At 37.6% G+C, this 91,351-nt stretch carries 91 protein-coding genes, 3 tRNA genes, 1 other RNA gene and 1 other annotated feature; of the genes, 10 read left to right on the top strand and 85 right to left on the bottom strand.

Annotated elements, in window-relative coordinates:
* Positions 1 to 1,143: 1,143 nt before the first annotated feature.
* The 16 genes from lysS to AC6HVZ_RS11985 all read right to left on the bottom strand — a co-directional run bounded on the left by lysS (position 1,144) and on the right by AC6HVZ_RS11985 (position 17,977).
* Positions 1,144 to 2,628, bottom strand: a complete 1,485-nt coding sequence (gene lysS, locus AC6HVZ_RS12060) for a lysine--tRNA ligase (protein WP_497558418.1) — start codon at positions 2,626 to 2,628, stop codon at positions 1,144 to 1,146.
* A gap of 311 nt (positions 2,629 to 2,939) precedes the next feature.
* A complete protein-coding gene (locus AC6HVZ_RS12055) occupies positions 2,940 to 3,167 on the bottom strand; it encodes a helix-turn-helix domain-containing protein (RefSeq protein WP_497558416.1) in 228 nt (75 codons plus the stop codon).
* A complete protein-coding gene (folK, locus tag AC6HVZ_RS12050) occupies positions 3,137 to 3,649 on the bottom strand; it encodes a 2-amino-4-hydroxy-6-hydroxymethyldihydropteridine diphosphokinase (RefSeq protein ID WP_497558415.1) in 513 nt (170 codons plus the stop codon). The genes AC6HVZ_RS12055 and folK overlap by 31 nt, the downstream gene beginning before the upstream one ends.
* Positions 3,646 to 4,011, bottom strand: coding sequence for a dihydroneopterin aldolase (gene folB, locus AC6HVZ_RS12045; protein WP_497558414.1), 366 nt, complete (start codon positions 4,009 to 4,011; stop codon positions 3,646 to 3,648). Before folB ends, folK begins: the two co-directional genes overlap by 4 nt.
* Complete coding sequence (gene folP / locus AC6HVZ_RS12040; protein ID WP_497558413.1) at positions 4,004 to 4,837, bottom strand: dihydropteroate synthase; 834 nt, start codon at positions 4,835 to 4,837, stop codon at positions 4,004 to 4,006. The genes folB and folP overlap by 8 nt, the downstream gene beginning before the upstream one ends.
* Before the next feature lie 100 nt (positions 4,838 to 4,937).
* Positions 4,938 to 5,870: a cysteine synthase A gene (gene cysK, locus AC6HVZ_RS12035; RefSeq protein WP_497558412.1), complete on the bottom strand. Its 933-nt coding sequence runs from the start codon at positions 5,868 to 5,870 to the stop codon at positions 4,938 to 4,940.
* A 116-nt stretch (positions 5,871 to 5,986) separates the two neighbouring features.
* A complete protein-coding gene (locus tag AC6HVZ_RS12030) occupies positions 5,987 to 6,892 on the bottom strand; it encodes a peptidylprolyl isomerase (protein ID WP_497558411.1) in 906 nt (301 codons plus the stop codon).
* 50 nt (positions 6,893 to 6,942) lie between these two features.
* A complete protein-coding gene (gene hslO / locus AC6HVZ_RS12025; protein ID WP_497558410.1) occupies positions 6,943 to 7,812 on the bottom strand; it encodes an Hsp33 family molecular chaperone HslO in 870 nt (289 codons plus the stop codon).
* Positions 7,813 to 7,855: 43 nt separating this feature from the next.
* The gene (locus AC6HVZ_RS12020; protein ID WP_497558409.1) at positions 7,856 to 8,623 is read right to left on the bottom strand and encodes a type III pantothenate kinase; all 768 of its coding nucleotides are present in this window, start codon (positions 8,621 to 8,623) and stop codon (positions 7,856 to 7,858) included.
* A 438-nt stretch (positions 8,624 to 9,061) separates the two neighbouring features.
* Positions 9,062 to 11,074 (bottom strand): ATP-dependent zinc metalloprotease FtsH, encoded by a 2,013-nt coding sequence (gene ftsH / locus AC6HVZ_RS12015; RefSeq protein ID WP_497558408.1) that lies wholly within the window; start codon positions 11,072 to 11,074, stop codon positions 9,062 to 9,064.
* Positions 11,075 to 11,220: 146 nt separating this feature from the next.
* Positions 11,221 to 11,769 (bottom strand): hypoxanthine phosphoribosyltransferase, encoded by a 549-nt coding sequence (gene hpt / locus AC6HVZ_RS12010; protein ID WP_497558407.1) that lies wholly within the window; start codon positions 11,767 to 11,769, stop codon positions 11,221 to 11,223.
* A gap of 47 nt (positions 11,770 to 11,816) precedes the next feature.
* Positions 11,817 to 13,211 carry a tRNA lysidine(34) synthetase TilS gene (gene tilS, locus AC6HVZ_RS12005; protein WP_497558406.1) on the bottom strand — a complete coding sequence of 465 codons (1,395 nt, stop codon included), beginning with the start codon at positions 13,209 to 13,211 and terminating at the stop codon, positions 11,817 to 11,819.
* A 65-nt stretch (positions 13,212 to 13,276) separates the two neighbouring features.
* Entirely contained in the window at positions 13,277 to 14,209 is a 933-nt protein-coding gene (prkT, locus tag AC6HVZ_RS12000; protein ID WP_497558405.1) for a serine/threonine protein kinase PrkT, read from the bottom strand.
* Positions 14,172 to 14,909, bottom strand: a complete 738-nt coding sequence (locus AC6HVZ_RS11995) for a VWA domain-containing protein (protein WP_497558404.1) — start codon at positions 14,907 to 14,909, stop codon at positions 14,172 to 14,174. The genes prkT and AC6HVZ_RS11995 overlap by 38 nt, the downstream gene beginning before the upstream one ends.
* A gap of 341 nt (positions 14,910 to 15,250) precedes the next feature.
* Positions 15,251 to 17,713, bottom strand: a complete 2,463-nt coding sequence (gene spoIIE / locus AC6HVZ_RS11990) for a stage II sporulation protein E (RefSeq protein WP_497558403.1) — start codon at positions 17,711 to 17,713, stop codon at positions 15,251 to 15,253.
* A 96-nt stretch (positions 17,714 to 17,809) separates the two neighbouring features.
* A complete protein-coding gene (locus AC6HVZ_RS11985; RefSeq protein WP_497558402.1) occupies positions 17,810 to 17,977 on the bottom strand; it encodes a hypothetical protein in 168 nt (55 codons plus the stop codon).
* Positions 17,978 to 18,019: 42 nt separating this feature from the next.
* On the opposite strand from AC6HVZ_RS11985, the gene AC6HVZ_RS11980 reads away from it, so the two are divergent.
* A tRNA-Met gene (locus tag AC6HVZ_RS11980) sits at positions 18,020 to 18,093 on the top strand.
* A gap of 184 nt (positions 18,094 to 18,277) precedes the next feature.
* Here the strand turns inward: AC6HVZ_RS11980 and AC6HVZ_RS11975 are convergent.
* The 28 genes from AC6HVZ_RS11975 to metG all read right to left on the bottom strand — a co-directional run bounded on the left by AC6HVZ_RS11975 (position 18,278) and on the right by metG (position 45,111).
* On the bottom strand, positions 18,278 to 18,664 hold the full coding sequence (locus AC6HVZ_RS11975; protein ID WP_497558401.1) for a S1 domain-containing RNA-binding protein: 387 nt from the start codon (positions 18,662 to 18,664) through the stop codon (positions 18,278 to 18,280).
* Positions 18,665 to 18,736: 72 nt separating this feature from the next.
* On the bottom strand, positions 18,737 to 19,111 hold the full coding sequence (locus AC6HVZ_RS11970; protein ID WP_497558400.1) for an FtsB family cell division protein: 375 nt from the start codon (positions 19,109 to 19,111) through the stop codon (positions 18,737 to 18,739).
* Between the two features lie 9 nt (positions 19,112 to 19,120).
* Positions 19,121 to 19,723 (bottom strand): spore cortex biosynthesis protein YabQ, encoded by a 603-nt coding sequence (gene yabQ, locus AC6HVZ_RS11965; RefSeq protein WP_497558399.1) that lies wholly within the window; start codon positions 19,721 to 19,723, stop codon positions 19,121 to 19,123.
* The gene (gene yabP, locus AC6HVZ_RS11960) at positions 19,720 to 20,025 is read right to left on the bottom strand and encodes a sporulation protein YabP (RefSeq protein WP_497558398.1); all 306 of its coding nucleotides are present in this window, start codon (positions 20,023 to 20,025) and stop codon (positions 19,720 to 19,722) included. The genes yabQ and yabP overlap by 4 nt, the downstream gene beginning before the upstream one ends.
* A 54-nt stretch (positions 20,026 to 20,079) precedes the next feature.
* Positions 20,080 to 20,337: an RNA-binding S4 domain-containing protein gene (locus tag AC6HVZ_RS11955; protein WP_497558417.1), complete on the bottom strand. Its 258-nt coding sequence runs from the start codon at positions 20,335 to 20,337 to the stop codon at positions 20,080 to 20,082.
* The gene (gene yabN / locus AC6HVZ_RS11950) at positions 20,328 to 21,791 is read right to left on the bottom strand and encodes a bifunctional methyltransferase/pyrophosphohydrolase YabN (protein ID WP_497558397.1); all 1,464 of its coding nucleotides are present in this window, start codon (positions 21,789 to 21,791) and stop codon (positions 20,328 to 20,330) included. Before yabN ends, AC6HVZ_RS11955 begins: the two co-directional genes overlap by 10 nt.
* Positions 21,781 to 23,376 (bottom strand): putative polysaccharide biosynthesis protein, encoded by a 1,596-nt coding sequence (locus AC6HVZ_RS11945; protein WP_497558396.1) that lies wholly within the window; start codon positions 23,374 to 23,376, stop codon positions 21,781 to 21,783. Before AC6HVZ_RS11945 ends, yabN begins: the two co-directional genes overlap by 11 nt.
* Positions 23,377 to 23,678: 302 nt before the next feature.
* Entirely contained in the window at positions 23,679 to 24,215 is a 537-nt protein-coding gene (gene spoVT, locus AC6HVZ_RS11940) for a stage V sporulation protein T (RefSeq protein ID WP_497558395.1), read from the bottom strand.
* Between the two features lie 241 nt (positions 24,216 to 24,456).
* Complete coding sequence (gene mfd, locus AC6HVZ_RS11935; RefSeq protein ID WP_497558394.1) at positions 24,457 to 27,981, bottom strand: transcription-repair coupling factor; 3,525 nt, start codon at positions 27,979 to 27,981, stop codon at positions 24,457 to 24,459.
* A gap of 77 nt (positions 27,982 to 28,058) precedes the next feature.
* Positions 28,059 to 28,289, bottom strand: coding sequence for an anti-sigma-F factor Fin (fin, locus tag AC6HVZ_RS11930; RefSeq protein ID WP_497558393.1), 231 nt, complete (start codon positions 28,287 to 28,289; stop codon positions 28,059 to 28,061).
* Between the two features lie 207 nt (positions 28,290 to 28,496).
* Complete coding sequence (gene pth, locus AC6HVZ_RS11925; RefSeq protein ID WP_497558392.1) at positions 28,497 to 29,057, bottom strand: aminoacyl-tRNA hydrolase; 561 nt, start codon at positions 29,055 to 29,057, stop codon at positions 28,497 to 28,499.
* A gap of 278 nt (positions 29,058 to 29,335) precedes the next feature.
* Positions 29,336 to 29,962 carry a 50S ribosomal protein L25/general stress protein Ctc gene (locus tag AC6HVZ_RS11920; protein ID WP_497558391.1) on the bottom strand — a complete coding sequence of 209 codons (627 nt, stop codon included), beginning with the start codon at positions 29,960 to 29,962 and terminating at the stop codon, positions 29,336 to 29,338.
* 131 nt (positions 29,963 to 30,093) lie between these two features.
* Positions 30,094 to 31,047, bottom strand: coding sequence for a ribose-phosphate diphosphokinase (locus tag AC6HVZ_RS11915; RefSeq protein ID WP_497558390.1), 954 nt, complete (start codon positions 31,045 to 31,047; stop codon positions 30,094 to 30,096).
* Between the two features lie 15 nt (positions 31,048 to 31,062).
* Positions 31,063 to 32,442 (bottom strand): bifunctional UDP-N-acetylglucosamine diphosphorylase/glucosamine-1-phosphate N-acetyltransferase GlmU, encoded by a 1,380-nt coding sequence (gene glmU / locus AC6HVZ_RS11910; RefSeq protein ID WP_497558389.1) that lies wholly within the window; start codon positions 32,440 to 32,442, stop codon positions 31,063 to 31,065.
* Positions 32,443 to 33,168: 726 nt separating this feature from the next.
* Positions 33,169 to 33,459, bottom strand: a complete 291-nt coding sequence (gene spoVG / locus AC6HVZ_RS11905; RefSeq protein WP_497558388.1) for a septation regulator SpoVG — start codon at positions 33,457 to 33,459, stop codon at positions 33,169 to 33,171.
* Positions 33,460 to 33,606: 147 nt separating this feature from the next.
* Positions 33,607 to 34,425 (bottom strand): pur operon repressor, encoded by an 819-nt coding sequence (gene purR, locus AC6HVZ_RS11900; protein WP_497558387.1) that lies wholly within the window; start codon positions 34,423 to 34,425, stop codon positions 33,607 to 33,609.
* A 65-nt stretch (positions 34,426 to 34,490) separates the two neighbouring features.
* Positions 34,491 to 35,342: a 4-(cytidine 5'-diphospho)-2-C-methyl-D-erythritol kinase gene (ispE, locus tag AC6HVZ_RS11895; RefSeq protein WP_497558386.1), complete on the bottom strand. Its 852-nt coding sequence runs from the start codon at positions 35,340 to 35,342 to the stop codon at positions 34,491 to 34,493.
* A gap of 112 nt (positions 35,343 to 35,454) precedes the next feature.
* Positions 35,455 to 35,913 carry a hypothetical protein gene (locus AC6HVZ_RS11890; RefSeq protein ID WP_497558385.1) on the bottom strand — a complete coding sequence of 153 codons (459 nt, stop codon included), beginning with the start codon at positions 35,911 to 35,913 and terminating at the stop codon, positions 35,455 to 35,457.
* Complete coding sequence (locus AC6HVZ_RS11885) at positions 35,910 to 36,113, bottom strand: hypothetical protein (RefSeq protein WP_497558384.1); 204 nt, start codon at positions 36,111 to 36,113, stop codon at positions 35,910 to 35,912. Before AC6HVZ_RS11885 ends, AC6HVZ_RS11890 begins: the two co-directional genes overlap by 4 nt.
* Positions 36,110 to 36,481, bottom strand: coding sequence for a hypothetical protein (locus tag AC6HVZ_RS11880; RefSeq protein ID WP_497558383.1), 372 nt, complete (start codon positions 36,479 to 36,481; stop codon positions 36,110 to 36,112). The genes AC6HVZ_RS11885 and AC6HVZ_RS11880 overlap by 4 nt, the downstream gene beginning before the upstream one ends.
* Positions 36,482 to 36,487: 6 nt before the next feature.
* Positions 36,488 to 36,670 carry a small, acid-soluble spore protein, alpha/beta type gene (locus AC6HVZ_RS11875; protein ID WP_497558382.1) on the bottom strand — a complete coding sequence of 61 codons (183 nt, stop codon included), beginning with the start codon at positions 36,668 to 36,670 and terminating at the stop codon, positions 36,488 to 36,490.
* A 244-nt stretch (positions 36,671 to 36,914) separates the two neighbouring features.
* Positions 36,915 to 37,181, bottom strand: a complete 267-nt coding sequence (veg, locus tag AC6HVZ_RS11870; RefSeq protein WP_497558381.1) for a biofilm formation stimulator Veg — start codon at positions 37,179 to 37,181, stop codon at positions 36,915 to 36,917.
* Between the two features lie 433 nt (positions 37,182 to 37,614).
* Complete coding sequence (yabG, locus tag AC6HVZ_RS11865; protein ID WP_497558380.1) at positions 37,615 to 38,484, bottom strand: sporulation peptidase YabG; 870 nt, start codon at positions 38,482 to 38,484, stop codon at positions 37,615 to 37,617.
* A gap of 229 nt (positions 38,485 to 38,713) precedes the next feature.
* Positions 38,714 to 39,592 (bottom strand): 16S rRNA (adenine(1518)-N(6)/adenine(1519)-N(6))-dimethyltransferase RsmA, encoded by an 879-nt coding sequence (rsmA, locus tag AC6HVZ_RS11860; RefSeq protein ID WP_497558379.1) that lies wholly within the window; start codon positions 39,590 to 39,592, stop codon positions 38,714 to 38,716.
* A gap of 2 nt (positions 39,593 to 39,594) precedes the next feature.
* Positions 39,595 to 40,155 (bottom strand): ribonuclease M5, encoded by a 561-nt coding sequence (rnmV, locus tag AC6HVZ_RS11855; protein WP_497558378.1) that lies wholly within the window; start codon positions 40,153 to 40,155, stop codon positions 39,595 to 39,597.
* A gap of 162 nt (positions 40,156 to 40,317) precedes the next feature.
* On the bottom strand, positions 40,318 to 41,592 hold the full coding sequence (locus tag AC6HVZ_RS11850) for a resuscitation-promoting factor (protein WP_497558377.1): 1,275 nt from the start codon (positions 41,590 to 41,592) through the stop codon (positions 40,318 to 40,320).
* Between the two features lie 258 nt (positions 41,593 to 41,850).
* Positions 41,851 to 42,630 (bottom strand): TatD family hydrolase, encoded by a 780-nt coding sequence (locus AC6HVZ_RS11845; RefSeq protein WP_497558376.1) that lies wholly within the window; start codon positions 42,628 to 42,630, stop codon positions 41,851 to 41,853.
* Between the two features lie 468 nt (positions 42,631 to 43,098).
* Positions 43,099 to 45,111 (bottom strand): methionine--tRNA ligase, encoded by a 2,013-nt coding sequence (gene metG / locus AC6HVZ_RS11840; protein ID WP_497558375.1) that lies wholly within the window; start codon positions 45,109 to 45,111, stop codon positions 43,099 to 43,101.
* Between the two features lie 381 nt (positions 45,112 to 45,492).
* Between metG and AC6HVZ_RS11835 the strand changes: the two genes are divergently transcribed.
* Positions 45,493 to 45,801, top strand: coding sequence for an AbrB/MazE/SpoVT family DNA-binding domain-containing protein (locus AC6HVZ_RS11835; RefSeq protein ID WP_497558374.1), 309 nt, complete (start codon positions 45,493 to 45,495; stop codon positions 45,799 to 45,801).
* A 171-nt stretch (positions 45,802 to 45,972) separates the two neighbouring features.
* On the opposite strand, the gene rsmI is transcribed toward AC6HVZ_RS11835, so the two are convergent.
* The 12 genes from rsmI to AC6HVZ_RS11775 all read right to left on the bottom strand — a co-directional run bounded on the left by rsmI (position 45,973) and on the right by AC6HVZ_RS11775 (position 53,661).
* On the bottom strand, positions 45,973 to 46,848 hold the full coding sequence (gene rsmI / locus AC6HVZ_RS11830) for a 16S rRNA (cytidine(1402)-2'-O)-methyltransferase (protein ID WP_497558373.1): 876 nt from the start codon (positions 46,846 to 46,848) through the stop codon (positions 45,973 to 45,975).
* Complete coding sequence (locus tag AC6HVZ_RS11825) at positions 46,826 to 47,119, bottom strand: GIY-YIG nuclease family protein (protein ID WP_497558372.1); 294 nt, start codon at positions 47,117 to 47,119, stop codon at positions 46,826 to 46,828. The genes rsmI and AC6HVZ_RS11825 overlap by 23 nt, the downstream gene beginning before the upstream one ends.
* Positions 47,106 to 47,852 (bottom strand): tRNA1(Val) (adenine(37)-N6)-methyltransferase, encoded by a 747-nt coding sequence (locus AC6HVZ_RS11820; protein WP_497558371.1) that lies wholly within the window; start codon positions 47,850 to 47,852, stop codon positions 47,106 to 47,108. The genes AC6HVZ_RS11825 and AC6HVZ_RS11820 overlap by 14 nt, the downstream gene beginning before the upstream one ends.
* A 105-nt stretch (positions 47,853 to 47,957) precedes the next feature.
* Positions 47,958 to 48,308: a DNA replication initiation control protein YabA gene (gene yabA / locus AC6HVZ_RS11815; protein WP_497558370.1), complete on the bottom strand. Its 351-nt coding sequence runs from the start codon at positions 48,306 to 48,308 to the stop codon at positions 47,958 to 47,960.
* A 19-nt stretch (positions 48,309 to 48,327) separates the two neighbouring features.
* Positions 48,328 to 49,149: a PSP1 domain-containing protein gene (locus tag AC6HVZ_RS11810; protein ID WP_497558369.1), complete on the bottom strand. Its 822-nt coding sequence runs from the start codon at positions 49,147 to 49,149 to the stop codon at positions 48,328 to 48,330.
* Positions 49,150 to 49,154: 5 nt separating this feature from the next.
* A complete protein-coding gene (holB, locus tag AC6HVZ_RS11805; RefSeq protein WP_497558368.1) occupies positions 49,155 to 50,144 on the bottom strand; it encodes a DNA polymerase III subunit delta' in 990 nt (329 codons plus the stop codon).
* 20 nt (positions 50,145 to 50,164) lie between these two features.
* The gene (locus AC6HVZ_RS11800; protein ID WP_497558367.1) at positions 50,165 to 50,599 is read right to left on the bottom strand and encodes a YaaR family protein; all 435 of its coding nucleotides are present in this window, start codon (positions 50,597 to 50,599) and stop codon (positions 50,165 to 50,167) included.
* A gap of 53 nt (positions 50,600 to 50,652) precedes the next feature.
* A complete protein-coding gene (gene darA / locus AC6HVZ_RS11795; RefSeq protein WP_497558366.1) occupies positions 50,653 to 50,982 on the bottom strand; it encodes a cyclic di-AMP receptor DarA in 330 nt (109 codons plus the stop codon).
* Between the two features lie 14 nt (positions 50,983 to 50,996).
* The gene (tmk, locus tag AC6HVZ_RS11790; RefSeq protein WP_497558365.1) at positions 50,997 to 51,629 is read right to left on the bottom strand and encodes a dTMP kinase; all 633 of its coding nucleotides are present in this window, start codon (positions 51,627 to 51,629) and stop codon (positions 50,997 to 50,999) included.
* Between the two features lie 18 nt (positions 51,630 to 51,647).
* Positions 51,648 to 53,060 carry an aminotransferase class I/II-fold pyridoxal phosphate-dependent enzyme gene (locus AC6HVZ_RS11785; RefSeq protein ID WP_497558364.1) on the bottom strand — a complete coding sequence of 471 codons (1,413 nt, stop codon included), beginning with the start codon at positions 53,058 to 53,060 and terminating at the stop codon, positions 51,648 to 51,650.
* Positions 53,061 to 53,135: 75 nt separating this feature from the next.
* The gene (locus tag AC6HVZ_RS11780) at positions 53,136 to 53,327 is read right to left on the bottom strand and encodes a sigma factor G inhibitor Gin (RefSeq protein WP_497558363.1); all 192 of its coding nucleotides are present in this window, start codon (positions 53,325 to 53,327) and stop codon (positions 53,136 to 53,138) included.
* Positions 53,328 to 53,397: 70 nt separating this feature from the next.
* Complete coding sequence (locus tag AC6HVZ_RS11775) at positions 53,398 to 53,661, bottom strand: pro-sigmaK processing inhibitor BofA family protein (protein ID WP_497558362.1); 264 nt, start codon at positions 53,659 to 53,661, stop codon at positions 53,398 to 53,400.
* Positions 53,662 to 54,540: 879 nt separating this feature from the next.
* Between AC6HVZ_RS11775 and AC6HVZ_RS11770 the strand changes: the two genes are divergently transcribed.
* Both AC6HVZ_RS11770 and AC6HVZ_RS11765 read left to right on the top strand, forming a co-directional pair.
* Entirely contained in the window at positions 54,541 to 54,792 is a 252-nt protein-coding gene (locus AC6HVZ_RS11770; RefSeq protein ID WP_497558361.1) for a hypothetical protein, read from the top strand.
* A complete protein-coding gene (locus AC6HVZ_RS11765) occupies positions 54,792 to 55,067 on the top strand; it encodes a hypothetical protein (RefSeq protein ID WP_497558360.1) in 276 nt (91 codons plus the stop codon). The genes AC6HVZ_RS11770 and AC6HVZ_RS11765 overlap by 1 nt, the downstream gene beginning before the upstream one ends.
* A 367-nt stretch (positions 55,068 to 55,434) precedes the next feature.
* On the opposite strand, the gene AC6HVZ_RS11760 is transcribed toward AC6HVZ_RS11765, so the two are convergent.
* The 7 genes from AC6HVZ_RS11760 to tadA all read right to left on the bottom strand — a co-directional run bounded on the left by AC6HVZ_RS11760 (position 55,435) and on the right by tadA (position 60,333).
* On the bottom strand, positions 55,435 to 55,899 hold the full coding sequence (locus AC6HVZ_RS11760; protein WP_497558359.1) for a nucleoside deaminase: 465 nt from the start codon (positions 55,897 to 55,899) through the stop codon (positions 55,435 to 55,437).
* Positions 55,900 to 56,016: 117 nt separating this feature from the next.
* Complete coding sequence (locus AC6HVZ_RS11755; RefSeq protein WP_497558358.1) at positions 56,017 to 56,232, bottom strand: YaaL family protein; 216 nt, start codon at positions 56,230 to 56,232, stop codon at positions 56,017 to 56,019.
* 17 nt (positions 56,233 to 56,249) lie between these two features.
* Positions 56,250 to 56,846 carry a recombination mediator RecR gene (recR, locus tag AC6HVZ_RS11750; protein ID WP_497558357.1) on the bottom strand — a complete coding sequence of 199 codons (597 nt, stop codon included), beginning with the start codon at positions 56,844 to 56,846 and terminating at the stop codon, positions 56,250 to 56,252.
* Positions 56,847 to 57,086: 240 nt separating this feature from the next.
* Entirely contained in the window at positions 57,087 to 57,407 is a 321-nt protein-coding gene (locus AC6HVZ_RS11745; protein WP_497558356.1) for a YbaB/EbfC family nucleoid-associated protein, read from the bottom strand.
* A gap of 110 nt (positions 57,408 to 57,517) precedes the next feature.
* On the bottom strand, positions 57,518 to 59,206 hold the full coding sequence (gene dnaX / locus AC6HVZ_RS11740) for a DNA polymerase III subunit gamma/tau (protein ID WP_497558355.1): 1,689 nt from the start codon (positions 59,204 to 59,206) through the stop codon (positions 57,518 to 57,520).
* A 353-nt stretch (positions 59,207 to 59,559) separates the two neighbouring features.
* Positions 59,560 to 59,825, bottom strand: an RNA gene (gene ffs / locus AC6HVZ_RS11735) — signal recognition particle sRNA large type.
* A gap of 49 nt (positions 59,826 to 59,874) precedes the next feature.
* Entirely contained in the window at positions 59,875 to 60,333 is a 459-nt protein-coding gene (gene tadA, locus AC6HVZ_RS11730; RefSeq protein ID WP_497558354.1) for a tRNA adenosine(34) deaminase TadA, read from the bottom strand.
* Between the two features lie 238 nt (positions 60,334 to 60,571).
* Between tadA and AC6HVZ_RS11725 the strand changes: the two genes are divergently transcribed.
* Together AC6HVZ_RS11725 and AC6HVZ_RS11720 are read left to right on the top strand one after the other, a co-directional pair.
* Positions 60,572 to 61,105 (top strand): cysteine hydrolase family protein, encoded by a 534-nt coding sequence (locus AC6HVZ_RS11725; RefSeq protein WP_497558353.1) that lies wholly within the window; start codon positions 60,572 to 60,574, stop codon positions 61,103 to 61,105.
* Between the two features lie 66 nt (positions 61,106 to 61,171).
* A complete protein-coding gene (locus AC6HVZ_RS11720) occupies positions 61,172 to 62,461 on the top strand; it encodes a LysM peptidoglycan-binding domain-containing protein (protein ID WP_497558352.1) in 1,290 nt (429 codons plus the stop codon).
* Between the two features lie 146 nt (positions 62,462 to 62,607).
* Here the strand turns inward: AC6HVZ_RS11720 and AC6HVZ_RS11715 are convergent, their stop codons facing one another.
* On the bottom strand, positions 62,608 to 63,123 hold the full coding sequence (locus AC6HVZ_RS11715) for a type 1 glutamine amidotransferase domain-containing protein (protein ID WP_497558351.1): 516 nt from the start codon (positions 63,121 to 63,123) through the stop codon (positions 62,608 to 62,610).
* 59 nt (positions 63,124 to 63,182) lie between these two features.
* Positions 63,183 to 63,632: an RrF2 family transcriptional regulator gene (locus AC6HVZ_RS11710; protein ID WP_497558350.1), complete on the bottom strand. Its 450-nt coding sequence runs from the start codon at positions 63,630 to 63,632 to the stop codon at positions 63,183 to 63,185.
* Positions 63,633 to 63,770: 138 nt separating this feature from the next.
* On the opposite strand from AC6HVZ_RS11710, the gene hmpA reads away from it, so the two are divergent.
* Positions 63,771 to 65,000, top strand: coding sequence for an NO-inducible flavohemoprotein (gene hmpA, locus AC6HVZ_RS11705; protein ID WP_497558349.1), 1,230 nt, complete (start codon positions 63,771 to 63,773; stop codon positions 64,998 to 65,000).
* A gap of 38 nt (positions 65,001 to 65,038) precedes the next feature.
* Here the strand turns inward: hmpA and AC6HVZ_RS11700 are convergent, their stop codons facing one another.
* The 4 genes from AC6HVZ_RS11700 to AC6HVZ_RS11685 all read right to left on the bottom strand — a co-directional run bounded on the left by AC6HVZ_RS11700 (position 65,039) and on the right by AC6HVZ_RS11685 (position 69,039).
* Positions 65,039 to 65,560, bottom strand: a complete 522-nt coding sequence (locus tag AC6HVZ_RS11700; protein WP_497558348.1) for a hypothetical protein — start codon at positions 65,558 to 65,560, stop codon at positions 65,039 to 65,041.
* An 85-nt stretch (positions 65,561 to 65,645) separates the two neighbouring features.
* Complete coding sequence (gene acsA, locus AC6HVZ_RS11695) at positions 65,646 to 67,361, bottom strand: acetate--CoA ligase (protein WP_497558347.1); 1,716 nt, start codon at positions 67,359 to 67,361, stop codon at positions 65,646 to 65,648.
* Positions 67,362 to 67,643: 282 nt separating this feature from the next.
* Positions 67,644 to 68,867 carry a dicarboxylate/amino acid:cation symporter gene (locus AC6HVZ_RS11690; protein WP_497558346.1) on the bottom strand — a complete coding sequence of 408 codons (1,224 nt, stop codon included), beginning with the start codon at positions 68,865 to 68,867 and terminating at the stop codon, positions 67,644 to 67,646.
* A gap of 99 nt (positions 68,868 to 68,966) precedes the next feature.
* Positions 68,967 to 69,039, bottom strand: a tRNA-Arg gene (locus AC6HVZ_RS11685).
* A gap of 171 nt (positions 69,040 to 69,210) precedes the next feature.
* On the opposite strand from AC6HVZ_RS11685, the gene AC6HVZ_RS11680 reads away from it, so the two are divergent.
* Both AC6HVZ_RS11680 and AC6HVZ_RS11675 read left to right on the top strand, forming a co-directional pair.
* Positions 69,211 to 69,855, top strand: coding sequence for a deoxynucleoside kinase (locus AC6HVZ_RS11680; RefSeq protein WP_497558345.1), 645 nt, complete (start codon positions 69,211 to 69,213; stop codon positions 69,853 to 69,855).
* Between the two features lie 16 nt (positions 69,856 to 69,871).
* Positions 69,872 to 70,555, top strand: a complete 684-nt coding sequence (locus AC6HVZ_RS11675) for a deoxynucleoside kinase (protein ID WP_497558344.1) — start codon at positions 69,872 to 69,874, stop codon at positions 70,553 to 70,555.
* 244 nt (positions 70,556 to 70,799) lie between these two features.
* Here the strand turns inward: AC6HVZ_RS11675 and AC6HVZ_RS11670 are convergent, their stop codons facing one another.
* The 8 genes from AC6HVZ_RS11670 to guaB all read right to left on the bottom strand — a co-directional run bounded on the left by AC6HVZ_RS11670 (position 70,800) and on the right by guaB (position 79,037).
* On the bottom strand, positions 70,800 to 71,096 hold the full coding sequence (locus AC6HVZ_RS11670; protein WP_497558343.1) for a TIGR04104 family putative zinc finger protein: 297 nt from the start codon (positions 71,094 to 71,096) through the stop codon (positions 70,800 to 70,802).
* Positions 71,097 to 71,108: 12 nt separating this feature from the next.
* Entirely contained in the window at positions 71,109 to 71,924 is an 816-nt protein-coding gene (proC, locus tag AC6HVZ_RS11665; protein WP_497558342.1) for a pyrroline-5-carboxylate reductase, read from the bottom strand.
* A 441-nt stretch (positions 71,925 to 72,365) separates the two neighbouring features.
* A tRNA-Ser gene (locus AC6HVZ_RS11660) sits at positions 72,366 to 72,458 on the bottom strand.
* Positions 72,459 to 72,770: 312 nt separating this feature from the next.
* The gene (gene serS / locus AC6HVZ_RS11655) at positions 72,771 to 74,045 is read right to left on the bottom strand and encodes a serine--tRNA ligase (RefSeq protein WP_497558341.1); all 1,275 of its coding nucleotides are present in this window, start codon (positions 74,043 to 74,045) and stop codon (positions 72,771 to 72,773) included.
* A 251-nt stretch (positions 74,046 to 74,296) separates the two neighbouring features.
* Positions 74,297 to 74,529, bottom strand: a binding site (T-box leader).
* 38 nt (positions 74,530 to 74,567) lie between these two features.
* Positions 74,568 to 75,158, bottom strand: coding sequence for a pyridoxal 5'-phosphate synthase glutaminase subunit PdxT (gene pdxT / locus AC6HVZ_RS11650; RefSeq protein WP_497558340.1), 591 nt, complete (start codon positions 75,156 to 75,158; stop codon positions 74,568 to 74,570).
* A gap of 15 nt (positions 75,159 to 75,173) precedes the next feature.
* Positions 75,174 to 76,058, bottom strand: a complete 885-nt coding sequence (pdxS, locus tag AC6HVZ_RS11645; RefSeq protein ID WP_497558339.1) for a pyridoxal 5'-phosphate synthase lyase subunit PdxS — start codon at positions 76,056 to 76,058, stop codon at positions 75,174 to 75,176.
* 25 nt (positions 76,059 to 76,083) lie between these two features.
* Positions 76,084 to 77,421: a serine hydrolase gene (locus AC6HVZ_RS11640; RefSeq protein WP_497558338.1), complete on the bottom strand. Its 1,338-nt coding sequence runs from the start codon at positions 77,419 to 77,421 to the stop codon at positions 76,084 to 76,086.
* Positions 77,422 to 77,564: 143 nt separating this feature from the next.
* Positions 77,565 to 79,037: an IMP dehydrogenase gene (guaB, locus tag AC6HVZ_RS11635; protein WP_497558337.1), complete on the bottom strand. Its 1,473-nt coding sequence runs from the start codon at positions 79,035 to 79,037 to the stop codon at positions 77,565 to 77,567.
* A 389-nt stretch (positions 79,038 to 79,426) separates the two neighbouring features.
* Here guaB and AC6HVZ_RS11630 point away from each other — a divergent pair, with 389 nt between their 5' ends.
* Entirely contained in the window at positions 79,427 to 80,371 is a 945-nt protein-coding gene (locus AC6HVZ_RS11630) for a YaaC family protein (protein WP_497558336.1), read from the top strand.
* Positions 80,372 to 80,605: 234 nt separating this feature from the next.
* Here AC6HVZ_RS11630 and AC6HVZ_RS11625 read toward each other — a convergent pair whose 3' ends face one another.
* The 8 genes from AC6HVZ_RS11625 to dnaA form a co-directional block, all read right to left on the bottom strand.
* Entirely contained in the window at positions 80,606 to 81,709 is a 1,104-nt protein-coding gene (locus AC6HVZ_RS11625; protein WP_497558335.1) for an HD-GYP domain-containing protein, read from the bottom strand.
* A 71-nt stretch (positions 81,710 to 81,780) separates the two neighbouring features.
* Positions 81,781 to 84,303 carry a DNA gyrase subunit A gene (gene gyrA, locus AC6HVZ_RS11620; RefSeq protein WP_497558334.1) on the bottom strand — a complete coding sequence of 841 codons (2,523 nt, stop codon included), beginning with the start codon at positions 84,301 to 84,303 and terminating at the stop codon, positions 81,781 to 81,783.
* 299 nt (positions 84,304 to 84,602) lie between these two features.
* A complete protein-coding gene (gene gyrB, locus AC6HVZ_RS11615) occupies positions 84,603 to 86,528 on the bottom strand; it encodes a DNA topoisomerase (ATP-hydrolyzing) subunit B (RefSeq protein WP_497558333.1) in 1,926 nt (641 codons plus the stop codon).
* 17 nt (positions 86,529 to 86,545) lie between these two features.
* Positions 86,546 to 86,821 carry an extracellular matrix regulator RemB gene (gene remB / locus AC6HVZ_RS11610; RefSeq protein ID WP_497558332.1) on the bottom strand — a complete coding sequence of 92 codons (276 nt, stop codon included), beginning with the start codon at positions 86,819 to 86,821 and terminating at the stop codon, positions 86,546 to 86,548.
* A 15-nt stretch (positions 86,822 to 86,836) separates the two neighbouring features.
* Positions 86,837 to 87,949 (bottom strand): DNA replication/repair protein RecF, encoded by a 1,113-nt coding sequence (gene recF, locus AC6HVZ_RS11605; RefSeq protein WP_497558331.1) that lies wholly within the window; start codon positions 87,947 to 87,949, stop codon positions 86,837 to 86,839.
* 2 nt (positions 87,950 to 87,951) lie between these two features.
* Complete coding sequence (gene yaaA, locus AC6HVZ_RS11600) at positions 87,952 to 88,173, bottom strand: S4 domain-containing protein YaaA (protein ID WP_497558330.1); 222 nt, start codon at positions 88,171 to 88,173, stop codon at positions 87,952 to 87,954.
* Between the two features lie 378 nt (positions 88,174 to 88,551).
* Positions 88,552 to 89,688, bottom strand: a complete 1,137-nt coding sequence (gene dnaN / locus AC6HVZ_RS11595) for a DNA polymerase III subunit beta (RefSeq protein ID WP_497558329.1) — start codon at positions 89,686 to 89,688, stop codon at positions 88,552 to 88,554.
* A 219-nt stretch (positions 89,689 to 89,907) separates the two neighbouring features.
* The gene (gene dnaA, locus AC6HVZ_RS11590; protein WP_497558328.1) at positions 89,908 to 91,251 is read right to left on the bottom strand and encodes a chromosomal replication initiator protein DnaA; all 1,344 of its coding nucleotides are present in this window, start codon (positions 91,249 to 91,251) and stop codon (positions 89,908 to 89,910) included.
* Positions 91,252 to 91,351 lie beyond the last annotated feature (100 nt).

The raw sequence follows: 91,351 nt of genomic DNA, 5'->3' as shown, positions 1-91,351 counted from the left end.
ATAAAAAATCAGTAAGTAACCAAATGTTTAAAGATTTGTCTGTTGTGGATAGGAATATATTATAATGATAACATATTGATGAGGTTATCTACGTTATCCACAAATCTGTTGATAAGTTTATAAACGATAGTGGAAATAACTATCCACAACTTATCAACAGATTGTTAATAAGTTTATATTCAAATTAATTATTTTCAGAGTTAAACACAAATATAATAGCAGATAAAAGGCAAGTGTGCAATGGTTTTTCGATGTTTATCCACAATTTCCATGGCTTGTAGATAAAAAATATCCACACTACTATATTTTGTGATTATCTTGTCGATATTTGTTGTGGATAGAAAAAAATGTCGAATTTCTTTAAACAAAGTGCTGTGGATAAGAGTAGGTACCGATAAAATTAAATCGAAAATAATTGGATCTTAACAAGATAAGTTTTAAAAAAATTGAGCTAATTGCGAAGTCTCAAAGTGCAAGTGTCCCAAGGTGTTAAGGACAAGGCAAATTTATTTTCCCCCAATAAAGAGCGATATATTGGTGTTTTTAGAGTGAAATTAGATGATCTGTCAAAATTCACCCCAGAGAACAAAAAAACAGATGAAACCTTGCCCCGCATGGGTTATAATAGTTTTTGTCTTAGCTTTAAAAATGAATTCCAGGGTAGTTCGTCTTCACCCAGATTATATAAATCTGACTTCTAATTTCTTACCTCTGACATCCGTTACATACTGGTTGTTTTGTTCAGTTTTCAAGGAGCAAATTATCATGTCGCTCTCAAATCAGCGACTTTATTAATATAACACGCTGACTTGTTAATGTCAACAACTTTTTATGTTATTTTAAATCTTTTTATCACTTTTTGTTTTTGCTGCTTGTTTGTTTAAGCAACGATATTAAATTTACCATGATTGTTTGAGTAAATCAAGCCTATTTTAAAAAGAAATAACTGGAAATTATTATTCATATTATTTAGGTAATTTCTCTTGATAAAAAAAGGAGGTACCACAAGCAGCACCAACTTTAGTCAATCACCATTCTCGGACATTTATATAATACCCTTAATTATAAATATAAAACTAAAAAACAACTCACAAGGAAAGATTTTAGAAGAATCTCACTGTATAAGTTGTTCTTTCCCTATACTTATTTATTACGCATTTGCGGGAATAGTAGTACATCACGAATAGATGGGGCATTTGTTAACAGCATTACAAGTCGGTCAATACCAATTCCTAGTCCACCTGTTGGCGGCATTCCGTATTCTAATGCTTCTAAGAAATCTTCATCCATTAAATGCGCTTCATCATTTCCCTGATCTCTTTCCTTTACTTGTGCTTCAAATCGCTCACGTTGATCAATAGGATCATTTAATTCACTAAACGCATTTGCATGTTCACGTCCTACAATAAATAGTTCAAATCGATCTGTAAAACGTTTATCTTCTTTATTCTTTTTCGCCAACGGGGAAATCTCCACTGGATGTCCATATATAAACGTAGGTTGAATTAATGTTTCCTCCACTTTTTGTTCAAAAAACTCATTTACTACATGTCCAAAAGTCATTGTATCTTTAATTTCAATCCCATGCTTTTTAGCTAAACCACGAGCCTCTTCATCACTCATCTGATTCCAGAAGTCGGCACCAGTTTTTTCTTTAATTGCATCAACCATATGGATTCTTTTCCATTCTGGTTCTAAATCAACTTCATAATCACCATACGTAACCTTTGTTTTCCCTAAAACTTCTTTTGCGATATAGGCAACGAGCTTTTCCGTTAAAGCCATAATATCATGGTAATCTGCATAGGCTTCGTACAATTCAATCATTGTAAATTCCGGATTATGTCTTGTAGATACCCCTTCATTACGGAATACACGTCCAATTTCATAAACCTTTTCCATTCCACCTACAATTAGACGTTTTAAATGAAGCTCAATAGCGATTCGCATATATAACGGGATATCCAATGCATTATGATGTGTCAAGAACGGCCGAGCCGAAGCACCACCAGGGATCCCGTGCATCATTGGTGTTTCCACTTCTAAAAACCCTTGTCCATTCAAATAACTTCGCATTGATTGAATGATTTTGCTTCGCAGTACGAATGTTTCTCTGCTATCCATGTTTGTAATCAAATCTAAATAACGCTGACGATAGCGCTGTTCCACATCTTTTAAACCATGGTACTTTTCAGGTAACGGTCGTAGTGATTTTGTTAGCAATTGTAATTCCGTTGCTTTAACAGACAGTTCTCCCACATTTGTTTTGAACATTACCCCAGTAACACCAACAATATCGCCCAGATCCAACGTTTTGAAAATTTCATATGCTTCTTCACCAATCGAATCTTTACGTACATATAATTGTATTTGCCCACTTAAATCCTGAATGTGTGCAAAACCCGCTTTTCCTTTTCCGCGTTTTGTCATCAATCGACCTGCTATGGTAACCTGATCACCTTTTTGTTCTAATTCTTCTTTGGAAAATTGATTATACAATCCAATTAAATCTACTGCTAAATGAGTACGATTAAATTTTCCACCAAATGGATCAAAACCCTGCTCTCTGTATGCATTTAATTTATCGCGACGAACGCGCACCTGTTCATTTAATTCTTCTGACACCATAATCACTCCAGTTATTTGTTATATGTAAGTATATCGAAAAAAAGGACTTTTTTCATGTTTATTACCTTTTCAAACTAGCAAGTGGAAAAATCCGCTAGTAAATCACTGGCAGATTTCCTCTTATAGCATTAAGGTTAGGAAGCTGCAATTTGTACTTCTAATTCCGTTGTATAGCTATACAGAATATCTACTAATTGTTCAAGGGTTTCAGCATGATTAATCCTTTTTCTTACAGGTTCATTCCCTTTTAAGCCCTTTTAAATACCACGAAGCATGTTTATGCATTTCCATAATCGCAACTATCACCTATCTTAAACATCTCTATTTCCTCCTCTGTTTCTTAGAGTTAATTCATCCTTGGATACAGCTAAAGAACTAGCAATCTGATCTAATAGCTCCGCAGTTGCTTGTTTTGTTCCTCTTTCCACATCACCGAGAACAGCTATGGGAACACCCAATTCCTTAGCAAATTCAAGCTGCGTATAGCCCTTTAATTTTCGAAATGCTTTTATCCTTCTGCCAACCCGCTTTTCGTCCATTTCTTTACATCCTTTATGTCTGACTCTGGAAGTTCATTTAGAAGTTCTACAACAAGCTTTTGCTTTGTAGGGATAGTTAAGTTAGGAGCAATTTCATTCAACGGGATCAGTACAAATGCCCGTTCATGCATTCTTGGATGAGGAATAATTAATCGCTCCGTTTTACTATTTTCATGATTATACACTAAAATGTCAAGATCAATTGTTCTTGGGCCAAATCGAATTTCCCGCTTTCTCCCTAAATGCTTCTCTATTTTCTGGCAAGCATCCAATAATTCAACCGAAGAAAGAAGTGTGTCTAGTTCAACAACCATATTTAAAAAGTCTGATTGATCCGTGTATCCAACTGGTGCTGTTTCATAGATAGAAGATTTATTTTGAATCACTATCCCCTTATTTTTATTCAGTAAATCTATTGCACTGTTTAAATACGCTACTCTTGGTTCAATATTAGTTCCTAACGCTACAAAGGCCTTATTCATGCAGATTTCTCCCTGTATATTTCTACAGCTACTGATTGGTAATGTCCTGGGATAGGTGGATCTGGTTTGATTACTTTTACTGTACATGCATTTAGTAATTCAAAGGATGCCAAGAGACTTTTAGCAATACTTTCTGCTACAGCTTCAATTAGATTTTTAGCTTTGCCTTCAACAATCTCCTGTACTATTTCATAAACCTGTCCATAGTGAATAGAATCATTCATATCATCGGTCTCACCAGGTTTCTTTAAATCAGCAAAAAGTTCCACATCTACATTAAAACGCTGTCCTAACTTGTTTTCTTCTGGTAATAAACCATGAAAACCATAGAACTGCATGTTATTCAGTACTATTTTATCCAACCCTATGCCCTCCTCCTGCAGCAAGCATTGCATCCATCATTTGCGTAAGTTCCTTATTTACTTTTACATTATGAACACGAACAATCTGAGCACCTTTTGTAATACCTAAACAGGTGGTGGCACCAGTACCAATGTCACGGTCTTTCGGCGGGAGATCTAAAACGCCACCAATAAACCTTTTTCGTGAAGTAGCTAGTAATATCGGGTAACCCATATCTTTAAATTTTTCCAAGTTATTCATAACAACTAAATTATCTTCAGCCGTTTTGGCAAAACCAATACCAGGGTCAAGGATAATTTTATCTGATGAAACACCTGCATTCCTTGCAATTTCAATGCTTTCCTGTAAATCTTTTTTCATGTCATCAATAATAGAAGTATAATTCATATTATTTCGGTTATGCATTAGAACGATTGGGACATTAAAATCTGCTGCGACCTCGGCAATCTCAGGCTCTTTCTTTGCTCCCCATACATCATTAATGATTTCTGCACCCGCTTCAATGGCTTGTCTTGCTGTTTGTGCTTTGTATGTATCAATGGAAATCGGTATATTTATTTTTTCCTTCACGGCTTTGATCATTGGTACCACGCGGGCAATCTCTTCTTCTTCAGGCACGGGATCATGATCAGGTCTTGTCGATTCTCCACCAATATCAATAATATCTGCACCAAGGAGTTCCATTTCTATAGCTTGTTCAACAGCTTGTTCAATTGTTGTATAGCTTCCTCCATCCGAAAAGGAATCCGGAGTTACATTTAAAATACCCATTATATGTGTATATTCCAATAAATTAAACGTTTTTGTGGTTGTTTTTAAAATCATTTAGTAGCCTTCTTTCACTAAATATATTCTTTCATTATGGTACCACATAAAAAAAAGACTGGCATCTAATTATTTCAGATACCAATCCTTTTGAACTATCTTATTCATTAGCTTCTTCAAACTGATAAAGCGGTGTTGATAAATAACGTTCACCATTATCAGGTAAAACAGCAAGAACCCTTTTACCTTTACCCAATTGCTTAGCCACCTTTACTGCAGCTGCAACTGCTGCACCTGCTGAGATTCCGCCAAGAATACCATTTGTTGTTGCAACTTTTCTTGATGTTTCAAATGATTCTTCATTGGACACTCGAATTACTTCATCATAAATGTCTGTGTTTAAAATTTTAGGCACAAATCCTGCCCCAAGTCCCTGAATCTTATGCGGACCCGGTGATCCTCCCGAAAGAATTGCGGAGTCTTCAGGTTCTACAGCATATACCTTTATCCCATCAAAATGATCTTTTAACACCTTTCCGGCACCTGTAATTGTTCCGCCTGTTCCAATACCAGAAACAAATGCGTCTAAACCATTACTCATTTGTTCAACAATTTCATTTCCCGTTGTACGTGCGTGTACTTCTGGATTTGCTTCATTGTTAAATTGCTGTGGCATAAAGTAGCCTTTTGCTTCTTTTAGTTCTTCGGCTTTTGCTATAGCACCCTTCATACCATCTGCACCTGGAGTTAAAATTAATTCAGCACCATAGGCACGAAGTAAATTACGACGTTCTTTACTCATTGTATCTGGCATAACTAAAACAGCTTTATAACCCTTTGCAGCTGCAACCATTGCTAAACCAATTCCAGTGTTTCCACTTGTCGGCTCGATAATGGTATCTGCTTTTTTTAAATCTCCACTTTTTTCTGCGGCTTCAATCATTGATAATGCAATACGATCTTTTACAGAACTTCCTGGATTCATAAATTCTAATTTCAAATAAATGTCTGCACTATTTTCATCTGTAAAATGATTTAATTTAACGATAGGTGTTTCACCAATTAAACCAGCAATATTATCTGCAACTCTCATAACAACTACCTCCTAATTCCTAGTTATTTTGTATGATTTAGTTATAATGTACGTTTTTATTCCACTAATGTCAACTAAAAAGATAGGAAATAGGCGTATTTCTGAGAATCATTTTATTATTGATCGTATAACCATTCAATGTCCAAATCCTCCCATAAAGGGCTCGCTGATAGGGACTGATCTTTTTCATGCAATGCCAATTCACTTTTAACATAGTCTTTAATCTCATCATATGTAAATTCAATCGACGGTAGTTTGCGATGAAGATAAATAATTGCAATGCCATTATCTGCCGCAAAGGCTTCACTATAAGAATCTTCCTCCATTGCTAAGGCCACCTCTTCATAGCCATTCGGGAAAAATTGACTTGAAGTCGTAATGAAACCAAGGTATCCACCGTCTTTTTTCGATTCTTCATCAAGCGAATATTCCTGTGCAAGCAATTCAAAGGAAGCTCCACTCTTAAGTTCACTGATAACCTTTTCAGCAGTATCAAAGTCTTGCACAATAATATGGGAAAGCTGCATGGAAGCAGTAAAGTTATATTGATTTTTATATTCATCATAATAGGTTCTTAGCTTTTCTTCAGGGATCTCTGTATCCATTGTTAAAAGTTGTTCCAGTTGATAGCGATAGTTAACTTCTTCTCGCCAATTTTCTTGCTTTTTAGCAAATTCCTCTGCTGTCATAACGCCTTGCATCGAAGTCAGAAGCGCTATTTCCCGCTCCATTACCTTCTCATGTACCTCTATATTATTTTCCTCTGCCAATTGCCTTACAACAGCACGGTCGATCATTATTTTCAGTTGCTTTTCACCATGCATGCTTCTAAGTGCCTGCATCCATTCCTCATAGGATATGTCTTCATTCCCAATAGAGGCTACCGGTTCTTTACTATTTATTTTCTTTTCCTCAGCTCCATCATTAATTCCTACAGTTTCTTCATTGTTCCAAAACAATAATGATGCAATATTTGTAATGAGAAGTACAACGATAATTCCCAGTAGTAATTTTTTGGACATAGATTACTTCCTTCCATTTCTTATCGTACATTCTTTTAGTGATCATAGTTCTACTGTTTTAATTCTTCAAGCTCCTCTTCTGTAAAGTGGTATAATTCATTACAGAAATGACAGCTTGCTTCTGCTCCGTGATCTTCAACAATCATACTTTGAATTTCTTCATTACCCAATCCGGTTATTGCATTTGCAATCCGTTCTTTGGAGCATTTACAACGGAATTCGATTGGTAATTGCTCATGGAACTTTATTTCTTCTTCCGCAAATAGGCGCTCAAGAATTTGCTCAGGTGAATTGCCCTCCTGGATAAGACTGGATATAGCCGGAAAGGACTGAATTTGTTCTTCTAGTTGTGTTATTATCTCCTCATCTGCACCGGGCATAACCTGTACGATAAATCCACCAGCAGCAAGTATGGTTTGATCAGGATTCACCAAAACACCGGCACCTACAGCAGAAGGAATCTGCTCAGATGTAGCGAAGTAATAGGTGAAATCTTCACTAAGCTCCCCAGAAATAATCGGAACCTCTCCAGTGAAATATTCTTTTAAGCCCATATCCTTTATAACCGTTATGTTCCCTTCCGTTCCAACTGCACGGGCAACATCTAATTTGCCATTTTTGTTCAAATCAAAATCCACATGGGCGTTTGCCACATATCCACGGACATGCCCTTTCGCATTACCATCAGTTACAATAGCTCCTATTGGCCCATTGCCTTCTACTTTTACAGTAATGGAATCATCACCCTTATTCATTGCCCCCATCATTGCAGTAATGGTAATTGCCCTGCCTAAAGCAGCTGAGGCAGTTGCCCACGTATCCTGCCTTCTTTGCGCTTCTTCTATCGTTTTTGTTGTAACAGTTGCATATGCACGAACCATTCCCTGATAAATCGTTGCTTTCACTAAGTAATCCTTCATGTTGTTTCTCCTTTATAAAGATATAGAAAAGTATTTGTTCAAGTCAATTATTCTTTTGATAAATTAGATACAATCCTTTTAATGTTAAATGTGGATCTACATGCTCAATCGTTGCTGACTCACCAGCAATTAAAGATGCTAGACCACCAGTTGCAATAACGGTTGGCTTTATATTCATTTCCTCTTTTATACGATTTACTATACCATCTACTTGTCCAACATATCCATAAAACACACCGGATTGCATGGCCTCGACTGTTGAAGAACCAATTACCTGACTTGGTGATTGAATTTCTATTTTGGGTAATTTTGAGGCTTTGCTGTATAATGCTTCCATTGAAATATTAATTCCTGGAGATATTATTCCTCCTTGATATTCCTCATCGTCATTTACATAACAAAAAGTTGTTGCTGTACCAAAGTCAATAATAATAAGTGGGGCACCATATTGATTAATTGCACCTACCGCATTAACAATTCGATCTGCCCCAATTTCCTGCGGGTTGGGATAACACATTTTTAAAAAGGATCGAACAGTTTCCTTCCCGATGATTAATGGTTCCAATTGAAAATAGTCCTTGCTCATTTTTTCAAGGGCGAACATGATTGGAGGAACTACAGATGATATAATTACACCTTGTATATCGGAAAAAGCAACTCCTTTATGATCGAACAATGACTTTATTAACATACCGAATTCATCTTCTGTTTTATATCGATCTGTTTTTATTCGCCACTCGTGTTTTAATTGATCTTTATCAAATACTCCAAGAACGGTATTTGTATTACCCACATCCAGAACAAATAACATTTTGTTTACCGACCTTCCTATCGTTTCTATTTTTTTAATATACCATACTTTGGATTTTAATAAAAAAGAGTGATTTCTATAATTTAGTGCTGTGAGATATAGCAAGGCTTTCAAAAAATGTTTCGCTTACGTAGACTCTCTTGTCCTGCAAAATAGTTCTTCATGTTCCTTCTTGTAATCTATTTCTATTGTAAATGAATTTTCTATGGTGTGATTAGGCATATGATACGAGTTTTGCCGGAGGTTGGGAGATATACCGGTCAACTTGAGACATAAAGGAAGAAAGTTGAGAGAAACTGAGTGAAAGTTAAGAGATAATCGAATCAAAGGTGGTTATCTCTCCACTTCTAGTTTTTTGTCTCCACATTATACATACAGTGATAGTTTCCTAAGCGAAAATAAAAGCAGCCACCTAAAGTCAGGTGACTGCTTGATTAATTATTCTTTTTTGTTATCCTCTGAAGGAGGTGTATTATCTGACATGATTGGATCATCAATGTAACTTTTCTCATCAGATTTTTCTTTTTCCTCTTTCTCCTTTGCTTCTTCATAGGAATCCGGTTTTGCTTCTTCATCCTTTGAGTTAATATTCACTTTAACATTGGATTCATCTTCTTCAGGTTCTGGAAGTACTCCATCTTCAAACAATGACTTTATTTGTTTTGCATCTAACGTTTCCACTTCAAGAAGCGTTTTCGCAACGATTTCCAACTTATCTTTATTTTCCGTAAGAATCGTTTTCGCACGGTCATAACAATGATTAATAAAATTCTGCATTTCCTGATCAATATCATGGGCAATTGCATCACTATAATTTTGTTCATTTCCAATATCACGGCCTAGGAAAACATCGCCGCCACTGCCATTCGTAAATTGAAGTGGACCAATCTTATCACTCATACCATACTCTGTAATCATTTTACGTGCAATTCCTGTTGCGCGCTGGAAGTCATTATGAGCACCAGTACTTACTTCACCGAAAATAATCTCTTCCGCAACTCGACCACCTAATAGACCGGTGATTTTGTCAAATAATTCAGGTTTTGTCATAAAGTAACGGTCTTCTCTTGGGAGCATCACTGCATAACCACCAGCTTGACCACGTGGTACAATTGTAACTTTATGTACCATATCGGCATCATCTAACACCATTCCGATAATAGTGTGTCCACTTTCATGATATGCAACAATATTTCGTTCTTTTTTGGAAATAACCCTGCTTTTCTTCGCAACACCTGCTATAACTCGGTCTGTAGCTTCATCAATATCTAACATACTAATTTTTTTACGATCATCTCGAGCAGCAACTAATGCTGCCTCGTTTAGTAAGTTCTCTAAATCAGCACCTGAAAATCCAGGCGTACGCATTGCAATAACTTTTAAATCAACTGTTTCGTCTAATGGCTTGTTTCTAACATGGACTTTCAGAACTTCTTCACGACCTTTCACATCAGGTCGATCCACCATAATCTGACGGTCAAAACGTCCCGGACGGAGCAGTGCTGGGTCAAGAATATCTGCACGGTTTGTTGCAGCAATCAGAATAATTCCCTCATTTGCTCCAAAACCATCCATTTCAACAAGTAGCTGGTTTAACGTTTGTTCACGTTCATCATGGCCGCCACCAAGTCCTGCACCACGCTGACGCCCAACCGCATCAATTTCATCTATAAATATAATACATGGAGCGTTTTTCTTAGCATTTTCAAATAAATCACGTACACGCGAAGCACCTACACCAACAAACATCTCAACAAAATCAGACCCACTGATCGAGAAAAATGGTGTTCCTGCCTCACCTGCAACTGCACGTGCAAGTAAGGTTTTACCTGTCCCTGGAGGTCCTACTAAAAGTACCCCTTTTGGAATACGCGCACCGACAGCAGAGAATTTACGAGGGTCTTTCAAAAAGTCAACAACTTCAACAAGTTCCTGCTTTTCCTCGTCCGCACCTGCTACATCTGTAAAACGAACCTTTTCCTTTTCCTCTGTATACATTTTTGCCTTGCTCTTACCAAAGTTCATGACACGGCCACCGCCGCCGCCACCTTGAGCCTGGCTAAGAATAAATAAGAAAAATAGTCCAATCAGTAAAAAGGGAACAATCCCTGTTAAGAAAGCTACAAACGCACTAGGCTGTTCTTCCTGCGCTACCTTTAACACACTTTGCTCAGTTGCCTGATCTGTAATTGTTGCTATTATATCTGTATTATCAGGAACCTGTGCGACAAATTGCTTATCGCCTTCTGTCAGCGTCCCAGTAAAGCGCATAATTCCATGTGCTGGCTGCATCGTCATTTCTTCGATTTCACCATTATTTAAAGCATCTGTAAATTCCTGTACATTAAATTGCTGTTGTTCTTCATTTTGTCCATTAAATACTCCTATTACGCCGACAACGACGAGAAAAATGAGTACCCAGAAGAACACATTCCGAAATATCCGGTTCATTGCCTACCTCCTCCCAATACGGGGAAAAACTATATTACATCGTATCATATGAAAAAGTTTCATTACAACTATTTTATCCTCTTATATAGAATTATTTTCACACAGTCATACACTTCATAAACAACCTCATATTCATTTATTAATGCCTATTCTTCTTCTCCACCATAAATTTCCGGTTTTAGCACACCAATATATGGTAAATTACGGTATTTCTCTGCATAATCCAGTCCATACCCTACTACAAACGCATCTGGAACTTCAAATCCAATCAAGTCTGCTTTAATAGCGGCCGTTCTTCCTGTTGGCTTATCAAGCAATGTAACAATTTTGATGGACTTAGCTTTACGATATTTAAATAAATCAACAAGATAACTTAGTGTTAAGCCACTGTCAATAATATCCTCGATAATTAGCAAATCCCGACCTTCTACTTTCGCATCCAGATCCTTCACTATTTTCACTTCACCGGAGGAACGCATTTCGCTACCGTAGCTTGACACATCCATAAAATCCATTTCCAAATATACTTCCATATAGCGCAGTACATCTGACATAAAAGGCATTGCACCCTTCAGGACGCCAACTGCTAATGGAAATTTTCCTGCATATTCTTTTGTCAGTTGTTTACCAATTTCCTTGCATTTATTCCTTATTTTTTCCTCTGATATTAATACTTGCTTAATATCATTATGCATAATTGTTCCTCCTACATCGTGCCATGAAATAATCATCTCTTACAAAGTTAACCGTTATTCTCCGTATAAAACAGTTGAATATAGGTTGTATTTTGGGAGTGGTTTTGAGGCTGTCCTTTTTTTAATCCGATAAGCCACAGAATTTCCCCATTATTATCGACCAAAATCGGCCAATTATCTCTGTCTTTTTTAGGAATTTTAGCATCAATAAAAATATCTTTTATCTTTTTGCTGCCTTCCAGACCCTTCCAGCTCATTCTGTCCCCTGATCGACGGGTTCTAATATGTAATGGTAAAGCAATACGATCTGTATTACAAAAATAAGAAAAACGATCCTGCTCATGAACATGATTCACAATATCGGCTGTAACCGATGAACCATCCGGCAATGTTAATGTCCCAGGAATATCCAATGTTACGTGATAAAAGGGATTTGGAGGCTGAAGATTAGGGAAGTAAAACATCAGCTTATTATAAGACCTCTCCAATTTTAAATGATGTGGAAAATCAATTTGGACATTACCTTTATCTGTTTGCAGCATTGCAAAAAACTGCTCTTCATGAACGTAAGATAGATCTCTTGGTAATTCATCATACAGATAGTTCAATATTAGATGAAAGGCTCGTCTTTGTAAAGCATATGCATATGTTTTAAACACATCAATTTGAAATGCTGCAATTTTTTTTTTATCATCAATTTCAATGATATTATGAAACATAGTTAGCGTTTCACTCTGTAAAAATTGTTCATCCTCGTGAATCGTTTCACTCATATGTTGTATTGTTGTATGTATATTATTATTTCTCTCTTTTATTAACGGAATTATTTTTTTCCTGAAAAAGTTCCTGGTGTATTCTGTTCTATTATTTGAAGAATCAATTCTTGGATTGATTTTATTACGCTGACAATACATCTCTATACTCTGTTTAGTAACAGATAAAAACGGACGAATAATCGTTCCGGTAGAAAATGTGCGTTTCACAGGTATACCTGATAATACACTGGAACTAGCTGAGCGCACCAGACTCATCAGCATTGTTTCAATCTGATCATCCCCGTGGTGACCGAGTGCCAAATAGTCTGCTTGGAATTCCTCCATTTGTTCTGAAAAAAATTGGTAGCGGAGTTCTCTAGCAGCAAGTTCTGTACTTATCTGCTTATTTTGTTTATATGCAAGAACATCTATAGAAGTACCTCTAAACTTTATCCCCCAGCGCTCGCAAGTCGCTTGTACATAATGCAGATCAGCTATCGATTCTTCCCCCCTTAATTGATGATCTACAGAAAGAGCAATAAGATTTAAGTTCCACTCATTACGGATGGAGTGGAGGAAATGCATAAGGGCCATCGAATCCGGTCCACCAGAGACACCGATTAGAACTGTCGTATTTTTTGTTAATAAATGGTGTTTTTTCATAAATGCTTTAACAATACTTTTCATCTGATCCCATCCTCAACTTAACAATTTCAGCGATAGAGGTTTCACTCCTATTATAACTACTTTCCTTATAAAAGTAGAGAAAAAAGGTAATAACTTACTGCTAGTATTGTTATTCCTCCTGCTTCTACCATAAAGGGAGCAGTATTTTTTCTTTTTGTCCTTCTTGATGATCGCTTCTGATGTTGTACATGATTTAGTAAATTGATTAGTTCTTGTTTCATTTGAAAACTAGACTGATACTTTCCTAGTATAGCTTTTTTTAATAAATTTCTATAAGGGGATAAAGCTTTTACATCATCAATCTTATTGAAAATTGTCTTTTCAGGTTGGGTGTTCTTTGCAAAATGCTTCGGATAATATACATGTAAAAATACCATGACAAATGCAAATAAGTCATAGCTCGGTTCAGCCCTTCTAGACCCCAACCCCCAATAGCCACGATCATAAAATTCGGTATATTCTTTTATTGCCCGGCCAATTTGCGTAGTTCCCCCAACATCAACCCAGCGTACTCTAGTGGGGGAATGAACGATAAGTAGATTTTCATTTTTCAAATCTCCAAAAACCCAACCGGATTGATGCAGCCGCTCCAAATCCTCAAGCAACTGCAGCATAAATACCCCAAGCCATTCCTTGCCATGACTATGAATAAAAGAAGCCACCGTCTCTCCACGCAAATATTCCATCACATAAAAGGAGTAGATTGCACCATCTGGAGATATCCAATCATCCACGTCCAATAAATAAGGTCCAAGCCGGTTTCCTTGGACCTTGTTGAGAGATTTTAACACATTGACTTCCATCGTCATTGATGTTCCTTGATTACTAATTTTTAATGCAGCCTGTTTGCCATTTAATTCACACAAGTAAACAGCTCCAATAGTACCCGAGCCAAGTTTTCCTTTAATACGATAGCTTTTCTTATGCCATTTACCCATGATTTGCATGCCGGGTTTTAAATCAATTCCCTGCTTCTTCCATTCCTGGTTCATCTTCATTTCTAAAGCTCCTTAGGTAATTCTTACCAAATTGATACATTGCCTCACGAATTGCAGGACCTGTAGGAGTGATACCACCACTTGTCAGCTTGGGAAAAATTGTCGATACTTCGTCTAGTTTAGGTGACCAATCAAATACCTTCTGAATATCCTTTCGCTTACCCGGAAAACTAAAAATCGAAAAACGATTCCGGCCAATCCGAGCATTCAAGCTTATGGAAAGATCAATTAAAGCTTCTTTCACCGTCGGAAGCTTATCATGCATACTTGCACTCGTATCTACTAATACAAGCACTTCCAGATCGCATGTTTCTCCCATATCCTCAACCACTTCCATAATTTCACCACGTTTTTCAGGATTGAGATCCTCAAGTGACTGATTCGAACCCAAAATTTGCTTTAATTCCTTATTGACGAAACCTTGCAAAGTTTGTGTCATAGCTTGTTTCGTCACCATTTGAACGGTCTGAGATAGCGCCTGCTTATAAACCAATTGACTTACACCGCCGCCAGAGAGTGCAATTTCCTCTATCTCTTTTAGCTCTAGAGAATCTTCTGCATGATCATCATCTAAAATACCAATTACATTGACAGTGATTCCTTGCTGATTTGCTAGCGCTGCAGTTGCAGCAGGATCCTCCCCTTTATTCGAGCAGCCATCCGTTATCAGTAAAATCTGTTTCAACGTCCCTTTTTTCACACCATTACCTCCCAACTTCTTCCAGTACCATCATCGCCAGTAATAGAAAGAAGTATACGTAGGAATGCAGGAATAGTGAGAGAATTTGTAGCGCATCCTTTCCTAAGATTTTTTTGTGTTGTGCATGCAGTCGTATTCGTATTTGGTTACGTCAATTTTGCATTTTATTTAGCCTTATTTGCGGTTCAGTCGGTCGAGTTCAACTAGAGTCCGGTCGAGTACGTATTCCATTTCGTTTCATTTATGGTACGTCAGTTTGATTCAACACCATCGTCAAATCTCGCACTATGCACCCGGCTTGCCGTAGCTACAGCTTGTCAATCAGGATCGGACAGTCCGTTTCAATTCGCCGCCTTGGCTTTATCTTGATAAACAGGTACGGTCGCCCATTTCGGATTATTCTTTGTCACTTTTGCAACAAGCACAGTCATATCATCTTCAATCTCTCCAGATCTCGTGCGAATCACTTCTTCCAATAACAGATCTGCTATTTCCTGTGGATCCTCTGTCCTCATTTCACGTAGTTTTCTTTTTACCCACATATCTGTATTTTCTACATGCTTTGGCCCATCGAAAATACCATCGCTCATCATAATCAAAATATCCTCTGACATCAATTGCTCACTAACGATATCCACATCAAACTCTTGGATTATTCCCATCGGTAAATTACTTCCTTCCACATTTAGCATCTTGTTACCACGTTTAATATAGCTGGGTGTTGAACCGATTTTCAAAAACCTCACAAAAGCATTGTGTAAATCAATTACTGCAAGGTCAAGTGTTGCAAATATTTCATCCGTTGATCGTAAAGCGAGGATCGAATTGATCGACTTGATCGCTACTTTTTCAGGGATGCCAGTTTGTAAAATTTGCTGTAACAACCGGAGTGTCTCCACACTCTCCTCCTTCGCACGCTTCCCGTTTCCCATTCCGTCACTAATTGCCATAGCAAATTTCCCTGCTCCAAGTTCAATGGTGGTATAACTATCACCCGAAACTAAGCCACCTCCCTTGGCAGCATTAGCAGCCCCTGTCTCTACAACAAATTCTTTGGCAGAACCAAACGCTAAATGACAATACCCATTTGGAAAAGGTGAAATTTCTTCCTGTTTAACGACAATCATTTCATCTAAAATATCAGATAATACTGGTGCAATTAATTTGGGACCTTCTCCGTGATAGCTATAAAAGGATGCTGTCATCTCAATATCGACATTTCCTTTTTCTAATCGGTAAATATCCAATTTCTCCAAGTCAATGCCCATATGTTTTAATGCATGTATAATTTGGATTTCCTGTTGTTCATGATGCTGTCTTTCCTTTAAAATTTCCTTCGCAAAATCCTCCATCACTTCGGAAACGCCTTGCAGCTGATCTGCTACTAAACGTTTACTTTCCATCACTTGCTGCTTTAATTTGTGATTAGCTTCAAAAAAGGACATTTCTTCTTTCATTGCATCAACAACCTTTTTCGATTTTACACAATGGTTCTCAAATTCACGAGCAACTTTACGGTTTAGCTCCTGGCCATTTGTAATATCATCCTTCATTTCTTCCATCAATGAATAAGTTTTATCAAATTGTCTCTGCCAGCAACGATCTTTCATAAAACAAGTTTGACACGTTTTCTCTGTAACCTGACTTAAAAAGTAATCAGTTTCCCGCTTCGCTTCTCCCTCATCCTGAGCATATACATCTGAGGTCTGAAAGCTTTTTGATAATGCTTCAAATACATTTGAAAATTGTTCTACTCGTTTGGCTGTGACATTACGTACCTTCTGTAAATATTGCTCCTGTTCACTAGTGTGTTCCTCTGTACCAGGGATATAGCGGGAAATTTTTCTAAACCAGCTTGTTGGCGTTAATACAAAGAAAGCGATTGCAATGATGGATTCGATTATGGAAGGAGCTAAAGCAGCCGCATTACCGTATATTCCAATCAAAAATGTCCCAACCAGCAGACCAACAGCGACTCCAGGCTTCTTCCCTTCCTTTAGTAATCCTCCTAATAAGCCTGAGAAAGCAAGCAAGCTCATTTGATATAGATTTGCTACATTTGCCAATGACAAAATCAATCCTACCACAACACCTACCGTTGAACCGATCGCAGCACCACCCACAAATGAAAGGATTAATACAAAGTAACGTGATAAAACTTGTTCCACAGAAGCGTCATAAAATTGCCAGCCAATTGTTCCAGTTAATATTGAGGCAATTAAAATTATCATGCAAACAATTTCTTCATTTTTTAATGTAGGTTTATATCTTTTTGGTGATAATAATGGAATACTTTGCATAAAGATTAATACGAGGACAGCTCCTAATACCCCTTCAACAATGAGCAGCATCCATTCATACGAGGACAGCTGATTATTTACCGAATACAGAAAAAGCCTTGGTGCTACAGTTGCTATAAAAACGAATATTGGTATCGTAACTTGTTGATTATTTGTTTTTTTGAACAAACCAGCTAAAAAAATGAATACAATCATTGCTAATGCAAGAAAGATACTATGATTTACAGAATAACTAAGCGCTCCGACCAATACGGCAAACATTGATTTTACTGTTTTTTCCCTATGTACGAACCACATTGTTGCCAAAAAGGCTACAGCAAAAGGAGAAACCACAGAAAGAATGACAGCTCGTCCTAATAAAAATCCAACAATATAAAACAGCCATCCCTTTTCAAGAAAAATTGACTTAACTTTTAAGTTCATGCGTTTTCGAAGCCTGTCCATTTGATTATCCCTCCTTGCTCCAACTACTTTAGACTCCTTTCCTGGTATTGAATCCATCATATAAACCACTCCCGTCTTTCTAAATAGTAAACCACAATATGCATTCTTTTTTTGTCAAAACAACAGAGCATATCCAATAAATCGTTCGACGGCTTTCTAAATTAATAAGCGGTTTTCAACACGAACAAGCGTGTCCTGTTTCTTTAAAATACTACTTGCATATGCATATATATATAAATTCAATTTTATGTTTGGCAAATTAGATGCCATTGTTTGCCGAATAGCATGATGTTCTGCCGAAACAAAAGATTCTCTTATTGACACAGACCAAACTCTATTGTATGATATTTTTTGTTGGTTTATTTTGGCGGCGTAGCTCAGCTGGCGAGAGCGTACGGTTCATACCCGTGAGGTCGTGGGTTCGATCCCCTCCGCCGCTATTAAAGAAAAGCGTAGGCGACTGTTCTGAAGCCGAAGCTAAATAAAAAAGGTCTGCAAGAGTAGAAATACTTTTGCAGACCTTTTTTTAACTAAAAGGCAGGTATAGAAAACAGATACCTCAACAACAGGCTGGCATCTGTTCCTGAATTTATAATATAGAGCATTGTCTATAGACAGCAGTAGCTATCCTCTTTTAGCACCTCGACCTCCACGTCTGGATTCCGTGTGCTTCTTTAAAGAGGCTAAACGGTCTTCAGAATCTTTGAGAAAACGGTTCATTTTTGACTCAAATGTTTCCGTACGCTCACGATTATCTCTTTGCGGGCGTTTTGGTCTATCCTTCGCTTTTTTGATGGACAAACCAATCTTGCCATCCTTTTCGACATTAATTACTTTCACCTTTATCTCATCCCCAACAGTAAGGTGTTCGTTAATGTCTTTAACATAGTTGTCGGCAACCTCACTAATATGAACAAGACCAGTTTTACCTTCTCCAAGCTCTACAAAAGCCCCAAAATTAGTGATACCTGTTACCTTTCCCTGCAGCTTGCTGCCTACTTCGATTGACATAAAAAAAATGCTCCTCCTTAAAAGATTAAATATATAGTACTATTATAGTATAGCTAAGTATATGAAAGTGTGTCAATATGCCGGATCTTCTTCAGGAATTTTAAAAATTAATTCTCCTTCTTTTGACAGGAAATAGTTCGTACGTGCGATTTCTAAAACGTACTCCTCATTATTTAGTAAATCTATCTCTTCTTTCAGATTACTTTCTTGCTTCTGTAATGAAGTCAATTCTTCTTCCAGTTGCTGGTATTGCTCTTCCTTCTCTGATTGAAGTACACGCTGTTTAATGTGGTATGCAGTCATCGCACCAATAGTAATCACTATTACCATAGAAAATAACACAAGACGACGAATTAATCGTTGTTTTTTTCTCCTTTGTCTTTCTACGTATGTATCATACTGCTGCATGTAATTCGAATCCAATCTTGTTACCGTTTTTTTCTTCATTGACAAAAGCTACTCCCTTCTTTTAAACGTAATATACTTCTTCCATTTATACCATATATTCTTCATTGTACTATAAAATCCTGCTAATTTGTGAATAATTCTTTTAATATTTTTGGGAAGCATACGATAAATGATCTGGGCTATCCATTTAATTGGGAAAAATAGGAGCTTAAGTAAAAATAAAAGGATCATACCTATTAATCTGATTATCCATAAAACGATCGTAAAAAACAGGATACAAATCCATTTAATCGGGGTAATAATCAGTGCTTGTACAAGTCCTGCAAAAAAGCGAAAGATGCCTGTAATAACAAGGATAATCTGCTCTAATATTCTTTTATAAATTGCTGCGCCAAATACCTGATACATAGCAAAACCTAATAAACAGGCCGCAAACACATATAATCTAAGCTCCCCACCATTTATGCGAAATAATAAATAAAATACAAGAAATGTTTGGGTAAGCCAAAAACAACTTTCCAATACATAGGATAAGATTCTTTTTTGTTTCCAATAGGGTGTAAAGCGTCGATAGGTATCATTGATTATACCCAAATAAAAGCCACTTGAAACCATGGCAATCATTGTAATAAATTGTACACTAAGTGTCATCTAAACAGCTTGCTAAAGAATCCTTTAGCCTTCTCCTGCTGATGCTCGTCCACATAGGAAAGCTCATAGATCTTCCCTTTGATCGTAACAAGTCCTTCCCCAACATCAAGATTCTTCAATTGCAAATTCTGACCACGAACAATCAAATAACCCATTAATGTTTCCAATAAAAACTCTTCATTATCAAAACTATCTACTTCTTTAACCCCTGTAATCTCTAAACTTTTTCTATTATTCAATTTCACAAAGTGGTCATTCTGTACACGAGTCACATTTTCCTTCGTTCCATAATAGTTGTCCATTTTAATAGCCCTCCTTATCATTATTACTTTATGAAAGGAGGGATGAGTCTAGAACTATTCGTTTCTCTCTTCTTTAATAACTCTATACAGTGTCTCTGCTTCATCTTTTTTTACGGTTTCCCTCAGGTCATTGACCTGAATTGTTACAAGCTTCTGTCCAAATTTAATAACAAGCACATCTCCTCTTGCAACCGTTGATGATGCTTTTGCCTGGTTTCCATTAATTGTAATCCTACCTTGATCTGCAACTTCCTTAGCTAACGTTCGACGCTTGATTAAACGCGATATTTTTAAAAACTTATCTAATCGCAGGATAATCCCTCCCTTTCTTTTGCCTGATCCCACAAATCATCCATTTCCGTCAATGTCGTACTGTTCATATCTTTTCCTTGATCATTCAAACGCTTTTCTATATAAGAAAAACGCGAAACGAATTTTTGGTTTGTCAAGTTTAATGCCACTTCCGGATTTATTTTATAATACCTTGAAATATTCGCCAATACAAATAGAACATCACCAAGTTCCTTTTCGATTTCCGGCTTGTCACCCTGTTCAATTGCTTCTTGTACTTCGCTTAGTTCTTCCTCAAGCTTTTGCCAAATTTCGGAAACGTTATCCCAGTCAAAGCCAACTTTTGCTGCCTTTTTCTGCAACTTAAATGCTGTTGCCAGGGATGGAAGATGTTTAGGAACACCATCCAGTACGGATTTACGCTGCTCGCCTTTTTCCTCTTTCTTCAGCTCTTCCCAGTTTTTATAGACATCATCAATCGTGTCTACGTTCACATCAGCAAACACATGTGGATGACGGTGAATCATTTTATCCGTAATCGAGCGGATAACATCATCGACCATAAAATAGCCGTCATCTTCGCCAATTTGGCTATGCAGCATGACTTGCAGGAGAATATCTCCAAGCTCCTCGATTATTCCCTCATCGTCCTCCTCATCAATCGCATCCATTAATTCATACACCTCTTCCATTGCATATTCACGCAATGACTCATGTGTTTGCGCCTTATCCCATGGACAGCCATTCGGAGCTCTTAATGCTGCAATAACCTCTCTTAACCGCATAAATGTATGATTTAATAATTCCTTAGGAGCTGGCGGGATATACACACTGGTTAAATTACTGATCTCTGCAGTATGGTCCAGCTCTTCTAAAGGCATTTTTGTAATTATCTCCTGCTCACTCCCAGCCGCTTCCACCACGGTTATTTCATAATCTGCAGGCAGATCCTCTAATAAAGCCAACTTTACATTGGAAGCAATAAAACGATCATATACCTGACAAAAAACAATATGCTGTTGATAATGTAACTGACCCCGTTCAAATGATGTACCATCAACAAACTGAAACCCATCAATCGGATCTATTTTTAAAGATGAAAATAAATCATCCAAATAGCTCTGTCCACCTATGATTTCCACTTCAATTTCTGTTTGTTCGAGTAACAGCTGTACCGTTTTTTCGGCAAGCATTGGATGACCTGGTACTGTATACATTACCGGTTCTTGTCGAGCCTTTGCCAATAATATTTCAACAATGCTTTGATAAACGGCTGCAAATTGATCTTCAGCCTCATAATTTTTATCAAAAGATTCAAAGCTAACACCCTCGAGACTTAGTGACTGAATCACAGGATGATCTATTGTTCTTGTGTATACAACATCTTTTGTATTGATTAATTTTTTATAAATACCTAGTGATAATTGATCAATGTCTCCGCCACCTAAGCCGATAATTTCAATTTTATGACTCATCTATCTTCCTCCCTTTATGAACACGAATGAAAAATGAAGCAAATGGCAGCATCCTTAACTCAAGCGTCGTAAAGGCCCTGCCTTTCAATAAACTAAATATGTAAATAAGCCCACCTGTTATTGTAATTACGATAACATATAGAAGTAAAGAAAGCCTTGATAGGACAACAGTGTTTGAGAAAAAGTAATCTACAAGTAATAGATAGATGACCATTGCCAGTGTAGCTTTCATTAGTGCCGACCAGTTAATTTGCTGAAAGAAATTCAGGTATGGCAATTTTCTATTTAACTCAACGAAGACAACACTGCAGAGCAGCAATAGACTAAATACAGTTGCAACGCTAGCCCCGGTTATCCCAAACAGTGGAACCAATAGTTGATTTCCTATCCATTTTACAAAAAAAGCAATTAAAATAAATCCTGCTGTCCGCATAATATAACCTAATCCTTGAAGAATAGAGGAAGCAGTTATAGCCATGGAACATAGAAAAATAGCGAGAACAAGAATCTGTAAATGAATCGTTCCTTTGTCATTTTGATATAATAAAATATTCGCCTCAGGGAAAATAACGATTAGCCCTACAGTTGCACCGATTGCTAAGTAAAAACTAAACAGCATTGTTCCACGAATATATTGATAAAACATCGTTGGATTATCCTTTAATTTTTGTTTTGAAATGGAAGGAATTAATGCTAAAGCAAAGGATGACCCGAGTACTGTTCCCAGTTGAATCAAAGGCTGTCCACGATCAAATACTCCTTTTGCCTCCATCGCATCCATTTTTGATAATCCATGCATCAGCAAATTGGGGAGCAAGGTAAAGGCATCCGCAAACTGAATGACAAGTAATACCATATGATTTAAAGCAGCAATAATTCCCAGGATCAACAGAGTTCGAAGATAATAATTCCACGGGATCTCAAGTTGTTCATCCGTTATTGGTTTTCTTTTTATGAAAAACAGACCTAAGATCACAATGGCTGTAACTAAACCGATAACGGAGGCAAGCACAGCAGCTTGTCCAATCGTATACAAGCTCTGATTTTGGATGACGACATATACAGCAGCAAAAATAATAATAAATACCCGAACAAATTGTTCACCAACTTGAGAGAAAGCAGTTGGTTTCATTTCATATTCCCCTTGAAAAAATCCTCTTAATAATGCGACAAAAGGAATTAACAAAAAGGGAAATGCGGCAAAGCGATAGGTACTTGTCAATTGAATATCCCCAACCCAAAGGGCAAGAGAGTGTGCATTAAAAAACAGGAAGAGAAATATAGAGCCATTTACTGCAAGCAACAGTAAAAATATCGGGATAAAATAACCCTTTAAGGATGGGCTTTTCCCCTTTTCCCTCAGTTCGATCTGTATCTTTGCTATGGCAGACGGAAATCCATATAAGGCAAGAATCATTGCAATCCCAAGAATCGGATACACCTGCTGATAAACATAAAAACCTATATCGCCTGTCAGATTCTGTAGGGGAATTCGGTATCCTGCGCTCAGAATTTTACTGATAAGGCCGGCTAATGTTAATAGCAAAGCTCCCTTTACTAACTTATTTATTTCATTTCCCACCATGTTAAACGCCCTTTTCGGATAACGACAATTTTACTTCATTATAGCATACTACTGGGTATGTTCGAACGACTGGGAGTTGGGCTTCTTCTAAATAGGTATGATGTCTGTTTCATTTCTCATGAACAGTCTTCTGGCATTAAATTTGCGCTGGTTTGTCCTTGAGAAGTACTCTACTCGAACGGTCAGCACCTGCTTTTGGGCGTTTGGGCGTATAGGGAATTTCTGCTACAATAATCTCACGAAAAATTATAAAAAGGACAATAACCAGTGCTGTACTGATTTTGTCCTTTTAATTCATAGCATTATTCCATCTGCTTCGCTAAAAATGCTGCGGCCGTTTCAACCGCTTTTTGTTCCACATTACTAAGCTTGGCTTCATCTTTGGAAAATATCATCACACAACCGATCGGGTCTCCATTGGCAATGATTGGATTAATACAGTAAGATTCTAATTCTTCTTCATTTCCATCAATGATTTCAATTTTTGTAGATTCCGTTTCAAATTCCTGTGTACGATTTTCTATTATCTTCGTCAATTTCGAACTTATATTTTTATTTAAGTAATCTTTTTTGGATTCCCCTGCAACTGCAATTACCTCATCCCGATCACATATTAGAACCGGTGACTGGAGAGAATCAAACAATGCTTCAGCATATTCCTTAGCAAAATGTCCCAACTCATTAATTGGCGAATATTTTTTTAAAATTACTTCCCCTTCTCTGTCTACAAAAATTTCCAATGGATCCCCTTCACGGATGCGCAACGTCCTTCTAATTTCCTTTGGGATAACTACTCTACCTAGATCATCAATACGACGTACAATTCCTGTTGCTTTCATACTAAGTAGCCTCACTTTCTTATGATGATTGTTATTGATGCATGCACTTTCTAAATACTCTCTAAAAGTGTAATAATCACCAGTTGTGTTTTTAGTATGATTCATCTCATGAGAACTATACATTTACTGCTAATTTTTTTCCGTAAATTGACAGACAGGAACGAAGGAGTCATTTGCTTTTATCTATTCGGGTTTCCTTGTTCTGCAATCATAGTCTGGAAAGGAAAGCACTTTCACTAGATCAACTATTTCGATCGACTTTATCCAGTCTTTTCATAAAATTTGCCACGATTTCATAACGCTCATGCGCTGTTTCACTGGAGCACTTAATGGTTATTTTCAATTTAGTATTTTCTGTACCCAGTTGAACACCACGTCCAAAGTCATTTGCCAGATCAAAAAGCTTTGAACCATCAATTTGCTGGCTGCGATTCTCATCCACAAGTAATTCAATTTTTTTATTCTTTTCCGTAATCGATTCGACCCGTTCCTTTATGGCATACATTTTCAGTAAGGATACCGTAAATAAATTTTCGACTTTTTCTGGGTAATTACCAAATCGGTCGATTAGCTCATCCTTTAAATCAGTTAAATCATCGGACGACGTTATCGTTTGAAATTGTTTATATATATCAACCTTTTGTTTCTCATCCTTTATATAAGACTCTGGAATATATGCATCTATATTCAATGAAAGCTCTGGCTCAAATGGGGTGATATCCTCAATATCCTTCCCAGCCTTACGTGCATCAATCGTATCCTTCAGCATTTGGGAATACATATCAAAACCGACAGATTCAATAAAGCCGTGCTGCTGTGCTCCAAGTAAATTGCCAGTACCACGTATCGATAAATCACGCATTGCGATTTTAAAGCCGGAACCGAGTTCTGTAAACTCTTTAATTGCCTGAAGCCGTTTTTCAGCTACTTCTGCTAATACTTTATCTCTTTGATAGGTGAAATAAGCATATGCTACACGGTTTGAACGACCGACTCTTCCTCTTAACTGATAAAGCTGACTCAAGCCCATACGGTCAGCATCATTTACAATCAATGTATTTACATTGGGTATATCTACACCAGTTTCAATAATTGTTGTACTTACCAATACGTCATATTCCCCTTCCAAAAAGGCAAATATCACATTTTCCAATTCTGCTTCATTCATTCGTCCATGGGCAACAGCGATTTTAGCATCATCAACCAGCATGCCTAAATCACGGGCAACTTTATCAATGTTTTCTATCCTGTTATACAAGAAAAATACTTGCCCACCACGAGCCATTTCCCGCTCAATAGCTTCTCTTACAAAAATAGGATTGTATTCCATAACATAGGTTTGAATTGGAAAACGGTTTTCCGGCGGTGTTTCGATGACGGATAAATCACGAACCCCAAGCATCGACATGTGCAATGTTCTTGGTATTGGTGTTGCGGTTAACGTTAATACATCAACATTTGTTTTCAACTGCTTGATTTTTTCTTTATGTTTTACCCCAAAGCGCTGTTCCTCATCAACTACAAGCAAACCTAAATCACGGTACTCCACATCCTTTGATAAAATCCGATGTGTACCTATAACTATATCAATTGTGCCCCTCTTTAGGTTTTTGAGTGTATCTTTTTGTTGTTTCTTTGTACGGAATCTGCTTAATAGACCAATATTTATCGCATGATCCTGGAATCTCTCCCGTACTGTCTCATAATGTTGCTGTGCTAAAATGGTGGTTGGTACTAAAATAGCAACCTGCTTTCCGTCAGCAATAGCTTTAAATGCTGCCCGTATAGCAACTTCTGTTTTACCATAACCAACATCTCCACAAAGCAGTCGGTCCATCGGGCGTTCTTTTTCCATATCCTGCTTGATTTCTTCAATACAGCGAAGTTGATCTTCTGTTTCCTGGTAGGGAAAGGAAGCTTCAAATTCGTGCTGCATTTCTGTATCCTTAGAAAAGGCATACCCTTTTTGGGCTTCTCTTTCCGCATATAACTTAATTAAGTCATCAGCAATATCCTCAACAGATGATTGGACTTTCCGTTTTACTTTTGTCCATTCCGTCCCGCCAAGTTTATATAGCTTTGGCTCATTTCCTTCTGAACCAACGAACTTTTGAACCAAATCCATCTGGTCAATTGGAACGAATAGCTTATCATCACCTGAATATTTGATTAGCATATAATCTTTATGCATATCCTTAACTTCCAGGGTTTCAACCCCTAAATACCTGCCAACCCCGTGGTTTGCATGAACAACATAATCGCCAATTTTTAATTCCTGATAGTTTTTAATTCGTTCTGCATTCGTTATTTTCTGCTTTCTTCTTGGACGTTTTGTTCGCTTCTTAAAAAGTTCATTTTCCGTGATCAGCACCAGTTTATGCAGTGGCAGTTCAATACCATTATTAATGTTTCCCACAGCAATTATCGGTTTTCGTACAGGTAGCTTCAGCTCGCTTGTAATAGCTGCTTCGATATCATAATCCAAAAAGATAGAGTGAATTTTTTCTGCCCGCTTTTCACTCGGTGCTAATATAACAACCGAAAAATCACCTTTTTTCCAGCGTTTTAGTTCATTTTTAAACAGATGCATTTGCCCATGGAACTCTTGCATGGCTCTTGTGGAAAGATCAATAATATTTTGCGGCTGTGTATTCGGTATATGGCGTAAAAATAGAGACATATAAAGACGTTGTTGCTGCATATTGTCCCAAACTTGGTTCCAGCCAAATGAAAATCTACTGTTTCTCACCATTCGATTCGATTCCAAAAGACTTGTATACCATTCCGCTTCTTCTGTATCCAAATTTATTGCTGTTTCTTGAATTCTACTCATCTCGTCTAAGATAATTAAACCATTTGAAGGTAAGTAATCTAACAAACTAGCAGGATTTTTATAAAGAAAGCCAATATATTTATACATTTCCTGAAAATATTGTGAATTTTTCATACGGCCTATATCATGTTCCATAGCTTCAATTAACTTCTCTTTAGCCTCCGATGAATTCATCCGTTTCAATGTATCAGCCAACGCTTCTTCCATCCGATCTGCTGCCGTTACCATATCCTTTTCTGTTAACAATAACTCTGTCGCAGGTCCAATCATTATGCCCTGTATTTTATCTAATGAACGTTGCGTTTCTGCATCAAAATAACGTATTGAATCTATTTCTTCATCAAATAATTCAATGCGTATCGGATATGCTTCCGTTATTGGGTAAATATCTATTATTCCACCACGTCTGCTAAATTCGCCAGGGGTTGTTACCATCGAAGCTCGTTCATATCCCATATTAATTAACGATGCTAAGTAATGATCAATATCAATTTCTTCTTCAATTGTAAACCGTAACTGATACTTACTCCAATAGCTTGGTGGAGGCAAAATTCGTTTTAATGCTGCCACAGGAGCGATTAATATTCCGGATTTTTTTTTTGACCATGCTGTTAATGATTCTATCCGCTGACTTCTTAGCTCTGGGCTGGCAATTGCAATTTCAGAGGCTATTAGTTCATTAACAGGGTATAGATGAACATCCTTTTCACCTATTAATTCCGATAGATCATCATGTAGCTGCTGAGCTTGGACTAACTGATGTGTAATGAGAAGAATCGGTTTATTCATCGATTCATTAATGATAGAAACAAGCAGACTTCTTGCTGAACCGGACAGACCTGCAACAAGCTGTTCCTCCATTCCACTGGAGAGACCACTAAGAATCGATTGTATATCTTCCTTTGATTGTAAATAATTATTAATACCTTTCATGTTTAAACCCCCGCATAAAATTGCAAACATAAAGCGCAAAAACGCCTTGGCTATTCGCCAAAGCTTTTATCACTATTCTATTGTATAAAATAATCCAACTCATGATAGTGTGGATGACGTCCTAATGTTTCTTCACAGTTTTCACAAATTGCTTGAACCTGAACATCTCCATTATCCTGGTACTTTATCATTTCTTCTTTTTCCTTTACTGTTAATTGATCAAATCCCAGCATGGACGTATCAACCATTTGTTGTTCCAGCTTTCCAATAATTTGCCCACAATGTCTGCATTTATAGACAATAGACATACAAAAACCTCCTCGAATAAAACCAGGTTGTCTTCTAAAGTTTATCCGAAAAGTTACGATGTTATACAGGCGAGCAAAATAGATAAAGTGAAACTTCATTCAGTAAGGATTTCCCTTCCTCCCCCACCTTCACGTTTGGGATTTCTCACGCTTGGAGGTGGGGGTATTACAGCCCGTTAATGCGTGATAAATTAATAATGTATTACATTAATTATTATATTCATTCATAACTTCCAAAAATGAATGCTGCAGCCAGGATTCGCATGCATCTGCTGACTTTTTAATGCTCATTTGAACAGCTTCCTGTTGTTCCTTTGAAAAGGATCCAAGGACATGATCAATGACAGAAATTGGTGTACTTGGCCTGCCGACACCGATGCGAAGCCGTTTAAATTCTTCTGAACCTATATGATCAATTATCGATCTTATCCCATTATGGCCACCATGACCGCCTTTTTGCCGTAAACGAATCTTCCCTGTTGGGAGATCTAAATCATCATAAATGATAAGCACATCTTCTGCAGCTACATTATAATAATCCATTAACGGTCGGATAGATTCACCAGAAAGGTTCATATACGTTTCGGGCTTGAGTAAAATAACCTTTTCCCCTTGAGCATGTTCAATTGCATACTTACCTTTAAACTTAGACTTAGTCAAATCCCATTGATGACGTTCTAATAATTCATCTATGACCATAAAGCCAATATTATGACGAGTATCTTTGTATTTTCTACCTGGGTTTCCTAATCCAACAATACATTTCATATATACTTCTTCCTTTTAATTTATACTTTTGACTCTTTTTATAAAGATATATCCTCACAATTGATATATAATGCTTCCTATATGTAGGGGATCGCTACGAACTGTTTCGCATCTCATATACTTAGGTGAATGGGATTACTTTAAATAGGAGATACTGTCCTATCGACCCGCAAGTTTTCAGTTCCAATAGAACAATCCCCCCTATAAGAATTGTTTTATTCTTCTACTTTCTTAAAGGAGGGGTTCTATTTTTATATATTTTTATCCGTTATTTTTTATTATTCGTCTTCTTTTTCAGCATCTACTAATTCAGGCTCTGCATTTTCATCAGGAGCTTCTTCAACATCTTCAAGCGTATCCGGTGGGAGGATGGTAGCAATTGTCGTTTCATCCTCATCTAATAATTCATAGCTGGTTGCTTTTGGCAAATCAACAATCGCAATACTTTCACCTATATTCAATGAACTTATATCAACTGTAATTTCATCGGGAATATTTCCGGGTTTTGCACGAACCTGTAACTCATATAATGGCTGCTGTAATACGCCACCATCTTTTGATCCTTGTGCTTCACCTTCAAGTCGAAGTGGTACTTCTACATCCATCTCCTCAGACATATTAATAATATAAAAGTCTGCATGAATAAGCTCGTCCTTAATTGGATCCATTTGATATTCATGTAGCATTACATCTACTGGACTTTCATTTTCAACACCCAGGGAAATAATTGCATTTCTACCTTCATCGCGGACTGTCTTTACTAACTCTATATTATCTACAGAAATTGATTTAGAATCCTTTGCCTTTCCATAAATAACAGCTGGTACTCTTCCATTATTTCTAATTTGTTTCGTTGCAGATTTTGTAAGATCTTCTCGTTTTGTTGCTTTTAATTTAACTGCCATGTTCATCACCCTCCAAATTATTTGAAACTTTCTTAGTTAAGTAAGTTTTATCTCTTTGAACTTTGTGTACTCATGAAGTTAGTAAAAACACTCCTACTATTTATACCCATCTTACAAGTTAGCTAAACACTTTAGTCGAACAGGACGCTTACAGATTGTAATTCATGTACTCGAATGATCGCTTCTCCAATAAGTGGAGCCACAGATAATTCTGTTATTTTGTCACTTTGTCTTTCTTCTGAAAGAGGAATAGAATTGGTAGTAACCAGTTCCTTGATTTTTGAATGTTCAATTCTTTCGATTGCTGGACCTGATAGTACTGGATGTGTACAGCATGCAAAAACTTCCTTAGCACCATTTTCAATAAGTGCATTTGCTGCTAATGTAATCGTTCCAGCTGTATCAATTATATCATCAATCAGGATTGCAGTCTTCCCTTCGATATTACCAACAATATTCATAACCTCTGCTACATTTGGGCGCGGTCTGCGTTTATCAATAATACCAATCGGAGCTTTAAGGCGGTCTGCCATTTTACGTGCCCGAGTTACCCCACCATGGTCTGGGGAAACAATGATAACATCTTCAAGGTCTTTTTCTTCAAAGTAATTGGATAGAATTGGTACACCCTGTAAATGATCTATTGGTATATTAAAAAACCCTTGAATTTGCGGAGCATGTAAATCCAATGTAATGACACGAGATGCTCCTGCAGTCTCTAATAAGTCTGCGATTAATTTTGATGTGATTGGCTCACGTGCACGGGCTTTTCTATCTTGTCTGGCATATCCATAGTACGGCATAACTATATTTATGGATCTGGCAGAAGCACGCTTCAATGCATCAATCATAATTAGTAATTCCATGATGTGCTCATTAACTGGTGGACATGTGGATTGCACGACATATACATCACAACCACGAATGCTTTCTTCAATATTAATCTGAATTTCGCCATCACTAAATTGCTTTACCGTACATTCACCTAAATCTGTTCCAATATGTGTCGCAATATCTTCCGCTAACTTCCGATTGGAATTTAATGTGAATACTTTCAAAGATGGATCTTTGTAGTTAGATACCATGAGAAAAACCCTCCGTTAGTCTTTTTGTCGATTTTTTAGTTTTATAGCATATCCTTCTTTATTCGTTTGTCTTGCCCTTGCAACAGATAGAGAATCTTCAGGAACATCTTTTGTAATGGTCGATCCCGCAGCAATATATGAGCCCCTACCTACTGTTACTGGTGCAATTAAATTGGAGTTGCACCCGATAAATGCATCATCTTCAATTGTTGTTAAAAATTTATTTTTTCCATCATAGTTCACTGTAATTGTACCACAACCGACATTAACATTGCTTCCAATTTGTGCATCTCCAATGTAACTTAAATGAGAAACCTTACTCTTATCGCCTAATTCTGTCTTTTTAATTTCTACAAAGTTTCCTATTTTAGCTTCATTGCCGACCTGAGATTCTGGTCGAATATGAGCAAACGGCCCAATTTTCACGCGTTCGCCAATTTTACTGTCATTTGCAACACTTTGTTTAATTACAGTTGCTTCCCCAATATAACAATTTGAAATTTCGCTATGGGGTCCTATCTCTGCATTTGTTTTAATTGTAGAATTCCCTTTTATAATTGTTCCTGGATGGATTACAACATCCGGATCAATTACAACATCCGGATCAATATATGTATGTTCCGGATCAATAATGGATACTCCACTGCGCATATGCTTTTCATTAATGCGGTTTTTCATAATTTTTTCCGCCTGTGCTAACGCCATTCTGTCATTAACGCCTAATGTTTCTTCAAATTCCGGTGTTAAAAAAGCACTGACCTTTTCCGATTGATTACGCAAAATCTCAATAACATCAGGTAAATAGTACTCACCTTGTGCATTATCATTTGATACGTTTTGTAATGCTGTAAACAGTGCCCGATTATCAAAACAATAGGTGCCGGTATTAATCTCATCAACAAGCAGTTCACTTTCACTAGCGTCTTTATGTTCTACAATTCTTTCTACTTCATTTGATTCATTGCGAATAACCCTTCCATATCCGCTCGGGTTCGGAGCTTTTGCAGTTAAAACGGTTGCTTTTGCCCCACTTTTTTCATGATAATCAAACAGCGCTTGATACGTATCACTTGTGATTAACGGTGTATCACCACATACGACAATTGTTATTCCGTCTTTATCCTTCAACAGGTTTTCCGCTTGGATTACAGCATGCCCTGTTCCTAATTGTTCTTCCTGGGTAACGTACTCACTCACGTCCCCTATATGTTCAATTACTTTATCAGCACCAAAGCCAACAACAGTAACGATTTTATCTAATTGTACTGCTTTTATCTGATCAATCACATGTTGTACCATCGGTCGCCCAGCTACTGGATGAAGTACTTTATAGAGTTTGGACTTCATCCTTGTCCCTTGCCCTGCTGCTAAAATAACAGCATACCGTTTCGTCATAAGGAAACCTCCATAATTTCTATTTATCCATTATAAAATATATCTTAAAAGGCAAAGGATTTCAACAGTTAGAAGTCTAAGATATTACCTGCTCTCCCGAAGAATTATACCAAGGATTTCGTATAAACACTTTGACACCAAGGTTTTAAGCTAAATTAATCATTAGCATTTAGGTATTCATAGGTATAATTATACCTATGAATGAGAGACGTGATCATACCTCTTGTCTATTTAGAAAACAAGTAAAATGGTAGGAGCTATGTTTATAATCCATTGATACAGCTTTGGCGCAGTCACTACATTGGTAAAATGACCAAAAGGTGGAAAGAACCTTTATAATCTGGATTCCCGGAATTTATAACGAGGTAGTCTACAATTGCCGATATTACAACATTCTCACCTCGTTATACAAAAATATATGTAACGAGGATTTATATGTGTAAATCCCTTTATAATCACATTCCTCGTTATAAAATAGTGTTTTTTTCGGGAATCCAGGTTATAAGTGCCTAAGAATTAATATTCCAACCTAGGTATAATTTAGTGGGAAGTCTAAGATATTACTTCCAATTAGTAGTAAAAAGCTAAAGCGTCCTTCTAGAGGTCAGAAATCAAAAGTCAGATTGGAAGAAATTGACGAAAGAGCCAATTTCGTCTATACTTTCTTACTTCTTAAAAAAAGAAGGCTAATCATTAGTTGATTAGACCTCTTAGTTGACCCGAGATTTAGGAAGCTCCAGCTTCTTCATATTCCACTCTAGCTTCACCTGCACGGCGGTATTCTTTTAATACAGCATCCTGGATCTTTGCACGGGTACCGGAATTTATCGGATGTGCAATATCCCTGAATTCACCATCCGGAGTACGCTTGGATGGCATTGCCACAAATAGTCCATTGTTCCCGTCAATAACACGAATATCATGGACAACAAATTCCTGATCCAAAGTAATCGAAGCAATTGCTCGCATTCTTCCTTCTGTATTAACGCGGCGTAATCTTACGTCAGTTACTTCCATGATGTTTCACCACCTTTTCCCTTTTGAACTTATCTTAATAGTTCAACAAAACTATTTAAATTCCTGCTAAATTGCAAAAAAAATTTAAAAAGTTTTAGGATGTATAGAGGAAAAGGGGTATTTAATTTAAAAACAGTTCAGATTTCTCTAATTTCCCATAGAAAAGTTCCCTGGATTAACTTTAATATATTTCTGTTTTATATCAACATTTGATATTTTTACTAACGATGTATAATTTTCCACAACACGTTCCTCTTCTTCATCGTCTGCTTCAGCCAGCACACCAATTGCTTTTACATTTGCATTAAATTCAGCCAATAAATTAACCATACCGGTAATGGTTCCACCGGCTTTCATAAAATCATCAATAATACAAACATTAGCACCTTCCTGCAAACTCCGCTTTGGAAGAACCATCGTTTGAATCCTTCGTGTTGAACCAGAAACATAATTAATGCTCACAGAAGACCCCTCCGTTACTTTAGGATCTCTACGAACAATTACAACAGGTACATTAAGAAATGAGGCAACAGCATAGGCTAATGGAATTCCTTTAGTAGCAACGGTAACCACAACATCAATATCCAAATTAGAAAATGTTGACGCAAATACCCGGCCTATTTCTCTAGTCTTTTTTGGGTCGCCCAATATATCACTTATATAAAGATATCCGCCCGGGAGAATTCGAACAGGATCCTCTAACATCTGGCATAATTCTTCGATAAATTGTTCACTTTTTTCACGGGAAAAATCGGGAATATACTTAACCCCACCAGCGGCTCCAGTAACTCTTTTCAAATAGCCTAATCCCTCATTTTGAAAAACTGAATTTATAATATCCAGGTCTTCACTTACAGAAGCTTTAGTTGTATTTAATAACGTTACGAAATACGGTAATTGTTTATGTTCCCATGGATTTTCAAGAAAAAAATTTGTCAATGCAACTAGTCGATTACTTCTTTTCATTCCTACACCTCAAAACCGAATATTTACATTTAAATATACCATCATTATATGCTTTTAGGCAATAATTAACCTAGCAGACGAACCAGATACACTTCCTGGCAAAAACCGCGCATTCCATTATAAATACGCTTTGCTTTACTATAATGCTCAATTAAACTATACACAGTAGGTCCACTTCCACTCATAAGAACTCCTGATGCCCCTGCCAATATCATGGCGTTTTTTATCCGCTGTACTTCCGGATAAACATGAAGTGTGATTTCTTCCAATGCATTTCCGATGTTAGCACACATTCGCTTAAAGTCTTGATTTATTAGGGCATCGATAATTTCAGCTGTATTTGGATGTGCAAGCTTCTCTAGGTTGATTCGTTGAAAAATTGTTCTTGTAGAAACCCCAATATCAGGTTTTGCTAACACAACCCAACACGGCGGAGGTGAAACTAACTTCTCTACTCTTTCTCCACGCCCTTTTGCAATTCCTGTATTCCCATATACACAAAAGGGAACATCTGAACCAATAGTGGCTCCTAATTCTGCTAGTTCGTCCATTGGTATATCCAAGGACCATAATCGATTTAACCCTCGCAATACAGCAGCAGCATCTGAACTTCCACCACCAAGCCCTGCAGAGACTGGGATATTTTTTTCAATCGTAATATGGACACCTGTAGTTATCCCATATTTATTTTTAAATGCTGCAGCAGCCTTATATGCCAAATTCCGTTCATCACTTGGCACATATCTACTTTCTATAGAAATTCCAATATGATCCTGCTCTAAGGAGTTTAGTTTAATACGATCTGCTAAATCGATAGTTGTCATTAGCATTTCCACATTGTGATACCCATCATCACGTTTACTCAGCACATCCAGAGCCAAGTTTATCTTTGCTGGCGCCTTCTCATAAAGTGCCATCAACGTCACCCACTTTTCACGAACTTAAAAAGATAAACAAATTGTAACATATATCGAAAGATGATGGCGACTGCTAAGAAGCGGAGGCAAGGGATCGAAGACGCATGGGTTTTTATGTATGAAGTATCCATTGCTTATGACGGCAGTTTAGAGCTGGACAAATCACACGGAGCTGTTGACGATATCCTCTCGATCCGGGGGATATTTTCCCGATCCGGACGATATTTTCATTCTCCGGGCGATATCCCCTCGATCCGGGCGATATTTTCGTTCTCCGGGCGATATCCTCTCGATCCGGACGATATTTTCGTTCTCCGGGCGATATCCTCTCGATCCGGACGATATTTTCGTTCTCCGGGCGATATCCTCCCGCTCCGGACGATATTTTCGTTCTCCGGGCGATATCCTCCCGCTCCGGGCGATATTTTCGTTCTCCGGGCGATATCCTCTCGATCCGGACGATATTTTCATTCTCCGGGCGATATCCTCTCGATCCGGGCGATATCCTCCCGCTCCGGACGATATTTTCGTTCTCCGGGCGATATCCTCTCGATCCGGGCGATATTTTCATTCTCCGGGCGATATCCTCTCGATCCGGACGATATTTTCATTCTCCGGGCGATATCCTCTCGATCCGGACGATATTTTCATTCTCCGGGCGATATTTTCCCGCTCCGGGCGATATTTTCGTTCTCCGGGCGATATCCTCTCGATCCGGACGATATTTTCATTCTCCGGGCGATATCCTCTCGATCCGGACGATATTTTCATTCTCCGGGCGATATCCTCTCGATCCGGGCGATATATTCGTTCCCCGGGCGATATCCTCTCGATCCGGACGATATTTTCATTCTCCGGGGGATATTTTCGTTCTCCGGGGGATATCCTCTCGATCCGGACGATATTTTCATTCTCCGGGCGATATTTTCATTCTCCGGGGGATATCCTCTCGCTCCGGACGATATTTTCATTCTCCGGGCGATATTTTCATTCTCCGGGGGATATCCTCTCGATCCGGACGATATTTTCATTCTCCGGGCGATATCCTCTCGCTCCGGGCGATATTTTCTCGCTCCGGGTGATATCCCCGCGCTCCTGGCGATATAGTTCCACAAACACCCTAAAAACCAAAAAGACAAACCCATCTAGAGTTTGTCTTTTTGGTTCATGTTCTGCTCGGCCATTTCGATTGCTCGCTTCACCATATTCCCGGCATCTCTTGCTTTGATGCCGCCCCAGCCTTCTTGTTGTACAGTGTCGTAAAATCCTAACTCTTTGGCTATCTCTTCTTTCAAATGGTCTGACATGATCCCACGACGTCTACCCATGAAAGAACAACCCCTTTCTGTTATCAGTTCTTACGACATTCTTAGTCTGTACGATAAATAAGATAAAAAAACAGTTATTTATATGTAAAAAAGGATATTTCAGGCATCTGAAAAAACTCGGCACACGCCTCGTCTGTCCAGATGCCAGATATCAGAGATTAGAAGATGGAATTGGAAGAAATCGACGAAAAGTAGAATTCCATAACTATTTTGCTAAAAATAAAAGCAATAGACTTTTAATTGTCTACTGCTCAAGAATTGCTGCCACTGTTCTTTCATCTGCAAAATTTAATTCTACAGTTTCTGTTAATACGTCTGCATAGCTGTATGAAACACGTTCGAATGCATTTTCGTCTTGATCCAGCTCAACTATAAAAACAGAAGGATACGTTTCTGCTAATACTCCGGATCGTATAATCGTTTTCCTTCTTCCACCATTGGCTTTTAATTTCAACCGTTTTCCAACGTGACCTTCAAGACCTTGCTTAATTTCGATTAATGTTTTAGCCACTACACTCCACCTCACTGTATTTATGATACCACAGGCTTGTTCAATAGTCAAATGAAACTTAATATTATAACAGGATACTGTTTTTCATGTCAACAGTAATTTTTACTTATGCAAATTTATTATTTGTAAATGTTAACAAAATATGTATTGTTTGTTCTTTATTTCTTCAAAAATTAAGATTGTGTACTGTTCGTCTCACCAATTGAACCACGCTCTAAGACTAAAACCAAACGAGCTTAAAAGTAGTCCAAACAGGCGGAGTAAACGACTCTCTACTACCTAACGAAGCTGAATTTAGTCTTTACGGGGGAAGAGAGTGCTTCTCTACGACAAAACGAAGCCAAATAAGATGCAAACCATCATAGAGAACGCCTCTCACAAAACATAAAATAATAAATCCTGCCTCCCGCAAATAAAAGAGATACAATGCTATTTATTCACTAAAGTCCTCCTCCAGATATGGCATACCAGTGCGCAATAAACCCCTCGTTTCCACCCCACCCATTCCTTTTTCACCAGACAATGTATTTCGCAGTGCATCCCAAACACTTACTTTATCCATGAAAGATGTATACGCAATCTTTGCTGCAATATAAACAGGATCAAGTGCATGGATATTAATTCTGTGTGGTGAGCTTGCAAAATTAGCTCCAGCACGTATAAGTGATTCAAAATGAGATTGACATGCCCCTGCAAATATAACTAGCTGATCCAGATGCGGATTTATGTTTCTGGCTTCCCGAACCGTTTCAGCAAAATACTTGGAATGCCTATATGAACGAAGATCACTTTTGACACCTTTATTTTTTAAATAAGCATCATGCCCTGTAATTACAATAATATCTGGTTGGATTTTTTCCATTAAGTAGCCGATCTCAAGTGGCATGTCTTTTTCATGTAAGTGAATACCATGAACCTGCAAACCAACTCGCTGGTATAACTGAATACACTTTTGTAAATAGGTTTGGTCTCCATCAAGATGAAGTACTTTTGCAGGTAATTGAAAAAACTGAGATGTATGATGATATCCATCGGTTGATTGATACACTCTTTTTTCTTTCATTAACTGATAATCCTGTCTGAATAAACGATAGGAGAAATCCTCTTGTTCCTTTCCCTTTTGGCGAATCTTTTCTAACTCCCTAGCTTGCACACAAACAAGATCAGTGGTGGGAGCATCTGCCTCCAAACGAATATCCTCACCAAATAAATTAACGATATCATTTTTTATCGATGCAACTCGAAATAACACATCATGCCGATATGATTTCCGAGTAACTAATTCTCCTTTTGAAAAGCTCATACATTCACCTCACAGCCTTCATTCGAGCATTCCTCCTATAGACTATGAGGGTGGATGCCTATCTGTTCCATCTGACCTTTAGAGAAATTCAGATTCACTCGTTCTTTAGCAACTATCTCCTTATACCTTGAGACATTGAAAATTTTTCTACGTCGAGATACTTCCCAGCTAAAACTCACTATCGTAAAATAAAGGAGCTATTGCCTTTTCTAAGGCAATAGCTCCTTTATTAATTAGCCGCATGATAAAAAGTATTTGCTAAACGTGCGAACTCCTCCATATCCAGTGATTCTCCACGCCTTATGCCATCAATGCCAATATCATCCAGAATTTTTGTTACTGTTTCTTTATCATATGTCCCTTTAAAGTGGCTTGTTAAATTATTCCTCAGCGTCTTCCTGCGTTGTGCAAAGCACGCTTGTACAATAGTAAAAAAATAATCTTCATTTTCAACATGAACTGGCGGTTTTTCCCTTGTAACCAATTGTAAAATACTTGAATCAACGTTCGGCTGTGGCATGAATACACTTTTAGGTACATTCATGACAACTTCTGCATGTGTATAGTACTGCACTGCAATTGTTAATGAACCGTAACTCTTACTATTTGGTTTGGCTGCCATTCGCTCCGCAACCTCTTTTTGGATCATAACAGTAATACTTTCAACAGGCAGCCTTTCACGTAATAACTTCATTAAAATAGGAGTAGTAATATAATATGGTAAATTAGCCACAATACGCACTGGTTGCCCAGATCGAAAATTCATATTTATAGCTTCTCCTACATCTGCTTCCAGAATATCCCGGTGTATTATTTCAATGTTGGAATAATCCTCAAGTGTATCTTGCAAAATTGGCAATAAACGTTGATCGATTTCATAGGCAATAACCTTGTTTGCATGAATTGCCAGCTGCTCCGTCAATGCACCAATCCCTGGTCCAATTTCTATTGCTCCGGTACCCTTACCAATTCCTGCATGTTTAATAATATTTTCAAGAGTATTTACATCAATCAGGAAATTTTGACCTAAGCTTTTTTTAAATGAAAATTTATATTTTGCCAAAATCTCCTTTGTACGCGTTGGAGTAGCGATATGCTTTTTAGGCATCCTTAATTTTCCTCCTGCTGCAGTTTACTTACTGCTTCTTCAAATTGTTCCTTCGTAATCTTAAACATCGTTAGCCGTTTTAATAATTGTTTTCCATTAGTATGTCCGATTTGTAATAACTCACCAAGCTTTTCTCGCCGCTTACTAGCTCCAGCACCACCTATAAGACCATGGCTTACCAAATCTTCCTTGTTTATCTCACTTTCCTCTAAAGCAACAAGTTCATACACATCCGCCAATGCACGTCTGATTGCTTCAACAGATGCATGCTCAATACCGAGACTTTTTTTATATGGATGCTTTGCTCTTGCTTGATCCTCTGTTAAAAAGGCATGCTTACAGCCAGGTACTGCCTGATCTACGATACGTCGAATCCGCTCACCAGGATAATCTGGATCTGTAAAAATAATAACCCCCCGCTTTTCCTTGGCATGCTTTATTTGTGTTAAAATCTCCTGATTGATTGCAGAACCATTTGTCTCAATTGTATCTGCATCAACAGCCTGGTAGATTTTTGCTGTATCATCTCGTCCTTCGACAACAATAATTTCTTTAATTTTCAACTTATTTCCTCCATTAGTAAACTTGGCATATCACCAAGTCTAGCCTTAGCTTTTACTACTTCCCAAAAAAATTTACACTTTTATTAAGATAAAAATAATGCTCTTACCATAATAGCACGGTAAGAGCATTAATCCTATATGACCATTTGCACCGAATTCAAATTAATTCAGGACTTTAACAGTAACTGTCCTTCTTCCCCAATTATAAGCGTCTTCTTTTGTAGGTACATGAACATCGATACGATTGCCTTTAATATGTCCGCCGGTATCTCCAGCAATTGCTTCCCCATAGCCTTCAACCCATACTTTTGATCCTAAAGGAATCACACTTGGATCAACTGCAATTACTTTCATGTTTGGATTAGCTCCTAAATTGATCCCTGTAGCTGTAAACCCGGAACATCCGTTGCAGCTAGCTGTAAAAGCACTTGCACTCATTGTAAATACTTCACTACTCGATTTTGACTCAGAAGAAGTCTGTGATGAATTAGATGAACTAGATTTTTTAGTTGTATTTGTTGACTGAGACTTCTTACTTGATAAGGTTACCAAATTAGTTTCCTTTTTCTGCACTGGTTCTTTTGTACCAATTGCAATAACTCGATTCTTACTATCTTCTTTAACTTCTTCACTTACTAATTCACGGCTGACTTCTTTTTTGTTTTCAAAGATTACCTCATATTTCTTTACAACCGTTCCTTCTTGCCCCTGTGTAACAACCTGTTCCTCCCCTTTCAGAAGGGAACTGTCATTTTTCTTTTCTGTATTAAAAGCTATTTTTTCTGTAACCTCTTCTGTCGCTTTTTCTACATGGACAATTGTAATGGATGTATCCTCAGTCACCTCTTCATCAATGGCTGGTTTAACTTTATCCAGTTTTTTATTGAACTTAATTTGATTGGAATCCAGTAGTTCCCCTACCGTACTACCTGTAGTCCAAACCTTCTTCTCTTTACCACCATCATTTATTGTAACTTCGTATGCTGTTGCAACTTCTATATGTAGTCCATTCTTAATTGCTTCTGTTTTATCGTGGGAAATATCATCACGCGCTGCAAATGATAAGTTCTCCTCTGACAAAAATTCCTCTATGGTATCTGTTGTTGTGTGAAATACCTGTTTATCACCATCGATTGTCACAACAACTTCCTTTGCTGTATCATACTGAATTTCCATACCGTTTTCGATCTGAGCATCCAAATCATGTGATAGGTCATCGTGCTCGCCAACGGTAATTCCTACTTCCGCTAGCAATTCTCCAACCGTATCTGTGTGTGTTGTCACTGTTTGCCTTTCATCATTATCTGTGATTACTACTTCTGCTTTCGTTAATTCAAAGAGTACTAATCCTGAAAATACGACAAGTGCTAAAACACCAATACTTGAAATAACCAGCTTCAATTTCGATGCCGGCAATAGCTTTGAAATATTTCGCATGCTCCTGCCCCCTTATACGAAACCGATTATATAAACAGTTAAAAGTAAAGTCAAAGCAATTCCGATTACGTTTCGTTTACAAATAGATTACAAATAATATTCTTCATCGTTTCCAGAACATCAAAAACAGCCAAACCTGTTGATATACTTGACTTAATTGGGTCTATTAAATTCCAAAAAAATAAGACCGGAATATGAACCAGTCTAGTAAAACACCACTTATTTTAATCGTTTTTTCATTTCATTATATTACCTATTTTATATTTCTGATATTCCAATCCCAAATAATCTACATGCATTTTTTGTTGTAGTTTGGCTTAATTCCTCGAACGATATATCTCTTAGCTCCGCAATTTTCTCCGCTACTAGTTTTACATATGCAGGTTCATTCCTTTTTCCGCGGTTTGGATGTGGCGCAAGAAATGGTGCATCCGTTTCGACCAACAAACGATCTAAAGGAACTCGGGCAGCAACCTCTTTTGGCTCTTTAGCATTTTTAAAGGTGACAGGACCTCCCAGTGAGATATAGAAATTCAGATCAAGGCATGCTTGCACATAGTCTGCAGAATCATTATAGCAATGCATAATCCCACCTACTGCTTGTGCATCTTCCTCCTGTAAAATTTCAATAATATCTTCAGTAGCTTCACGATTATGAATAATAATTGGCATGTTAACTTTTTTTGCTAAACGTATTTGTTTACGAAAAACCTCTTTTTGGATATCCTTATGCGATTTATCCCAATGGTAATCCAAGCCCATTTCACCGATTGCTACCACTTTCGGATGGGCAGCTAAGTCTTCAATCCAAGTTAAATCCTCCGCTGTCATATCAATCGCGTCAACGGGATGCCACCCGACTGCTGCATATATCGTTTCATTTTGTTCAGCAATTTCTATTGCCAATGGAATTGTTTTACGATCAAAGCCAACCACCACCATGTAATTTACGCCTACATTAAATGCACGTTGAATTGTTTCATCACGGTCTTCCATAAATTGATCGGCATTTAAATGGACATGTGTATCGAATAACACATTAATCATCCTTTCAGTTAAAGACTTTTTGTCATATTCTAGAAGGCTCTTTTTATAAACTCCGGACTGCCCCTACGTTCGCCCATCAAACTACAGCTGCTTTTATTATACTTCGTTTCTATCGAAGGCGACGTATGCGCTTGATTATGTTCCGCTGCGGTCCGTTGCTTTTTAGCGGAAACGGCTACAGCCTCGGGCTAGCAGGTGGCTTGTCATGAAGGCGCCTGCGACAATAGTTCTTGAATCGGCAAGCAAGCGCAGTCCTTGGACGACACATTTTTAGCCTTTCATCCCCATAACCACTCTGAGGATCTTCAGACACGTGCTAGGACTTCGATGAGACGAACCTGCAAATCACTTCAGTGGGACGAGCAATGTATAATCCCAATCTATGCGAAAACAGGTTTTCAGTATTAAAATACCCCGCTTAATTTTTCAGCAGGGTATTTTATTATATTGAATTATTATTTACGAAATAACCGAGCCATTTGCAGCATCAGCTGGTGCTTCGATGATTTGCAGTTTTCCGTCATATTCTGCTGACAGAATCATACCCTGACTAACTTCTCCACGCATTTTCCGCTGTTTCATGTTAGCAACAATGACAACTTTCCTACCAATAAGGTCTTCAAGATTTGGATACCACTCCGCTATTCCTGAAAGAATTTGACGATGGCGCTCGTCCCCAGCATCCAGACGGAATCTTAATAGTTTATCCGCACCTTCCACTTTACTACAATCAATAACTTCTGCGACTTTTAATTCAACTTTATCAAAAACATCATAATTAATTTGCTTTTCCTTCACAGAAACCAGCTCTGTTTCTGTTGGATCCCATGCATCCTCTTCCATCGCCTTAGAACCACCGGACATTTGATCTTTAATATAGGTCACTTCCACTTCACTTTCCAATCGCGGAAAGATTGGAGTTCCTTTTTCAACTACTTTTGCATTTACCGGGAACTCGCCAAACTGAACAGCTTCCCAATCACCGGCAGCATCATCCTCGATTCCAAGCTGGGTGAAAATTTTACCCGGTGCATGAGTTAGAAATGGCTGAAGCAACGCCGCTGCAACACGTAGACTTTCCGCCAGATGGTACATAACACTCGCTAATTCGTCTTTTTTCGCATCTTCTTTTGCTAGCTTCCAAGGCTCTGATTCATCAATATATTTGTTCGCACGTGAAATTAATGTCCATATATGGCTTAGCGCACTACTGAATTGCATGTTCTCCATTTCTTCCTGATACTCCGTAATCGTATGTTCAGCAGTTTGTTTTAAATCTTTGTCAAATGTTGTTACATTTCCATTATATACTGGAACTCTACCTTCAAAATATTTGTTTATCATGGCTACTGTACGGTTTAGCAAGTTTCCTAGATCGTTAGCTAAATCATAATTAATCCGCGAAATAAAATCTTCTGGTGTAAAGACACCATCACTGCCAAATGAAACTTCACGCATCAAATAGTAGCGCAACGCATCTAAACCGTAGCGTTCCACCAGCATTTCTGGATAAACAACATTTCCTTTAGACTTGGACATCTTTCCATCTTTCATTAACAACCAGCCATGTCCAAAGATCTTCTTCGGCAATGGCAAATCCAAGGCCATTAACATGATTGGCCAATAAATGGTGTGAAAACGTACAATTTCCTTACCCACCATATGAACGTCCGCAGGCCAATACTTGTCAAATAATGTTGTATCATCTGACCCGTATCCAAGTGCTGTTATGTAATTTGCTAAAGCATCAATCCACACATACACAACATGCTTTGGATTACTTGGTACTTTAATCCCCCAGGAGAAGACTGTACGGGAAACAGCTAAATCTTCCAACCCTGGTTTGATGAAATTATTTATCATTTCCTTCTTACGGGATTCAGGTTGAATAAATTCCGGATGCGTATCGTAATAATTTAACAAACGATCCGCATAGTTACTCATTTTAAAGAAATAAGATTCTTCCTTAATCAATTCTACCGGATGCCCGCTATCCGGTGACTTCCCAGCAATTACATTTCCAGCTTCATCACGTTCCACATCAACTAATTGTGTTTCTGTATAGAAGGTTTCATCGGGAATAGAATACCAGCCTTCATATTCATCAAGATAAATATCACCCTGCTCCAAAAAACGTTCAAAAATAGCTGCAACTACTTTCTTATGTGTAGTTTCTGTTGTACGAATGAATTTATCGTTGCTGATTTCCAGCATGCTCCATAGCTTTTGCATTCCCTCAGCCATGCCATCAACATATTCCTGTGGCGAAATTTGTAATTCGTTCGCTTTGTTTTCAATTTTCTGCCCATGCTCATCACTTCCCGTTAAGTAAAAAACGTCAAAACCAACCATTCTTTTGTAACGTGCCATAACGTCACAGGCAATTGTTGAATAAGCATTTCCAATATGCAGCTTTCCGCTTGGATAATAAATTGGTGTTGTTATATAAAATGTTTTTCCATCTTTTGGCACTGTTTTACCTCCTCAGGAGCCTTCATCTCATTAATTAAAAACTATTTCTATTGTAGCGATTATTATGTATTTTGCCAAATCCTATTTACAACATGATTCCCATTTGACTTATCTTTTATAATTAGCATAAAAACATAGCTTTATTTATATTTTAACATCAAAATAATAGAGATTTCCATCATACATCTTCATCCGAAATCATTAAATTTTCTCACTTATTTCTATTTTTTGCTAAATATTATTGACAAGAAAGGCTTTGATTGTTATTCTATTAAATAAACAGATGTCGAAATATGGCGATTTTTTTATTAAATTATTTTAAAAACTGAATGATACTGTAGTTTATTAGCGGTGTTCTTATTATTCTGAGGGGGAAGAAAGATGAAGTCTACTGGTATTGTGCGAAAAGTTGACAGACTTGGGCGTGTAGTAATCCCTATTGAACTGCGTCGTACGCTTCATCTCCATGAAAAAGATTCCATGGAGATATTCGTAGATAATGACAAAATTGTTTTAAAGAAATATAATCCAAACATGACATGCCAGCTTACTGGTATAACTTCCGATGAAAATTTAGCATTAGCAAATGGCAAGTTAGTACTCAGCCCTGAAGGTGCAAATCAATTAGTGGAAGAGATTCAGTCACGCCTTGATACACAGACAGTTTCACATAAAGAAGAAATAGAATAAGTTACAAAGACGGCTGACGCTTGCACTTTGCACGTCGGCCCTCTTTTTTCATCTTTTCTTGCACCCCCCCTGGCAAGGTACAAGCTGAGCGGCTTAACACAAGACCTTAGGAAAGCAAATTGTTTGCCACCGCATTGATAAAGTCTAAGTAGAATAAATTGGAAAACAGCTTTAATCAATATGAAATGTTTGATATACCTCTCGTTTGGGCAGCTTTCTTTCAGTAGCAACCTGCTTAATTGCCTCTTTGCTAGAAAAATCCTTTTCATTTATATAATAATTCACATGATCCAGCATAGATAAATTACTCCACCATAAAGACGTATCTTCATCACTTCCAGCAGAAGAATCCCCTTCGACAATGATGCAAAATTCTCCTTTTAATTCCTGCGCATCAGTCCAGGCAATAAGTTCTTCTATCGTTCCACGCACATATTCCTCAAAGCGTTTTGTTAATTCCCGAGCAATCACGATTTGCCTCGAACCCATTTTTTCATACATCGTCTTTAATGTTTCCTTGATCCGATACGGAGATTCATAAAAAAGAAGGCTTGCCTTGATGTTCATCAATCGTTCGATCTCTTCTTCTTTATCACGCCTTTTTCTAGGCAAAAACCCATAAAAGTAAAATTCATCCGTTGGCAGTCCTGAGCCAACCAATGCACAAACAGCAGCATTTGCACCAGGTAAAACAACTACAGATAACTCTCTTTCAATTGCTGCTCGAACCAACTCATACCCTGGATCGGATATTGCAGGCATTCCTGCATCACTCACAATCGCAATCGATTCACCATTTCCTATTCGAAAAAGTAATTGCTCCGCTCGGGAAACCTTACTATGCTCATGATAGCTAATTAGTGGGGTGGCTATTTCAAAATGATGGAGCAGCTTCTTTGTATTCCTCGTGTCTTCTGCGGCAATAATCGTTACAGACTTAAGTGTTTTTAAGGCCCGATACGTAATATCCTCAAGATTTCCAATTGGGGTAGGAACAACATATAGAATACCCTGGGAATGATTATCAAAGCTCTTTTGTATTTTCATATTGCATCACTTCTTTCAACTTGTCCCGAATGAGCTGAAGCTTTTCTTTACGGTTTAGTTGTTTGATCTTATATTCCTGTTGCATCGCCTTTTCCTTGGTTGGAAATTTTTCAATATATACCACCTGAAACGGACCTCGTCCCCGTGTATATTTTGCTCCTTTTCCTTCTTTATGCAGCTTAAGCCGATATTCTAAATCATTGGTATATCCTGTATAAAGTGAATTATCCTTGCATTTTAACATATAAACAATATGCTCATGATCTGTCATATATTATATCCTCTGCTTCGTTTGTGTATGTTCCATCTTCATTATAAATGTATAATGGAGCTAAAATCTTCAAATCTGCTTTACCATCGCGAATTCCTTCCACTAATAACATATTAGCATCTTTCCCTTGTTTCGGATAAACAAACTGAAGACGTTTTGGCTCAAGCTTGTATTTCCGAAATAGCTCGATAATATCAATCAGCCTTCCCGGTCGATGAACGATCGCTACTTTTCCACCTGGCCGCACATGTAACTTACATGCTCTCACAACATCCTCCAATGTACAAAGAACTTCATGTCGTGCAATTGTTAAATAGTCATTATGATTATACTCGTTCTTTGAAGGTGTTTTAAAATAAGGTGGATTGCATGTCACTACATCAAAACTGCTTTGCCCTAAAATCGGTTGCATTTCTTTTAAATCACCATGAATGATCGATAGTTGATCTGCTAATCGGTTAAGTTCTATATTTCGTTTGGCCATATCGAAAATTCGCTCCTGAATTTCCACACCGGTAATGTTAGCTTTTGTTCTTTTTGCTAGCAATAGTGGAATGACACCATTACCCGTACACAAATCCAAAATGGTTCCCCTTTTTTTAGGGACATAGGCAAAATGTGCAAGTAATACAGCATCCAATGAGAATGAAAAAGCAGATGGACTTTGAATAATCTTCATACTTTCATCTGCTAATAAGTAGTCGAAGCGTTCATCACCAATTAATTGTACCATAACGTAATCCCTTTCTTAGAGGCTCTCTTTGTCAAATTTGGATGCTTTTTACATCTGCTAATAAAGAAGCTGTCTCAAATTCCCTGAGACAGCTCCTTACTTAACCTACTTTGTTTTATTTAAGAAATCAAGACAGAACATGCAATCTGCGTTTCTTCTTGGACTGCCGAATTCCAGATTACAAATATGGAAGCCTTCCTCATATAGCCTGGCTAAATTATCATATCCTTCACTTGGAAAGCTTTTCTTGGAAGGATTATCACTGGATTGTTCTACTTTACTTTTTTCTGTATGTTGATCTAGGTGATTTCGCAAATTGTGATTTTCCATGGAGAGCCGATGGTTTTCTTCCAATACATCACTTAATCGTCCTTTTAAATCACCAAGCTGTTCATATAATTCGCCAATTTGTTTTTCCATATCCGATACCTGATCAAATATTTGTCTGTTATTCACGCCTAATCACCCCATTATTCTATGGCATCTGCGCTAATATTCCTTCTTCTATTAGTTCATCTAAAGTATATTCCACTACACGATCCTTTTCAGGAATTTCGATTTGAATGAGTCTCTCAAGGATGTTTAACCCAACTACCTTTCCTCTACCATACGGGGTTTTAATAGCTTGTCCAATATCCGGTAATTCACGCTTCGCCGTTTCATAATCATCATTTTCGTACTTCAAGCAACACATCAATCTGCCGCATAATCCGGAAATTTTTGCTGGATTAAGAGAAAGATTTTGATCCTTTGCCATTTTAATAGAAACGGGCTCAAAGTCTCCTAAAAAGGTTGAACAGCATAGCATTCTTCCACATGGACCAATCCCACCCAACATTTTCGCCTCATCACGAACACCGATTTGACGCAGTTCTATCCTTGTTTTAAACATTGCTGCCAGATCTTTTACCAGATCACGAAAATCTACACGACCTTCTGCGGTGAAATAAAAAATAATTTTGTTGCGGTCAAATGTATATTCTACTTCTACTAGATTCATATCTAGCCTATGTTCAATAATCTTGTTTGTACAGGTTTGCAAAGCTTTGTCTGAATGCTCCTGATTTTCGGCAACCTTTAGTTTGTCTTTCTCATCGGCAATTCGGATGACTTTCTTCAAAGGAAGCACTACATCTTCCTCATCCACCTGTTTATTGGCAATCACAACTTTCCCAAATTCAATGCCGCGCACTGTTTCCACAATTACATAGCTATCCAATGAAATGATGTGGTCACCTGGATCAAAATAATATATTTTACCCGCTTTTTTGAAGCGGACACCTATAACTTCAATCATTTATTTCACCTCTGTATTTGAAGTATAAGTTGTTCAATCACTAAAGTTGGATGAACATTTTGCTTCAATTTTCTTTTTGCTTGTAAAATAGCATTTAAAATAGTTACGACTTTTTCCTGTGAAAAATACATCGTTGCTTTTTCAAGCAAGGGTTCATTTGGGGATAGTAACACCATCCCTGCTTTGTTCCCGATATGAAAATAAAGAATATCCTTAAAAGCTAAGAGCAATAAATCCAAGCCTTGCTCCTGAGAGTTTCGTTCTTTAAAATGAGGCACCCAATGATTATGTATAAATAAATAGACATCATCAGGACTCTTTGTAAACATTTCTACTAATTCTACCACTATCTTTCTAGCTGAAGCAAACCACTCATTTTCACTCCAACTGAATGCATCATTCAAATTATTGGTCAGCGCACTCATTAAAATCGCATTCTCTTTTGACATTCCCTTTTCTATTAATTGCTTTTGAAATGAGGCTGGATTCAGCGGCTGTAGATCAATAATCTGACAACGTGACTTAATCGTTGGAAGAATGGACTGACTATTTTCAGTCAGCATAATAGCGGTTGTCTGTTTACTTGGCTCTTCTAAAAACTTCAGAATTCGGTTTGCTGCATTTGTAGTTAATGTATCAGACCCTTTTATTATATAAACTTTCTGACTGGACTCCAGTCCTGTGTAGGTGAATTCTTTTTGTAAATTTCTAATCTGTTCTATTTTAATCGATTGCCCATCTGGCTCAATCCAATGGACATCTGGATGATTACGGGAGTTAATTCGCTTACATGCATTACATTGATGACATGGTTCAACATCTGTTTTATTTCCGCAAAATAAACCCTTTGCAATTAATAAAGCGATGTCCTCTTTACCAGTACCACGTGCTCCTTGGAGCAAATACGCATGAGAAATCCGACTCCTTCTTATGCTGTTTACAATAATTGTACTAGCCAATGGCTGAACTTCCGCCACTTCAGACCATGTTTTCATAAGTATCTATCTCATTTCAATTAAATATATAAGTTAACCAGCAGTCCTTTTATTTCGCCAATCAGGCCAAGGATATCTACTGTCTTTTTTTCCTGGTTCATCATTTCCTCGGTTAACTCCAATAACTTTTCATCAATTTCTTTGACAATTGCCAGTTTTCGATTTTGTCCAGCTAAACCGAAACTATGTGATTTTTGCAAATTGAGTCCGTTATAGACGGTTTCCTGTAAAAAACCTTTTATCATGCGTTTGAATTTCGCTAGATCACGAAATGTGCGGAATCGGGCAAGCTTATCACCTTGTACAGTAATATTCTTCATTAATTGCTGTAATTCCTGCTGCTTTAAACTTTGTGTTTGGGACTGAACCAATTGATTGAATGATTTTGAATCCGTTTTAACCTGACGCGGGTAATTCGGATCTGTTTTTGTTTGCATTTCATGAGTGATTTTCATTGGATCAGTCCTTTGTTTAAAAAATACTACAGCTGTTTTAAAAAAACTATTCTTTAGAATTGAAAAAACGATTCAATTGGCAGAATAAAACAGGTTGCTCCACCCACTTCTACTTTAACAGGCTTTGGAATATAGGAATCTGCATTGCCTCCCATTGGTGAAATAGGTGCAACCATTTGTTCACGATGCGAGCAATTAACCTTAATAACTTCTAAGGCTTCATCTACATATTGATCCTCACAACCAATCATCAGTGTTGTATTACCCTCTTTTAAAAATCCACCAGTTGTAGCCAGCTTGGTTGTTTTAAAATTTTCTTCTCCAAGTGCGTCAACAAGACGATTGGAGTCCTTATCTTGAACAACAGCAATAATTAACTTCATCTTGCATCCCTCCTTTACTTTTTTTGTAAAAAGGAAATAATATAATTCAATGCATCCTGTTCAACCTGTACGATTGTCTGATCTGCATTGATTGTGTGAATCCGATTTGGGAATCGATCTGCAAGTATTTGATAGCCTTGATATACTTCTTCATGAAAATGAATTTTTTCCAAATCCAAACGGTTTCTTTCTCTATCTTTATTCGCCGCGATACGCTCTAATCCCTTTTTTGGTTCAATATCGAAAAATAATGTTAAATCCGGCATACAATCCTTGATCGCAAATTGATTAATAGCAAAAACCTCATCAATTCCAAGCCTATGTGCATACCCTTGATAGGCAAGACTTGAGTCAACGAATCGATCACATAATACAATTTTGCCCGCTTCAAGTGCTGGTAATACCTTCTGTACTAAATGCTGTCTGCGCGCTGCTGCAAACAATAATGCTTCCGTTCGTTTCTCCATTTGTGTATTTTCCGGATCAAGGATGATCTTCCTGATCTGCTCGGCAATATCAATACCACCAGGCTCTCGTGTTGCAAGTACATCATACCCTAGGTTGCTTAACTTTTTATTCAAAGAATGGAGAATAGAGGTTTTACCAGCTCCCTCGCCACCTTCAAATGTTATAAAATTTCCTCTCACGTATCTTCTGCTCCCTCTTCACTTCCTGTAAACCTTGATGCCATTTGCTGCACGCTGCTGGATACGAACACCCTGGATGTTCAATTGTTCGATGACATCTATATGTTTTGCTGTGATTTCTTCTCCTTTAGCGATTAGAGGAATCCCTGGTGGATAAGGAATGACCGCCTCTGCTGCTATATATCCAACTGCCTCTAGAAAAGACACTTGTAATGTCTGTAATTTACTCATTGCTTGATATGACAAAGCTAATTCTTTAATTATTTGTGGAAAAAGCTTTGTTATCTCTATTGTATCATGGTTTGGATTATTTTTTAATTGCTCATTGACTCTTTTCACAGCTTTTTTCAATGGATTCATTTTTTGAAAAGGGGCAAGCCCATGGATAAACAAAATTTGATTATGTGTAACCAGTTCTGGATAGATGTTTTGCCTCTCAAAAAGACTTGCTACATCTTTTGCAGAAATCCCCGGTTCCACCTGTAAGGTTATTTTTAATGGATCATCCGCCGGTACAATACTCCAGTGCTCAGAATCGTTTAAAATTGCGCTTACCTTTGATGCACTTTCAATAACACTCTCGATCGCTTCCCTTTTCATGGTAGCCAAAAAAGACCTTGCTATATCTAAAGATGCCATTAATGGATAGGAAGGGCTGCTCGATTGAATCATCTGTAAATAATACGCAATCCTTTCTTTCGGAATGCGTTCAGATTTCATATGTAAAAAGGAAGTCATCGTCATTGCAGGAGCCATTTTATGGGCTGATTGAACAACGACATCAGCACCAAGTTCAAATGCAGAAGCTGGAAAAGGATCTCCAAGTGAAAAATGTACGCCATGTGCTTCGTCAACCAGCACTGGAATATGATGTTCATGTGCCAACGCAATCATTTCATTTATTTCATAGACTTTCCCAAAATAATCAGGATAGGTCAGCACAATAGCTTTGACATCCGGATAATTTTGTATCGCTTCCTGTAATGTTCTCATAGAAGGGTTTGTATAACGGCCAGCCCCAGAGTCATATTCTGGTGCAATAAAAACCGGCTTTGCCCCACTTAATTCCAGCCCATTCATAATCGACTTATGACAATTACGCTGTACAATTACCTTATCCCCTGCAGAACATGCTGCTAAAATCATTGCCAAATTACCAGCAGTACTCCCACCTACAAGAAAAAATGTATGATCAGACTTGAAATAATCAGCCGCTAATTTTTCCGCCTCGGCAATTGCTTCTGTTGGTGCATGCAGGTCATCAAGGCCTGGGAGCTCTGTCATATCAAGCCTTAAAATGGCATCAAAATACTTGCGTGCATAATCAGGAAAAAGCAATCCATTTTTATGTCCAGGTACATGGAAGGATATTGGATTTTCATCATCAAATAACATTAATGTCTGATAAATAGGGGTTCGGTGCTGCTCCATGATTATCTCTCCGTCTTTTATAAGGTCTCTTTCATTATACTAGACCAACAAAAAAAGCCTTTGCAAGCAAAGACTCTACGAATATAGTTTTGGTTTGTTGACATTTTTTAATTTCCTTAGGTAATAGCTATACTTTTCCTCTCTCGGTTCTGTGTGAATCATATTATGCTCACAGTCCGTACAAATAAACGTGGTATATAGATGAATTCCTCTTTCTTTCTCTTCCTCACAAATACCACATTTTTCAAATGGAATTGTTTGTTTCACTTTCCCCACCTCCGTTAGAAATTAGTATCTCCCAATCTAACAGAATTTATACAAGGAAACTTTGAAACTTTTATATAATAAATAAATGAATCGCAGCAAGGGAGGCTAGTCCAAATAACCCTAAAAAACCTGAAACAATTACTGTAAATAGATTAATAGGAATATGCAGCCCAATTGCCCCCCCGAAAACATTGAAGAAAAATAAAAATAAGATGCCAATACCTAACTTAACGGTAGTATGTCCAATAAAACGCATCGGCTTGGCTGGAGCACCAACTACCAAAAGTAAAACAATTAATCCAATCATAATCGAAATAACGAGTGTAGAACTCAAAGCAAATCAGCCCCTTTATCTTGTCCCCTTTTTAGTACATATGATGGGAAACTTGAAAAAAGAACAGGTTTAAAGGAAACGGATATAGTTATAGGGGAGAAAACATAAAATAACACAATAATCAGGAGTTGATTTATCTATGTTTATAGTGTTTTAAAATTAACATCTTAATTATCAGCCTATTTAACATAGCGTACATAAATCTATCTACCACTGCTAATTGACGTGTTAAAACGTGAACAATTAGAGTGTTGCTTCCATTATTACTTGGAATGATAAATCCAAATCACTTCTGACTTTTTGGAATTTTCAGTTTTGGGATTTTATGTTAAAATATTTATATAGTATGGTGCAAAAGCGTTAAAGTAGGGAAATAACAATACTATTGGGGAAGAGGTGATAAAATTTTCGATGAGATCCACGCCATTCTTCATGAGCTGGATAACTACTATAATATGAACCCTTTTATAGATGATAAAACAAATGAACAAGGGGTTTTTATTGAATTTGAGTCTCAGTTAGATGATTTTGACTATTTGGGTTTGGATGAGAATAAAGAGTAGATTTTTGTGAAAATGAAGTTATGTGATTATTGTGGGTGAATTGGGCCACTTTTGCGGAGTTTTGAGCCAGTCATTGTGGTGAAACATCAGATGATTTAATGTTTATGGCGACGGATACACGGGAAGCAAATTTATGAATCTATCGGATGATATATTTAAAAAAGCCTAACCACTTTTTAATCATTAAAAATCTTTAACTATCTGGTGCATTTCCAAAATAAAAAACACAACGCTGTAATATTGGTATGCTTTGGCAGGGTACAAAAAATGCTGTATAATAAAATTAAAAAAACAACTAAAATGGAGGGGTGATCACTTGAAAAGGTTAAAAGGTTATGAAGCAGAAGTCATAAAAGATATAATTCGAGATGGCGATTCTGCTTTTGAACTAGATGGTAAAAGATATCAGGTTATTTCATTGGAGGCTCCGATTACTACAGTTAAAGAAGATGTTAAAGCAGAGCCTGAGTTAGAACAAAAATTACGACAAGCAAAAAAAGATATATTGTACAACAAAGTATACTCCACCGATGAGATTTTAGAAATGATTGAACAAGGTGAGTTATAATGCAAGTAAAATGGACGGAACAAGCTTTAGAAGGATTTAACAATATTCGTAGCGAACATTTTATTTTTGAAGAGACAATGCAATATAAAAAAATATTAGCAAGCAGAATCCAAGAAAAAATTACTATTGTTGGAACAAGTATTAAAGCAGATCAATCAGAATGGAAAGGCAGCTATAAAGTAATTGTTGATAAATATATCGTTTACTATTCATTTTCAGAAGACCGAACAACCTGTTATATTGAATATTTTAAGCATTTCAGACAAAATAGGTAACTAAGAAAACAGCTTTTTAAAATGGTTCTTAGCTACCTATTTTTCGTTTTTCAAATAACTTTACCACTTATAGCATAAGGTGTCTTATCCCTTGTAACAGTAGCATTTTTAATTAGCTTTTTACAGTCATACATCAATAAAAAAATTAGTCTTGCAAGTGATAAACGTTACGAAATAGGTGGGATACCAAAAATAGAAAATGGTTTTCTAGCTTTAAATTATTCATTTCCTGCCAAGAAAATAACTAATATGGGATTTAATAGCTAAATTCTATTGTCGCTAACAGGGATTAACTAAAGAAAGATTTGTCATTTTAGCTCCTATCGATTATCGTGCTAAAGGGTCAGGTTCTTAAATACGAAAAAACTCATTTCCCAGAATTACTCCGTTCTCTCCAGAGCTCTACAGGGTCTTCTTGCCCTTCCATTAATGGCATTTGTATCATGGAAAGTGCCCGCTCTTCCATTGGCTTTTTCAATTCTTTATAGATATATTCTGATTTACCGAGGCCTACTTCAACGGCATCCTCAACTGATGCGCAATAATAGACCTTTTCAATGCCTGCAAAATACATTGCCGTCAGACACATCGGACAAGGCTCGCCACTGGCATACATTGTGTAACCAGATAGATTATTAGTTTGCAATTGATCCTGAGCTCGCCGAATAGCCAATAACTCTGCATGTCCACTCACATCATAAATTTTGTGAAGCTCATTCACACCCTCAGCTATGGCCCTGTCATCCTTTACCAGTACTGCACCAAATGGCTGGCCACCTTCTCGAACATTTTCTACAGCCAGTTCTACTGCACGTTTCATAAATTTATCCAAATTTAACCCTCCATTTTTTATACTTCAACTAAGATACTACGTTTAAAAGCTACTATAAAAAGACAAGAATGCTATAATAGCGTGTCTTGTCTTTGATGTTTTTTGCAACGTATTCAACTAACGATATCCAATCGCACTCACTTTCCGATGTCTTGCCTCACGCAGTAAAAATAAATACTTCGCTTTTGCGAGTGCTTCAGAACTATGTCCATTTATGGATGGCTCCATACTTCTTTCTACTAATGACTCCATTTGCTTCCATTCATCTTTCAATGTAAAAATTGCATCTAGTAGCTCTTGATCGACATCACGTTTTATTCGTTTCTTCCTCATGTACTTCCACCTAACTTCTACAAATCTCTCCTGCCCTCTAATGCCTTTGACAATGTCACTTCGTCTGCATATTCTAGGTCTCCGCCAACAGGCAGGCCATGTGCAATTCTCGTTGTTTTAATACCTGATGGCTTAACAAGGCGTGAAATATACATTGCTGTTGCTTCTCCTTCGATGTTTGGGTTTGTAGCAAGGATGATTTCCTTTACTTCTTCATCCTTCAAGCGATTTAGCAAATCAGGTACATTGATATCTTCAGGTCCAATCCCATCCATCGGGGATATTGCGCCATGAAGAACATGGTATTTCCCATGGTATTCCTTCATTTTCTCCATGGCAATAACGTCTTTTGGATCCTGTACGACACAAATAATCGATGGATCACGCGATGTATCCTGGCAAATCGAGCATGGATCCTGATCTGTAATATGCCCGCAAATCGAGCAGTGAGATAGCTCCCGTTTTGCATTTACTAAAGCCTTCGCAAAGTTAAGCACATCATCATCTTTCATATTCAAAACAAAAAAAGCCAGGCGGACTGCCGTTTTTGGTCCAATCCCAGGCAATTTTGTAAAACTGTCAATCAGTTTTGAAATTGGTTCTGGATAGTACATTAGAATTCCTCCTAAAAACAAAAGCGAAAGCACCCGTTTAGCAACGTACAAACTGGAGCACTCTGTGACTGCACTTCGTTCGTCCCACCAAAAAGACTTGAAATGAGATAAAGGAAACACGGTGAGCTGGAAGCGAACCGATGTTGACTTATCGCAGTGGAGGAGTGCGAAGTTTGGGGCTGCGATTACTCGCCCCACCGAAAAGATTTGCTAGTTGCTGGGTGCTGAGACTGACGAAAACTAGAACATTCCGGGCATGTTCAACCCTTTCGTGAATTGCCCCATTGTTTCATTCGTTTTATCTTCTATTTGTTTAATGACATCATTTGTTGCTGTGAGAATAAGATCCTGAAGCATTTCGATATCATCCGGATCCACTACCTCTTCTTTTATTTGAACATCTGTAATAACTTTTTGGCCATTTGCAACAACGGTAACCATACCGCCACCTGCAGATGCTTCAAAGCTCATTTCATGCAGCTCATCCTGTGCCTTCATCATTTTCTTTTGCATTTTTTGCATTTGCTTCATCATGCCGTTCATATTTCCCATACCTTTCATGGAAAACGCCTCCTTTAAAATTTTCCTTATTTTTTCTAGCGGGAAGCATAGGGACGGTTCTTGCGCTTCCCTTCCCTTGAAGCATGAGAACCGTCCCCTTGCATCACCCGTTAATCATGAACCTCTAGCAGGTCATCTCCAACAAGCTTTCTTGCCTCTTCCACGAATGGATCGGGTTGCTGTTCATTATTATCAGTGGTTTTTTCTTGATTTTTTATATAATCCGCACGTAAATCCGTCCAATTATTTTCTGGAATTGGAATGAGGCTTAAATTTCTCCCCATTACACTTGCAAGTACGGATTCAACTACCTCTCGATTATCGAGAAATAGGGAACAATGAATTTCATATTTAAATGCTACAACTAGTGCCTCATCAGACGCAGCTACTGGCTTACTATCCTGAATGGTTGCATGTGCAGGTGCATTTGTGCTTTTTAGTTTCGATAAAAAGTTAGCCCATTGTGACTGAGTATTTTTCAGTGCCTGCTTTTCTGCTTGTCGCAATACATTGCGAATTTGTTCATTTGGAACTTTATAGCTGTTTTTGGATCCTCTCGACTGCTGCCTTCTCACCTCACGCTGTGGCGTGGGCTGAGCACTGACAACCGGGTTTTCTTTTAGCATATTTAGTTCTTTTTCCAGTTGTGCTAGTTTATCTGTCAGTTTTACAACTGCTTCGGAATCTGCTTCATTCCCAGATGTTTCTTCACTGTGATAACGATTTGTGATTGTTAATAACGCAATCTCAATAAAGACTTTCGGACTGTTCGTCCATTTTATTTCCTGCTGACATTGGTTTAATTGCATAATTGCATCTTGAATCCAAGCGATTGATACTTCTTTAGTTAATGTGTTAAAGCTCTCATCCACTCTGGCACGTTCCAATAAGCCTTCCAGTGATGATGCACTTTTGAACAGTAATAGATCCCGCATAAAATAGATCAAATCATAGACAAATCGACCCGGGTCTTTTCCATTCTGGATTAATTGATCCAGAAGCTGTAGCGCATGCTGTACATCCTTTTCATGCATTGCCTTTACGATATCGGTCAGGACATTTTGCGAAACTCCACCAGTAACAGCCAATACGTCTTCTAGTTCGACTGAATCGTTACTATATGAAATTGCCTGATCCAAAATACTTAATGCATCACGCATTCCGCCTTCTGCAGCTAAAGCAACTGTTTCCAGTGCTTCCATTGAAACCGAAACATTTTCCTCCCTAATAATCGATTGCATGCGACCAACAATGGCCTGATTTGATATTGGTTTAAAGTCAAAGCGCTGACATCTGGAAAGGATGGTTAATGGAATTTTATGCGGTTCTGTCGTTGCTAATATAAATACCACATGCTTAGGTGGTTCTTCTAATGTTTTTAACAGTGCATTAAATGCATTAACAGAAATCATATGCACTTCATCAATAATATATACCTTGTAAGGTACAGAGCTTGATGCATATTTTACCTTATCACGAATATCCCGGATATCATCAACACTTGTATTTGATGCGGCATCAATTTCAATCACATCAGAAATCGAACCATCCTGAATTCCACGGCATGCCGCACATTCATTACATGGCTCTTTAACAGGGGAACGCTCGCAGTTGATTGTTTTCGCAAAAATCTTCGCAGCACTCGTTTTTCCTGTACCCCTTGGACCGGAAAAAAGGTAAGCATGTGAAAATTTTTCCTGAACAATCGCATTCTGCAATGTTCGGGTTATATGTGTTTGTCCAACAACGTCCTGGAATTCCCTAGGACGCCAGACGCGATATAATGCTTGATAGCTCATAATACATACCCCTCTATGATCTCTTATTAATTATACCCGATTTGAGGGGTGAATGTGAACCAATTTAGTATTTTTTCGTATGTGAGAGTAATAAGTTGAGAGGAAACATCGTTAAGTTGAGAGACAAGTGGCTGAAGTTGAAACATAGCAGGTTGAAGTTGAGAGAAATCTGCTTTTTCCATTCGTATGTCTCAACTTTACCCTTGAGTCTCTCAACTTTCATGTATTATCTCTCAACTTTGTGGCTATATCTCTCAACTTCCATGCATTATGTCTCAACTTTATGGCTATATCTCTCAACTAATAGAAAAACCTTCTGCCAATACTGACAGAAGGTTTTTCCCATATGTACGCCGCGCACCCACCATCGATGTGACAACCCTATGCGTTACTTAAGTTCATGGCTCAGCCTAGGCTTCCCTGCGGCACACAGAAAATACCACTTACTGCTGCTTCCTTCCAGACCTGACAGAATTCATGGGTTTCTGTTGCGCAGGACCTGAGCGTCAACACCACTCCCTTAAGGCAGACCATAAAGTCACCCCACCTAAGATGGGAATTCGACCTCGCTATAGCGGATTGCGAGTACAGGGCACCGCTACCTCCCCGCTTAGCACGGCACTATTTATTATAACGATTTTGCATTCAGAATGCAATGGAAAATATCGTCATTTCCGTTTATTTCTTAACTTCTTGAAAAAATCAGTCAGCAGCTGCCCGCATTCTTTTTCCAATACACCACTCGTTACGTCCACCTGATGATTAAACCGCTTATCATCAAGTAAGTTCATTAATGTACCCGCACAACCTGCCTTCGGATCGGCTGCACCAAAAACGACACGTTTTATCCGTGATTGCACAATTGCCCCTGCACACATGGGACAGGGCTCGAGTGTCACATAAAGTGTACAATCCTCTAGGCGCCAACTGCCAATTTTTTCATTTGCCTCCTGGATTGCGATAAGCTCAGCATGGGATAACGTCGTTTGCGATGATTCCCTTAGATTATATCCCGCAGCAATTATTTCGCCTTCATATACAATAACAGCCCCAATCGGCACTTCGTTTAATGCACGGGCCTTTTCTGCCTCTTCCATCGCTGCACACATATATTTTTCATCATTCATTTTGATCACAACGTTTCATTAAAAGTTTGAAAAAAGCTAAATAGGAAATAATTAATTAAAAAGCGAGTTCAAAAGGAGGATAAAAAGAACCAAGAAATTCGAGGCGGCGTAGCTTTGAGTAGCGGAACGTATGCAGTTGATACGAGAGCAACGGAAAAGCAAGTCAACGAAGAAATTCGATGTGTCATTTTTACCGGACTTTTTGAACATACATTAAAAAGCACAAAGGAGTTCCTAAATGAATACAACCCTATCAAATACTGCAGTACTATTTGTAGATATTATAAATGACTTTGATTTTGACGGTGGAGATAAACTGCTCAAGCATACCGAAAAAATTCTGCCAAATCTAAAAAAGTTAAAAGCATTTGCTAAAGAAAACAATCTGCCCACCATCTATGTTAATGATCATTACGGCCTGTGGCAAGCAGATTTCGGCAAAATAATTGATCATTGTAAAAATGATGCAAGTCAGCATATCATCGATGCACTAAAGCCCAACGATGATGACTATTTTTTAATTAAACCACAGCATTCCGCCTTTTTTCAAACACCACTTCAATCACTGCTCAATGAATTGAAGAAAACAGAGCTGATCATGGCTGGAATTGCTGGAGACATTTGTATTTTATTTACAGCTAAAGATGCCTATATGTATCAATTTGCCATGCATATTCCCGAAAATTGCATGGCATCTGAAAAAAAGGATAATAATGATTATGCCTTGTACCTCATGAATTCTGTTATGAAGGCAAATATTAAACCATTCTAAAATAGCATATATAAGCCTTCCTTCTCATAAAGTGTAAATAGAAAACCTTTGGAAGGAGGGGTAATTTTGCAAATACATGTTGTACAAAATGGCGAAAACTTATATGGGATCGCTGCTACATACAGTACCTCTGTCACAGCAATCATTGATGCAAATGAACTGGTGGCACCGGATAATCTTGTTGTTGGGCAAGCACTTGTTATTCCTATTATTGGTCAGTTTTATTTTGTTCAGCCTGGTGATAGTTTATATTCCATTGCTCAGGAGTTTAACATGACCTATCAGGAGCTGGCAGGGATCAATAATTTCCCTGTAGATAGCATGCTGCCTGTCGGACTACGATTATATATTCCGCCCCAGGCAAAAAGACCAATTACAAGCATTGCATATATTGAGCCTATGGGCGGATCACTATCCGAAACATTAGAAAATGCTGCTGCAAAGAATGCTCCATACCTTACGTACCTTGCCCATTTCAGCTATAACGTAAATCGGGATGGTTCGCTTACTGCACCTCCATTAGGCAACTTACCGCAAATTGCTGATGCGAATAATACCGCATTAATGCTTGTGATTACGAATCTGGAAGAGGGCGCATTCAGCTCTGAATTAGCACATATTATCCTGACTGTTCAATCCGTACAAAATGCGTTATTAGATAACATTGTCAATACAGCCACTACCGTTGGTTATACAGACGTACATTTTGACTTTGAATTTATACCACCAGAGGATCGAGAAGCGTATAATAATTTTTTACGGCAGGCAAAAGATCGCCTATCACAAGTCGGCGTGCTACTCTCAACCGCACTTGCACCAAAAATAAGTGCCGAGCAAACGGGTGTTCTCTATGAAGCACATGACTATGCTGCACATGGCGAAATCGCTGACCTTGTCGTATTGATGACCTATGAATGGGGGTATAGTGCCGGACCTGCAATGGCAGTTTCACCAATTGATCAGGTCAGAAGGGTAGTTGAATATGCATTAACAGTCATTCCTGCTGAGAAGATTTTATTAGGGCAAAATTTATACGGATATGATTGGACACTTCCATTTGTTCAGGGCGGGGAGCTGGCACGAGCAATCAGTCCGCAGCAGGCAATAGCTTTAGCTAGAGAACAAAATGCCGTCATACAATATGATACGACAGCACAAGCACCTTTCTTTACCTACACGGATGCAGAGGGAAACCAGCATGAAGTATGGTTTGAGGATGCTAGATCCATTCAGGCAAAATTTAATTTGATTAAAGAACTGGACTTACACGGAATTGCCTATTGGAAGCTTGGATTAGCATTTCCGCAAAATTGGCTTTTGCTGGATGATAACTTTGTGATTACTAAATTGGAATAAATAAGGAAGAGCCCAAATGTTTAGTGATTGGGCTCTTTTTCTAGCAAAGTAAGAAACTATAAACGAAATTGGCTTTTTCACCGTTTTCTTCCAATCTTACTTCTGGTCTTTAACCTCTGGAAAGACGCTTTAGCGTTTTTCTCATTCTATTTCAATAGCTTTAAAGCCTCTCGGTTAAATGCTGGAATATCATCAGGCTGACGACTTGTTACAAGTTGATTCTGGCAAACAACAACTTCCTTATCCACTACGTTTGCACCTGCATATTCCATATCCACCTGGATCGATTTATACCCTGTAGCATCCCTGCCTTCGAGTGATTTTGCAGTGATTAATAGTTGTGGTCCGTGACAAATCGCAAAGACAGGCTTCTTCTCGTCCATAAAATGCTTTGCAAATGTTACAAAGCGGTCGTCTGCACGTAATTGATCTGGTGAGAATCCACCTGGAATAAACAAGGCATCAAAGTCATTTGGATTTGCATCATTAATTCCCAGATCGATGGTAACAGTTGCTTCCTTATTTTTCCCAGTAACTTGTTTTCCTTTTTCCTTCTCAATTGCAATAACTTCATGACCAGCCTCTTTATATGTTTTCACAGGTTCTGTATATTCAACGTCTTCAAACATATTTGTTATAACTGTTGCTATTTTTTTACCCATTTAACATCCGCTCCTTTTGAGAAGTATTACATAAGTAGGTATTCCCAAGCTGGGCTGAGCTAAAACATATTTTTTCTCATTCCCATTAGTGCTCGTAGCTCATTTTCATTATGGATTAAATCTTTTATCGTATACTCATCAAGTACTTTAAAAAATGCATGCAGTGCTTTATTTAAAGCATGCTTTAGTGTACAGCCTGGTGAAATAACACAGTGATTCTCTCCCTTGTCAAAGCATTCCAGTAAAACAAAATCATTCTCAAGTTGACGTACAATTAACCCAACATTAATTTGGTCTGCAGGTTTAGATAGCCGAATTCCACCATTTCTCCCTCTAGTTGTTTCAATCAAGTCGAGTTTACTTAACTCGAACACAATTTTACCCAAATGATGCTGAGATATGTTATACACCTCAGAAATTTCTTTGATACTGGCTAGTTCTTCTTCTGATTTCATTCCAGTAAAAATTAACACGCGTAATGCATAATCTGTATATTTTTTTAAATTCATATTATTTTCCCCTTGTTAGTAACTTCACATTATTGTAACACAAACTTCGATTTACCCTATTGCAACAGTGTTAATATTAATTATACAATAAACATGTATTCAAAATACATGTTTAAATATTAAAGGGAGTGCTTTAGTATGACAATAGCAACTGCTATAGGATTGGACAAGCAAACGAGAGATATTGTAAAAGCTACTGTACCAGTATTACAAGAACATGGTGAGAAAATTACAAAACAATTTTATCAATTAATGTTTGAAAACCATCCAGAATTAAAAAATATTTTCAATCAGACAAATCAACGTAAAGGGAATCAATCCAAAGCTTTAGCAGGAGCCATCTATGCGGCAGCTGCTAATATTGATAATTTAGAAGCTATTCTACCTGATGTGAAATTAATTTCACATAAACATAAGAGCTTAAATATTAAACCAGAGCATTATCCAATCGTTGGAAAGTATTTATTATTGGCAATCAAGGATGTACTAGGTGAAGCAGCTACTGATGACATAATGGTTGCATGGGAAAAGGCATATGGTGTTATTGCTGATGTATTTATCTCTATCGAAAAAGAAATGTATGAGGAAACAAAAAGCACAGTCGGCGGATGGCTTGATTTCCGCAACTTTAAAGTAACGAAAAAGGTTGTTGAAAGTGATGTTATTACATCATTTTATCTGGAGCCTGCAGATGGAAATCCCTTTCCTGTGTATCAAGCTGGACAATACATCACAGTAAAGGCCGAAATTGAAGGAGAAGCACATAATCATCTGCGTCAATACAGTTTATCCTGTGCCCCGGGTGAAGGTGTCTATCGTATTAGTGTAAAACGTGAAGATGCAATTGGTGATAATCCTGCTGGTGTCGTATCAACCTTTTTGCATGAACATCTTGAGGAAGGTGATATTTTGCCAATTAGTGCCCCATCTGGAGAATTTATACTGGACATGAAGGATACTCGGGCCTTAGTTTTAATGAGTGGTGGGGTTGGTCTAACTCCAATGATGAGCATGCTTGAAACAGTTATCAAGGAGCAACCGGAGCGTGAAGTAATCTTCATTCATGCAGCCAGATCTGGAAGCGTTCATGCCATGAAAGAGCGGGTTAATGAAATTGCCAGTAGCTATGAAAACGTAAGATCCTATACGGTATATGATCGTCCTGAAGCAAATGAACAATGTGATAAAGAAGGTTATATTGATTCTGAATGGCTCAGGAAGATTCTTCCAACAAATGATGCGGCATTTTATTTCTGTGGACCTAAAGGATTTATGCGTGCAGCTTATCAAAACTTGAAAAAAAATCATGTAGCAGATGCAGATATCCATTTTGAAATTTTTGGCCCTGCTGAAGATATTACTGCATAAGTTAACGGGAGCTTCTGCATTGCCTGGGGGAGCTCCTGTTATTTATTTACAAAGCTTCCTATTTTATCAAAGTTATTGTAAATCTGTGTTGGCGTCACGTATTTCTTTGATGTGGGATCAAACCCCCGCTCTGTTAGATCAACTTTACCTTCACTTCCAAAATAATAGGCCTGCCAAATATACTTGGAGCAATAATTTAATTCAAAATCTGCCAAATCCCTTGTGAAAGTGTATTTTTTAACTTTTTCTATATTCTGCTTTGCCCATTTTGCAGCTTCTTCTGTTATCTCTTCATTTTTATTTCTAAGTATGGTTAGCTTTTCACCCTTTTTGTGTCTGCTCAAATATATTGGCATACTATCCGCATGTCCCTTATTGCCCCAGCGATTTACATGATAGATTCGGTAATTTTCTCCAATAATACCTGCATGTCCAACCATAAACGATGATAAGGCTGTCTTATGTGAATAGATAACATCACCTGGCTTCATAAGGATTGCTGTATAAGGATAAATATGAACAGGATCATCCATCATGTCAGCCACATCACATTTTTCCATGTCTGTTTTCTCCTTTAAGAAAGAAAAACTCTAACTACCGCCAAAAAATGACGGGAAGTCAAAGTTTTCCCTAACCTTTTCTATCTTATTCCTCTAATGTGGATGTGTCACCAGTCGGTAGGCCAAGCTCCCATGATTTCAAGAGTCTGCGCATGATTTTACCACTGCGTGTTTTCGGAATCGAGTCACGGATTTCCATTTCACGTGGTGCTGCATGACCTGCCAGGCCTGTTTTTACAAACTGACGAATATCTTCAAGCAGTTCATCAGATTTTTCATAGCCGTCATTTAATGTAATGAATGCTTTGATAATTTCGCCACGTTCCGGATCAGGTTTTCCAATAACACCTGCCTCAGCAACTGCCTCATGTTCAATTAGTTTACTTTCGACTTCAAATGGGCCAACTCGCTCACCAGATGTATTGATCACATCATCCAGGCGACCCTGGAACCAAAAATAACCATCCTCATCCATATAAGCACTATCACCAGATACATACCAACCATTAATAAAATAACTATCAAATTTCTCTGGTCTATTCCATATTGCACGCATCATCGCCGGCCAACCTTCTTTAATGGCCAAATTCCCCATTTGATTCGGTGGAAGCTCATTTCCTTCATTATCAACAATGGCTGCTTCAATACCTGGAATTGGTTTTCCCATCGACCCTGGGCGGATTTCCATTGAAGGTATGTTTACAACAAGCTGTGCGCCCGTTTCCGTCATCCACCATGTATCATGGATTCGTAAATTAAATGCTTTTACTCCCCAAGTAATCACCTCAGGATTTAATGGTTCACCAACACTCATGAAGTGTCTTAATGATGATAAATTATATTTGTTGACAGTTTCTTCGCCAGCACTTAATAGTTTGCGAAGAGCTGTAGGAGCAGTATACCAAACAGTTACTTTATACTTTTCTAAGGTTGAATACCAATCATCTGGTGTGAACCGTCCGCCTCGAATTACATTTGTTACACCATGCAGCCACGGCGCAAATATACCATAGCTTGTACCCGTTACCCAGCCAGGGTCTGCTGTACACCAATATACATCATCTTCTTTTAAATCCAGCACCCATTCAGCTGTAGCATAATGCTGAATCATCGCATTATGCACGTGATATACGCCCTTTGGTTTACCTGTAGAACCGGAAGTATAATGCAGCAGCATGCCATCTTCCAAATCTACCCATTCGATGTCAAAGTTAGGGGAAGCTCCCTCCATTTCTTTCTTATAATCAATATAATGATCCGCCGTTTCCTTATGATCTCCAACAAGAACAATTTTTTCCAAATCCGGTAAATCACCCTGTGGTACCCTGTAAAGCAATTCAGGTGTTGTAATAAGGACTTTTGCTTCGCTATCCTGCAGGCGATCACGTACAGCCTGTTCCATGAATGCTTCAAACAACGGTCCAGCAATTGCTCCCGTTTTTAAAATACCAAAGAATGCTGCGTAGAATTCAGGACTTCTTGGCATGAATAAAAATACACGATCCTCTTTAGCAACATTATATTTCTTTAATACATTAGCAAACCTGTTACTTTGCTCGCTTAACTGACCAAAAGTCACCTTCTCTTCTCGATCTGGTGAGGAATATAACAAGGCAACTTTGTCTTTTTTAGCTGGATTCTCAGCATGACGATCAACTGCCTCATGCGCTATATTAACCTTTCCAGTTTCATTCCAGGAAAAGTTCTTTTTCACATCTTCCCAGGAAAAAGATTTACGCATCTCCTCATAGTTTTGTAGATTATGATTCCCATTTGTTGCAGGTATATGCTGCATTTCCATCCAATCACCTCATCATATAGTTTAGAAATCGCTTGCAATAGATGTAACAAAAAATCAATTAGAAATTATTTAAACATTATGGTAACTACTCCTAGTTTAGAACATTTTATGACAATTTTAAAGTATTTAATTCAAAACCAGTATAAAAAGACACGTTTATGTCTTTTTAAACGTGTCTAAATACTAGTTTATCACGTATTAACGGGCTGTTATACCCCCACCTCAAGCGTGAAAACCCCAAACGTGGAGGTGGGGGAGGAAGGGACCCCACTGAATGAAGTTTCACTTTATAGTTTCTTCTTTTCGTCTATCATTCTCTGAAATAATATAAGCACATGCTGCATCCCCTGTAATATTTAATGAAGTTCTAAGCATATCCAATAACCGGTCGACACCGATAATAAGGGCAATCCCTTCTATAGGCAAATTAACCTGCTCCAGCACCATTGCCAGCATGATTAATCCTACACCTGGTACTCCAGCTGTTCCGACGCTTGCAAGTGTAGCCGTTAAGATAATCATGATAATAGCCGTAAACGTCAGGGGAACATCATACACTTGGGCAATAAACACTGTAGCAACTGCTTGCATAATCCCTGTTCCATCCATGTTGATCGTTGCACCTAATGGTTGGACAAAGCTACTGATTGATTTTTTTACACCTAGTTTTTCCTGAGCGGTTTTCATAGAAATAGGTAATGTGGCACTAGAACTAGATGTACTAAATGCTACAGACATTGCTGGGAAGAATTCTTTATAAAATTTAATTGGACTAGCCTTTCCAATCCCCCAGATTGCCAAACTATACGTAAGGGCACCATGGATGATTAATGCAAGAATTACCGCAATCATATACATCGCCATGGAGCCAACCGCATCAAGACCTGCATTTCCAATAGCTGATGCTATCAAAGCAAAGGCACCATATGGGGCTGTTTTCATAATGGCATTAACCAGCCAAATTAATATTTCATTTGCTTGTTCAAATAAATGATGAATGCCTTTTGTTTTATCGCCTAATACGGCAAGTGCAATTCCTATGAAAATAGCAAACGCAATAATTTGTAGCATATTGCCCGTAGACATCGCTTCTAGCGGATTAGCTGGAATGATATTGATCAATGTATCCATAATTGGTGGAGGTGATTCTGATTCATAATCAGCAGAACTTACATCAAATACACCGGCTGTACCAGGCTGTAATAGATAAGCTACTCCCAGACCAATTGTTAGCGCAATTGCTGTTGTGACAAGATAAAAGGAAATGGTTTGAATACCAATTTTACCAAGCTTTGCAGGGTCTCCTAAGCCTGAAGTTCCTAGAACAATAGAAACAAATACAATTGGTATAACAATCATCATGATTAGATTTAAAAATATCTGTCCAATTGGATGAAGTACATATTTATCAGTGATAGAAAAGACATCACCCGAAGTAAAACTTAAACTGATACCTACAATAACCCCGAGTATGAGGGCAATAATAATCTTCTTTGTCAGACTCATATAATGTATTCCTTTCTAGTTGTAGATTTTAGATAGGCTAAATGAAATGGGCTTTTCCAAATGGGGGCAGTGTGAAAGAAAATGTACTGATAGGATAAACGACCCCGGCAGGATTCGAACCTGCGACACAAAGTTTAGGAAACTTATGCTCTATCCCCTGAGCTACGGAGCCATGAATTTAGGGTAACATGGTTTATTATACAAAAATAATCTATAAATGAAAAGTATTAGTTATTTCAAAAAATTTTATTCGGACTATGTCTAATTTTGTCTTATAGTACATTCGCCTATTATATGATAAAATAAGCTACATATGTTTTGCATGTTGATTGGGGGAATAGCTATGGCGGAAGTTCCTTTTATTGCAATAGAGGGGCCGATTGGGATTGGGAAAACATCCCTTGCAAAGAAACTTTCTGTCCATTTTGATATTCATTTATTAAAAGAAATCGTCGAGGAAAATCCATTTCTCGGCAAATTTTATGATGATATTGATGAGTGGAGTTTTCAAACGGAAATGTTCTTTCTGTGTAATCGTTTCAAACAATTGGAAGATATTGAAAGGAAATATTTAAACACTAATAAAGCAGTCATTGCTGATTATCATATATCAAAAAACATGATCTTTTCAAAGCGGACGCTGCAAGCAGATAAATTTGAAAAGTATGAGAAAATTTATCAGATTTTAACAAGTGATATGCCGGTCCCTAATATGATGATTTATTTGCATGCAAGCCTTGATACGGTGTTAGATCGTATAGAGAAGCGTGGCAGGGATATTGAGCAAAATATCAAGCCATCCTACCTTGCACAGCTCATCCAGGATTATGAGGATTATATGAATGATTTTGAGGTATTACATCCAGATATTCCAGTAATTCGGGTAAATGGAGACGAGACTGATTTTGTACGTCATCAGGATGATTTGGAGCGTGTCATTGATCAGGTAAGCAGACAATTAAAAGCTGCTGCCTTAACGAAACAATAAAAAGGGGACACTAGGAATGAAATTAAAAGAAAAATACCTTATTCCAAATGATAGTATTATAACGATTGCAGGTACGGTTGGGATAGGTAAATCAACAATGACAAATGCGTTAGCAAATGCACTGCAATTTAAAACATCCTTTGAAAAGGTTGATACCAATCCATATTTGGAAAAATTTTATGCTGACTTTGAACGCTGGAGCTTCCACTTACAAGTTTATTTTTTGGCAGAACGCTTTAAAGAACAGAAAACAATATTTGAATATGGTGGTGGATTTATCCAGGATCGTTCCATCTATGAAGACACTGGTATTTTTGCAAAAATGCATTTTGAAAACGGCACGATGTCAAAAACAGATTATGAAACATATACCAATTTATTCGAAGCAATGGTGATGACACCATATTTCCCGCACCCAGACTTGCTCATTTACTTAGAAGGCAGCTTTGATGAAGTATTGGAACGCATTCAGGAACGTGGTCGGGAAATGGAGAAAAACACCCCAACAGCATATTGGGAGGAAATGTACAACCGCTATGAAAACTGGATTAATAATTTCAATGCATGTCCCATTTTGCGGATTAATATCTCTGATTATGATTTGATGAAGCAAGAGGATTCCGTCGAGCCTATTTTGGAGAAAATTGGCCATTTCATTCAGCAGTCAAGACGCTGGAAATCAAGAGAGATTATAAAATAGTGTTTGAGGGTGTTCCATTAAGTGTGGAACACTTTTTTATTTGCTCATTGACTAGTGAAGCAGATTCCTTCACTGCGAAATTGTGAACTTCGGCTTTTATTTTGTGAACTTCTGACCATGTAACTGTGAACTTCTAATCAACTCATTGTTAACTTCTGCTTTTTCATTGTGAACTTCTGCATTTCAACAATTTCTCACAAAAAAAGGACCTTCCCCAGCACAATCTGCGCTGAAAAGTCCTCTTCTACCAAAGCGCTTCTTCTTCCACACTTAATTCAGTCAAAAATGGAGTTACAGCAAAAATGGCCAAGCCTAAAACAACTGCTACTAATATAACCCAGCCAAATGGTACTTCGATAAATGTACCAAACAATATGATTGCAGGTGCTAATATAACACTGGTCATCATACTTTTTTTGCGTCCTTTTGCGGAATGATAATTTTCTCCATTGCAGTACGGACAAATCATTTTCATGCGAAAGGATCTTTTTAATGTATCGCCATAGTTCCATTTCCTCTCGCAATGTGCACAGCTAGGCATTCACGACACCTCCTATTCGCTTTTTCCCAGTTCCTCAGAACGATTACTCGCACTTTTCACGCATTCCATAACAATTTTTTCAAAATCATACTTATTTAATATTTCGACACCTGCTTCCGTTGTTCCTTTAGGGCTAGTGATTTTTTTTCGTAAAACTGCTGCTGATTCGCCTGTTTCTTTTAGCATTTGCCCCGCTCCACGCACGGTCTGGATGATTAATTCCATTGCTGTTTCCTGATCGAATCCCGCCTTTAGTGCAGCTTTTTCCATCGCTTCAACTAAATAATAAATATATGCAGGGCCACTGCCGGAAATTCCTGTAACTGTATGCATATCATCCTCATCGACAATTACCGTTGTACCAATGGTCGCAAACAATTCTTCCGCTTCCTTCAGATGTGTATCAAGTGCATATTTCCCTGCTGAAATGGCAGTTGCAGAGTACCCAATGGTTGCTGAGGTGTTAGGCATTGCACGGACAACTGGATTATTCCTTCCAATCAGCGTGGTGATGTAATCTGTTGAAATACCTGCAATCACAGAAAGAATTAACTGATTTTTCTGGATATATTCTCTGATGGTCTCGACAGATTTGTTTAGATCATATGGTTTCGTGGCAATAATAATGATATCCGCTTTCTTGACGACTTCTTCTTTATCAAGGATACATTGAACATCATACCTATTTTTAATATTCTCGAGTCTCTCTCGATTGCTTTTATTTGTTACAAGTATTTGTTCCTTTTTTAAAATACCTGATTTCACAATCCCTGAAATAATCGCTTCTGCCATCGATCCCGCACCAATAAATGCAATTTTCTTATCCATCTTCATGCCCTCCTTTGTTATGTAAAGCTTTCAGCAATATAAAAACTCATTCCATCCTTAAAATAAGGACGAAATGAGTTTCCGCGGTACCACCTAAATTGACATAGTTACATGCCCAGCTTGAATTGATAACACAGTTGACTGTGGTTAGTTTTTATCTAACGGCTCCCAGATAGGTTCATACATGCCACTTTCGATGGAATCTTTCAGCCGATGAATTCCACTCTCTTTCGAAGGAACATTGTATTACTGGTCTGTTCTTGACCTTTTTTTATTTTTATGTATTGTTTAGTAATATATGCTGATTTATTGTAAATGTCAAGGGATATAATATTTTCCTTCTACCAGTCATTCAGCTAGAGTTAATCTACTTATAGAAAAAAACCGCTTGTTTTGCAGGCGGTTTTTCTTATCTCCAATATTTATGCGCTAATTTTAAAATGGAGGAGGTAGAGGGATTCGAACCCCCGCGCGGTTTGACCCGCCTGTCGGTTTTCAAGACCGATCCCTTCAGCCGGACTTGGGTATACCTCCATATTGACGACAAGATATAATATATCATGCGTGTTTTTTGTTGTCAATAATTTTCGATTAAAAAAATACCTGGATACCCTCTCGTGCATAGGCAACCCGGACTAGACTACTATTTGTTAATTGTAAAGTTGAGAGATAGTACTGCGAAGTTGAGAGAAGATATCGCAAAGTTGAGAGACAGTTGGTAAAAGTTGAGAGGAAATAGAGGATTTTGCAATTGTCTCTCAACCTTATGCAGTTCTTTCTCAACTCTACACAGTTCTCCCTCAACTAACCGCAGCTTCCTTCCACCATAGCCACTGTCTCAAGCACTTACTTTATTACTTCCTTCCCACCCATATAAGGGCGCAACACCTCCGGAACAACAACAGAACCGTCCCCCTGTTGATAATTCTCTAATATGGCTGCAACTGTGCGACCGATTGCAAGGCCGGATCCATTCAATGTATGAACGAATTCCGGTTTAGCTTTTGCATCTCTTCTAAAACGAATTCCAGCACGTCTTGCCTGGAAATCTTCAAAATTAGAGCAAGAAGATATTTCCCGGTAAGTATCCTGACTTGGAATCCATACTTCAAGATCATATTTTTTTGCGGCAGTGAAACCTAAGTCAGCCGTACACATGCTCATGACACGATAAGGCAACCCTAATAATTGCAATACCTTTTCCGCATGACCAGTGAGTATCTCTAGTGTCTCATAAGAATCCTCTGGTTTTGTGAAATGAACAAGTTCTACTTTATTAAACTGATGTTGACGGATTAATCCCCGGGTATCGCGTCCTGCAGATCCCGCCTCAGAGCGAAAATTAGCACTATATGCCGCATATTTCTTAGGCAAATCCTCAGCTGAGAGGATTTCGTCACGGTGGTAGTTCGTCACAGGTACTTCTGCTGTTGGAATTAAGAAATAATCCCAGTTCTCAAGCTTAAATACATCCTCGGCAAATTTAGGCAGCTGGCCAGTTCCAGTCAAGCTTGCACGATTAACAATTTGTGGTGGCATCATTTCTGTATAACCATGTTTATCTGCATGTAAATCCATCATAAAACTGATTAAGGCACGTTCAAGCCTTGTACCAAGTCCCTTGTAAAAAACAAAACGACTGCCAGTAACCTTGGCTGCACGCTCAAAATCGATAATATCAAGACCTGTGGCAATATCCCAATGTGGCTGCGCTTCATAACTGAATTCTGGGGGATTTCCCCATTTACGGACCACCACATTATCATCCTCATTCTCACCAATTGGTACACTTTCATGTGGAATATTTGGGATAGAAAGCATCATATGTTGCAGTTTTTCTTCAATTTCCTTTAACTCTTTATCAAGAACTGCTATTTCATCTCCAACCTGACGCATTTCTTTAATTGCCGGCTCCGCATCCTTTTTCTCTCTTTTCAGCACAGAAATTTGCTTCGTTGCTTCATTGCGTTTTGCTTTTAATTCCTCTGTTTGAGTAATTAATTTTCTGCGTTTCTCGTCAATCTCACCAAACTTCTCTAATTCAGATAAATCCTCTCCGCGATGGACAAGCTTTGCTTTTACTTCTTCCAAATTATGTCGTAAAAATTTCATATCTAACATAATAATTTCCTCCTTTTTATTTTGAATTTTTCACAAAGTACGGGGAAAATAATAGGATGGTTTGTTTAAATACACATTATACCGGTTCCGAATAAACCAACGGAACCAATCTTCCCCGCAAAATGGGATTGAACCATTATTTTTAGAAAACCTAGCATCCACCAGAGCTTTAGACAATGCCTTCGAAACAGAAAGTAATATGAATATATTTTTTACTGCCAAGAAAACACAAAAAACTCCCATCCCTAAAAAATAGGGACGAGAGTATCATTTCCCGCGTTGCCACCCTGATTGAAGAGATAAACTCTTCCGGCTCTCAAGTTGTTAACGGTACTTAGCCGAGTTTATTTACTGTTAGCATCTACACACTAATTTCCACAAACCAGTTCAAGGATGGATTCACGGTATTCCAACATCGATTTACACCAACCATCGACTCTCTAGGGAAGGATCTACTGTTACTATTTCCTGTCAATACTTTTAAAACGAACTTTAATTAACCATATCATAGCCAATTTCTTTTTAAGAAGCAAGTGTTTTTAAAGATTCTTCCACAATGGAAACAAAATATGCAATAAACCGAAGATCATCTGTTAATTCCGGATGAAATGCTGTGCACAAGTAATGATCTTGTTTGGCTGCAACAATTCGATCCTCAAATGTTGCAAGCACCTCAACCTTAGGTCCAACTTCCATTACATATGGTGCACGGATGAATACTGCATTAAAATCATCCGCAATAGATGAGATTTCAAGCACTGCCTCAAAACTTGCAACCTGTCTTCCAAATGCATTACGAGCAACCTTCATGTCCATTAATCCAAGATGGGCAGCTTCTTGCCCGTCAATTTCATTTGCCATTAAAATCAGACCAGCACATGTACCGAATATAGGTTTACCCTGCTTACCAAATTCCTGAATCGCTTCGAAAAATCCATAACTGTCAATTAAGCGGCGCATTGTCGTACTTTCCCCACCAGGTAAAATCAACCCATCCATTTCAGCAAGCTGGTCCTTTGACTTTATTTCAAGTGCAGTTGCTCCACATGCTTCAATACAGCGAATATGTTCACGTACTGCACCCTGTAATGCCAGTACACCAATTGTAGTCATCTGAATTCCTTCTTTCTACTCGCTGCGATCCTGCATTCGATCTTCTGCTGCAATTGTACTCATTTCAAGCCCTTTCATTGCCTTTCCAAGGTCTTTAGAAAGCTCCGCAATTAATTGATAATCCTTATAATGTGTAGTTGCTTCAACAATTGCTTTGGCAAACTTCTCAGGATTATCAGATTTAAATATTCCAGAACCGACAAATACGCCATCTGCACCTAGCTCCATCATTAATGCTGCATCACTCGGTGTCGCAACTCCACCTGCAGCAAAATTAACGACAGGCAAGCGACCTTCTTCGCGGATTTGCAATAACAATTCAAATGGTGCACCAATTTCTTTGGCAAATGTCATGACCTCATCTTTAGATATTGCTGAAAGCTTACGAATTTCAGATTGCACCTGACGCATATGGCGAACCGCCTCCACAATATTGCCAGTACCCGGCTCGCCTTTTGTACGTAGCATTGATGCACCTTCACCAATACGACGAGCAGCTTCCCCTAAATTACGGCAGCCACAAACAAATGGTACAGTATAGTCAGATTTATTTAAATGAAATACGTCATCAGCAGGGGTCAAAACTTCACTTTCATCAATATAATCAACACCCATTGCTTCTAGCACACGAGCCTCCACAATATGACCAATCCGGGCTTTTGCCATAACGGGGATAGAAACAGCATTTAATACCTGTTCCGTAATGGTTGGATCAGCCATACGTGCTACCCCACCTGCTGCACGAATATCGGATGGAACACGTTCTAATGCCATAACGGCAACTGCCCCTGATGCTTCTGCAATTCTTGCCTGTTCTGCATTCACAACGTCCATTATGACGCCGCCTTTTTGCATTTCTGCCATACCACGTTTAACTCGTTCTGTACCTGTGTTTGTCATTGCGTATTCCCCCTTGTATTATATATTAGTTAAATAAACCCTTAATCCAATCTACGGATGTCGTAAATAAGTTAGCAAAGAAATCACCAATAGATCCCAATGTAAGCATAAACCAATTTGATTTTTCTACGGTATCATTTGCAATTAAATCAACTGTTTGATTTTTATCAGAGAAAATATAACCGTAATTATTTTCCCCTTCGAAAACAAGTTCAGCAGTACCAATCTTTTCCCCTTGTTCAATCGGTGCTGTTAACTTCCCATTAGCATTTAATTTATCTTCATCAATGGAATAGTTTATAATATATGCTTCCTTATCCTCTGGTTTAATTGGCATAACAATTGCATCTTTTAAAGAGACTTCAACCGTATCCTCTTTACCTTTTGCAACCGGAATAGTAGATTCATCCTTTAATTGATAGCCTGCTGTGAATAATTCCAGTGTTTCAAAATTATTAAAACCATAATCCATAAGTTTTTTTGTTTCCTGAAAACGTTCCTCTTTGCTTGAAGTTTTCATGACTACTGTAATCAGTCGTTTTCCATCACGTTCAGCTGTCCCTGTAAACGTATAACCTGCAAGATCGGTATTTCCGGTCTTCAATCCATCCATCCCTTCATAATGGAATGATTGTAAGAATGTAGCTTCATGTGGAAGCATCCAGTTTAAATTTTCCACCGTATATCCTTCAAATTCCACTTCCGTTTGGCTGGAAATTTCCAATGCCTCTGGAAAATCATTTACTAGGTGATAGGCAAGTAAAGCAGCTGATTTAGCAGATAACAAGTTACTTCCATTAGGATCTGTTCCTTCTGGTCGATTATCACCTAAAGACTCGTTATCCAAACCAGTAGTATTGACAAATTTATATTCAGAGAGACCTATTTCCTCCGCTTTTTGATTCATTAATTTTACAAATTCACCTTCAGAACCTGCGATCAGCTCAGCTAAAGCAATGGTTGTCGCATTATCTGAAAAAATTGCCATTGCCTCATATAACTCACGAACAGTATAATCCTTATTTTGTGTTAATCCGATTCCTGAAAATAATGGATTTGCTGAAATACTGAAAGGATAATCACTAATTTGAGTCGTTGTATCCCAACTAATCTCTCCTGAATTAATGGCTTCTAAAACAAGATATTCAGTCATCATCTTAGTCATACTAGCTGGAGGTAGGGCAATATCTGGGTTTTTTGCATATAAAACCTTCCCTGTTTCTCCATCAACTAAAATGGCTGACTCTGCATTTAAATCCAGTGACTCTGCAGCCTGTATTGAAAATGGCTGTGCAATTATCGACATCATCACTACTAGACTTACTAGTAAAAGTGAAAAACTTCTCTTTATACTTAGTTTCAACTTTTTCGTACCTCCACCTTGGATTTTAAGTAGTATATGTTCTGCATCTAATACATATCGTCATGCATCTATATTATTTTACCACAGAGAAATAAAAAAAAATAGATGGGGAATACCACCTATTTTTTTAAAATAATTATAGTCTACTGTACAGAATAGTTTGGTGCTTCTTTTGTTATTTGTACATCATGTGGATGACTTTCACGTAATCCAGCATTGGTAATTCTAATAAACTGTGCATCGTTACGTAAGTCTTCTATCGTATGTGCTCCACAATAACCCATACCTGCTCGTAACCCGCCAACTAACTGATAAACCGTATCGGCAAGCGAACCTTTATATGCCACTCTTCCTTCAATTCCCTCAGGAACCAGTTTCTTCGCATCTGCGGAATCCTGGAAGTAGCGATCTTTTGAGCCTGCTTTCATAGCTCCAACCGATCCCATACCACGGTATACTTTATATTGTCTTCCCTGAAAAATTTCCGTTTCCCCAGGACTTTCTTTTACCCCTGCAAACATACTTCCTAGCATGACAACATGTGCACCTGCAGCCAATGCCTTCACAATATCACCGGAGTATTTTATTCCACCATCCGCAATAATTGGAACGCCATATTCACTTGCGGCAACTGCGCAATCATGAACTGCTGTTATTTGCGGAACACCAATTCCAGCAACTACTCGAGTAGTACAAATCGAGCCTGGACCAATTCCTACTTTCACAATAGAGGTACCAGCTTCGATTAACGCCTTTGTTGCTTCTGCTGTTGCAACATTTCCAGCAATAATATCTAAATCCGGATATGCTTTTCGTATTGCTTTTACTTGATCAAGTACACCTTTAGAGTGACCGTGTGCAGTATCAATAACAATTACATCCACACCGGCATCTACTAATTTTTCAATCCGGTTCATCGCATCACCAGTTACTCCCACTGACGCACCTACAAGTAATCTACCTTGAGAATCTTTGGCTGCATTTGGAAATTCAATTACTTTTTCAATATCTTTGATCGTAATTAATCCTTTTAAAATAGAGTTGTCATCGATAAGTGGTAATTTCTCAATTTTATGTTTTTGTAGGAGTTTTTCTGCCTCTACTAAGGTCGTTCCTACTGGGGCAGTTACAAGGTTTTCACTTGTCATCACTTCTGAGATCATAATGGAATAATCTTGAATAAAACGTAAATCACGATTTGTCAGAATACCTACTAATTTTTGTTCTTCAATCGTATTAACGATAGGAACACCTGAAATACGGAATTTGCTCATTAAATGTTCTGCATCATATACTTGATGATCTGGTGTTAGGAAAAATGGATTGGTAATAACCCCACTTTCTGAGCGTTTTACACGGTCTACCTGTTCTGTTTGATCCTCAATGGACATGTTTTTGTGAATAATCCCTAACCCGCCTTGACGAGCCATTGCAATTGCCATTTCTGCTTCTGTCACAGTATCCATACCAGCACTAATAAAAGGTGAATTCAATTTTAGATTTGCTGATAGATCTGTACTAATTTGAACATCCTTTGGCAATACATCTGATTTAGCTGGCATTAACAATACATCATCAAACGTTAATCCTTCCTTGGCAAACTTATCTTCTCTCATTAATAGTCCTCCTCTTATTTTTTTTACTGTTTCCAGATTGGACAGTCACTTTTCCTTAACCTATCTCCCCGTCGCTTGAGCAAACCCGCTTTCCTTATCTTTATCTAGTTATGCATGGGCTAGCGGCTACCGTCATAGGTAATCATACTGCGAGGCGAGCACCAAGACCACTTGCGCATCGGACACTCGGCTATATCCTTCGTTGCTTCATCAAGCCCGCTTTACTTTTTCTATTTCCATGTATGCTTTGTGTATGCTTCGTTTAAACTATACAAGTAATTCTATTTTCATATACAATACGCCAACAATAGCCCTTTTTCAACTACAGATTATTGGAAAAACAAAAATAAATAGATTCAAAATATTTTAATAGTTATGAGGCTGTCTTTATGAAGAATATGGATGCATTTTATACATATTTAAACTCCCAGCAAACTGCACAACAGTACTTGCTGCATTGTTATAAAAAAATAGAAAATAATAATGCAGAAGCAAAAAGCTATGAGAACTGCAATGCTTTTATGTATTATCTTGACCATGGAAATAAGTTTTATGAGGTCGGGCGAAAACTTGATATGACCGTACAGCCTGTTTTATTTTTCTATGGGATGGTGCATTTACTAAAAGCCTGTTTATTAACAAAACGTCCGGACTATCCAGAATCGACGAGTCTTTTGGCGCATGGTGCCACAACACGAAAAAGGAAGAAGAAACAATATACATTTTTAAAAGATGAGGTTAAGATACAACATAATGGATTATTTCCCTACGCTTTGGAACATTTATTTTCCAAAAATAAATTTCCCTTCGAAAAGATAAAAATGGAAGATCTATTTGCGGTAATACCTGAAATGGATATCCTGTTTAAATTGAATAACCAGGAAAAGCTACTTGAAGTGGGGGTAGTCGATTCTTCTCTGTTAGAATTTTCTACGCTGCTTTTAGATGGCTACCATTTAACAGCTAAAGCGTTTATCCAACGTGTTCAAGACTATCTTCCAGCGATTAAATACACTGATACAGATGAAACAATGATTCGAATGGAATTAACTCATCCGCTAACGAACACAAATGGCCCCTTTTTCTTTCATCAGGCCAGGGGGAAAATTTATTTCCCAAAAAACAGGAATCACTTTATACCCATTTCCGAAGTGATGGTACACTATTTACTTTTATATAATTTAAGTATGCTCTGCCGCTATGAAACAGAATGGTGGGGAGACTTATTAGTTACGAAATCTGATCTGGATTATCCATTTATCCGACATTTTTTGCAGCTGACAGCTGAAAAAGTACCTTTAATGCTTGGGGACAAATTGTACCATCAGTATTAGCAAAAGTGGTATTCGTTAAAGCCGTTACGTACTAAAAGGGATACTTAATAGCGTACATTGCATTCTTAGAACTCATATACCAAGGAGTGCATGCCTTTTGAGCTAGACTTTGATTCAGTAGGGAAGTAATTTTCGTTTGTACCTGAATTTGCACTAAAGTATTATTTATGCACTTATGCTCAAAAGAAATATCGATAACGTGCTTTACTGCCGGTAAAAAGAACAAACTAAATGCTAGCTCCCAATAACTTCCTCAATATGGAAGAGGGAATTGTTTTGCAGGGAAATAATTTCACCACTATCCTCCAGTCGAACCATTGGTCTTGTTGGCTTTTTAACATCAATAAATACAATTTCTCCAAGTTGATTATTTGACAGTTTAACTTTTGTGCCAATCGAGAAATTAGCCAAATTATTAATAAACACTTTTACAACCATTGGATCTAGCTTAGAAAATTGTGCTTTATCCAGTTCTTCGATTACCTTAAAAGGGGATTGCTTTTCTTTATACAAACGTTCACTCGTCATGGCATGATACATATCACATACGGCTACAATCCGTGCATACATATGAATTTTTTTCTCTGAAAGCCCAAGTGGATAGCCGCTTCCGTCGATACGTTCATGATGCTGCAGAACAGCTAGTTTGACAGCTTGTGTTACAGTTGGAATATTTTCAACGAGACGATAGGAATAGGTTGGGTGCTTCTTTATCTCTTCCTGTTCTCTAAAAGTTAAGGAATCGCTTTTTCCAATGATTACAGGGTTAATTTTCGCCATCCCACTATCACTTAAAAACCCAGCCAGTCCAAGCTGAAGCCATTCACCTTTCAAATACCCCATTTGTTTTCCTATGTATGCACTAAGAATAGCAACAGCAACACCATGATGGAAAAAGTATTTTTCCTTTGTTACATGATAGTGTAGTGTAAATAGTGTAGAACCAATTTCATTTATTCGCTCCAAAAGCGGAATTAGTAGCTTCCTTACATTTGGCATATTTATTGCCACACCACTTTGCCACTTTTCAAATTTCTTTTCATGTGCAATTACAACTTCTTGATAATGATCGATAAATAATACACCAGAGCTTTTCTTTTTTTTCTGTTTAATCGATTCCTGTTCTATTTTTGTTTTTTCAATGGGTTTCGGTTCGAAAAGTTCGCCTTTAGCCAGCTTCGTTGATACATCTACTGACTCTACTAAAAACTTTTGCAAAAAGAGTATATGTTCTTCTGTTAAAACAGTATTGTTAGGAATGATTGCCCTGTTTGTTTTCCCTCTTACATCACTTAGTAATACACATCCCGGAACAAGCTGTGATAAAGCTACCCGCATATAATCCCCCCTAACTAATATCGTTAGTAAATAAGGTGACTGTTATTTAAGCCACCTTATCTTTTCATTTCTTATTCTTCACTTGTTTCATCTTCCACATTTTCTTTTAATTGATCTGTTTCTACGTCTTTGACAGATTCCTCGATACCTTTTTCCTCTTCTTCATCCTGATCAACTTTCGCAACGGTTGCGACCTCTTCCCCGTCCTGCAGACGAATGAGACGTACCCCCATCGTATTACGGCCGGTTTCTGAAATGTCTTTTACCGGAATGCGAATCAATACCCCTGCTACTGTGATCAGCATTAAATCCTCCGTACCAGATACAGGTTTGACTGCAACGACGTTACCGGTTTTATCCGATAATTTACAGGTAAAAATACCTTTACCACCACGGTTAGTCATTCGGTATTCTGCTTCTGGTGTTTGTTTTCCATAGCCTTTATTTGTAACATGGAGGATCTTGGAATCTGCTTCTAAAATTTCCATCGAAACAACTTCATCTTCACCGCGTAATGAAATCCCTTTTACTCCCGCAGCGGTTCTTCCCATTGATCTGATTTGGGTTTCCTCAAATCGAATGAGATAACCATTTTTAGTAGCAATCATCATGTCTTTCATACCATCTGTTTTTCGTACTGAAATAAGCTCATCCTCATCTCGAAGGCCAACAGCAATTAATCCACCTTTACGGATATTCGCAAACTGCGACAACGATGTTCGCTTGGATATTCCGTTTCTTGTTGTAAAGAATAAATATGCATCCTCTCTGTATTCACTTACAGAAATAACTGCATTTACCCATTCACCTTTTTCCACTTGCAGCAGATTAATTATTGGAATTCCTTTGGCTGTACGGTTGAATTCAGGAATCTCATATCCCTTCGCTTTATACACTTTCCCTTTATTTGTAAAGAAAAGCACGGTATCATGTGTCGAAGTGGATACTAAATGTTCCACAAAGTCATCTTCATTTGTACCCATTCCCTGGATACCTCGTCCACCGCGTTTTTGTGTACGGTATGTGGAGGATGGCAATCGTTTAATATACCCTTGGTGGGTCAGAGTAATGACAATATTTTCTACTGGAATCAAATCCTCATCCTCGAAAAAGTCAGTACCTCCAAGTACAATTTCTGTACGTCGTGGATCATTAAAGCGCTCTTTAATTTCCGTAAGTTCTTCACGAATGATTTCCAGTACTTTTTCTTCATCCGCCAGAATTGCCTTTAATTCATCAATTAGCTTTAATAGCTCATTATATTCATTTTCAATTTTCTCTCGTTCTAAGCCTGTCAAACGCTGTAGGCGCATATCCAGAATCGCCTGTGCTTGCTTTTCAGATAATTGAAAGCGTTCCATCAAGCCGTCACGTGCTATATCGGTTGTTTTGGAATTACGTATTAGTGAAATAACTTCATCTAGATGATCCAAGGCGATACGCAATCCTTCTAAAATATGTGCACGCGCCTGGGCTTTACGTAATTCAAATGCAGTACGCCTACGAATAATTTCCTTCTGGTGCTCCAAATAATATTCCAAGCATTGTTTGATGGTCAGAATTTTAGGCTGTCCATCAACAAGTGCCAAAGTATTTATGCCAAAAGTCGTCTGTAATGCCGTATGTTTATACAGATTATTCAATACGACGCTGGCATTAGCATCACGGCGCAATTCCATAACGATACGCATCCCGTTACGATCCGACTCATCACGGAGATCTGTAATGCCATCAATCCGTTTATCACGGACATGCTCCGCTATTTTTTCAATTAGTTTTGCCTTGTTTACCTGATAAGGCAATTCCGTAACGATAATGGTTGATTTTCCATTCTTATTTTCTTCAATATCAGCTTTCGCCCGGATTGTGATAGATCCCTTACCCGTTTCATACGCTTTACGGATTCCACTTTTTCCTAAGATCATCCCCGCTGTAGGAAAATCCGGACCATGAATATAGTCATCCATCAGCTCATCAATCGTAATATCGGGGTTTTTACTCACAGCTAAAACCGCATCAATCGTTTCCCCTAAATTATGTGGTGGTATATTGGTTGCCATTCCTACTGCGATCCCTGAAGTTCCATTAACAAGCAAATTAGGAAAACGTGCTGGAAAAACAACTGGTTCACGCTCAGAACCGTCATAGTTATCCTGAAAATCAATCGTATCTTTATTGATGTCCCGCAAAATCTCCATAGAAATTTTTGACATTCTTGCCTCAGTATAACGCATTGCTGCCGCTGAATCGCCATCAACAGAACCAAAGTTACCATGCCCATCAACGAGCATATACCGATAGCTGAAATCCTGAGCCATCCGTACCATCGTTTCATAAACAGCTGAATCACCATGTGGATGATACTTACCAATTACTTCACCAACGATACGCGCTGATTTTTTATGTGCTTTATCAGAATGCATTCCCAAATCATTCATTGCATACAAAATTCGCCGGTGTACCGGTTTCATCCCGTCACGCACATCCGGTAGTGCCCTTGAAACAATAACACTCATTGCATAATCAAGAAAAGATGTACGCATTTCCTTACTAATATTAATTTCCTTTACGTTCGGACGCTGTTCCTCTGCCATTCTATTACCTCCTATCACTATTTTTTAAGAAAATAGTGATTACCTTCAAAAATTACAATATATTAACGCAAATTGCCGCTTGATTGGTTCTCCTAAACCTCCACAGTTGATAGAAAAGACGACGTTTCGATCATGGAGAAGCATTTTATGTGACCGGTTGACCTAGTTCTCCTGCCGTTTAGAAAAAGAGAGAGAGATTATTCAACCGTTAGTACTAGTTTGTAATCCTTAGTATCTGAGTGAATTTCCAGAGCGGTATATTTCGTCGCCTTTTATCGATTTAGTGAAGGTGAAAATCCTTATATATCCAAATTCTTAACATACTGGGCGTTTTCCTCGATAAAGTTTCTACGTGGTTCTACTTTATCCCCCATCAACATATCAAAAACTTGATCTGCATCAATTGCATCCGCAAGCTCCACTTGCAGCAGAGTTCGTGAGTTCGGATTCATTGTTGTATCCCAAAGCTGCTCTGCATCCATTTCTCCAAGACCTTTATACCTTTGAATGCCAGGTTTAGGTGCTTTTGGAAGCTCTGCTAACAACCGATCAAGCTCTTTATCATCATAAACATAGTGTAGAGCTTTTCCCTGTTTTACCTGATAAAGAGGAGGCTGGGCAATATAAATATAGCCATGTTCAATCAATGGACGCATATAACGGTAGAAGAAGGTTAATAATAATGTTCGTATATGTGCACCATCCACGTCAGCATCTGTCATAATGACAACTTTATGATAGCGTGCCTTTGTAATATCAAAGTCTTCCGATATCCCGGTACCTAATGCTGTGATCATTGCACGTACTTCATTATTGGATAAAATTCTATCAAGACGTGCCTTCTCAACATTTAAAATTTTACCACGTAGCGGAAGAATTGCCTGAAAATGGCGATCCCTTCCTGATTTTGCAGATCCACCTGCAGAGTCACCCTCAACAATATATAGTTCACTGATCGATGCATCCTTTGAGGAACAGTCGGCAAGCTTACCTGGTAAACTAGAAACCTCGAGTGCACTTTTTCGTCTTGTTAGCTCGCGTGCTTTTTTGGCAGCCATCCGTGCACGTGAAGCCATCATTCCTTTTTCAACAATTACTTTTGCAACCATTGGATTTTCATATAGAAATTTAGAAAATGTTTCACTAAAAACAGAATCGGTAACGGTACGAACTTCGGTATTGCCAAGCTTTGTTTTCGTTTGACCTTCAAATTGCGGATTTGGATGCTTAATCGATACAATTGCAGTCATACCTTCTCTTACGTCATCCCCACTTAAGTTTGGGTCATTTTCTTTGAATAGATTATTTTTCCGTGCATAATCATTGATCACACGTGTTAATCCAGTTCTAAAACCAAACTCATGTGTTCCACCTTCATACGTATGGATATTATTCGCAAAGGAATAAAGATTACTGGCAAATCCATCATTGTACTGTATTGCTACTTCAACGACAATATCTTGTTCTTCCCCTTCAGCATCAAAGGGTTCATGAAGCACTTCCTTTGAGCGGTTTATATATTCAACATAGGAGCTAATTCCACCTTCATAATAGTAATTTACAGGCTCCTCATCATTTCGCTTATCCTCAATAGTGATAGTAATTCCTTTATTTAAAAACGCTAATTCACGTAGACGTTGAGATAATATCTCAAAACTAAACTCAGTTGTTTCAGTAAATATTTCTTTATCTGGAGTGAAATGTGTCACTGTTCCTGTTATTTCTGTATCTCCAATGATCTCAATCTCACCTTGTGGAATCCCTTTTTTAAAACCTAAAAAGTGAATTTTATTATCACGATGAACATATACTTCAAGACCACTTGATAATGCATTAACAACAGATGCACCAACACCATGTAATCCACCGGAAACCTTATATCCTCCACCACCAAATTTACCACCAGCGTGAAGAACGGTCATAATTACTTCTAATGCTGGCCTGCCTGTTTTCTTTTGTATATCAACAGGAATGCCGCGGCCATTATCCTTCACAGTTATACTATTTTCCTTTTCAATAATAACTTGAATATGGTCACAATATCCCGCTAAAGCTTCATCAATACTATTATCAACTATTTCCCATACTAGATGGTGCAGGCCCCTTTCACCAGTTGTTCCAATGTACATTCCTGGTCTTTTTCGAACAGCCTCGAGTCCTTCCAGTACTTGGATTTGATCTGCACCATATGATTGATTCTCAGTAATTTTGTCATTCATTGACATGCTCTCACATCCATTTCTTATACTTCATCCGTAAAATCATCCAATTTACTAATTACAGAAATTATGCTGGCCCGTTTCTTTAAGGTTGAAACAGATAACGAACTGTAATAAATTATTTCTTTTGTGATCATCACTGACTTTGCATCTATTTGAGAACCTAAAACGTTTTTTTTCTTATTCGATTCTGTCATCATCTCCTCCATAATCGTTGAAGATGAAATTAAATTGAAGTCGATGATTGCTATAATATCTTTTGATCTGATCACATGATCTTTTCCTATATTAATAAACATTGTATCCTCCCGAATTTATGTATCTACTTTTCCATCTTTTACTTTAAATAGCTCAGCTTTTCTTAGTGTTTCATGATTAATTCCATCAACACTGGTCGTGGATACAAAGGTTTGTACTTTTCCTTGAATAGTATTCAATAAATGAGACTGCCTAAAATCATCCAGCTCACTTAACACATCATCGAGGAGCAAAATAGGATATTCACCTACTTCATTATAAATAAGGTCTATTTCTGCCAGCTTTACAGATAAAGCAGTTGTTCGCTGTTGACCTTGTGATCCATAAGTCTGCACATCTCTGTTATTTACATAAAAAATAAGATCATCACGATGTGGCCCGATTAATGTCGTACCACGATCAATTTCTTTTTCTGTTATTTCCTGAAATTTATTTAAGTAGATAGACTCTATTTTCTCCTTATTTGCCTCTTCTGATACTTCTATAGTTGGTTTATACTTTATTTCAAGTGTTTCTAGCTTTTGACTGATCTGATGGTGAATGGGACTTGCCCATTGTCGTAATAGATTTAAAAAAACAAACCGCCTTTCGAGTAACGTTGCGGCATGTTCCACTAATTGATCTGTTAATACTTGCAGCACTGTTTTATTACGAGACTGCCTGTGTTGCATCTGTTTTAATAAATAATTTCGTTGTTTTAGCACTTTTTGATATTGTCCAAGATGGTATATATACCTTGGCTGGATTTGTCCTAGCTCCATGTCGATAAACCGTCTGCGGATATGTGGCGGCCCTTTTATCAATGTTAAATCTTCCGGTGCAAACATAACTACATTCAATGCGCCTATGTAATCACTTAAACGTTTTTGTTCTATTCGATTTAATTTTGCCTTTTTCCCTTTTGAAGAAATAATAATTTCAAGTGGGAAGGCTTGCTTTCGTTTAGTAATTCTACCTTCTATTTTAGCATACTCTTTGTTCCACTGTATAAGTTCTTTTTCACGAGGGGTACGATGGGATTTTGTAAATGCTAATACATAAATAGCTTCCATCAGATTGGTTTTTCCTTGCGCATTTTCCCCAATTATGACATTTACTTTATCATCAAAAGAAATATCCAATTTATGGTAATTTCGGTAATTTGTTAATTTTACTTGTTGAATATGCATGTTTAATCCTCTTTTGTTACGATAAACGATCCAAAACCTTCAATTACTATAACATCACCCTGATACAGTTTTCTACCACGGCGATGCTCCTTTTCACCATTTACTAAAACACCTTCATCCTGCAGAAATGCTTTAACCATTCCACCAGATTCAAGGATATTTGCAAGCTTGATAAATTGACCTAACGCAATAAACTCTGTATTTATTTCAATTTGTTCATGCATTTTATCACCGATTTCTATTTATTTACCTTTGAGATACGTTAATCGCTAAACGTCTTCTATACCTATTTTACTAAAGTTTTCTCTATAAGGAAAGGTTTACCCTACGAAACACTAGAAATACGCTTATTTGCTCTTAAAATAGCTTTTAAACGAATAAATACTCTTATCCTTAAACTGATAAGAGTATTATTATTCTCTTTATTTATTTACACCTAATTTTTAATAAGGGTATTTTTTAAAAGATTGTTTTTGCTATAAAAGATATAAAGAAGATATTACTTGTATGAATTTAAGCATCAATCTGCCTCTTTATTTAGGTCGCACTTTATATCATTTGCAATGGTTAAAGTGCTATAGAATTCGCTAAAATAGCCTTTATTAATAAGTCCGAACAGGAAGAATTAATTGTAAAATCGTATCATCTTCAATTGGTTTAATAATAAATGGCCGCATTGCACCAGTGAAATCTATTTTCACATCATCATATTCGATTGCTTTTAATGCATCAATCATATATTTAGAGCTAAACGATATTTTTATTTCCTCTCCTTCTATGGATGGAACAGTTACATCTTCAGCAACGGTTCCAACTTCAGGAGAATTACTTGTAATTTCGACAATTCCATTCCCTTTTGTTGTTAATCGTACAACATTATTTTGTTCTTCTTTTGCAAGTAGTGACGCACGATCAATTGTACTAAGCAATTCTTTTGTTTTTACATAAAGTGTGGTTTTACTTTGTTCAGGAATTAAACGGGATGTCTCTGGATAATTACCGTCAAGCAATCTTGAAAGGAAATTTAGATGCTTTGTACGGAATAAAATCTGGTTATTGGTGATATTTATTTCTACAGGTTCTTCAGTATCATGTAAAATTTTATTTAGTTCATTTAAACTTTTTCCTGGAACAACAATACTTGGGAATTTCACATTAACATCTTTTACAGGAATTTGTCTGGACGCTAAACGATGACTGTCTGTTGCTGTGAAAGTTAGTGTATTATCAGCAAGTTTTAGATTAACTCCTGTTAAAATAGGTCTTGTTTCCATTGTTGAAACAGCAAAGACAGTTTGTTTAATAAGGATTTTTAATAAATCTGTAGATATTTCAAAACTATCTTCCGTTTGCATTTTAGGAAGTTGTGGATATTCTTCAGCATCCTGCCCATTCAAATTAAATTCTGCTTTTCCTGAACGAATGGTTACTTTTAAATTTTCATCAGATTCAATTACCACCGTTTTTTCTGGTAATTTACGTACAATATCAGGAAAATATTTAGCTTGTAATACAATGCTGCCTTCTTCGATTTGTTCTACATTAACAGTACCATCTTCTTCAGCTGGTATATACGATTCAATAGAAATATCTGAATCACTGCCGGTTAATGTTATTCCATGTTGTTTCGCTTCTATTTTCATGCCGGTTAATATTGGTACTGCAGTACGAGTTGAGATTGCCTTCATAACATCTTGTACACTTGCAATTAATTGATCACGCTGAATAATGAATTTCATTAAAATAATCCTCCTATTGGAAGTTCTTTTATATTTATTTTATATATAAAAATACAGTAATAACAGTAATAAGGCATGTGATTATGTGGATAAGTTTAATAAAGATAGTGTTCTACAGTTAATCCACATGTTGATAAACTGTAGACAAGGTTGAATCTACATACACAGCATCCACATGTGGATGCGAAGTGATAAATAAAGCTACTCCTGTTATTTCTATTAAAATGATTTCAATTGTTCTTTAATTTCTTCTAATTCTCTATTTAAATTGGAGTCGTTTTCCAGCAGTTTAGATATTTTATCGTGTGCATGAATAACAGTTGTATGATCACGTCCTCCAAATTCTTCTCCGATCTTAGGCAGCGATAAATCAGTCATCTCCCGTGATAAATACATTGCAATTTGTCTAGGAAAAGCAATAGATTTGGTTCGTTTTTTTGCAGGGAAATCCTCGAGACGAATATTATATTTTTCTGCAATTACTTCCTGAATACCCTGAATTGTAATGATTCTTGGTTTACTGCTTGGAATAATATCTTTTAATGCATCAGCTGCAAGGGATGCGTCTATATCCTGGTTTACCAGAGAGGAATATGCAACAACTCGTATTAATGCACCTTCTAGTTCTCTGATATTTGTATCGATTTGATTTGCAATGTAAAGCATTACTTCATTAGGAATATCCAATCCTTCAGCTTTTGCTTTTTTTGTTAAAATTGCAATTCTGGTCTCCAGATCTGGTGGTGTAATATCAGTAATCAAACCCCATTCAAATCGTGAACGTAGGCGATCCTCAAGTGTTGGTATTTCTTTAGGTGGACGATCACTTGAAATAATAATCTGCTTGCTTTCTTCATGCAAAGCATTAAAGGTATGGAAAAATTCTTCCTGAGTGGATTCTTTTCCAGCAATAAATTGAATATCATCAATTAATAAGATATCTACATTACGATATTTATTACGGAAATTAATGGTTTTGTTATCCATGATTGCATTTATGAATTCATTGGTAAACTTTTCAGATGATAGATAAACAACTTTTGTTTCAGGATTATGCTCACGTACATAATGACCAATTGCATGCATTAAATGCGTTTTGCCAAGACCAACGCCACCATAAATAAAAAGTGGATTGTATGCTTTTGCAGGTGCTTCAGCAACAGCTAAAGATGCAGCATGTGCAAAACGATTTCCAGCGCCAATTACAAATGTGTCGAATGTATACTTTGAATTCAGCATTGATTTTGGAATTTCATTGTTATCAAGATTTAGTTTTGGTTTTGATATAGGCTTCGTTGCTTTTATTTCTGTATTGGATTCTGGAATAATAAATTTAGTTTCTAGCTTTGTACCAGTAACTTCTTCAATAATGTTTGAAATTAGATTTGTATATTGATTCTCCAACCAATCTCTGGCAAATTCATTAGGCGCTGAAATAATTAACGTATTTTTATTCAGTGATTCGGCTTTTGTATTTTTAAGCCAGGTTTCAAAACTGGGTTTGCTAATTTGTTCTTCAATTTTCTCTAAAGTTGCAACCCATAGTTCGTTGATATTTTCCAATTCTAAGTTCACTCCTTTCAGATATAATAAATGACAGAAAAAGCCTCTCACGCTCTTTTATTAAGATGGAAAGGCATAGGTTAAAAAGCTGTTTTAAAAG

Source organism: Oceanobacillus sp. NCCP-135 (assembly GCF_059698015.1).
This window is presented reverse-complemented; position numbering and strand designations above follow the sequence as displayed.

What these genes read in the sequence shown, in the direction of transcription:
- yabP (WP_497558398.1), bottom strand. Translation starts at nt 20,025, where the DNA reads ATGGACAACTATTATGGAACGAAGGAAAATGTGACTCGTGTACAGAAT.
- AC6HVZ_RS11745 (WP_497558356.1), bottom strand. Translation starts at nt 57,407, where the DNA reads ATGAAAGGTATGGGAAATATGAACGGCATGATGAAGCAAATGCAAAAA.
- holB (WP_497558368.1), bottom strand. Translation starts at nt 50,144, where the DNA reads ATGAAAACATGGTCTGAAGTGGCGGAAGTTCAGCCATTGGCTAGTACA.
- AC6HVZ_RS12020 (WP_497558409.1), bottom strand. Translation starts at nt 8,623, where the DNA reads ATGTTATTTGTTCTGGATGTGGGTAATACAAATACCGTTCTTGGAGTA.
- AC6HVZ_RS11885 (WP_497558384.1), bottom strand. Translation starts at nt 36,113, where the DNA reads ATGAAAATATCGTCCGGATCGAGAGGATATCGCCCGGAGAATGAAAAT.
- recF (WP_497558331.1), bottom strand. Translation starts at nt 87,949, where the DNA reads ATGCATATTCAACAAGTAAAATTAACAAATTACCGAAATTACCATAAA.
- pth (WP_497558392.1), bottom strand. Translation starts at nt 29,057, where the DNA reads ATGAAATGTATTGTTGGATTAGGAAACCCAGGTAGAAAATACAAAGAT.
- AC6HVZ_RS11890 (WP_497558385.1), bottom strand. Translation starts at nt 35,913, where the DNA reads ATGAAAATATCGCCCGGATCGAGAGGATATCGCCCGGAGAACGAAAAT.
- acsA (WP_497558347.1), bottom strand. Translation starts at nt 67,361, where the DNA reads ATGGAAATGCAGCATATACCTGCAACAAATGGGAATCATAATCTACAA.
- prkT (WP_497558405.1), bottom strand. Translation starts at nt 14,209, where the DNA reads ATGAAGATGAACCAGGAATGGAAGAAGCAGGGAATTGATTTAAAACCC.
- AC6HVZ_RS11945 (WP_497558396.1), bottom strand. Translation starts at nt 23,376, where the DNA reads ATGGTGGGAAATGAAATAAATAAGTTAGTAAAGGGAGCTTTGCTATTA.
- AC6HVZ_RS12055 (WP_497558416.1), bottom strand. Translation starts at nt 3,167, where the DNA reads ATGGACGAAAAGCGGGTTGGCAGAAGGATAAAAGCATTTCGAAAATTA.
- yabQ (WP_497558399.1), bottom strand. Translation starts at nt 19,723, where the DNA reads ATGACACTTAGTGTACAATTTATTACAATGATTGCCATGGTTTCAAGT.
- spoIIE (WP_497558403.1), bottom strand. Translation starts at nt 17,713, where the DNA reads ATGATGGATTCAATACCAGGAAAGGAGTCTAAAGTAGTTGGAGCAAGG.
- AC6HVZ_RS11625 (WP_497558335.1), bottom strand. Translation starts at nt 81,709, where the DNA reads ATGCGGGTAGCTTTATCACAGCTTGTTCCGGGATGTGTATTACTAAGT.
- yaaA (WP_497558330.1), bottom strand. Translation starts at nt 88,173, where the DNA reads ATGCATGAACAAATTGAAATAAATACAGAGTTTATTGCGTTAGGTCAA.
- gyrA (WP_497558334.1), bottom strand. Translation starts at nt 84,303, where the DNA reads ATGGCAGAGGAACAGCGTCCGAACGTAAAGGAAATTAATATTAGTAAG.
- AC6HVZ_RS11875 (WP_497558382.1), bottom strand. Translation starts at nt 36,670, where the DNA reads ATGGGTAGACGTCGTGGGATCATGTCAGACCATTTGAAAGAAGAGATA.
- AC6HVZ_RS11710 (WP_497558350.1), bottom strand. Translation starts at nt 63,632, where the DNA reads ATGAATTTAAAAAAATATACAGATTATGCATTACGCGTGTTAATTTTT.
- tadA (WP_497558354.1), bottom strand. Translation starts at nt 60,333, where the DNA reads ATGAATGATGAAAAATATATGTGTGCAGCGATGGAAGAGGCAGAAAAG.
- hslO (WP_497558410.1), bottom strand. Translation starts at nt 7,812, where the DNA reads ATGAAGGATTACTTAGTGAAAGCAACGATTTATCAGGGAATGGTTCGT.
- yabN (WP_497558397.1), bottom strand. Translation starts at nt 21,791, where the DNA reads ATGAGTCATAAAATTGAAATTATCGGCTTAGGTGGCGGAGACATTGAT.
- dnaX (WP_497558355.1), bottom strand. Translation starts at nt 59,206, where the DNA reads ATGAGCTATCAAGCATTATATCGCGTCTGGCGTCCTAGGGAATTCCAG.
- dnaN (WP_497558329.1), bottom strand. Translation starts at nt 89,688, where the DNA reads ATGAAATTCATTATTCAGCGTGATCAATTAATTGCAAGTGTACAAGAT.
- AC6HVZ_RS11670 (WP_497558343.1), bottom strand. Translation starts at nt 71,096, where the DNA reads ATGCCTAGCTGTGCACATTGCGAGAGGAAATGGAACTATGGCGATACA.
- AC6HVZ_RS11755 (WP_497558358.1), bottom strand. Translation starts at nt 56,232, where the DNA reads ATGAGGAAGAAACGAATAAAACGTGATGTCGATCAAGAGCTACTAGAT.
- cysK (WP_497558412.1), bottom strand. Translation starts at nt 5,870, where the DNA reads ATGAGAGTTGCAGATAATATTGCTGGTTTAATTGGTGAAACACCTATC.
- AC6HVZ_RS11835 (WP_497558374.1), top strand. Translation starts at nt 45,493, where the DNA reads ATGAAGTCTACTGGTATTGTGCGAAAAGTTGACAGACTTGGGCGTGTA.
- AC6HVZ_RS11785 (WP_497558364.1), bottom strand. Translation starts at nt 53,060, where the DNA reads ATGGAGCAGCACCGAACCCCTATTTATCAGACATTAATGTTATTTGAT.
- proC (WP_497558342.1), bottom strand. Translation starts at nt 71,924, where the DNA reads ATGGATAAGAAAATTGCATTTATTGGTGCGGGATCGATGGCAGAAGCG.
- AC6HVZ_RS11680 (WP_497558345.1), top strand. Translation starts at nt 69,211, where the DNA reads ATGGCGGAAGTTCCTTTTATTGCAATAGAGGGGCCGATTGGGATTGGG.
- remB (WP_497558332.1), bottom strand. Translation starts at nt 86,821, where the DNA reads ATGTTTATTAATATAGGAAAAGATCATGTGATCAGATCAAAAGATATT.
- glmU (WP_497558389.1), bottom strand. Translation starts at nt 32,442, where the DNA reads ATGACGAAACGGTATGCTGTTATTTTAGCAGCAGGGCAAGGGACAAGG.
- mfd (WP_497558394.1), bottom strand. Translation starts at nt 27,981, where the DNA reads ATGAAAGGTATTAATAATTATTTACAATCAAAGGAAGATATACAATCG.
- gyrB (WP_497558333.1), bottom strand. Translation starts at nt 86,528, where the DNA reads ATGTCAATGAATGACAAAATTACTGAGAATCAATCATATGGTGCAGAT.
- recR (WP_497558357.1), bottom strand. Translation starts at nt 56,846, where the DNA reads ATGTACTATCCAGAACCAATTTCAAAACTGATTGACAGTTTTACAAAA.
- AC6HVZ_RS12030 (WP_497558411.1), bottom strand. Translation starts at nt 6,892, where the DNA reads ATGTCCAAAAAATTACTACTGGGAATTATCGTTGTACTTCTCATTACA.
- AC6HVZ_RS11715 (WP_497558351.1), bottom strand. Translation starts at nt 63,123, where the DNA reads ATGGGTAAAAAAATAGCAACAGTTATAACAAATATGTTTGAAGACGTT.
- AC6HVZ_RS11800 (WP_497558367.1), bottom strand. Translation starts at nt 50,599, where the DNA reads ATGAAAATCACTCATGAAATGCAAACAAAAACAGATCCGAATTACCCG.
- folP (WP_497558413.1), bottom strand. Translation starts at nt 4,837, where the DNA reads ATGATTTTAAAAACAACCACAAAAACGTTTAATTTATTGGAATATACA.
- folK (WP_497558415.1), bottom strand. Translation starts at nt 3,649, where the DNA reads ATGAATAAGGCCTTTGTAGCGTTAGGAACTAATATTGAACCAAGAGTA.
- ispE (WP_497558386.1), bottom strand. Translation starts at nt 35,342, where the DNA reads ATGGCACTTTATGAGAAGGCGCCAGCAAAGATAAACTTGGCTCTGGAT.
- AC6HVZ_RS11820 (WP_497558371.1), bottom strand. Translation starts at nt 47,852, where the DNA reads ATGGTACAATTAATTGGTGATGAACGCTTCGACTACTTATTAGCAGAT.
- pdxT (WP_497558340.1), bottom strand. Translation starts at nt 75,158, where the DNA reads ATGACTACAATTGGTGTACTGGCATTACAGGGTGCAGTACGTGAACAT.
- guaB (WP_497558337.1), bottom strand. Translation starts at nt 79,037, where the DNA reads ATGAGAGAAGATAAGTTTGCCAAGGAAGGATTAACGTTTGATGATGTA.
- rsmA (WP_497558379.1), bottom strand. Translation starts at nt 39,592, where the DNA reads ATGCCTAAAAAGCATATCGCTACTCCAACGCGTACAAAGGAGATTTTG.
- serS (WP_497558341.1), bottom strand. Translation starts at nt 74,045, where the DNA reads ATGTTAGATATGAAATTTTTACGACATAATTTGGAAGAAGTAAAAGCA.
- hmpA (WP_497558349.1), top strand. Translation starts at nt 63,771, where the DNA reads ATGACAATAGCAACTGCTATAGGATTGGACAAGCAAACGAGAGATATT.
- spoVT (WP_497558395.1), bottom strand. Translation starts at nt 24,215, where the DNA reads ATGAAAGCAACAGGAATTGTACGTCGTATTGATGATCTAGGTAGAGTA.
- AC6HVZ_RS11690 (WP_497558346.1), bottom strand. Translation starts at nt 68,867, where the DNA reads ATGAGTCTGACAAAGAAGATTATTATTGCCCTCATACTCGGGGTTATT.
- rsmI (WP_497558373.1), bottom strand. Translation starts at nt 46,848, where the DNA reads ATGAAAATACAAAAGAGCTTTGATAATCATTCCCAGGGTATTCTATAT.
- pdxS (WP_497558339.1), bottom strand. Translation starts at nt 76,058, where the DNA reads ATGACAAACACAGGTACAGAACGAGTTAAACGTGGTATGGCAGAAATG.
- AC6HVZ_RS11725 (WP_497558353.1), top strand. Translation starts at nt 60,572, where the DNA reads ATGAATACAACCCTATCAAATACTGCAGTACTATTTGTAGATATTATA.
- AC6HVZ_RS11675 (WP_497558344.1), top strand. Translation starts at nt 69,872, where the DNA reads ATGAAATTAAAAGAAAAATACCTTATTCCAAATGATAGTATTATAACG.
- AC6HVZ_RS11765 (WP_497558360.1), top strand. Translation starts at nt 54,792, where the DNA reads ATGCAAGTAAAATGGACGGAACAAGCTTTAGAAGGATTTAACAATATT.
- yabG (WP_497558380.1), bottom strand. Translation starts at nt 38,484, where the DNA reads ATGAGCTTTTCAAAAGGAGAATTAGTTACTCGGAAATCATATCGGCAT.
- AC6HVZ_RS11915 (WP_497558390.1), bottom strand. Translation starts at nt 31,047, where the DNA reads ATGGTATCTAACTACAAAGATCCATCTTTGAAAGTATTCACATTAAAT.
- spoVG (WP_497558388.1), bottom strand. Translation starts at nt 33,459, where the DNA reads ATGGAAGTAACTGACGTAAGATTACGCCGCGTTAATACAGAAGGAAGA.
- tilS (WP_497558406.1), bottom strand. Translation starts at nt 13,211, where the DNA reads ATGAAAAGTATTGTTAAAGCATTTATGAAAAAACACCATTTATTAACA.
- fin (WP_497558393.1), bottom strand. Translation starts at nt 28,289, where the DNA reads ATGTCTATTGTCTATAAATGCAGACATTGTGGGCAAATTATTGGAAAG.
- AC6HVZ_RS11970 (WP_497558400.1), bottom strand. Translation starts at nt 19,111, where the DNA reads ATGAAGAAAAAAACGGTAACAAGATTGGATTCGAATTACATGCAGCAG.
- AC6HVZ_RS11850 (WP_497558377.1), bottom strand. Translation starts at nt 41,592, where the DNA reads ATGCGAAATATTTCAAAGCTATTGCCGGCATCGAAATTGAAGCTGGTT.
- AC6HVZ_RS11630 (WP_497558336.1), top strand. Translation starts at nt 79,427, where the DNA reads ATGAAGAATATGGATGCATTTTATACATATTTAAACTCCCAGCAAACT.
- AC6HVZ_RS11700 (WP_497558348.1), bottom strand. Translation starts at nt 65,560, where the DNA reads ATGGAAAAATGTGATGTGGCTGACATGATGGATGATCCTGTTCATATT.
- lysS (WP_497558418.1), bottom strand. Translation starts at nt 2,628, where the DNA reads ATGGTGTCAGAAGAATTAAATGAACAGGTGCGCGTTCGTCGCGATAAA.
- AC6HVZ_RS11810 (WP_497558369.1), bottom strand. Translation starts at nt 49,149, where the DNA reads ATGATTGAAGTTATAGGTGTCCGCTTCAAAAAAGCGGGTAAAATATAT.
- darA (WP_497558366.1), bottom strand. Translation starts at nt 50,982, where the DNA reads ATGAAGTTAATTATTGCTGTTGTTCAAGATAAGGACTCCAATCGTCTT.
- purR (WP_497558387.1), bottom strand. Translation starts at nt 34,425, where the DNA reads ATGAAAAGAAGTAATCGACTAGTTGCATTGACAAATTTTTTTCTTGAA.
- AC6HVZ_RS11920 (WP_497558391.1), bottom strand. Translation starts at nt 29,962, where the DNA reads ATGGCAGTTAAATTAAAAGCAACAAAACGAGAAGATCTTACAAAATCT.
- hpt (WP_497558407.1), bottom strand. Translation starts at nt 11,769, where the DNA reads ATGCATAATGATATTAAGCAAGTATTAATATCAGAGGAAAAAATAAGG.
- AC6HVZ_RS11825 (WP_497558372.1), bottom strand. Translation starts at nt 47,119, where the DNA reads ATGACAGATCATGAGCATATTGTTTATATGTTAAAATGCAAGGATAAT.
- ftsH (WP_497558408.1), bottom strand. Translation starts at nt 11,074, where the DNA reads ATGAACCGGATATTTCGGAATGTGTTCTTCTGGGTACTCATTTTTCTC.
- AC6HVZ_RS11975 (WP_497558401.1), bottom strand. Translation starts at nt 18,664, where the DNA reads ATGTCAATCGAAGTAGGCAGCAAGCTGCAGGGAAAGGTAACAGGTATC.